The organism is Romboutsia maritimum (assembly GCF_002251085.2).
Classification (GTDB): Bacteria; Bacillota; Clostridia; order Peptostreptococcales; family Peptostreptococcaceae; genus Romboutsia_B; species Romboutsia_B maritimum.
The window spans coordinates 1-97,085 of the sequence record NZ_NOJZ02000009.1 but is presented as its reverse complement, the minus strand read 5'-3'; the positions used below and the strand labels follow the sequence as shown (position 1 = coordinate 97,085).

Annotated in this window: 84 protein-coding genes, 3 rRNA genes and 2 riboswitches; of the genes, 79 read left to right on the top strand and 8 right to left on the bottom strand. The window is 26.4% G+C overall.

Translation table 11 applies throughout. From position 1 onward, the window contains the following. The 9 genes from CHF27_RS07185 to CHF27_RS07145 form a co-directional block, all read left to right on the top strand. A 23S ribosomal RNA gene (locus CHF27_RS07185) occupies positions 1 to 152 on the top strand; the annotation flags it as partial. Positions 153 to 236: 84 nt separating this feature from the next. Continuing rightward, positions 237 to 353: ribosomal RNA gene (gene rrf, locus CHF27_RS07180) — 5S ribosomal RNA — on the top strand. 227 nt (positions 354 to 580) lie between these two features. Beyond that, the gene (locus CHF27_RS07175) at positions 581 to 865 is read left to right on the top strand and encodes a hypothetical protein (protein WP_115976046.1); all 285 of its coding nucleotides are present in this window, start codon (positions 581 to 583) and stop codon (positions 863 to 865) included. Between the two features lie 199 nt (positions 866 to 1,064). Continuing rightward, a complete protein-coding gene (rbsK, locus tag CHF27_RS07170; protein ID WP_115976043.1) occupies positions 1,065 to 1,973 on the top strand; it encodes a ribokinase in 909 nt (302 codons plus the stop codon). Positions 1,974 to 1,979: 6 nt separating this feature from the next. After that, positions 1,980 to 2,375: a D-ribose pyranase gene (rbsD, locus tag CHF27_RS07165; protein ID WP_115976040.1), complete on the top strand. Its 396-nt coding sequence runs from the start codon at positions 1,980 to 1,982 to the stop codon at positions 2,373 to 2,375. Then, a complete protein-coding gene (gene rbsA / locus CHF27_RS07160) occupies positions 2,376 to 3,866 on the top strand; it encodes a ribose ABC transporter ATP-binding protein RbsA (protein WP_115976038.1) in 1,491 nt (496 codons plus the stop codon). It begins immediately after the preceding gene. A 2-nt stretch (positions 3,867 to 3,868) separates the two neighbouring features. Further along, a complete protein-coding gene (gene rbsC, locus CHF27_RS07155) occupies positions 3,869 to 4,846 on the top strand; it encodes a ribose ABC transporter permease (RefSeq protein ID WP_274541558.1) in 978 nt (325 codons plus the stop codon). A 15-nt stretch (positions 4,847 to 4,861) separates the two neighbouring features. Further along, a complete protein-coding gene (gene rbsB, locus CHF27_RS07150; protein ID WP_115976035.1) occupies positions 4,862 to 5,755 on the top strand; it encodes a ribose ABC transporter substrate-binding protein RbsB in 894 nt (297 codons plus the stop codon). A 157-nt stretch (positions 5,756 to 5,912) separates the two neighbouring features. Further along, positions 5,913 to 6,215 (top strand): PTS sugar transporter subunit IIBC, encoded by a 303-nt coding sequence (locus CHF27_RS07145; RefSeq protein WP_095405835.1) that lies wholly within the window; start codon positions 5,913 to 5,915, stop codon positions 6,213 to 6,215. Between the two features lie 93 nt (positions 6,216 to 6,308). On the opposite strand, the gene CHF27_RS07140 is transcribed toward CHF27_RS07145, so the two are convergent. After that, the gene (locus tag CHF27_RS07140; RefSeq protein ID WP_095405836.1) at positions 6,309 to 7,418 is read right to left on the bottom strand and encodes a DEAD/DEAH box helicase; all 1,110 of its coding nucleotides are present in this window, start codon (positions 7,416 to 7,418) and stop codon (positions 6,309 to 6,311) included. 270 nt (positions 7,419 to 7,688) lie between these two features. Here CHF27_RS07140 and CHF27_RS07135 point away from each other — a divergent pair, with 270 nt between their 5' ends. The 10 genes from CHF27_RS07135 (at position 7,689) to CHF27_RS07090 (ending at position 19,075) form a co-directional block, all read left to right on the top strand. After that, entirely contained in the window at positions 7,689 to 8,399 is a 711-nt protein-coding gene (locus CHF27_RS07135; RefSeq protein ID WP_330409772.1) for a TVP38/TMEM64 family protein, read from the top strand. 29 nt (positions 8,400 to 8,428) lie between these two features. Further along, complete coding sequence (locus CHF27_RS07130) at positions 8,429 to 9,565, top strand: (Fe-S)-binding protein (RefSeq protein ID WP_158534732.1); 1,137 nt, start codon at positions 8,429 to 8,431, stop codon at positions 9,563 to 9,565. A 12-nt stretch (positions 9,566 to 9,577) separates the two neighbouring features. Next, on the top strand, positions 9,578 to 10,789 hold the full coding sequence (locus CHF27_RS07125; protein WP_095405838.1) for an ABC transporter substrate-binding protein: 1,212 nt from the start codon (positions 9,578 to 9,580) through the stop codon (positions 10,787 to 10,789). Then, positions 10,779 to 11,639, top strand: coding sequence for an ABC transporter permease (locus tag CHF27_RS07120; protein ID WP_095405839.1), 861 nt, complete (start codon positions 10,779 to 10,781; stop codon positions 11,637 to 11,639). Before CHF27_RS07125 ends, CHF27_RS07120 begins: the two co-directional genes overlap by 11 nt. A gap of 9 nt (positions 11,640 to 11,648) precedes the next feature. After that, entirely contained in the window at positions 11,649 to 12,452 is an 804-nt protein-coding gene (locus CHF27_RS07115) for an ABC transporter permease (RefSeq protein WP_095405840.1), read from the top strand. Between the two features lie 26 nt (positions 12,453 to 12,478). Next, positions 12,479 to 13,501: an ABC transporter ATP-binding protein gene (locus CHF27_RS07110; RefSeq protein WP_095405841.1), complete on the top strand. Its 1,023-nt coding sequence runs from the start codon at positions 12,479 to 12,481 to the stop codon at positions 13,499 to 13,501. A 366-nt stretch (positions 13,502 to 13,867) separates the two neighbouring features. Next, the gene (locus CHF27_RS07105) at positions 13,868 to 14,485 is read left to right on the top strand and encodes a YitT family protein (RefSeq protein WP_095405842.1); all 618 of its coding nucleotides are present in this window, start codon (positions 13,868 to 13,870) and stop codon (positions 14,483 to 14,485) included. Positions 14,486 to 14,630: 145 nt separating this feature from the next. Continuing rightward, positions 14,631 to 17,213 carry a bifunctional lysylphosphatidylglycerol flippase/synthetase MprF gene (gene mprF, locus CHF27_RS07100; RefSeq protein WP_095405843.1) on the top strand — a complete coding sequence of 861 codons (2,583 nt, stop codon included), beginning with the start codon at positions 14,631 to 14,633 and terminating at the stop codon, positions 17,211 to 17,213. 479 nt (positions 17,214 to 17,692) lie between these two features. Then, on the top strand, positions 17,693 to 18,004 hold the full coding sequence (locus CHF27_RS07095; protein ID WP_095405844.1) for a helix-turn-helix domain-containing protein: 312 nt from the start codon (positions 17,693 to 17,695) through the stop codon (positions 18,002 to 18,004). 396 nt (positions 18,005 to 18,400) lie between these two features. Then, the gene (locus CHF27_RS07090; RefSeq protein WP_095405845.1) at positions 18,401 to 19,075 is read left to right on the top strand and encodes a CPBP family intramembrane glutamic endopeptidase; all 675 of its coding nucleotides are present in this window, start codon (positions 18,401 to 18,403) and stop codon (positions 19,073 to 19,075) included. Between the two features lie 30 nt (positions 19,076 to 19,105). Here the strand turns inward: CHF27_RS07090 and CHF27_RS07085 are convergent, their stop codons facing one another. Continuing rightward, positions 19,106 to 19,438: a BRCT domain-containing protein gene (locus CHF27_RS07085; RefSeq protein ID WP_095405846.1), complete on the bottom strand. Its 333-nt coding sequence runs from the start codon at positions 19,436 to 19,438 to the stop codon at positions 19,106 to 19,108. Positions 19,439 to 19,733: 295 nt separating this feature from the next. Here CHF27_RS07085 and CHF27_RS07080 point away from each other — a divergent pair, with 295 nt between their 5' ends. Further along, positions 19,734 to 22,919 carry a ligand-binding sensor domain-containing protein gene (locus tag CHF27_RS07080; RefSeq protein WP_095405847.1) on the top strand — a complete coding sequence of 1,062 codons (3,186 nt, stop codon included), beginning with the start codon at positions 19,734 to 19,736 and terminating at the stop codon, positions 22,917 to 22,919. 83 nt (positions 22,920 to 23,002) lie between these two features. Continuing rightward, the gene (locus CHF27_RS07075; protein WP_095405848.1) at positions 23,003 to 23,227 is read left to right on the top strand and encodes a NifU family protein; all 225 of its coding nucleotides are present in this window, start codon (positions 23,003 to 23,005) and stop codon (positions 23,225 to 23,227) included. A gap of 57 nt (positions 23,228 to 23,284) precedes the next feature. Here the strand turns inward: CHF27_RS07075 and CHF27_RS07070 are convergent, their stop codons facing one another. Next, positions 23,285 to 24,448 (bottom strand): dicarboxylate/amino acid:cation symporter, encoded by a 1,164-nt coding sequence (locus CHF27_RS07070; protein WP_095405849.1) that lies wholly within the window; start codon positions 24,446 to 24,448, stop codon positions 23,285 to 23,287. Between the two features lie 383 nt (positions 24,449 to 24,831). Between CHF27_RS07070 and CHF27_RS07065 the strand changes: the two genes are divergently transcribed. The 22 genes from CHF27_RS07065 to CHF27_RS06960 all read left to right on the top strand — a co-directional run bounded on the left by CHF27_RS07065 (position 24,832) and on the right by CHF27_RS06960 (position 51,878). Further along, positions 24,832 to 25,818 carry an ABC transporter permease gene (locus CHF27_RS07065; protein ID WP_095405850.1) on the top strand — a complete coding sequence of 329 codons (987 nt, stop codon included), beginning with the start codon at positions 24,832 to 24,834 and terminating at the stop codon, positions 25,816 to 25,818. Continuing rightward, positions 25,799 to 26,710 (top strand): ABC transporter permease, encoded by a 912-nt coding sequence (locus tag CHF27_RS07060; RefSeq protein WP_199533632.1) that lies wholly within the window; start codon positions 25,799 to 25,801, stop codon positions 26,708 to 26,710. The genes CHF27_RS07065 and CHF27_RS07060 overlap by 20 nt, the downstream gene beginning before the upstream one ends. A gap of 118 nt (positions 26,711 to 26,828) precedes the next feature. Next, positions 26,829 to 28,412 (top strand): ABC transporter substrate-binding protein, encoded by a 1,584-nt coding sequence (locus CHF27_RS07055; protein ID WP_095405852.1) that lies wholly within the window; start codon positions 26,829 to 26,831, stop codon positions 28,410 to 28,412. A gap of 81 nt (positions 28,413 to 28,493) precedes the next feature. Next, positions 28,494 to 29,519, top strand: a complete 1,026-nt coding sequence (locus CHF27_RS07050; protein ID WP_095405853.1) for an ABC transporter ATP-binding protein — start codon at positions 28,494 to 28,496, stop codon at positions 29,517 to 29,519. After that, a complete protein-coding gene (locus CHF27_RS07045; protein ID WP_095405854.1) occupies positions 29,512 to 30,453 on the top strand; it encodes an ABC transporter ATP-binding protein in 942 nt (313 codons plus the stop codon). Before CHF27_RS07050 ends, CHF27_RS07045 begins: the two co-directional genes overlap by 8 nt. A 266-nt stretch (positions 30,454 to 30,719) precedes the next feature. Then, the gene (locus CHF27_RS07040) at positions 30,720 to 31,577 is read left to right on the top strand and encodes a protein-ADP-ribose hydrolase (RefSeq protein WP_095405855.1); all 858 of its coding nucleotides are present in this window, start codon (positions 30,720 to 30,722) and stop codon (positions 31,575 to 31,577) included. Positions 31,578 to 31,723: 146 nt separating this feature from the next. After that, positions 31,724 to 32,644, top strand: coding sequence for an alpha/beta hydrolase (locus tag CHF27_RS07035; protein ID WP_095405856.1), 921 nt, complete (start codon positions 31,724 to 31,726; stop codon positions 32,642 to 32,644). A gap of 182 nt (positions 32,645 to 32,826) precedes the next feature. After that, entirely contained in the window at positions 32,827 to 35,988 is a 3,162-nt protein-coding gene (locus CHF27_RS07030) for a ligand-binding sensor domain-containing protein (RefSeq protein ID WP_095405857.1), read from the top strand. A 300-nt stretch (positions 35,989 to 36,288) separates the two neighbouring features. Further along, complete coding sequence (locus CHF27_RS07025; RefSeq protein WP_243444970.1) at positions 36,289 to 37,095, top strand: PIG-L family deacetylase; 807 nt, start codon at positions 36,289 to 36,291, stop codon at positions 37,093 to 37,095. 405 nt (positions 37,096 to 37,500) lie between these two features. After that, complete coding sequence (locus CHF27_RS07020; RefSeq protein WP_095405858.1) at positions 37,501 to 37,929, top strand: NfeD family protein; 429 nt, start codon at positions 37,501 to 37,503, stop codon at positions 37,927 to 37,929. A gap of 28 nt (positions 37,930 to 37,957) precedes the next feature. Beyond that, positions 37,958 to 38,950: an SPFH domain-containing protein gene (locus CHF27_RS07015; RefSeq protein ID WP_095405859.1), complete on the top strand. Its 993-nt coding sequence runs from the start codon at positions 37,958 to 37,960 to the stop codon at positions 38,948 to 38,950. Positions 38,951 to 39,100: 150 nt separating this feature from the next. Beyond that, on the top strand, positions 39,101 to 39,502 hold the full coding sequence (locus tag CHF27_RS07010) for a single-stranded DNA-binding protein (protein ID WP_095405860.1): 402 nt from the start codon (positions 39,101 to 39,103) through the stop codon (positions 39,500 to 39,502). A gap of 344 nt (positions 39,503 to 39,846) precedes the next feature. Further along, a complete protein-coding gene (locus CHF27_RS07005; protein WP_095405861.1) occupies positions 39,847 to 41,121 on the top strand; it encodes a dicarboxylate/amino acid:cation symporter in 1,275 nt (424 codons plus the stop codon). Positions 41,122 to 41,568: 447 nt separating this feature from the next. Continuing rightward, positions 41,569 to 43,053, top strand: coding sequence for an aminotransferase class I/II-fold pyridoxal phosphate-dependent enzyme (locus CHF27_RS07000; RefSeq protein WP_243444969.1), 1,485 nt, complete (start codon positions 41,569 to 41,571; stop codon positions 43,051 to 43,053). Positions 43,054 to 43,087: 34 nt separating this feature from the next. Further along, positions 43,088 to 43,501: an adenosylmethionine decarboxylase gene (gene speD / locus CHF27_RS06995; protein ID WP_095405862.1), complete on the top strand. Its 414-nt coding sequence runs from the start codon at positions 43,088 to 43,090 to the stop codon at positions 43,499 to 43,501. A gap of 132 nt (positions 43,502 to 43,633) precedes the next feature. Continuing rightward, positions 43,634 to 44,488: a polyamine aminopropyltransferase gene (gene speE / locus CHF27_RS06990; protein WP_095405863.1), complete on the top strand. Its 855-nt coding sequence runs from the start codon at positions 43,634 to 43,636 to the stop codon at positions 44,486 to 44,488. Next, positions 44,481 to 45,371 (top strand): agmatinase, encoded by an 891-nt coding sequence (gene speB / locus CHF27_RS06985; RefSeq protein WP_408638583.1) that lies wholly within the window; start codon positions 44,481 to 44,483, stop codon positions 45,369 to 45,371. The genes speE and speB overlap by 8 nt, the downstream gene beginning before the upstream one ends. Positions 45,372 to 45,399: 28 nt before the next feature. Then, positions 45,400 to 46,593 carry a methionine adenosyltransferase gene (metK, locus tag CHF27_RS06980; protein WP_095405865.1) on the top strand — a complete coding sequence of 398 codons (1,194 nt, stop codon included), beginning with the start codon at positions 45,400 to 45,402 and terminating at the stop codon, positions 46,591 to 46,593. 341 nt (positions 46,594 to 46,934) lie between these two features. Continuing rightward, the gene (locus CHF27_RS06975) at positions 46,935 to 47,915 is read left to right on the top strand and encodes a sulfurtransferase (RefSeq protein ID WP_095405866.1); all 981 of its coding nucleotides are present in this window, start codon (positions 46,935 to 46,937) and stop codon (positions 47,913 to 47,915) included. A gap of 8 nt (positions 47,916 to 47,923) precedes the next feature. Further along, complete coding sequence (locus CHF27_RS06970) at positions 47,924 to 48,637, top strand: TVP38/TMEM64 family protein (RefSeq protein WP_330409771.1); 714 nt, start codon at positions 47,924 to 47,926, stop codon at positions 48,635 to 48,637. 175 nt (positions 48,638 to 48,812) lie between these two features. Then, on the top strand, positions 48,813 to 49,916 hold the full coding sequence (locus CHF27_RS06965) for a YkvI family membrane protein (RefSeq protein WP_095405867.1): 1,104 nt from the start codon (positions 48,813 to 48,815) through the stop codon (positions 49,914 to 49,916). An 84-nt stretch (positions 49,917 to 50,000) separates the two neighbouring features. Beyond that, entirely contained in the window at positions 50,001 to 51,878 is a 1,878-nt protein-coding gene (locus CHF27_RS06960) for a sensor histidine kinase (RefSeq protein ID WP_095405868.1), read from the top strand. Between the two features lie 62 nt (positions 51,879 to 51,940). Here the strand turns inward: CHF27_RS06960 and CHF27_RS14730 are convergent, their stop codons facing one another. Next, complete coding sequence (locus CHF27_RS14730; RefSeq protein ID WP_095405869.1) at positions 51,941 to 52,342, bottom strand: GtrA family protein; 402 nt, start codon at positions 52,340 to 52,342, stop codon at positions 51,941 to 51,943. Positions 52,343 to 52,516: 174 nt separating this feature from the next. Here CHF27_RS14730 and CHF27_RS06950 point away from each other — a divergent pair, with 174 nt between their 5' ends. The 5 genes from CHF27_RS06950 to CHF27_RS06930 all read left to right on the top strand — a co-directional run bounded on the left by CHF27_RS06950 (position 52,517) and on the right by CHF27_RS06930 (position 57,468). Continuing rightward, positions 52,517 to 53,362: an Mrp/NBP35 family ATP-binding protein gene (locus CHF27_RS06950; protein ID WP_095405870.1), complete on the top strand. Its 846-nt coding sequence runs from the start codon at positions 52,517 to 52,519 to the stop codon at positions 53,360 to 53,362. Positions 53,363 to 53,477: 115 nt separating this feature from the next. After that, the gene (locus tag CHF27_RS06945; protein WP_095405871.1) at positions 53,478 to 53,666 is read left to right on the top strand and encodes a hypothetical protein; all 189 of its coding nucleotides are present in this window, start codon (positions 53,478 to 53,480) and stop codon (positions 53,664 to 53,666) included. A 36-nt stretch (positions 53,667 to 53,702) separates the two neighbouring features. After that, the gene (locus tag CHF27_RS06940; RefSeq protein WP_095405872.1) at positions 53,703 to 54,572 is read left to right on the top strand and encodes a hypothetical protein; all 870 of its coding nucleotides are present in this window, start codon (positions 53,703 to 53,705) and stop codon (positions 54,570 to 54,572) included. A gap of 419 nt (positions 54,573 to 54,991) precedes the next feature. Next, a complete protein-coding gene (locus CHF27_RS06935; protein ID WP_095405873.1) occupies positions 54,992 to 56,173 on the top strand; it encodes a M20 metallopeptidase family protein in 1,182 nt (393 codons plus the stop codon). A gap of 266 nt (positions 56,174 to 56,439) precedes the next feature. Next, the gene (locus CHF27_RS06930) at positions 56,440 to 57,468 is read left to right on the top strand and encodes a BMP family lipoprotein (RefSeq protein ID WP_115976032.1); all 1,029 of its coding nucleotides are present in this window, start codon (positions 56,440 to 56,442) and stop codon (positions 57,466 to 57,468) included. 59 nt (positions 57,469 to 57,527) lie between these two features. Here CHF27_RS06930 and CHF27_RS06925 read toward each other — a convergent pair whose 3' ends face one another. Continuing rightward, positions 57,528 to 58,034 (bottom strand): spore coat protein, encoded by a 507-nt coding sequence (locus CHF27_RS06925; protein ID WP_115976028.1) that lies wholly within the window; start codon positions 58,032 to 58,034, stop codon positions 57,528 to 57,530. A gap of 162 nt (positions 58,035 to 58,196) precedes the next feature. On the opposite strand from CHF27_RS06925, the gene CHF27_RS06920 reads away from it, so the two are divergent. From CHF27_RS06920 to CHF27_RS06905, 4 genes are all read left to right on the top strand, one after another. Further along, entirely contained in the window at positions 58,197 to 59,858 is a 1,662-nt protein-coding gene (locus tag CHF27_RS06920; RefSeq protein WP_115976025.1) for a ribonuclease J, read from the top strand. Between the two features lie 89 nt (positions 59,859 to 59,947). After that, on the top strand, positions 59,948 to 60,139 hold the full coding sequence (locus CHF27_RS06915; RefSeq protein ID WP_115976022.1) for a hypothetical protein: 192 nt from the start codon (positions 59,948 to 59,950) through the stop codon (positions 60,137 to 60,139). A 245-nt stretch (positions 60,140 to 60,384) separates the two neighbouring features. Then, positions 60,385 to 61,893, top strand: coding sequence for a DUF1846 domain-containing protein (locus CHF27_RS06910; RefSeq protein WP_115976019.1), 1,509 nt, complete (start codon positions 60,385 to 60,387; stop codon positions 61,891 to 61,893). 433 nt (positions 61,894 to 62,326) lie between these two features. Then, entirely contained in the window at positions 62,327 to 63,196 is an 870-nt protein-coding gene (locus tag CHF27_RS06905) for a cation diffusion facilitator family transporter (RefSeq protein WP_095406289.1), read from the top strand. A gap of 141 nt (positions 63,197 to 63,337) precedes the next feature. Here CHF27_RS06905 and CHF27_RS06900 read toward each other — a convergent pair whose 3' ends face one another. Beyond that, positions 63,338 to 63,982, bottom strand: coding sequence for a Crp/Fnr family transcriptional regulator (locus CHF27_RS06900; RefSeq protein ID WP_095406288.1), 645 nt, complete (start codon positions 63,980 to 63,982; stop codon positions 63,338 to 63,340). 204 nt (positions 63,983 to 64,186) lie between these two features. Beyond that, positions 64,187 to 64,370: riboswitch (cobalamin riboswitch) on the top strand. A 379-nt stretch (positions 64,371 to 64,749) separates the two neighbouring features. Here CHF27_RS06900 and CHF27_RS06895 point away from each other — a divergent pair. The 11 genes from CHF27_RS06895 (at position 64,750) to ybaK (ending at position 77,356) form a co-directional block, all read left to right on the top strand. Beyond that, positions 64,750 to 65,982: a 30S ribosomal protein S1 gene (locus tag CHF27_RS06895; RefSeq protein WP_095406287.1), complete on the top strand. Its 1,233-nt coding sequence runs from the start codon at positions 64,750 to 64,752 to the stop codon at positions 65,980 to 65,982. A gap of 86 nt (positions 65,983 to 66,068) precedes the next feature. Further along, on the top strand, positions 66,069 to 66,785 hold the full coding sequence (locus CHF27_RS06890) for a phosphatase (protein WP_095406286.1): 717 nt from the start codon (positions 66,069 to 66,071) through the stop codon (positions 66,783 to 66,785). Between the two features lie 205 nt (positions 66,786 to 66,990). Further along, positions 66,991 to 68,988, top strand: coding sequence for a YgiQ family radical SAM protein (locus CHF27_RS06885; protein WP_095406285.1), 1,998 nt, complete (start codon positions 66,991 to 66,993; stop codon positions 68,986 to 68,988). A gap of 178 nt (positions 68,989 to 69,166) precedes the next feature. After that, complete coding sequence (locus CHF27_RS06880; RefSeq protein WP_095406284.1) at positions 69,167 to 69,724, top strand: ECF-type riboflavin transporter substrate-binding protein; 558 nt, start codon at positions 69,167 to 69,169, stop codon at positions 69,722 to 69,724. Positions 69,725 to 69,746: 22 nt separating this feature from the next. Further along, entirely contained in the window at positions 69,747 to 71,447 is a 1,701-nt protein-coding gene (locus CHF27_RS06875; protein ID WP_095406283.1) for an ABC transporter ATP-binding protein, read from the top strand. Between the two features lie 2 nt (positions 71,448 to 71,449). Further along, positions 71,450 to 72,280: an energy-coupling factor transporter transmembrane component T family protein gene (locus CHF27_RS06870; RefSeq protein ID WP_095406282.1), complete on the top strand. Its 831-nt coding sequence runs from the start codon at positions 71,450 to 71,452 to the stop codon at positions 72,278 to 72,280. Positions 72,281 to 72,426: 146 nt separating this feature from the next. After that, entirely contained in the window at positions 72,427 to 73,416 is a 990-nt protein-coding gene (locus CHF27_RS06865) for an ABC transporter substrate-binding protein (protein ID WP_095406281.1), read from the top strand. Further along, positions 73,388 to 74,149: an ABC transporter permease gene (locus CHF27_RS06860; protein ID WP_095406280.1), complete on the top strand. Its 762-nt coding sequence runs from the start codon at positions 73,388 to 73,390 to the stop codon at positions 74,147 to 74,149. Before CHF27_RS06865 ends, CHF27_RS06860 begins: the two co-directional genes overlap by 29 nt. After that, the gene (locus tag CHF27_RS06855) at positions 74,137 to 74,814 is read left to right on the top strand and encodes an ABC transporter ATP-binding protein (protein WP_095406279.1); all 678 of its coding nucleotides are present in this window, start codon (positions 74,137 to 74,139) and stop codon (positions 74,812 to 74,814) included. Before CHF27_RS06860 ends, CHF27_RS06855 begins: the two co-directional genes overlap by 13 nt. 106 nt (positions 74,815 to 74,920) lie before the next feature. Beyond that, entirely contained in the window at positions 74,921 to 76,711 is a 1,791-nt protein-coding gene (locus CHF27_RS06850) for an aminopeptidase P family protein (RefSeq protein ID WP_095406278.1), read from the top strand. Positions 76,712 to 76,879: 168 nt separating this feature from the next. Next, complete coding sequence (ybaK, locus tag CHF27_RS06845; protein WP_095406277.1) at positions 76,880 to 77,356, top strand: Cys-tRNA(Pro) deacylase; 477 nt, start codon at positions 76,880 to 76,882, stop codon at positions 77,354 to 77,356. 75 nt (positions 77,357 to 77,431) lie between these two features. Here ybaK and CHF27_RS06840 read toward each other — a convergent pair whose 3' ends face one another. Next, positions 77,432 to 78,250, bottom strand: a complete 819-nt coding sequence (locus CHF27_RS06840) for an alpha/beta hydrolase (RefSeq protein WP_095406276.1) — start codon at positions 78,248 to 78,250, stop codon at positions 77,432 to 77,434. Between the two features lie 198 nt (positions 78,251 to 78,448). Between CHF27_RS06840 and CHF27_RS06835 the strand changes: the two genes are divergently transcribed. The 3 genes from CHF27_RS06835 to CHF27_RS06825 are packed head-to-tail and all read left to right on the top strand — an operon-like array spanning position 78,449 to position 81,068. Beyond that, entirely contained in the window at positions 78,449 to 79,288 is an 840-nt protein-coding gene (locus CHF27_RS06835) for a fumarate hydratase (RefSeq protein ID WP_095406275.1), read from the top strand. A gap of 15 nt (positions 79,289 to 79,303) precedes the next feature. Continuing rightward, positions 79,304 to 79,849 carry a Fe-S-containing hydro-lyase gene (locus CHF27_RS06830; RefSeq protein ID WP_095406274.1) on the top strand — a complete coding sequence of 182 codons (546 nt, stop codon included), beginning with the start codon at positions 79,304 to 79,306 and terminating at the stop codon, positions 79,847 to 79,849. Between the two features lie 40 nt (positions 79,850 to 79,889). Then, positions 79,890 to 81,068 carry an NAD(P)-dependent malic enzyme gene (locus CHF27_RS06825; RefSeq protein WP_095406273.1) on the top strand — a complete coding sequence of 393 codons (1,179 nt, stop codon included), beginning with the start codon at positions 79,890 to 79,892 and terminating at the stop codon, positions 81,066 to 81,068. 69 nt (positions 81,069 to 81,137) lie between these two features. Here the strand turns inward: CHF27_RS06825 and CHF27_RS06820 are convergent, their stop codons facing one another. Next, positions 81,138 to 81,977: a CvfB family protein gene (locus CHF27_RS06820; protein WP_095406272.1), complete on the bottom strand. Its 840-nt coding sequence runs from the start codon at positions 81,975 to 81,977 to the stop codon at positions 81,138 to 81,140. Between the two features lie 477 nt (positions 81,978 to 82,454). Between CHF27_RS06820 and CHF27_RS06815 the strand changes: the two genes are divergently transcribed. From CHF27_RS06815 to CHF27_RS06755, 13 genes are all read left to right on the top strand, one after another. Next, positions 82,455 to 82,994 (top strand): helix-turn-helix domain-containing protein, encoded by a 540-nt coding sequence (locus CHF27_RS06815; RefSeq protein ID WP_095406271.1) that lies wholly within the window; start codon positions 82,455 to 82,457, stop codon positions 82,992 to 82,994. A gap of 16 nt (positions 82,995 to 83,010) precedes the next feature. Further along, entirely contained in the window at positions 83,011 to 84,054 is a 1,044-nt protein-coding gene (gene potA / locus CHF27_RS06810) for a spermidine/putrescine ABC transporter ATP-binding protein (protein ID WP_095406270.1), read from the top strand. Positions 84,055 to 84,056: 2 nt separating this feature from the next. Continuing rightward, positions 84,057 to 84,893, top strand: a complete 837-nt coding sequence (locus CHF27_RS06805) for an ABC transporter permease (protein ID WP_095406269.1) — start codon at positions 84,057 to 84,059, stop codon at positions 84,891 to 84,893. Positions 84,894 to 84,997: 104 nt separating this feature from the next. Further along, on the top strand, positions 84,998 to 85,672 hold the full coding sequence (locus CHF27_RS06800; RefSeq protein WP_243444971.1) for an ABC transporter permease: 675 nt from the start codon (positions 84,998 to 85,000) through the stop codon (positions 85,670 to 85,672). Further along, the gene (locus CHF27_RS06795; protein ID WP_095406267.1) at positions 85,672 to 86,724 is read left to right on the top strand and encodes an ABC transporter substrate-binding protein; all 1,053 of its coding nucleotides are present in this window, start codon (positions 85,672 to 85,674) and stop codon (positions 86,722 to 86,724) included. Before CHF27_RS06800 ends, CHF27_RS06795 begins: the two co-directional genes overlap by 1 nt. 84 nt (positions 86,725 to 86,808) lie before the next feature. Beyond that, positions 86,809 to 87,780 carry a glycoside hydrolase family 73 protein gene (locus CHF27_RS06790; protein WP_095406266.1) on the top strand — a complete coding sequence of 324 codons (972 nt, stop codon included), beginning with the start codon at positions 86,809 to 86,811 and terminating at the stop codon, positions 87,778 to 87,780. Positions 87,781 to 87,893: 113 nt separating this feature from the next. Beyond that, positions 87,894 to 87,999: riboswitch (SAM riboswitch) on the top strand. Between the two features lie 119 nt (positions 88,000 to 88,118). After that, complete coding sequence (locus CHF27_RS06785; RefSeq protein ID WP_095406265.1) at positions 88,119 to 89,438, top strand: Na+/H+ antiporter NhaC family protein; 1,320 nt, start codon at positions 88,119 to 88,121, stop codon at positions 89,436 to 89,438. Between the two features lie 234 nt (positions 89,439 to 89,672). Beyond that, the gene (locus tag CHF27_RS06780) at positions 89,673 to 90,521 is read left to right on the top strand and encodes a GGDEF domain-containing protein (protein WP_095406264.1); all 849 of its coding nucleotides are present in this window, start codon (positions 89,673 to 89,675) and stop codon (positions 90,519 to 90,521) included. Then, on the top strand, positions 90,514 to 92,127 hold the full coding sequence (locus tag CHF27_RS06775) for a DUF2334 domain-containing protein (protein ID WP_095406263.1): 1,614 nt from the start codon (positions 90,514 to 90,516) through the stop codon (positions 92,125 to 92,127). The genes CHF27_RS06780 and CHF27_RS06775 overlap by 8 nt, the downstream gene beginning before the upstream one ends. Before the next feature lie 5 nt (positions 92,128 to 92,132). Then, positions 92,133 to 93,389 carry a glycosyltransferase gene (locus tag CHF27_RS06770; RefSeq protein WP_095406262.1) on the top strand — a complete coding sequence of 419 codons (1,257 nt, stop codon included), beginning with the start codon at positions 92,133 to 92,135 and terminating at the stop codon, positions 93,387 to 93,389. A gap of 21 nt (positions 93,390 to 93,410) precedes the next feature. Next, positions 93,411 to 95,462, top strand: coding sequence for a cellulose biosynthesis cyclic di-GMP-binding regulatory protein BcsB (locus tag CHF27_RS06765; protein ID WP_095406261.1), 2,052 nt, complete (start codon positions 93,411 to 93,413; stop codon positions 95,460 to 95,462). A 14-nt stretch (positions 95,463 to 95,476) separates the two neighbouring features. Then, entirely contained in the window at positions 95,477 to 96,544 is a 1,068-nt protein-coding gene (locus CHF27_RS06760) for a glycoside hydrolase family 113 (protein WP_330409765.1), read from the top strand. 291 nt (positions 96,545 to 96,835) lie between these two features. After that, positions 96,836 to 97,085 (top strand): 16S ribosomal RNA (locus CHF27_RS06755); the annotation flags it as partial.

Here is a 97,085-nt window from a genome sequence, read left to right as displayed (position 1 = left end):
GCTGAAAGCATCTAAGCGCGAAGCCTACTTCAAGATAAGATTTCCCACCGTAAGGGTAAGATCCCAGGAAGACTACCTGGTTGATAGGTCGAAGGTGTAAGTGCAGTAATGTATTTAGCTTAACGATACTAATAGATCGAGGACTTGACCAAGAATTAAAATGATAATTCCTAAATGTATGCAGTTTTTAGAGTATTAACTCTAAAACTTAATAGAAATGTTAAGCATAAAGATTATGTGGTTATAATAGCAAAGAGGATACACCTGTTCCCATTCCGAACACAGAAGTTAAGCTCTTTAGCGCTGATGGTACTTGGAGGGCAACCTCCTGGGAGAGTAGGACGTAGCCACGTAGTCTTTTTTACATGTAAGGAAACTATATTGTCTAATTTCATGTGGATAACCATATGAATAATGATGATATTAATGAGTTTAGAAATGTAAAAAATGACATTTTGAGCAACGGACAGAGTCGTTGGCGACATGAGCGAAGCGAATTTTTTATTTTAAAAATAATCCTATATATTTTATAATTAGTCTTTATTATGGATAAGATATAGATATATAGGAGGAATTTATAATGTCACAAATTACTTTTGAAAACAGAAAACTAAAAATAAATTATATAGAAAAATATATAACAGATACTAATAATAGGACATATATATTTGATGTAGATATAAAAGACTTTGATACACCTATTTTAAGTGTTGAGTATAGTGAAAACGAAGAGGCAATCTTAAGAACATGGATAAGAGACGAGGAATCAGACAATGCTCCTAAAAATCATGTTGTATATAAACTATTTAGCTTAATTGAATTTGAAGTATTTGAAATAATGAAATTTATGATAAAACACATATAGTTAATATATTAACCACACTAATTATAGTGTGGTTTTATTATTTCAAGACAAAATAGTTAAAAATAAAACAATTAATATATAAATTATACAATTTAACTAAATATGTTGCACTAAATAAATTAATATGATACTCTATATAAGTAAAATTAAAATAGAATAAAATTATTCATTATATAATACATTCATCAGGAGGATACTTATGAAAAAGATATGTGTTATCGGAAGTTTAAATATGGATTTAGTAGTAAAAGTAGACACGATGCCTAAAGGTGGTCAAACATTAATAGGAAGTGATTTCAAAGAAGTACCTGGTGGAAAAGGTGCTAATCAAGCAGTTGCTATGGCAAGACTTGGTGGAAATGTTAATATGATAGGTAAAGTTGGAACTGATGGATTCGGACAAACTTTAATAAGTGCATTAAAAAAAGATAAGGTAGATACAAAATATGTAAATATAGAAGATGGTTCTACAGGTGTAGCTATGATAACTGTAGATAAAAACGCAGAAAATTCTATAGTTGTTGCACCAGGAGCTAACTTTAAGGTAAATTCAGATTATATAGATAGAAATATACAAGCTATAAATGAAAGTGATATAGTAGTACTTCAATTGGAAACACCAATAGAAACTATAAAGTATGCACTAAAAAAAGCTAAAGAGTTAGAAAAGTATACTATATTAAATCCTGCACCAGCAGTAAAGTTAGAAGATGACATTATAGCTAATGTTGATTTATTGACTCCAAACGAAACAGAACTAGAAATATTAAGTGGAATAGAAATAAAAAATGAAGATGATATAAAAAAAGCAGCTAAAGCTATGATAAATAAAGGTGTAAAAGAATTAATAGTTACTTTAGGATCTAAAGGAAGTTTATATATAAATAAAGAAGATATGATTTTTAAAAAATCATATAAGGTAGAAGCTATAGATACAACAGCAGCAGGAGATAGCTATACAGGAGCATTAGCAGTAGCATTTGCTAGTAATAAAAGTGTAGAAGATGCTATGGATTTTGCTTCAAAGGTTGGAGCATTAACTGTTACAAAAGAAGGAGCTCAAAGTTCATTACCTACATTAGAAGATGTAGCAAACTTTAGGGGGTAATTAAAAATGAAAAGAACAAAACTTATAAATAGTGAGATATCATATACTATATCAAAAATGGGGCACACAGATAGTGTAACTATAGGTGATTGTGGTTTACCTATACCAAATAATGTTCAAAGAATAGATTTAGCCCTAAAATACGGAGTTCCGTCATTTTTAGAAACACTAGACACAGTATTAGAAGAATTATGTGTTGAAGAAATAATTATTGCCACGGAAATAGAAGAAAAAAATAATAATATGTATGAGCAAATACTAAAGAGATTTGAAAATGTAAAAGTAACTAAAGTTAGCCATGAAAAATTTAAAAGCATGACTACAGAATCTAAAGCAGTGATAAGAACTGGAGAGTGTACTCCATATGCAAATATTATATTAAAATCAGGAGTTGTATTTTAAATGAAGAGCCCTATTTTACAAATGAAAAATATAGTTAAGGAATTCCCTGGAGTAAAAGCTCTAGATGGTGTTAATTTAGAACTTTATGAAGGAAAAGTAATGGCACTTATGGGTGAAAATGGAGCTGGAAAATCAACACTTATGAAAGTTTTAAGTGGTGTTTATAAAAAAGATAAAGGTGAAATTTACTATAAAGGTCAATTAACGGATATAAAAGGAACAAAAGATGCAGGACAAAAAGGAATAGCTATAATACATCAGGAGTTAAATTTATTACCAGATTTAACAATCGGAGAAAATATATTTTTAGGAAGAGAACCTAAAAAGGGATTTGGTATAGATTATAAAAAACTTTATAGTGATTCAGATAAGTTACTTAAAAAGTTAAATGTAACGACAAGTTCAAAAGAATTAGTAGAAAATTTAAGTATAGCACAGCAACAAATGGTTGAAATTGCAAAAGCATTGTCTCTTGATGCTCAAATAATAATAATGGATGAACCAACAGATGCCCTTACAGACAAGGAAACTAAAAGTTTATTTAATGTAATAAATGAATTGAAAAATGAAGGAAAAGCAGTAGTATATATATCACATAGATTAAAAGAAATATTCGAGATATGTGATTATATAACTGTTTTAAGGGATGGAAAATATGTTGGATCTGAAAGTATAGAAAACTTAGATGAAGATAAAATGATAGAAATGATGGTAGGAAGAAAGTTAACAGAACAATTTCCAAGAGTAAAAACTGAAATGGGAGATGTAGTACTTAAAGTAGAAAATTTAACTAATGAGTATATAAAAGACATTTCTTTTGAAGTTAGAAGTGGAGAGATTGTAGGTATATCTGGACTTATGGGGGCAGGAAGGTCTGAGTTGGCAAAAACTATATATGGTCATTTTAAAAAGACTAGTGGTCAAATATATAAAAAAGGTCAACTGATGGAAAATAAGTCAGCTAAAGATGGTGTTGGAAATAGGGTAGCATATGTTTCTGAAGATAGAAAAGGTGATGGATTAATATTAGATTTGTCAGTTAAAGAAAATATGTCTATAGCATCTTTAAATAGAATATCATCATTTTTTAAAGTAGACAAAAATAAAGAACTTGAAAGAGTTAATAGTTATATAGATAGAATGAGTATAAAAACTCCAAGTATAAATCAACTAATAAGAAATTTAAGTGGAGGAAATCAGCAAAAAATTGCGATAGCAAAAGCACTTATGATACATCCAGATGTTCTTATACTTGATGAACCTACTCGTGGAGTAGATGTTGGAGCAAAAAAAGAGATATATGATCTTATAAATGAATTTAAAAGTCAAGGTAAGGCAGTAATAATGATATCTTCTGAAATGCCAGAGATATTAGGATTAAGTGATAGAATATTAGTTTTAAGTCAAGGTAGAATTACCGGTGAATTTGATATAGAATCTGCAACGCAAGAAGCAATTTTAAAATGTGCAGTTGAATCCAAGGAGGCATAACATTGAATAAATCATCAACAATAGAAAATAATAATTCAAAAAATATAGATTTTAAAGAAATAATAGTTAAGTATAAAAGCTTAATTGGACTAATAATGTTAATAGTAATTGTATCTATACTTAGCCCATCATTTTTAAGCTCTAAGAATATTTTAAATATACTTAGACAAACATCAGTAAATGCAATAATAGCAGCAGGAATGACATTTGTTATACTGACAGGTGGTATAGATTTATCAGTAGGGTCTACATTAGCTATAAGTGGAGCTATAGCAGCAAGCTTATTAGCTTCAGGACAGAATATAATAATATCAACTATAGCAGCAATAGTAGTAGGAGCTGTAGTAGGGTTTTTAAATGGATTTGTTATAGCAAAAGGTAAATTACAACCATTTATTGCAACTCTTGCAACTATGACAATACTTAGAGGATTAACATTAGTTTTTACAGATGGAAAACCAATAACTTTAGGAAGTAATGAATTAGCAATGTCATTTGGAAAAATAGGAGGAGGTACATTATTAGGCATACCAAATCCAGCTATAACTATGATAGTAGTGTTTGCAATATGTTTTTATATACTTAAAAGTACAAAAATGGGAAGATATACTTATGCATTAGGTTCAAATGAAGATGCAACAAAATTATCAGGAATTAATACAGACAAAGTTAAAATATGGGTATATACAATAAGTGGTATACTAGCATCAATAGCAGGTATTATAATAACTTCAAGATTGTATTCAGCACAACCAACTGCTGGAAGTGGATATGAACTAGACGCAATTGCAGCAGTTGTACTTGGAGGAACAAAACTTGCAGGTGGTAAGGGGAAAATAACAGGAACTATAATTGGTGCATTAATAATAGGAGTATTAAGTAATGCTCTTAATATACTAGACGTATCATCGTATTATCAAATGATGGTTAAAGGTGCGGTTATATTAATAGCTGTTCTTTTAGACAGAAAAAATAATTAAGGAGGGAAGATAAAAATGAAAAAACTTCTTTCTATAATAATGGTAATAGTACTAGCTAGTTTTACTTTAGTAGGATGTCAACAAAAAGATACTGATTCTAAAAAAATTGGACTTATAGTGTCTACTTTAAACAATCCATTCTTTGTAGATTTAAAGAATGGAGTAGAAAAAAGAGCTAAGGAATTAGGATACGAAGTTGTGGTACTTGATTCACAAAATGACCCAGCTAAAGAAGTTTCTAATATGGAAGATATAACAGTTAAAAATGTATCTATAGTACTTTTAAATCCAGTTGATTCAGATTCAGCAGTTGCATCTGTAATGATTGCTAATAATTCAGAATTACCAGTTATGACAGTGGATAGAGCAGCTAATGGTGGTAAAGTTGTATCTCATATAGCATCAGATAATATAGCTGGAGGAGAAATGGCAGCCGAATTTTTAAAAGAACAATTAGGTGGTAAAGGTAAATTAGTTGAGTTAGAAGGACTTGCTGGTTCGTCTGCAACTAGAGATAGAGGTAAAGGGTTTAATGATGGAATTAAAGGTAGTGGATTTGATATAGTTGCAAAACAAACTGCTGACTTTGATAGAACAAAGGGACTTTCAGTTATGGAAAATATTATTCAATCAAAGGGAGAAATAGATGCAGTATTTGCTCATAATGATGAAATGGCACTAGGGGCACAAAAAGCATTAGAGGATCAAGGAATGAAGGATGTTCTTGTAGTAGGATTTGATGCAACTGATGATGCAGTAGATGCAGTTAAAAAAGGAAAAATGGCTGCTACAGTAGCACAACAACCTTTATTAATAGGTCAAACAGCAGTAGATGCTATAGACAAGGTACTAAAGAATGAAACTATAGATACTTTTATACCAGTAGAATTAAAATTAGTAACTAAATAATATATAAATATAAAAGCTATTCTAAGTAATTTTAGAATAGTTTTTTATATTTATATTTAATTAAAAGTTAGAAAGAATGGAATCTGTGATACTTGCAATATTTGGAGTATAAAGTATAATTATTATTATGATTTTAAAGAATATGGAGGAATGTAAAATGGATAAAAAAATAATCGCAGTATGTGATAGTTCGAAATGTGCACAAGCTCTTGAAGAAGCTGGGAAAAAGTTAGGTTATTGTGTAAGATCAGAGGTACAAAACAATGAAAGTATAATAAATGAAATTCCAAAATATGATATAGAAAGTGCTACAATAATATTATTTGCAACTAGTGCTGAAGTTGAATGTATAGAAAATATAGAAAGATTTATAGATAGAGAATATTATGAAGCTGATCCTAAGTATGTAATAGAAGATGCTGAAGCTGTAATAAGTGAAATACTTCTGGACTTAAATTAATAATCTAGTTAAATAAGGAAAAGTATTATCTAGGACTGAAGCGAAAATCTCCAGTCCTTATTTAGATTATTCTAGGAAGTTTATATTTTCATATTAAATATTAATTTCTCTTCTAGGAATTTTAAATTTGATTTTCTCTTCAATTTCAGATAAGGCATTTTCGTTTTTGGGATCTATAAACAAACATGTATAACCTTCATCACCAGCTCTACCAGTTCTACCTATGCGGTGAATATAATCTTCAGTACTTTCAGGGATATCATAGTTATAAACATGAGTAATACCAGAAACGTCAATTCCTCTAGATGCAACGTCAGTTGCAATTAAATATTGTATGTCGGCATTTCTAAAAGATTTCATTATTCTTTCACGCTTTGATTGTTGGATATCACTATGGATTTTCTGGCAGTTATAACCACGTTCTCCTAAAGATTGCTCAAGAGCATCAACTCTTCTTTTAGTTCTACAGAATATTATAGACATAAAAGGATTATCTTCATTTAAAACAGCACATAAAGCATCTAGTTTTTTTCTATCTGTTGTTTCTACAACTTCTTGTTTAATTGTATCTAATGTTATTTCTTCTTTTTTTATAGAAATTATAGAAGGATCATTCATATATCTATAAGCTAATTTTTTTACTTGTGAATCCATAGTAGCAGAAAAACATAATGTTTGGCGTTTTTTAGGTAGTTCTTTCATAATAGCTTCAATTTCATTTTTAAAGCCCATAAATAACATTTGATCAGCTTCATCTAATACAAATGTTTTTAATTTACTAAGATTAACAGTTTTTCTATCAATATGATCTAAAAGTCTACCTGGTGTTGCTATAATTAAGTGTATGTTACCTTTTAGCTTATTCATTTGAGATGAAATATCTTTTCCACCATAAGCTGCAAGGATATTTATGTTTTTACCTTCTTTTAATTTATTAGCTTCTTCAGTTATTTGAATAGCTAATTCTCTTGTAGGAGATAAAATTAGTGCTTGAACAAAATTAACATCAGGAGATATATTTTCAAAAATAGGAAGCAAAAATGCTAGAGTTTTTCCAGTTCCAGTTTGAGCTTCTGCAATAACATCATTACCAGCTTTGATTATTTGTATACTTTCTTGTTGAATAGGAGTTGGATTAGTTATACTGTTACGGTTAAGTATATTTACTATATTATCGCTAATTCCAAGATTTTTAAAATTCATAGTTTATTACCTCTCATTACTAACTTTTATTTTTATTATAATCTATTAATGATATCATACTAAAACAATTAATACTAATAATATTAACATTATTAGTAAAATTTAATATAAAATAAAAAATATCATACCTAATAAAATATAATTATCGAAAAAAAATATATTTAATAATGAATTAATAGATATTATCTATAAATCTAAAAATAAAATATTTGATATAATCATATTTGTGAATTTTATATAAAATATAAAAATATTACAATTATCGAGAGGATGTGTATTATTATAAATATTAAAATAAAAAAAAGTAAAAAAACATTTTGGATTACGTTGGTAATTATTTTGATTTTTTCAAGTGTTTATTTGTTAGTACCAACAATAAATCAAAGTATAAATAAAATAATTAAATATTTTACAGAATTAGACTTAAATGGTCTTAAGTCATACATATTATCATTTGGTATATTGGCTCCAGTAATATCTTTTTTACTTATGATATTACAATCAGTTGTAGCACCACTTCCAGCATTCATTATAACATTTTCAAATGCAGCTTTATTTGGTTGGATAAATGGTGCAATACTTTCTTGGACAAGTGCAATGGCAGGAGCAGCAATGTGTTTCTTTATATCTAAATTTTTAGGAAGAAACATAGTTGAGAGACTTACAAGTAAATTAGCATTAAAAAGTGTAGATGAATTTTTTGAAAAGTATGGAAAACATACAATATTAATAGCTAGATTATTGCCTTTTATGTCATTTGATTTAGTAAGTTATGCAGCAGGGCTTACATCAATGAGTTTTATATCATTTTTTATAGCAACAGGAATAGGACAACTTCCTGCAACGATTGTATATTCTTATGTTGGAGGAATGCTTACAGGTGGATCTAAATTAATGATGATGGGAATACTTACACTATTTGCGATAAGTATATTGATATATCTTATAAAGAAGGTATGCAATGATAAAATTAAATATTAAGTAAGTTATTTCATATGGAGGACAATATTATGGATAAGATAGATTTAAATAGTGATATTTTAAAAAAAATTGAGGTAAATAAAAATTACTGTATAAATTGTAAACAATGTTTTAATGTATGTCCAATGATGAAAGAATATTCATCGTCACCAAAAAAATTAATGGAGGAGATGTTATGCGAAAAAAAAGTAGATAAAAATATACCTTATTCTTGTATGAATTGTGATGTTTGCAAAGTAAAATGTCCAAAAGATATAGATTTAAAAGAAATGTTTTATAATATGAGAGTTAATATATTTACTGAAAATACTAAAAGTATAAAAGAACTTGGTATAAATACTATTAGGTTTCATCAAATAAATAGCTTTTCAAGTATATTTTCAAGAAGTTTTATTGATAAAAGCACAAGAAAAGTATTTTTACCTGGATGTAGTCTTTCAGCTTATAATGCAGATTTAGTGTTGAAAACATATGACTATTTAAATAGTAATATAAAAGATTTGGGGTTAATATTTGAGTGTTGTTCAAAGCCAACGTTATCGTTAGGAGATAAGAACAAATTTAATCAATATTATTCTAGATTAGAAAAATTATTTAAAGAAAATAATATAAATGAAGTTATAGTAGCCTGTCCAAATTGCTATAAAACAATCAAAGAAAATAGTCCGAATGTAAAGGTTACTTTGATTTGGGAAGTTATCAATAAATATGGTTTACCAAAAAAATTAGAGAATTCTTATAATGATATTTCAATAGAATTTTCATTACATGACCCATGTCCAGTTAGATATGAAAATAATGTACATGAAGATGTTAGAAAAATACTATATAAGTTAGGAATAAAAGTAGTTGAATTTGATCAAAACAGAAAAAAAACTCAGTGTTGTGGAGCAGGTGCTATGGTAGGTGTTACAAATCCAAAAGTAGCAAAAAAACAAATGGAGAGAAGATCTAGAGAAGCTAAAACAGAAAATATAATATGTTACTGTCAATCATGTTGTGAATCTATGATAAGTGTAGGCAAACCTACAATACATATATTAGATTTATTATTTAATAATATGGTCATAAATAAAAATAAATTTTACCAAGAAAAGACTACTGTGATTAATAAGTGGAAAACAAGATATAAGGGAGTACATTTAGGAAAAAAATTAAAGAAATAAAAGGAGGTTTTTATGAAAAAGAAATTAGTGTTTATCTTATGTATAGTACTTACTTTTTACTTAGTAGGATGCTCAAAACAATCAAATAATAGTGAAAAATTAGACGTTTTAACTAAAACGAATGAGGAGATAGTAGACCTAGCAAAAGGTAGTACTGTAAACTTTTATGGCTATGGAGGAAATGAGGTAATGAATAAGTGGTTTGATACTTATGTAGTATCTCAAATGAAACAAAAATATGATATAAATGTAAAAAGAGTAGGTATGGATATAGATAATATATTAAATCAATTATTATCAGAAAAACAAGCAGGAAGCTCAAAAGGAAATATAGATGTAATATGGATAAATGGAGAAAATTTTAAAACAGCAAAAGAAAATGATTTATTATTTGGACCTTTTACAAATAAGCTTTCTAATTATGAAAAATATGTAGATAAATCATCAGAAGATATAACTACAGATTTTGGAACTAATGTAGATTCAATGGAAGCTCCATGGGGAAAATCACAGTTTGCAATGGTTACAGATACCAGTAAAATTAGTTCTAAAATAAATAATACAGAAACATTAAAAAAAGTAATTCAAGAGAATCCTGGTAAATTTACATACCCTTCACTTCCAGATTTCACAGGTAGTGCATTTGTGAGAAATGTAATATATGACATAGTAGGATATGAAAATGTAGCTAGTTTGCCAGAAGATAAAGCTAAGATTAAACAAGTTATACAACCAGCTATTGATTATTTAAATGAAATAAAGCCTTATTTATGGAATAAAGGAAAAACTTATCCAGCTACTACATCTCAATTAGACAATATGTTCTCTGATAATGAAACATATTTTACAATGACTTATTCACCAAATCAATTGATGGGAAGAGTTGCAAATGGAGAATTTAGCAAGAATACTAAAGTAATTGAATTTGATAAAGGTAATATAAGTAATACTCATTTTTTAACTATACCTAAAAATTCACAAAATGAAGCAGGTGCTATAGTTCTTATTGACTACCTAATGAGTATAGATGCTCAAGGATCTAAGACAGAAGCTAAAAATTGGGGAGATACAACTGTTTTAGATATGAAAAAAGTACCTACTGAAGATAAATCTAAATTTAAAGAAACTATAGCGATAGAAAAGACAGTACCTGAGTTAAAAGCAGGACTAGTTCCTATTATAGAAAAAATATGGTTAGAAGAGGTTTTAGAGGGTGAAAAATAAATTAAAACCATATATATTGCTTATACCCATAACAGTCATTCTTATAGGGGTAATGGGTATAGGTATTACAACTTGTATTTTACAAAGTTTAGGATATTTTCCACAAATAGGTTTAAATAATATAACTTTGGATTATTATAGAGAAATTTTTAGAAGTTCTACATTTATAAATTCTTTATTTTTTAGTTTAAAAACATCTATTATATCTGCTATGTTAGCAGTTATTTTAGGAATTTTATTAGCATATTTCATGATAAATGATAAATTTTCGAAATTAAGACAAGGTATTTTAAATTTACCTATAATAGTACCTCATATAGTAGTAGTACTACTAATGTTTACTTTATTTTCTCAAACAGGTTTAATATCAAGATTTTTATATAATTTAAATATTATAAATGACCCAAATGAGTTTATAAGTATGGTATCTGATGAAAATGGAATAGGTATAATTCTTGTATATTTATGGAAGGGAATACCTTTCATAACTCTTACTACCTATAATATATTAGTAAATATAAATGAAAATTTAGAAAATGTAGCTGTTAATTTAGGGGCAAATAAATTACAAATTTTTAGATATATAATGCTACCACTTGCAATGCCAAGTATAATATCTTCATTTATTATATTATTTGCATTTGCTTTTGGATCGTTTGAAGTACCTTTTTTAATAGGTCCATCTATACCAAAAGCGCTATCTGTTCAAGCATATATATATTATTCAAGCTCAGACTTAATGCAAAGGCCGATAGCTATGTGTATGAACACAATATTATCTTGTATTAGTTTTGTATTATTAGTAATATACAATAAATTATTCGAGAGATTATATAGATATAAATTATAGGTGAGGTATATGAAAATTAAATTTAATAAATTTGTTATAGATATGATACTTATAGCTTTTATAGTACCGTTTATAGTACTAGTATTATGGGGATTTACAAATTCATGGCCATTTCCATATATACTACCACAACAATACTCATTAAGAGGAATTGAATATATTTTAAATGTATCTAATTTAAAAATGATTTTTAATAGTATATGTTTATCTATAATAGTAGTACTAATTACACTAATTATAAGTATACCAGCAGCAAAATCAATTACATTATATAATTTTAAAGGTAAAAGATTTTTTGAAGTTTTAATTTTATCTCCAATAATTATACCTTTAATTTCAGTAGCAATGGGTATACATATAGTATTTATACAATTAAGTATTGCAAACAATATATTTGGAGTGATAATTATAAATATTTTACCATGTATTCCATATGCTGTTAGAATAATTGCGGATGTATATAGAATAGTTGGAGATAAGTTTGAAATGCAAGGTAAAGTTTTAGGAGCAAATAGTTTTAATAATTTTAAATACATAACTTTACCACTTATACTTCCGGGTATAATTGGTGCATCAAGTATGTGCTTTATAATTTCTTTTAGTCAGTACTTTTTAACAATGCTTATAGGTGGAGGAAGTGTAATTACATATCCAATGGTAATGTTTCCTTATATACAAAGTGGAGATAGAACGATAGGTTCATTATATAGTTTACTATTTTTAATAGTAAGTTTGATAGTTTTGTTATTAGTTGAACGTAAAATAAATAAGCATTATAAAATTATTGATGAAAAAAATTTTTTTAGTAAATAAACTAATATTTTTTAAGGAGAATGACTATGTCATCGGTTAAAATCATCAACTTAACTAAAAGTTTTAATAATACAAATGTATTAAAAAATATAACGATAGATGTGGAAGAAGGTGAATTTATTTCATTATTAGGTCCATCAGGATGTGGAAAAAGTACATTATTAAAACTAATTGCAGGTTTACTAGAAGTAGATAGTGGTGATATTGTATTTAATAATGAATCAGTTATAAATATTTTAACAGAAAAAAGAGGAGCTATAATAGTATTTCAAGATTATTTATTGTTTCCTCATATGACAGTGTATGAAAATATAGAATTTGGTTTAAAAATGAAAAAAGTAACTAAGGATATAAGAAGTAAAAAGGTAGAAGAAATTTTAAATTTAGTAAAATTAAAAGAACATAAGAATAGATACCCATCACAATTATCAGGAGGACAACAGCAAAGAGTAGCTATGGCTAGAGCATTAGTTCTCAATCCTAGAATATTGCTATTAGATGAGCCTTTTTCAAATTTAGACATAAATTTAAGAAATGAAATGAGAGAATTTGTTTTATCTATTCAAAAGAGATTAAATATAACTACTATAATGGTTACTCATAACAAAGAAGAAGCTCTTACTATGAGTAACAGGGTAGCAGTTATGTTAGATGGAGAAATTAAGCAATTTGATACACCTAAAAATTTATATGAAAATCCAAATAGTATAGAAGTTGCTAATATATTTGGAGAAAGAAATTATATAAAAGGGTGTATTGAAGAAGGGATATTTAAAAGTAATATAATTAGTTTTGAGTCAAACTTAAAAAAGGATTTAAAAGAAGTTAACATTATGATACCTAAAGAAAATATATCTTTGTATTCGATGGATTATAAAGAGGGTATAGAAGGCATCATAAAAAGAAAAAGATATGCAGGTGAAAAAACATATTATGATATACAGGTTAAAGATATAGTTTTAAAAGCTATTTCTAATAATGATATATACAAAGAACAGGATAAAGTGAAAATAGTTATAAAATCTAAGAATACAGTTTATTTTAGATAAACATAGAAAGCAAAGTGTCCAATTATTTATTTAGGATACTTACTTTTTATTTTTGTATAAATAATAAAAAGGTATAAATTATAGAATAGTATTTCTAAACAAATAAAAAATTTATATAAACAAATATTTATGTATACTAAATTAGGAAAGTAGTTAATCTAAACTTTTTTGTTAAATACATCGTGTGTATGTGTTGAAATTACTAAGGTGTATGAGTTTTATGAAAAAACATAAAAAAACAATTGAAAAAGTATTGAAAAAAAGTTTTAAATTTTGTATAATTTAAGTTTTATAAAAGTGCCGTATACAAAGTGTTTTTTATCCTATATAATGATATTAAATTAAGAAAAAAGGAAGGGATAAAAAATGGCCACGCGGCGATCAGCAGAGAAAATACTGCAAATTATATTAGGCTCAGCTATATTAGCTTTTGGAGTCTACAATTTCTATTATTTAAATGATATAACAGAAGGTGGAGTGTTAGGACTTTTACTACTGTTAAAGAATTTATTCAATATCCAACCGGCTATAGCTAACATAATAATAGATATAGCACTTCTATTAGTAGGATATAAATTTTTTGGAAAAAAATTCTTTGGATATTCTGTATTTGCATCTATAAGTTTTTCAGTTTTATACAATATATTTGAAACTATGGGACCTATTGTTCCACAGATTAATAATATGTTTTTATCTACTATTTTAGCAGGATTAAGTGTAGGTATAGGTGTAGGAATTATAGTTAGTGCAGGATGTGCATCTGGAGGAGACGATGCTTTAGCATTGGTGATTTCTAAGGCTACATCTTTAAATTTAGGTAATGTTTATATGATTTCAGACATTTTTATTTTGGTACTATCACTTTCATATTTATCAGCACATGATGTATTTTATTCAATTATAGCAGTGACTATAAGCGGTAGAGTAATAGACTTTATTTATGAACATAGCCAAAATAATTTATATAAAACAGTGATGCAATAAGGTACAGCCAAAGCTGTATCTTATTTTTGTTACAGTTTGATTATAATTATAACAAAAAAGTAACATTAGGTAAAATTGGTGAATTATATGGTACAATTGTAAATGGAAAAATGAAAAGAATAGGATTTAGGAGAGAAATAAAAATATGAATAAATTGAAAAAAAATAAAATGATAACATACCTTAAATTGGTTTTTGTTTTAGTTATTTTATCAATTATAGTAAAAGAATTTAAAAATATAGTAACTGACTTTAATATGGATAATTTTATTATGTATGCAGATAAACTATCTGTATTTAACATATTTATTATTGTATGTTTAGGCATAATTTCATATATTCCATTAAGCTTTTATGATTTTGTACTTAAGAAAAGAGTCGGAATAAAATTAGATAATAAAAAATTATATAAGTTTTCGTGGATAGCAAGTTCGATATCTAGTATTGTTGGATTTGGAGGAACTAGTGCAATTGCACTAAAGACTCATTTTTATAATGATCATGTAAAAGATAAAAAGCTTTTGGTAAAAGAAATATCAAAAATAGTTGCATTAAATTTAACTGGATTTTCAATGGTTTGTTTTTTATATGCTATTTTAAACTTATCAGATTTAAAACAATTAAATTTAATAAAAACATTAACTTTAGTGATAGGTGCATATTTACCAATATTATCAATATATTTAATTAGAAAATTCATAAAAGGAAGTTCTGAGGAAAGAATAGATATTATTGATATGTTTAAAATAATAGGTATATCATTATTAGAATGGATTACAACTATAATATTAATTTATGGAATATTAATAATTTTAGGGGAAAGAATTGCATTTATGAAGTTTTTCCCTATATTTGTTATGGCAATATCAGTAGCAATTCTAAGTATGAGTCCAGGAGGAATTGGGACATTTGATTTAACATTATTATTAGGATTAGAAGGATTAGGTGTTCCATCAGAAAAAGTATTATTAGCAGCATTTTTATATAGAGTAACTTACTATATAGTTCCATTAAGTATAGGATTAATTTTATATGTATCAGAATTATGGATTAATATAGATGAAAGATTGAAAAATATAGTGACTTCTGCTTTTTCTAATTTAGCACATTTTGGTTTGAAGTTATTAGTTTTATCAGCAGGTATAGTTTTATTGATATCTGAAGCTATGCCGGGTGTAATTGAAAGAACACACTTATTAAAAAAAGTATTTAATTTTAGTATAATATATGTATCAGGTGATGTAGCAATAGTAATCGGATTTTTATTAATTGCAATATCAAATGTTATAACATTTAAATCAAAGAAAATCTATAAAACAACAATGATTTTAGTTATTTTAGGTGGACTATTTTCTTTATTAAAAGGATTTGATTATGAGGAAACTATATATTTAATTATAGTAGGAATAATATTGTGGGCTAGTAAAAAGCAATTTTATAGAGAAGGATTTATTTTAAGATGGGGAAAAGTTATAAAAGATGTATTTGCATTGCTAATGTTCCAAGGATTATATATATTCATTGTTTATGCTAATATAACAGGAAAAGCTAGAAATATACCTATAATTAATATAGGTACACATTATACGCATCACTATATGATGAGAATACTTGTAGTAAGTATTATAGGATTTGTAAGTTCGTTAATATTCTTATCGATTTTATATTATACAAATAAATCAAATGATTTCCCTAAAGTTAGATTAGATGAATGCGAAAATAAAGTTAATGATATATTAAATGAATTTAAAGGATCATCAGTAATACATTTTATATATTTAAATGATAAGTACGTGTATATGAATCAAGAAGAAGATGTATTATTACAATACCAAATTTATGCAAATAAAGTTGTTGTTTTAGGAAATCCAGTTGGGGATAAAGATAAATTTTTTAAGACAATACAAAATTTCTATGAATTATGTGATAGATATGGATATACTCCAGTATTTTGTGCAATAGATGAAGAAATGATTCCTTACTTACATGAAACTGGATATGAGTTTATGAAATTAGGTGAAGAAGCAAGAGTTGATTTAGATAGTTTTACCTTAGAGGGAAGAAAAATGAAAAGTGTAAGAAATGCACTATCAAGAGTAGAAAAAGAATCATATATTTTTGATATTGTAAAACCACCATTTACAGGAGAATTTTTACAACAAATAAAAAGTGTATCTGATGAATGGTTAGGAGATAGAGATGAGAAAGGATTTTCTGTAGGATTCTTTGATGAAAATTACTTAAACAGAGAACCTATAGCTATAATTAAAAATGATAATAATGAAATAAAAGGGTTTGCTAATTTTATGCCTATGTATGATGGCGAACAAACTTTGTCAATAGATTTGATGAGATTTTCTAAAGATACTTGTAATGGCATAATGGACTTTATGTTTGTAAATTTATTTAAGTGGGGAAAAGAACATGGTTATTCAGAGTTTAATATGGGAATGGCTCCATTATCTAATGTAGGAGTATCAAAATATTCATTTTTAAGTGAAAAAATAGCAGCACAGGTTTATATGCATGGACAATATTTTTACTCATTTAAAGGGCTTAAAAAATTCAAGGAGAAATATTGTGAATCATGGGATGGTAGATATATGGCATATAAGAGAAAGACATCGCTTGTATTTACAATGATTCAGGTTATATTATTAGTTTCTAAGGGTAAAAAATATAGCCAAAACAAATCTAAATATGAAAGTTTAAATAGCTATCAAATTTAGTAAAGTATACAGTGTTATAAAATTAAAACAAAAAAATGGTGTTATGATATAATTATGAATAAGTATAAAAATATACAAGGAGGGATTTGTTATTATAAATAAAATAGTTCATCTAATAGTTACTTTTATAGCTATAATACCATTTTTTACACATTTAATAGAAAAACAACATATAGCGGCTATTATATATCTTGTATTTTTTATTTTTATACTTAATCCGATAATAATAAGAGTAATGGTAAAGAAAAGAAAGTAAATTAATAATTTCTAGATTTATTATACAAATCTAGAGTATTATCAAAGTGAATCTTAGCTTATCTTAGGGTTAAAAATTATATATTGTTAATTGAAAATTAAAATTGTTGTAATATATCTAAATTTTACGTAATTATTTTTTATATAGTTACAAGGGTTTTCTTTATATATAAAGAAGTTAATCTTTATATTGATATTTAATAATATATAAAGGAGTGTAAGATGTGGGTATATTCAAATTAAAATCTGAAGAAGATTGGAAAATTAAATATATAAAAGAATTTAATGAAATGAGAGCAATTTACGAAAAAAAACTTCAAAAAAAGCAAATAGAATTAGATAATTTAAAAATAGAAATAGAAAAATTAAAAAACTATAAAAATAGCTTAAAACCAAAAGAAAAACAGATTACAGATGAAGATATAGAATTTATTAAAGAACTACGAAATAGTGGTTTAAGTTATAGAGAAATTTCTAATGAAACTAGATGGAGCAAAGCTACTGTGAGTAGAGTTCTAAATGGTATATATGATTAAAAGAATTAAAAGAGCATCACAAATTATAAGTTGTGATGCTCTTATTTATTTTTGAAAAATTTATAAGTATAGATAACTTGAAATATTATTATTATACACACTATCATGAATAGAAAATAAGGCTCAATATTGTATGATTTTCTAAAATATAAATTATGATAGTAATTAGATATATATATATTAAAATAACTTAAGGCCATTATTGAAAGTGCAGTTAGAAAAAATATTATGATTTTTTTCATTGCTTTATAATTCATTAGAGCTCCTTTCAATTTTCATATAAAAATTTACAAATAATATAATTAATTTATATTTATATTTTACAAAACAACCAGACTTAGATATACTTTATTATAGTTAAAAGTAAGATTATAATATATGTGTAGGTGATATAGGTTGAATAGTAAATATAAATACAAATTATGTATGATGGATTCTATTTTTTTAATAGGAATAATACAGTTATTTAGATCTTTTATTAATAAAATTTTATTGAGTCAACTTAATTTAAATCTTTTAAACGCGCAAATTATTAATATGATTTCATGCATGATAGTATGCATATCTTTATCTTTGATTTTAAAAAATAATGAGTTGTATAGTCCTGTTGGTCATAAACTTATTACTATGACAAATACAAAAAGAACTTTGCCTAAAATAATATTATTAGGTATTTTAACTGTATTAATAGTTATAAATCCTAATTTTAATGGAGGATATATTATATCCAATATAATACCATTGGTTACATCAACTATTATTATACCCATACTAGAAGAATTATTATTTAGAGAATATTTATGGAACTATTTTAAAAATTATGTAAGAAATAGATTTAAAATTTTTATTGGGATTACTATATTATATGGGATTTATTATATAGGATACATTGATACTATACATAGGGAGTTAACATTAGTAAATCAATCAGCTTATACTCTTAACTTTATATTATATGGAGTTGGAAGATATTTAGTACTTGGAAGTATACTAGGTTTTATTAAAATGAAATTTAAAGATACGCAAATATGTATATTAGTACACAGCTTAATTAATGTGATAAAGTTATAAATATACAAAAAAGGGATTGTTTCAAATTTCTTATTTTTTTGAGACATCCCCTAAATATTTACTATCGTTTAGTATATTTAAAAATTCATCTTCTTTTAGAAATATTATATCTTGACCATTACATTCTAAATCTATAGCTCTTCTTAATTTAGTACTCATTTGATTTAAATTAAGCGACTGGATATTTTTAAAGCCTATAACAAGAATATTTGTTTTTTTAGTTACGGAGCTACTAGTACTACCACCTAGGCGCCTAATTAATAAGCTAGCTTGAACTCTAGACATTGAATATAAAGGTCCTGTGAATACAACTACCTTGTTTTTAAAAAAAGAAGTTTCAGAATCTATTGGAATAAAATTCACTAAAAACCTCCTAGATCATAAAAAAATTTTAATAGTGCTTTGGCCTGCCTAATAACATCACATAAATTAGCAAGTTATTTCTATGTCATTTTTTAATTTCTTAATTCTTAAATCATATTTTTTATATAAAAATAAGTATAGTTAACTTCTTATATAAAGTCAAATTTGTTACATTTAATATTAATTGGAATAATTTAAATTTATAAATATGAGTTATGATATAGTAAAAAAACTCATATTATAGTATAATTTTGACATATATAGACAAAATTAGACTTGGACAAGGAGATGTAACATGAATAAAGTGAAAAAAATAAGCGCTTTAACAGTTATATTTTTAGGGATTATGTTAGTAAATATAAAGTCAATGAATGTGTATGCTTACACTCATTTAAACTTTAGAAATATTACAAATGAAGATGGTTTATCTCAAGCAACTGTTGAATCTATTATCCAAGATAAGAAAGGGTATATATGGATTGGAACTAATGATGGTTTAAACAGATATAATGGATATGATTTTAAGGTTTATAGGCATGATGATGAGGATAAAAATACTATAACTAATAATTATATAGTGGATTTAGAAGAAGATAGAAAAGGGAACTTATGGATAGGTACAGCTAATGGTTTAAGTAAGCTAAATCCTAAAAATAATAAGATTACAAATTATTCCACTGAATTTAATGAGGGGAATTTATCTCATTATAATATAGGTCAAGTTTTAGTTACTAAAAAGGGGGATATTTTAGTAGGAACATCAGATGGTCTAAATATTTATAATGAAAAGACAGATAGATTTGAAAGAATTATGTCTAAAGAGAGAGATCTTACTAATCAGCATATATACACACTTACAGAAGATGAAAATGAAGATATATGGGTTGGAACAAAAACAGGTGTTACTAAAATAGATACAAAAAATAAAAAAACATATAAATTTTACACATCAAAAAATAAAGACTTTATAGAAAATAATTTAATTTATGATATTTACTCAGATAAAAAAGGTTATGTATGGGTAGGTTCATATAGAGATGGATTGACTAGAATAAATATAAAAACTAACGAAACAAAAACGTATTTACATAATAATGAAGATGATAATTCATTACCAGGAGATTGTGTAAGATCGATATTAAAAGACACAAATGGAGTATTATGGGTAGGTACGAATGAAGGTCTTGCTAAATATAATGAAAAAGAAGATAATTTTGATGTTTATAAAAATAAAGTATATGATAAAAATAGTTTGGTAGAAGATGAAATTTTCAGCATGATAGAAGATAGGAGCGGCTTAATTTGGATAGGTACTTATTCTGGAATAAGTATGTTTAATCCGGAAAATAAAATTGAACACTATAAAAATGACCCTTTTGATAAGAATTCTATAGCTGGAAATTCAATACAGGGCATTTATGAAGATGATGATAATTTGCTTTGGGTAGGGACTAACTCTAAAGGTGTAAATATAATAGATAGAAATAATAATAGAGTATATAAAATTAATAAAGAGTTTAACTCAAATTTATTAAACGATATGTCTATTAATGACATAAAAGGAAGTAAAAATAAAATTTTTATAGGTACAAACAATGGATTAAACATAATAAATAAAGATACAAATAAGGTAGATTTATACACAAAACAAGATGGATTACCTGATAATAATGTAAGGACTTTGTTTTTAGATAGTAAAGGATGTTTATGGATAGGGACTATTGATGGAATAAGTATATTAAATACTAGTAATAATAAAATGATAAATATAACAAAATTATTAAAAGACAATTCGATAAAGGATACCTATGCCAGAGTAATATATGAAGATAAAGAAGGCATTTATTGGATTGGTTGTTTTATTGATGGAGGTTTAATAAAAATAGACCCACATAAAAATTCTATAAAATGCTATAAAAATAATAAAGATGACAAGTCAACGATAAGTAGTAATATTATAAGATCTATAGGAGAAGACAGTAAAGGAAATTTATGGATAGGGACAAGCTATGGATTAAATAAATTAGATAAAGAAAAAAATACATTTACAAGATATACTACAAAGGATGGATTATCTAACAATATTATCTATGGAATTTTAATTGATGATTATGATAACCCTTGGGTAAGCACTAATTTAGGTATTTGTAAGTTAGATATAAAAACAAATAACTTTGAAAATTTTGGAATAACAGATGGTCTTCAAGGCAATGAGTTTAATGGAAGTGCGTATTATAAAAATAAAAATGGTGAATTCATTTTTGGAGGAATTAATGGTATAAATATATTTAATCCAAAAGAAGTAGAAAAAAGCAATTCTACACCAAAAGTTGAATTTGATGAATTTGAAGTAAGTGGAAATAAGTATACAAGTATTGATGGAAGAAAATTTAAGAAAGATGAAAATTTTTTAAAAATATCTGTATTTATGCCAGATTATAAAAATAATAAAAATATACAATATTATTATAAATTAGAAGGTACAAGTTCAGATTGGCATACTATAGATAGTAATTATATTAACTATAGTAATTTATCACCAGGAAAATATATTTTTAAGATAAAAGCAATGAGTCATAATGGAGTTATGAGTGAGGAAAGTAAGGTTCAATTTACTATAAAACCATCATTTTGGTTAAGTAATTGGGCATTATTAATATATATTTCTGTGATAATAGTTATTATATATTTAAATATAAATAGAATGAAAAGATTAGATAGACTAGTAAGAAAAAAAACATCACAGTTAAGTAATGAAATGGATAAAAGTAGTAAATTATTAAATAAAGTAATAGATTTGGAAAAGAGCAAAAATAACTATTTTGTAAATTTATCTCATGAGTTAAGAACTCCTTTAAATGTAATACATACAAGTGAGCAATTAATAACTCAACTTAATAACTCAAAAAATGGAATTACAAAAGATAAGTTAAATACTTATATGAAAGTAATAAGAGTTAACTCAAAACGATTGCTATCACTTATAAATAATATAATAGATGGAACGAAGATAGAGCATGGAAATTATAAGCTTAATGTAGAAGAAAATGATATTGTATATGTTGTAGAAGAGGCGACATTATCTTTAAAACAATATATAGAAAATAAAGGAATAAATTTAATTATAGATCCAGAGATAGAGGAAAAAATTATAAAATGTGATGCATATGAAATAGAAAGATGTATAGTTAATTTAGTAAGTAATGCAGCTAAATTTACGCCAGAAGGTGGAACTATAGAAGTTACAATCAAAGATTTAGGTAAAAAAGTTCAAATATGTGTTAAAGATACAGGAATAGGAATAGATAAAAAATACCATGATTCTATATTTAATAAATTTAATCAAGTAGATGATTGTCAAAGTAAATTGGGAAGTGGTTTAGGTCTTACTATAACTAAACATATAATAGAAATGCATAAAGGTAAAATTTATTTAGAAAGTGAACTTAATAAAGGTAGCAAATTTACTATTATTTTATAAAGAGGAAATTTAGAATTAATGTAGAATTATATCAAAATAAAGTTTTGAAACTTTATCTTGAATATAACTTGGGGGGATAAATAATGAAAGAAAGAGTAGCTGAAGTAATTGAAAAAGTAAGACCTGCCTTACAAAGAGACGGTGGAGATGTAGAATTAGTAGATGTTAATGATAAAGGAGTCGTACTTGTTAGATTACAAGGTGCATGTAAGGGATGTCCTGGTGCTACTATGACAATAAAAGCATTAATTGAAAATTTACTAGTTAAAGAAGTACCTGGTGTGACTCAGGTGCTTGGAATAGATTAGAAAATAGAAAAAGTACTTTTTATTAAATTTTAATAAAGAGTACTTTTTTCTTTTTTATTATAAATTTTTCTTGTTTGCGATTCCTGTAAGCATAAGTGTTAAAGCACCATCACCTGTAACATTACAAGCAGTACCAAAACTATCTTGAAGAGCAAATATAGTTAGTATAAGAGCAGTTCCAGTTTCGTTAAATGCAAGAACGCTAGTGATTAATCCTAGTGAAGCCATAACAGTACCACCAGGAACACCAGGAGCACCTATTGCGAATATTCCAAGTAAAACTATAAATAGAACCATAGAAGAAACACTTGGAAGATGCCCATAAAGTATTTGAGATACAACCATAACAAAGAATACTTCGGTTAATACTGATCCACAAAGATGTATATTAGCACAAAGTGGAATTGAAAAATCAACAATATCTTTTCTTAAATCATCACATTTTCTAGCACATTCTAGAGCAACAGGTAAAGTTGCAGCAGAAGACATACTTCCAACAGCTGTTAAGTAAGCTGCACCATAATTTTTAATAACATTTATAGGATTTTTTCCTGACATAGCTCCGCCGATAAGATATAAAAGTGTAAGCCATATAAAATGACCAATAAGAACAATAACAATAACTTTTAAGAATACAGGTAAGTGCTTAGTTATTGAGCCTTCATAAGCTAAAGTTGAAAATGTAGTAGCTATAAAGAATGGTAGTATTGGTATTATAATTTTATTAACTAAACTTAAAACTATATCTTGGAATTGATCTAATAATTTTTCAAATAAATCTGCTTTTGTCCAGGTTACAGCTAAACCAACTATTATAGAAAGGAATAGTGCACTCATAACAGACATTACTGGAGGTATATCTAATTTAAATATAATTTCAGGTAATTCACGTAAACCTTCAGTTTGTGCCACAATTGATAATTTTGGAATTAAAATATATCCAAATATAGCTGAAAATGTAGCAGCCCCAACAGATGATAAATAAGCTAAACCTACAGCATAACCTAAAAACTTAGAAGCATTACTTCTTAATTTGGCTATAGAAGGTGCTATAAATCCTATTATAATTAGTGGTACAGCGAATAAAATAACTTGACCTAGAACGTATTTTAATGTAACAATAACGTTCATTAAACCAGCAGGTGAAATGAATCCAATAAAAAGACCAGCAACTACTGCTAATACTAGCTTAAATATTAAGCTGTTAAATAATTTGTTCATAATAAGTCCCCCCATTTTGTGAATAGCATAATTTTAATTATGTTATAAATTACATAACTTAATAGATGTAGTAAAATTGTGAGAAAACTTGAAGTTATATAATAAATCGTACCAAAAAATGTTATAATATTCAATAAATACATGAAAACATTTTCAATGAATATAAAAAAATTAAAATATATAAAGTAAATTGAGCAATTTTGAGGATATATAGAATTTGTTAAAATTTGTTATAAATTAGTTTACGTTTTGAATAAATGGTGCTAAAATCATTATAGATTGAAAATTTAAAAAAGTAATTAAGGCCATGAAGGTTTTACATAACTGTGTATCAGTATGTATTTCTCATGGTTTTTTTGTTGTAATAATAAGGGGGAATATTTTTGGGAAAAGATATATTTAAAAAAATATTACAATTTATTACAGTAATATTTTTACTATCATTTATAGTATTTTATATGGCTAGATTAGCTCCTGGAGATCCATTAATATCGTATTATGGTGAAGGGGTAGAAAGAATGAGTAGCAAAGAGCGAGAAAATGCTATGCAAAAATTAGGGCTTGATGAGCCTATATATGCTCAATATATAAAATGGATGAAGAAAGCTCCAACTGGAGACTTTGGAATATCTTTTAAGTATAAGCAAGATGTAATTACAGTAATAGGAGATGTTTATATAAATACGATAATACTTGGAGGATTAGGATATATATTAACTTTTATGTTATCTCTTTTGTTAGGAATATTTTGTACTATTCATGAAGATAAGTTTATAGACAAGGCTATATGTAAGTTGGGAACTATAACTAATTGTATTCCATCATTTTGGGTATCATTAGTACTTATATTGATTTTTAGTATAAATTTAAATTTATTACCATCTAGTGGTGCTTATTCAATGGGTCAGGATGGTAACTTTTTAGATAGAATAGGACATCTGATTTTACCACTAATAGTACTTATATTAAGTCATTTATGGTACTACGCATATATGATTAGAAATAAATTATTAGAGGAAGTAAGAGAAGACTATGTATTGCTTTGTAAGGCAAAGGGGTTAAGTAAGAAGGCTATTATATATAAACATTGTTTAAGAAATATAATGCCATCATATATAAGTATAATGGCTATATCTATACCTCATATACTTGGAGGAACATATGTAGTTGAGCAAGTTTTCTCATATCCAGGCATAGGATCATTGTGCTTTGAAAGTGCAAAGTACCATGATTATAATATGTTATTAGTACTTTGTTTAATAACAGGTGTATTGGTTGTATTTGGAAATATGTTAGCTCAAGTTATAAACAACCATATAGATCCTAGAATGAGATATAATAGGGGGGATAATGGTGAAGCTACAATGTAACGATTTTGAAATAGTAGGACAAAATTATATTGTAAGAGAAGATTGTGATACAAAAAAAAGAACCAGTATACAAAAAAAATTAAAAAATATTCCATGTATATCAATTATTATACTATCTATTATAATTGGAGGATGCTTATTTTCAGCATTGATAATGACTCATGATCCAACATATATGGATTTAGCCAATACAAATGTTAGTCCAAATAAAGATTTTTTATTTGGTACAGATTCTATGGGAAGAGATATATTTTCTATGATATGGTATGGTGGAAAAATATCTTTGTTTATAGGTTTGTTTGCAACTGTTATTTCAACATTTATAGGAGTTATTTACGGAAGTATAAGTGGAACTTCATCAGAAATTGTTGACGATATTATGATGAGATTTACTGAAATTGTACTTAGTATACCTTCAATATTAATAATAATATTTGTACAGGCAATATTAGGTAATTCAAATCCAATATCTATATCAATTGTAATAGGAATAACTAGTTGGATGAATATAGCAAAGATTGTAAGAACAGAAGTTAGGCAAATAAGAAATAGTGAATATATATTAGCTGCAAAGACTATGGGGGGAAACTTCTTTTATGTATTATATCAACATCTACTACCTAATTTTATAGCATCTATAATGTTTATGGTGGTAACAAATATAGGGAGCGCAATAGGTACAGAATCTACCTTGAGTTTTTTGGGAATAGGTCTTCCAATAGAAATAATATCGTGGGGAAGTATGCTTTCTTTATCGGAAGGAGCATTGCTACAAAATCTATGGTGGATAATTCTTATACCTGGAGTATTTTTAGTAACTACATTAGTTTGTATAACAAATATAGGAAACTATATCAGAAAAAATAACAATAAAAAACTTAGTAATTTATAAAATTAACTATAAATTGCAAATACTAGATAGTATTTGATATATCTATTTGAATAAAAATATATAAATTATTTTTAGTAACTAAATTGAATTAACTTACAAAAGAGAAGGGGGAACAAACATGAAACTAAAGAGATTAAAGGTTATGAGCTTAGTTATGATATTAAGCTTAATGGCAGGTTGTTCTAGTACAGGAGGAAATAGTGATAAAAAAGAAGATTCGAAAGCATCGAAAAATGAAAAAGTATTAGTTTATGGTAGTGGAGATTATACAGGTATAAACCCTGCTTTATTTGAACATGGTGAAATCAATTCACTTATATTCAATGGTCTTACAGCTCATGATAAAGATAATAAAATAATTCCATGTTTAGCAAAAAGTTGGGAACTGGACAAAGCCACTAATACATATACATTTAAGTTAAGAGATGATGTTAAGTGGCATGATGGAGAAAAATTTACTGCAAAAGATGTTAAATTTACATTAGATACTATAATGAATCCAAAGAATGCATCAGAAATAGCATCTAACTATGAAGATATAACTAAAATAGAGATAGTTGATGATACTACAATAAAAATAACTTTAAAAGCACCAAATGTTGCAATGCTTGATTATTTAGTAGTAGGTATATTACCACAACATAAATTAGAAGGAAAAGATATAGCTACTGATGAATTTAATCAAAATCCAATAGGAACAGGTCCATTTAAACTTGAAAAATGGAATAAAGGACAAGATATAACTCTTGCAAAAAATGAAGATTATTTTGTAACAAAAAATCAAGGTAAACAAGTTGGATTAGATAAGGTTGTATTTAAAATAGTAGTAGATGCGAAAGCAAAAGCTATGCAATTAAAATCAGGGGAGTTAGATTTAGCTCAAGTAACACCAAAAGATATGGCTACATTTGAAGGAAATAAAGACTTTAACGTAAATATAATGAAAACAGCAGATTATAGAGGAATAATGTATAATTTTAATGCTCCTTTATTTAAAAACAATAAAGAGTTACCAAATGCTTTAAGTTATGCAATAGATAGAAAAGCTATACTTGATAGTGTTTTATTAGGACATGGACAAATAGCATATTCACCATTACAAGCAGGATCTTATAATAATCCAGATATAGAGAAATTTGATTATAATCCAGAAAAAGCTAAACAAGAATTAGAAAAGGGTGGCTGGAAACAAAATAGTGATGGTATATATGAAAAAAATGGAACTAAATTATCATTTGAAATAGTTTGTGGTGAAGGTGACCAAGTTAGAATAGATATGGCAAACATATGTGCACAACAATTAAAGAAAATAGGTGTTGATGCTAAAGTTGCAGTTAATGCTAAAGTTGATTGGGAGCATCAAGATAGCTTTTTAATAGGATGGGGTAGCCCATTTGATCCAGATGATCATACTTATAAAGTATTTGGAACAGAAAAAGGTGCAAATTATAATGCATATTCAAATACTAAGATAGATGGAATACTTCAAAAAGCTAGAGAAACTGATGTAGATGCAGATAGAGTAAAATATTATAAAGAATTCCAAGAAGAGATGACTAAAGATATGCCATATACATTTATATCATATATAGACGCTATTTATGTAGGTAAAAATAACATATCAGGTATAACACCAGAAACTGTTTTAGGACATCATGGTGTAGGTATATTCTGGAATGTTGCTGATTGGACAATAAAATAAAAAGTATTTTAAAAGAAGCTGTCTCAAAATAAAATTTTATATTTTGAGGCAGCTACTTTAAATAGCATAGGGGTTGATTATGTGAGTAATTTATTAGAAATAAGAAATTTAGAGGTTAACTTTAAAACTGAGTCTGGAGAAATTGGTGTAGTAAGAGATGTATCTTTTGATTTAAAAAAAGGAGAAACTTTAGCAATTGTAGGGGAATCTGGATGTGGAAAATCTGTTTTGTGTAAAAGTATAATTAAAATATTACCTAAAAACGGATATATAAAAAATGGAAAAGTTATGTTTAATGAAAAAAATTTAGTTAATACTTCACAAAAAGAGATGGAGGGAATAAGAGGCAAGGATATATCTATGATATTTCAAGATCCAATGACATCTTTGAATCCTACTATATCAATTGGTAAACAAATAATGGAATCTATTATAATACATCAAGGGAAAAATAAATTAGAAGCTAAAAAGAGAGCTATAGAGTTAATTGAATTAGTTGGGATCGACAATCCCCAAAAGAGATTTAAACAATACCCACATCAATTTTCAGGAGGTATGAGGCAACGCATTGTAATAGCAATAGCGCTTGCATGTAATCCAAAGATATTAATAGCAGATGAGCCAACAACCGCATTAGATGTTACTATTCAAGCTCAGATTATTGATTTGATAAAAAAATTGCAGATGAAAACAGGTGTTTCAATAATATTTATTACTCATGATTTAGGCGTTGTAGCTAGCATTGCAGACAGAGTTGCAGTCATGTATGCAGGGAAGATTATAGAAATTGGAAATTTAGAAGATATTTATTATAATCCACAACATCCATATACTTGGGGGTTATTAGGTTCTCTACCAACGTTGGAGTCAAAGGATGAATTTTTGTATAATATACCTGGAATGCCACCGAGTTTATTAACACCACCAATAGGAGATGCGTTTGCAATAAGAAATAAAAATGCTTTAAAGATAGACTATTTTCAAGAGCCACCTATGTTTAAGGTGAGTGATACTCACAGTGCAGCAACATGGCTTTTACATCCTGATGCACCTAAAATAAAAAAGCCTATAAAAGTTAATGGGGGAAAGGTGATTTCTAATGAATAAAGAAAAAATATTAGAGGTATCTAATTTGAAACAGTATTTTAAATTAGACAAAAAAAGCATAGTAAAAGCTATAGATGATATATCATTTGAAATATATAAGGGAGAAATTTTTGGATTAGTTGGGGAATCAGGTTCAGGAAAATCGACTATAGGAAAAACTATAATAAATATTCACAAACCAGTAGATGGAAAAATAATATACAAAGGAAAGTGCATATCAGATAAAAAAATTTATAGAAAAGAAAAAAAATCTATAAATAAAACTATGCAAATAATTTTTCAAGACTCAACATCATCACTAAATCCAAGAATGACAATAGGAGAAATCATTTCAGAGCCTCTAAAAATTCAAGGTTTATGTAAAAATAAAGATGAAAAAATGAAAAAGGTATATGAGATGTTAAATTTAGTAGGTTTAGATAACACCTATGCAGATAAATATCCATATGATTTTTCGGGAGGGCAAAGACAACGTGTAGGTATAGCAAGAGCATTATCTGTTGATCCAGAGTTTATTATTGCAGATGAGCCGATAGCATCGCTAGATGTTTCTATACAAGCTCAAATTGTAAATTTGTTTAAAAAACTTCAAATTGAAAAAAATTTAACTTGTTTATTTATTGCTCATGATTTATCAATGGTAAGGCATATAAGTGATCGTATAGGAGTTATGTATAAAGGTAAATTAGTTGAATTAGCAAATGCAAATGAATTATATAATAATCCGTTGCATCCTTATACAAAGTCATTGTTATCTGCAATACCTATTCCAGATCCTGAGTATGCTAGAATAAAAAATAGAATAGAGTACAATCCGTCTATTCATAACTATGACAAAGAAAAAGCTAAATGGATAGAAATTATTCCAGGGCATTTTATATATGGCTCAGACGAAGAATTGTATAAATATGAAAGAGAGTTAAATGTTATTTGAAAAAACAGGTATGAATTAAGGAGTTAATTTAATTCGTACCTGTTTTTTGATAATACAACTAATTTATGTGGAAATTAATTTGAAATGATATTACTATATAAATAAAAGGATATATTTAGATCAATTTATTAGAGCTTTATATTTTTAATAAATGTTTTAGAAATAAATAAAAAGATAAAAGCTGAATAAATTAAGTGCATATTAAATAGTTATAATAATAAGGTGATTTATATTTAAAATAAAATCACCAGATTGAGGGGATAATTATGAATTGGAGAGAGTATGCTGAAGATTTAAAATTATTTGAAGTTTTTGATAAAAATTTAAAACCTATGACGAAATCAGAAAGATATAAATATGTAAGAATACTAATTGATTATTTTTCAAAAGATGATTTATGCAAAGTATCTAAATTACCAGATAATTATGAACAACGTAGACAAATGCTTAGAGGAATTCTTAATTCATATCCACCAAAAAAAATTGAACCAAATATTATGGACATGATACATAGACTATTATTAGATGAATATAGAGATAAAAATATAGTAGATAGTAAAGAGATAATAGAAATTGAAAAAGACATAAGTATATTTAGAGGGGATATAACAACGATAAAAGTGGATGCTATTGTAAATGCAGCAAATGCTAAACTATTAGGTTGTTTAAAACCATTACATACATGTATAGACAATTCAATTCATTCAAATTCGGGCCCAATGCTAAGAGAAGATTGTAATAAAATTATTGAAAAGCAAGGGCATTTAGAATATACTGGGGGTGCTAAAATAACAAGGGCATATTGTCTTCCATCTAGATTTGTATTGCATACAGTAGGCCCTATTATTTCTGACTCAAACCCAAGTATAGAAGAGGAAAAACAACTTATATCATGTTATAATTCTTGTCTTAACCTTGCAAATGAAATTAAAGAAATACAAAGTATAGCATTTTGTTGTATTTCTACAGGGGTATTTGGGTATCCAAAAGATGTAGCAGCAAATATTGCTATAGATACGGTAAAAGAATGGTTAAAAAATAATAAAGATAGAAATTTAAAGATAATTTTCAATGTTTTTTCACAAGAAGATGAAGAAATATATAAGAGTATTTTAAATTATTAAAATACAAAAACTGCCTTAGATATTAATATTTAAGGCGTTTTTTTTATTGAAAAGTATATTTAGCTAATATATAATAAAAAATAATGCAAATTTATAAGAATACATTTAAATAGATATTTATAAAGAATATAAAAGGTGGATAAAAAATGGTAATAAACATTGTTGTGATTTTGTGGTTAGTAATGTCTTATATAATTGGAAAATTAGTATACGATGGATCCGTTGGATCTTCACAAAAAATAAAGAATGAAGATGTAGTAGAAGTATTTTCAAAAAGGGAAGACAAACCATTTGAAAAACTTAGTAATTATAAAACAGAAGAAATACTAATAGACACTTTGAATAACTACAAGATAGAGTCTATGTTTATAAATTCAAACAAACAAACTAATAATACGATGGTTTTAGTTCATGGAATAGAAAGTTATTATTTTGAAATGTTGAAAACAGCATTTAACTATTTAGAAAATGGATACAATGTCTTAATTTATAACCAGAGACATACTGGTAATAGTGGAGGCAATGATTATACATTTGGATTTTATGAAAGGTTTGATTTAGATGGTGTGATAAAATATGTAAAAGAAAAAATTCCAGATGGAAAAATAGGAGTTCATGGATATTCTATGGGGGCAGCTACATCTGCTATGCATACAGAATTAAATGAAAAATATAAAAATGTGGATTTTTATATTTTAGATTCGCCTTTTTCAAATATGAAAGAAGCGATTAGACTAGGAATAATAGAAAAGAAAATACCAATAATACCAACTAGTTATATAGAACTTTGTGGTAATATATACACTAAATTTAAATCTGGATTTTGGTATAAAGATGTTGAACCTTTTGAAGCTGTATCTAAAACATCTGTGCCAATAATGTTTATACATGGAACTTCAGATACTACTTGTAATCCTGAAAATAGTAAACAAATGTATGATTTAATAAATCATGATAAAAAGGAGTTATGGCATATAGAAGGCACAAAACATGTAAATGGGTATAATGACAAAGGACAAGAATATTTTAATAGAATTTTTAACTTTATTAAAAATAATGTAAATTAAATAGTATGTTTAAATATATAAAAATTTATACAAAAATGGACTGTCACAAAATAGCTATATTTTTGAGACAGTCCCTTTATTTTGTAAAAAAATAGGATTATACTATAGTTAAGCTTAAGTATATATAGTATAATCATAATTAACGTTTAAAAATAAATTTCACCTTGGGGGAAGGGTTAAATATGATAAATAAAATAGCAATAAAGATTTTCATAGTTTTTCTTTTTATATTTTATAATACATATTCTATAGATGCATATGATAATATACAATTTAAAAATTTAACTATTGAAAATGGTTTATCACAATCTAGTGTGGAGACTTTAATTCAAGATAGCAAAGGATATATATGGTTAGGTACTAATGACGGACTTAATCGATATGATGGATATAACTTTAAAGTGTATAAACATGATGAAGATAATCCTAACTCGATAATTAATAATTATATAATATCAATAGAGGAAGATAAAAATGGAAATATATGGGTAGGAACGGCTGATGGTTTAAGTAAAATAAATAGTAAAGATGATTCTATAACTAATTATACAAACAGTAAGGATAAAGGAAATTTATCTAATTCTAATATATGTGATATATCAATAACAAAAAATGGAAGGGTTATGATTGCTACATTAGGTGGAATAAATGTATATGATGAAAAGGAAGATAAATTTAAAAAAATATTTGATGATAAAAATTTTTTACCTAGTCAAGTTACTTATAATATAGAAGAAGATGAATTTGGAGATTTTTGGATAGCGACTAGTGAAGGTGTATGTAAATTAGATTCAAAAACTAAAAAAATACATAATTTTAATGAAAAAGGCAGCAAAAATTATATAGAAAATAAAGTAGTTTATTTAATATATAATGATCATAAAGGATATATTTGGGTAGGTACATTTAAACATGGACTAGAAAAAATTAATATAAAAACTAATGAAGTAACTTCATATACGCATAAAGAAGGCGATAATAATTCATTACCTAGTGACTTTGTTAAAGATATATTAAAAGATAGATATGGAAATGTTTGGGTATGCACGGATAAAGGTTTTGCAAAGTATAAAGAAAACGGCAAATTTGTAGTTTACGAAGCGGAGGATTACAGCCATAGTTTAATTGATAATAATATTTTTAGTATTATAGAAGATAGAAGTGGTTTAATTTGGATAGGTACATACAAGGGAATTAGTATATTTGATCCTAATAATAAAATTGAGTTATATCAACATGAAAAATTTGATACAAATTCATTAAGTGGAAGTTCAATACATGGAATTTATGAAGATGAAGATAAACTAACTTGGGTTGGAACTGATGATGATGGAATAAATCTTATTGATAGAAGTACGGAAAAGGTGAGCTGTATTGATGAGAAAAATGGATTAAGTAGTGGTCGTATTAATGATATATTAGGAAAGGGAGATATTATATGGGTCGCAACTGATAATGGATTAAATAAAATCAATAGAAAAACTAAGCAAATAAAAGTATATAATATGAAAGACGGGATAAATTATTCTAACATAAGAAGTATTTTTTTAGATAGTAAAGGTTATTTGTGGATAGGAACTAAAAATGGTATAAATATACTTAATGATAAAGATGATACTATAAGAGATATTACTCCTATACTAACTAAAAATTCCATATATGATTACAACGTAAAATGTATATATGAAGATAGTGATGGTAATTATTGGTTGGGTATGTTTGTAAATGGTGGTTTAGTAAAAATTGATGCTAAAAACAAAAAAATAAAAAGCTTTAAAGGTAAATTAAGTTCAAATTCAATAAGAACGATTACAGAGGATAATGATGGTTATATATGGGTAGGAACTAGTTATGGATTAAATAGATTGAGCAAATCTAATAATGACATTGAGAGATATACTAGAAAAGAAGGCTTATCTAGTGATACTATATATGGAATTTTAATAGACAAACATGGAAATCCATGGATGAGTACTAATAATGGAATTTCTAAATTTGATAAGAAAAATAAAAAATTTAAAAATTTAAATATAACAGATGGGCTACAAGGTAATGAATTTAATGGAGGAGCATATTATAAGAATAAAAGTGGAGAATTTTTATTTGGAGGAATAAATGGATTAAATATACTTAATCCTGAAAAAATTGTAATACAAGATAATTGTCCTAAGGTACAATTTGATGAGTTTTATATAAAAGGAGAAAAATATAAAAATATACATAACACAGAACTTTTATATAGTGAAAATAATATAAGTTTAAAATATTTTCTTCCAGATTATAAAAATAACAAGAGCGTACAATATTTTTATAAAATGAGTAGTGTGGATAGTAAGTGGAATTTGACTAGTAATAATGAGGTTATATATACTAATTTAGCTCCTGGTAAATACAAGTTTCAAATTTTTGCTAGAAATTATAATGGAAGTACAAGTGAGATAAGCAGTGTATCATTTAAGATTAAAACTTCTCCGTGGTTAAGTCCATTGGCATTTATTGTATATTTAATAATTGCTATATTGCTAATTTATTTAAATATTAATAAAGTAAAAAGACTAGACAATCTTGTTAATAAAAAAACTAAACAGTTAAGGGAAGAAATGGAAAAAAATAAAAATTTATATGAAAAAGTAATTAAGTTAGAAAAAAATAAAAATAATTATTTTGTAAATTTATCTCATGAGCTTAGAACTCCTCTTAATGTAATATCAACAACTGAACAATTGATTATAGAGTTAAATAAAAATAAAGCAGGCATTTCTAAGGAAAGAATAAGTTATCATTTAGGCGTAATGATAAAAAATACTCGTAGACTTTTAAATTTAATAAATAACATAATTGATACAACAAAAATAGAGCATGGTAGTTACAAATTAAATATAAAACAAAATGATATAGTATATATTGTAGAAGAAACTGCACTAGGGTTAAAGGACTATATAGAAAGTAAAGGAATAGAACTTATAATAGACCCTGAGATAGAAGAAAAATTGATAGAATGTGATAAGTATGAAATAGAAAGATGTATAGTGAACTTAGTAAGTAATGCTGCTAAATTTACATCTATAGGAGGTAAGATAGAAGTTTCTATAAAAGAGTTATATGAAAAAGTAATTATAATAGTAAGAGATAATGGAATAGGAATAGATTCTAAACATCAAGCAGTTATATTTGATAGATTTAATCAAGTTATAGATTCTAATTCAGAATCTAAAGGTGGAAGTGGATTAGGACTAGCTATAACAAAACAAATAGTAGAACTTCATCAAGGTGAAATATCAGTTAAAAGTGAATTGAATAAGGGTAGTACTTTTACAATTATATTACCTATAAATCAAAAATAAAAAAATAAGGGATTATTTAAATATATATATATTTAAATAGTCCCTTTTGTATTTCTATGGTACTTTAAGGATTACTTCAAAAACAAATAGAGCAAGGAAGAAGTATTTTTTGAAATTGGAGATGAAATATTATTAGAATTTAATAAAAATAATATGTTTATATTTTAGATAAAAAGTTATTTGATTTGAGGATAATAAAATCAAATAACTTTTTTTATTGCAAATAAATACTTTTTTAATGCAAATAATAAGTATACTACTTTTATAATTTATAGATACGCTGAGGAGTTGACATACTTAATGAATATTAATTATAAAACCATGATAGTAGTATCAATTGTAGTATGTATGGGTTTATTAGTATACAAACCAAATAAGTTAACTGACTGTAGTAATAAAATATCAGGGATATATAATAAAACATTTGAAAAATATGTTGTATTTTATCCTCAACATCAAGATGATGAAGTACTTTGGGGAGGAAGTGCAATTATAGAAGCTATAAGACAAAATGGAAGTGATAATGTATATGTAGTATTAGTTTCAGATGGAAGTGGTGTAAATGTATTTAAAGATAAAAAATATGAAAATTTGACTAGAAAAGAAAAGGAATGTTTAAGAAATCATGAATTTAAAGCAGCACTAACAAAGTTAGGTGTAAAAGAGTCAAATACCATAATATTACCACAAGTAGATGGCAAAGTAGGTACTCATTTTGATACTATGGAAAATGTTGCTTTAGAATTTGAAAAAAAATATAAAAGTGTTACACATATAGCTCACTCTTATAAATATGACGATCATATTATGCATGTAAAAAATGGAGAAGTTATACAAAATTTATATGAACAAGGTAAAATAAAGCATGCTTTATATTTCTTAAAACCCACATATTTAGATAATGTAAATAAAGATAAAAGAGTAATATATATAACTAGAGATAAAAATGGACACAAAGCTGTTAAAAAAGCTTGTTTAGAATATCAAGTGAAAGATGAAAATATTAATAGGCATGGAATAGGATATACGTCCGCTCATAGTTATTTTGATAAATTATTAAATGATGAATATTTGACATCTGTATTACATTTACCAATCGAAAATTAAGAGTAATACATCATTATATAAGAAGTTATCTTAAAAATTAAATTTTATAAAATGTACCTTTAAGAGAAAGGGGCTGTTTCAAAAGTATAATAATTTTGTTAAGTAACCTAGCGAAGGGTTGAGATATAAGTTCCACCGACATTTGCAGGAAAGATTTTTACCTGCATGGAGGAGAACTTATACTCACCCCAAGTGGGAGGTTAACCACAAAATTCTATTTTGAGACAGCTCCTTTTTTAGTACTATTTTTTAAAAAGTAAAAACCCAAAATTTATTGTAATTACTTTGTAATATTATAGTTTAAAGGTTATTGATATAATACTAATAATAGACTTATTAATTATAATTTGAATTACACAATATAAAGACTTAAATCTAAAATATGTTTAGGAAGGGAGGAAAAATATGAAGCTAATTTGGTTGATAGTAGCGGTTTTGTTTGGAATAGGAGAATTATTAACACCAAGCTTAACTTTAATATGGTTTAGCATAGGTGCTGTTATATTAATATTTTTAAGTGGATTTATAAATAGTATAATAATGCAGATATTTTTATTTGCAATAATTTCTATAAGCCTTTTGACTATAGCAACTAGAAAAATGGTTAAAAAAGACGAAAATCATAAATATAATACAAACCTTCAAGCAATAATTTCAAAGAGAGGATATGTAAAAAAAGAAATTTTACCCAATAAAACAGGTATAGTAGTTTTAGATAGCGAGGAATGGACAGCTATATCTTTTTATAATGAAGTCATAGAACAAGACGCTTCAGTTGAAGTGGTAAAAATAGAGGGGGTAAAATTAGTAGTTAAGTATGCTACTAATGAATAAAATTTAAAATAAAGGAGAAATAAGTTTTATGGGATTTACTTTTATAGGATTATTAGTTTTAATCATAGCGGCAGTAGCTATAGGATTAAGTTGCGTAAGAGTGGTAAAGCAATCTAAAGTAGGCATTATAATGAGGCTAGGAAAGTTTCATAAAGTTGCAGAAACAGGAGTTAATGTATTAGTTCCATTTATTGATACTATGAGATATATGATTGATTTAAGAGAAAATGTAGTTGATTTTCCTCCACAACCAGTTATAACAAAGGATAATGTTACTATGCAAATTGATACGGTTGTATATTATAGAATTACAGATCCTGTTAGATATGTGTTTGAAATCGCTAATCCAATTACAGCAATAGAAAACTTAACAGCAACAACTTTAAGAAATATTATAGGGGAATTAGATTTAGATGAAACATTAACATCTAGAGATGTAATAAATACGAAGATGAGATCTATACTAGATGAAGCAACAGACAAGTGGGGTATAAAAATAAATAGAGTAGAATTAAAGAATATAATGCCACCTCATGATATTCAAGTTGCTATGGAAAAGCAGATGAGAGCAGAAAGAGAAAGAAGAGAATCTATATTACAGGCAGAGGGAAATAAAGCATCTGCGATTTTACAAGCAGAAGGGGAAAAACAAGCTTCAATATTAAGAGCTGAAGCTAAAAAAGAAGCTATGGTTCGTGAAGCAGAAGGAGAAAAAGAAGCAGCAATATTAAGATCACAAGGTGAAGCTGAATCAATTAAACAAATAGCTATAGCTAAAGCAGAAGGAGAGGCACAAGTTATAGTAAAAGTTCAAAGGGCTACGGCACAAGGTCTTAGAGAAGTATTTACTGCAATGAAAGAATCTAATATTGATGAAAATATGTTAGCATTAAAATCTATGGAAGCTTTAGAAAAAATGGCACAAGGAAATGCAACTAAATTGGTATTACCATCTGATACAGTTAATTTGCTAGGGACTTTTAAAGGGATAAAAGAAGTTTTAAGTGATGATAAAAAATAAAAAAATAAAAATAAGACTGCTTTTAAAGTAGTCTTATTTTTATGAAAAAATAGTAATTAAAGTTTTTTATAATATTTTATGAATATATGTATATAAGAACTAATGTTTGGTTAGACTTTTATTAAAATATAAATATAAAGGGTGATTTATATGAATAATGTTATTTTAGTAGGAAGATTAACTAAAGATCCAGAGTTAAAGTATGTAGGTAACTCGCAAAGTTCAGTCACAGAATTCACTATGGCAGTAGATAGACGATATAAAGATAAAGATGGAGTGAAGAAGACTGATTTTATAAAAATAGAAATGTGGGGAAAGAAAGCTGAAATTTGCAGCAAATATGTAACAAAAGGAAAAAGAATAGGTGTAGAGGGAAGTTTATTAGTGGATAATTATCAAACAATCAACGGAGAAAATAAAATTTTCACTAAGGTTAGAGCATATAATTTTAATTTTTTAGATTCTAAATATACTTCAGATACAAATAAAGAAAATAAACATTATAATGCTACAGAAGTATTTGAAGAATTAGAGGATGAAATTCCTTTTTAATTAGTAAGATATAAATCTTAGTATATAATAATTTTAGAGTACAAAAACATATTAAGCGAGGATGTAGATATATTTATGTAAAAATAAATCTAATTACATCCTCGCTTAATATTTAAATAGGAAAAACTTCATAAATAACAAATTTTTAAGGTATTAATATGGAATACGTGTGTGTAAAATTAATAAGCTTTATAAAATAAAGTAAAACGACTATAATGCATAAAAAGATAAACAAAAAGACTAAAGTAAAAGGTGCAAAGTTAATTTTTTTATGTACATATAAATAAAATAGTGTATAATATAAAATATAAGCAAAAAAAAAGTTCGAATAAGGAGGAACTATGATGAAGAAAAAAACGACATTAACAACGAAAATTTTAACGGGATTATTACTAGGATTCATATTTGGATTGATATTAAAATCAATTCCTGATGGATATATAAAAAATACTATAATACTAGATGGAGTATTAAAAGTATTAGGAACAGGATTTACATCAGCAATTAAAATGATGGTTGTTCCTCTTGTATTTGTTTCATTAGTATGTGGAACGTCTTCTATGGGGGACATAAACAAACTAGGAAGAATTGGTGGAAAAACAATGTTATTCTATTTAGGGACTACAGCTATAGCAATAATTACATCCTTAGCATTAGGAATATTACTAAAACCAGGTATGGGACTAGATATGAGTAGTATGGTTACGGGTAAAGTTGCTATTGGAGAGTCGAAGTCTATAGTAGAAATAATACTTAATATAATACCTTCAAACCCTATACAATCACTTGCTAGTGGTGAAATGTTACAAGTTATTTTCTTTGCAGTACTTATAGGAATTGCAATGAGTATGATTGGACAAAAAGCAGATATAGTTAGAAATATATTTGAAAGTTTAAATGAAATATGTATGAAAATGGTAAATATAATTATGTTATTTGCTCCATATGGTGTATTTGCATTAGTTTCTACAACATTTGCAACAACTGGTACAGAAGCTATATTCGCACTATTAAAATATGTAGGAGTAGTTTTATTAGGTATGTTGGTTCATATATCAGTTGTATATGGAGGATTATTTAAATTATTAACAAAGCAAAGTATAGCACCTTTTATTAAGAAATTTACTAGAGTAGCAGCAATTACATTTTCTACAGCTTCTAGTAATGCATCTGTTCCAGCTAGTTTAGAAATAATGGAGGAATTAGGTGTAGGTAAAAGTACGAGATCATTTACAATACCAATGGGTGCAACTATAAATATGGATGGAACAGCTATAATGCAAGGGGTAGCAGCTTTATTTATAGCTCAAATATACGGGATAGATTTAGGAATAAATGATATGATGACAATAGTGCTTACAGCGACATTAGCTTCAATTGGAACAGCGGGAGTTCCTGGAGTGGGTATGATAATGTTATCAATGGTATTACAATCAGTAGGTCTACCATTAGAAGGTATAGGTCTTATAATGGGAGTTGAAAGAATAATAGATATGTTTAGAACAACTGTAAATGTTATGGGAGATAATGTTTGTACTCTTATAATAGCGAAGTGTGAAAATGATTTAGATTTAGATCAATATAATTCAAGTTTAGAAGGAAATTTAGTTCAAGGTTAATTAGATTAAAAAAAGGTTTAGAAGTTATTGGAAAATAACTTCTAAACCTTTTTTGTTTTTTGTGAAATTGTAATTTTGAATTTACAAGAAAAGTTTAATTAAAGTATACTTTTAATTTTCAAATATTAAACTGGAATTATTGGAAAAACATTGAAAATTATAAATAAAATGCTAAAAATTAAAAATTGATATTTTTAAAAAGATTAGTTATACTAAACTTTAAAAAAAATAATATAAACATGAAAAAAAGGTTATACTATTTCTAGTTGAAAATACTTGTATTAGAAAATAAAAGAAAATAAAAAAAATGGTTGAAAAAAAAATAAAATCTTAATATAATAGACTGAGTGAGTTTAATAAAAGTAAATTTAAAAGTTATAAATATTAATTTAAATAAGTATTTAATAGTAAGAAAACTTAAGAATAATATGAAAAGGAGGTAATGAATTGACTACTATAAGTAATGAATTTAAAAACTTGGTTAGTGTTAATATAGATGAAATTCCATTATTAAATTCTTTAAAATCATACTCTGAAAGAGATATAGATTGTTTTGATGTTCCTGGTCATGTAAAAGATCAAGGAGTGAAAATCTTAAATCAATACTTTGGAGAACATATTATGAGAATGGATATAAATTCATCTCCTATTATGGACAATGTAGCAAATCCAAACGGGGTTATAAAAGAAGCTCAAAAATTATTAGCAGATGCATACAAAGCAGATGAAGCATTTTTTATAACTAATGGAACAACACAAGCCATACATGCAATGATTTTAAGTACTATAAATCCTGGAGATAAAGTATTAATTCCTAGAAATATACACAAATCAGTAATTAATGCACTTATATTAACAGGAGGAATACCTGTATTTATTCAACCAGAATTTGATGATTATTTAGGTATTAGTTTGAATATTAGTCCCCAAAAAGTAAAAGATATTATAGACAAAGAAGAAGATTTAAAAGCTATATTTGTGTTAAATCCAACTTATTATGGTGCATGCACTGATTTAAAAGAAATAATAAATATTTGTCATGAAAAAGATATATTAGTTTTAGTGGACGAAGCTCATGGAGCACATTTTAAATTTCATAAAGAATTACCTCCATCAAGTATGGAAATGGGAGCTGATATGTCAGCAGTTAGTATTCATAAAACAGGAGGAGCTTTGACACAAGCCTCAGCATTACTTATTAATAAAAAAAGTATAGATTACAAAAAAGTATTACAATCTATAAATATGCTTCAATCAACATCAGCATCTTATTTATTAATGGCAAGTATAGATGGAGCTAGAGCAAATTTAATTTTAAATGGAGAACAACAATTGTCTCAGGCATTAAGTTTAGCAAAATATGCAAAAGATAGATTAAACAAAATAAAAGGAATAAAAGTTCTATCAACGGAGTTGATAGAAAAAGATGGTGTTAAATTTATAGATGAAACTAAACTTTGTATAAATGTTAAAGGCCTTAACCGTACAGGATTTGAAGTGTATGACTTATTATACAAAAATTTTTCTGTTCAAGCAGAACTAGGAGATTTATATAACATTTTAGTTTTAGTATCAATAGGAACAACTAAAAAGAATATAGATAATTTAATAAAATCTATAGAAATAATAGCTAGTATGCAAAGTAAAGAGGAGTTATTTAAACAAATAGATATAAAACAAATAAATCCTATAACAAAATTAAATCCACGTGAAGCATTTTATTCGGCTAAAGAAAGTATAGATATAAAAAAATGTGTAAATAGGATTTGTGCAGAGTCTATAATGGCATATCCACCAGGAATACCAATAGTAGCACCAGGAGAGTTAATAACACAGGAAATTATAGAATATATAGAGTTATTAAAGGAAAATAATGCTTATTTAACAGATATGAAAGACAAAAAATTAGAAACAGTACTTGTGATTAAATAAGATGAAAATGTAAAAAATAAGGAGCGTGATTAATATGAAATTGGAGACATTAGGTCGTCACATATTAGTAGAATATTATAACTGTGATGAAGAAATACTTAGAAATCCAGACACTATAGAAAAATATATGAATAAAGCAGCATTAAACGCTAAAGCAACAATAGTCGATTCAGTTTTTCATCATTTTAATCCATGGGGGGTTTCGGGTGCTGTTATAATAGCAGAATCTCATTTAACTATACACACATGGCCGGAATATGGATATGCAGCTGTAGACTTCTTTACTTGTGGAGATATAGATCCATGGAAAAGTTTTGAATTATTAGAGGAATTATTAAAATCTGAAAGAAGTGAATCAATGGAAATTCCAAGAGGATTAACAGCTAAAATAAGAAAACATGCAAAAAAAGATTTAGGTACTATTACACATAAACCAGAAGATATATAAGTAATAAATACCTAAATATAAATATAAAATAAAAATATAAAATCGAACTAATATTTTACCATATAAATACAAAATATGCAAATTAGCAATTAAAATAAATATTGAAAAATCAATAGATAAGGAGATATAAATATGGAATTTTGGTATACAGAAGAGTGGACTGATAATGTACGTTTTTCAATAAAAGTAGAAAAGCAATTATTTAGTGGAAAATCAGATTTTCAAAAAGTTGATGTTTTTGAAAGTAAAGAGTTTGGAAAATTTCTTACATTAGATGGTCTTATGATGGTTACAGAAAAAGATGAATTTATATATCATGATATGATTGTTCATGTTCCAATGGCTACTAATATGAATGTGAAAAATGTGTTAGTTATAGGCGGTGGCGATGGTGGAACTGTGAGAGAATTAAGTCGTTATCCTCAAATTGAAAAGATAGATATGGTTGAAATAGATAAAATGGTAGTAGATGTATCAAAAGAATATATAGATATATGTGCGTGTAAGTTATCAGATAAAAGGGTAAATCTATACTTTGAAGATGGAGTTGAGTTTGTTAAAAATTCTAAAGATAAATCTTATGATTTAATAATAGTTGATTCTACAGACCCAATAGGACCAGGAGAAGGATTGTTTTCTGTAGATTTCTATAATGATTGCTATAGAATTTTAACAGATGAAGGTATACTTGTAAATCAAAATGAAAGTCCATATTTTGACTTTAATGCTAAAGAAATGAAAAGAGCATATGATAAAATAAATAATTTATTCCCTATAGCTAAAGTTTATCAAGCTCATATTCCAACTTATCCGTCAGGACATTGGTTATTTGGATTTGCATCTAAAAAATTTGATCCAGTAAAAGATCAAAACAGAGAAAAATGGGAAGATTTAAAATTAAAGACAAAATATTATAATAGTGATATTCACTTTGGAGCATTTATGTTGCCTCAATATGTTAAGGAGATGTTAAATGCAAATGAATAAATTTTTTCATTTAAATACATTTATGGAAATGGAAAATTCATATGAAGAATCAAATGTAATAGTATTTGGTGTTGGATTTGATGGAACGACTTCAAATAGACCAGGAACTAGGTTTGCTAGTACTTCAATGAGAAGGGAATTTTATGGACTTGAGACTTATAGTCCGCTTCTTGAATTAGATTTAGAAGATTATAAAGTATGTGATATAGGCGATTTAGACTTAAGTATAGGAAATACTGAAAAAGTATTAAATGAAATATATGATGCTACAAAAGAGATTGTAAATGATAATAAGATACCATTTATGATAGGTGGAGAACATTTAGTTACATTACCAGCTTTTAAAGCAGTCTATGAAAAATTTAATGATATTTATGTAATTCATTTTGATGCACATACGGATTTAAGACAAGAGTATAATAATAACGAAAATTCTCATGCAACTGTTATAAAAAGAATTTGGGACATTATAGGAGACAATAGGATTTTTCAATTTGGTATAAGATCAGGAACTAAAGAAGAATTTAATTTTGCATTAAAAGAAAAACATACGTATATGGAAGTTAGTAATATAATTACTTTTGAAAAAATTATATCAAAATTAGATGGTAAGAAAATTTATTTAACTATAGATTTAGATGTACTTGATCCGTCTATATTCCCAGGAACAGGAACTCCAGAACCGGGAGGAGTTACATATAAAGAATTCGAAAATGTTTTTAGAATACTTAAGAATTCTAATGTGGAAATAGTAGGATGTGATATTGTGGAATTAAGTCCAGACTATGATAATGCTAATATTTCTACCGTAACAGCTTGCAAAATTCTTAGAGAATTATCTTTAGTAACATCAGACAATGTAGAAAAAGGAAAATTAATATAAAAATCAAAAAAAGAAAGGTGAAATGAAAATGGCTAGACATTTATTTACTTCGGAATCAGTTACAGAAGGTCATCCAGATAAAATATGTGACCAAATATCAGATGCTATATTAGATTCATTATTAGAAAAAGATCCTTTATCAAGAGTAGCATGTGAAACTACAGTTACAACAGGTCTTGTTCTTGTTGCAGGTGAGATAAGTACAAAAGCTTATGTAGATATACCAAAAATAGTTAGAGATACAGTTAGGGAAATTGGATACGATAGAGCTAAATATGGATTTGATTGTGATACTTGTGGAGTTATAACATCAATAGATGAGCAATCAGGTGATATAGCTATGGGTGTAGATGAAGCATTAGAAAATAAAATTGGTGAGCAAACAGAAGATGAAATAGAAAAAGTTGGAGCAGGAGACCAAGGTATAATGTTTGGTTTTGCATGTAACGAAACAGAAGAATTAATGCCACTACCTATATCTTTAGCTCATAAATTAGCTAGAAAGTTAACAGAAGTTAGAAAAAATGAAACTTTAGGATATTTAAGACCAGATGGAAAAACACAAGTTACTGTTGAATATGATGGAAATATTCCTAAAAGGGTTCACACAGTACTTATATCTACACAACATAGTGAAGATGTAGATAATGAAACAATTAGAACAGATTTAATAGAAAAGGTTATAAAAGAAGTTATACCATCTAATTTACTAGATGAAGAAACAAAAATTTATATAAATCCAACAGGAAGATTTGTAATAGGTGGGCCTCAAGGTGATACAGGTCTTACAGGAAGAAAAATTATAATAGATACTTATGGAGGATACTCTAGACATGGAGGAGGAGCATTCTCAGGAAAAGACCCTACAAAGGTTGATAGATCAGCAGCATATGCAGCTAGATATGTTGCAAAAAATATAGTAGCAGCAGGACTTGCAGACAAATGTGAAATAGAACTTGCATATGCAATAGGTGTTGCTAAACCATTATCTATATTTGTAGATACTTTTGGAACAGGTAAAGTTAAAGATGAATTATTAGTAGAACTTATAAACAAGCATTTTGATTTAAGACCAGGAGCAATAATAAGAGATTTAGATTTAAGAAAACCAATGTATAAAAATATAGCAGCTTACGGTCACTTTGGAAGAATTGAATTAGATTTACCTTGGGAAAAAACGGATAAAGCAGATATTTTAAAAGAAGAAGCATTTAAAAAATAAATACTAAAATTATTTAAAATAAATCAAAAAAAGAGTAGATTTCAATTATGAAAAATCTACTCTTTTTTGACTTATAACAAAAAATTGAGTAATATGATTTTAAAAATGTTATTGATGTTAGATTAAATAATTATAGAAAAAAGCTATATATAAATAGTTAATTATAAAAAAATATGATTGATTTAATTAAAATTTACAACCTTCAATATGTTAAAATATTTACGAAGATAAAAATTGTTAATTTTATAAATTATATTTGAATATTTAAGATGTATTTTATACATATTGTAGTATTAAAAAATCATATTGAAACAAAGTAATTAAAATTATGGAGGATAAAAATGAAAATAATAAACAAAAAAATATCAGTAATATTATCGATGATAATGGTCAGTAGTATATTTGCAGGCTGTTCTATGAATGATAAAAATACAAATTCAGCGAAAAATGCAACTAAGAGTGAACAGACATTAGATAGTACAACAAAAGATGATTATACAAGTGATAATACAGAGTATTTTACAAGTATAAGTTGGTTAGAAAAAAATATTAAAGATAATAAGAAGTTAGTAATAATAGATGGAAGAAGCGAGGATGATTATAAAAAATCACATATACCAGGAGCTAAAAATGTAGCATGGCAAAGTTTAGCTAAAATGCAAGGAAAAGCAGGAGATAAAGATTGGGGAACATTATTAGACAAACAAGGGTTAACAAAAGTGCTTAAAGAAGTTGGAATAAATGAGAATAGTGAAGTTATAGTATATGCTAACAAAAATGGATGGGGAGAAGATGGAAGAATAGTTTGGTGTTTACAAAATGCAGGAATAAAGGCAAGAATGTTAAACGGTGGATTTGATTTATGGAGTTCTGAGAATAAGGAAACAACAAAAGATAACAATGAAGTAGTAAAAGGAAATATAGAAATAGAAAAAATAAATAATGAAATGAACATAACTACAGATGACCTAAAGAAAGAAATAAGTGAAGTTAAAATAATAGATACTAGAGAAAAAGATGAATATGATGGTGCTACTAAATTTGGAGAAAAAAGAGGTGGTCATATACCTAACTCTATAAATATACCATTTAATATGCTATATAATGGAGATGGAACAATAAAATCTACTAAAGAGATAGAATTAATGATGAAAGAAAATAATATAGAAAAAACAGATAAAATAGTTACATATTGTACAGCTGGAATAAGATCTGCTCATATGGCTTTAATTCTTAAAGATGCAGGATTTAAAAATATTAGAAATTATGATTCGTCATATTATGAATGGGCAGCTGATGATGCTAATGAAGTATCAAAATAATACAGAAGGTGATTGAAATAGAGAAAAAAGTAAAAAAATTATTAATAAAAATAAGTGTAGTACTTTTAGTTATAGGCATATATTTGTTTATACCTAAAATTAAGCAAAATATAAATCAAATGATATTTTATTTAAGAATGCTTAATATAGAAGCTATAAAGGAATATATACTTTCATTTGGAAGGTTAGCACCACTTATATCATTTTTACTTATGATATTACAATCAGTTATAGCACCACTTCCTGCATTTTTAATAACATTTGTAAATGCAGCTTTATTTGGATGGGTACGTGGTACGATTTTATCATGGTTAAGTTCTATGGTAGGTGCAGCATTATGTTTTTATATAGCTAGATTTTTAGGAAGAGAAGTAGTTGAAAAACTTACAAGTAAGTATGAATTAGATAGTATAGATGAATTTTTTGGAAAATACGGTAAACATACAATATTAATATCTAGATTACTTCCATTTATATCTTTTGATATTGTGAGTTATGCATCAGGTTTAACATCAATGAGTTTTATATCATTTTTCATAGCAACAGGAATAGGACAACTTCCTGCAACAGTAGTATATTCTTATGTAGGAGGGATGCTTACTGGTTCGGCAAAAGATATAATGGTAGGATTGATGATATTATTTGCTTTAATCGTGTTAGTATTTATGATAAAGAGAATCTATAATGATAAAAGTAATAAAATAAATAAAAAATCAAATTAAAATTAAAACAGATAAAGGGGTTGCCTTAAAATGAAATTTTAAGACAACCCCTTTTTTTTATTATATTTTTAAGTCAAAACAATATTCTAGCTTGAAAATATAATTAATTAATACTTCTTGGCATATATATAATTAATGAGAACAATAATTATAAAATAGAAGGGGGATTTTTTAATTGAGCAAAAGAGATAACTTGAGCGAAATTATAAAGTTTGCAGGAACATATATATCGGTATGTATAGGTTCCGGATTTGCGACAGGTCAAGAAATAATGCAATTTTTTTCAGCACATGGATTGATTAGTATTCTATCAAGTATAATTTGCATGGTTTTATTATCATATTGCGGTGCAAGATTATTAGATATAGGTAAGAGTAAAAATTTAAAGTCAAATAATAGTATATTTACATATTTATGTGGAAATTCGATTGGTAAATTTTTAAAATTATTTATGCCTATATTTTTGCTATCAAGTTTTATTGTTATGATTTCAGGGGCAGGAGCTGCAATAAATCAATATTATGGTATAAGTAAGACCTTAGGTAGTTTGATATTAGTGATATTATCACTAGGATCAATATTATTAGGAATGAATAAAATTATAGCAATATTAGGTAATATAGGTCCGGTTATTATAATTATATCTTTAGGAATAGGGATGATAACTATAGTTAGAAATTATGAAAGTTTTTGTTGTATAAATGAAATAATATCTAATTTAAATATGACAAAAGCTGTAAATAGCTGGTGGTTGACAGGAATTATATATAGTGGACTTAATATAATAATTGTAACACCTTTTTTAGTAGGGGTTGGTTCAACAGCTAAAAGTAGAAAAAACTGTGTATTAGGAGGGATACTAGGTGGAGTCATATTTATGACAGCAGCAATAGTATTAAACCTAGGAATTATGTCTGATATAGAGAATATGTATATAACCGAAATACCAACACTATATATGGCAGATAAAATAGGCCCTATAGTAGGTATTATATTTTCTATGCTATTAATAGCAGGGATTTATACAACAGCAGTACCATTGTTATGGAGTGTATGTAGTAGCTTTGCAAAAGAGAAAACTAAAAAATTTACACAAATAGCGATTATGAGTAGTATAATAGGTTTTTTAGGAGGACGGTTAAATTTTGCGTTATTAGTTAATTTTATATATCCTATATCAGGTGTCTTAGGCATAGTTATAATGATTGGAATATTTGTCAGAGGATTAGAAACATATATAGAGATTGTAAGTAAAAAATTAATAAAAAAATATAACTAAAATGTTGAAAGCTCTCAAATATGAGGGCTTTTTATGTTATTATCTATAATATAGGATAAACTTTAAATAATTAAGGGGTATTATATGGGAAATGATATATATGAGAAAATTTTAAAAAATAGTGATATTATATATTTCAGAGGAAAGGCTTTAAAAGATAAAAATGGTAAATATATCGATTTGATTATATTAGACTTTAATAAATCTTTTGAACAAACAATAAAATTAAAATCACAGAGTGTATTAGAAGTATTGAAAATATTAGAAGAACAAGATATATATATAAACTTAGATTCTGTTCTTAAAAATGCAATGATAAATGAAATGTGTAAATTAGAGAAATACATATCAAAAACAAATAAGTGTATGAATATAGATATTTATAGGGTTTGTGAGGATGAATTCGCTATAACTATAAACAAGGAAGATAACAAAACAAACATGAAAATATCTGGAGTTCTAAGAACTGCACCTGTATGTACATGGATTAAGGATTTAGATGGAAGATATACAGATGTAAATGAGCAATATCTAGAATTATTAGATTGTAAGTATACTGATGTTATAGGAAATACAGATATTGAGATATGGGGAGAAGAAACGGGAAAAGGTTTTATGGAGAATGATAAATTAGTTATAAAAAATGGAATTGTTCATAGATGCGAAGAAGTATGGATAACAAAAGAAAAGGAAAAAATATATTTGCAATGTACAAAGTGGCAATATAAAAATAAATATGGGGAAATTTTGGGAGTATTAGGTACTGCAATAAATATAACAGATAAGATTAAATTAAAAGAAAATATTGAAAAAAATGAAACTAACTTTCAAGAAATAGTAAGTTATAGTGAGTCAGTATTTATTATAAGAGATAGAAAAAAAGCAATTTATGTGAGTCCTTCCTTTGAAAATTTATTTGAATCAAATCCGGATAAATTATATGAAGATATAAATTATCTTGCAGATTATTTTTATGATAGAAATATAGTAAACAAAGATTTTGATTCATTTGATACACCTATGGAAGTAACTGCAAAATTAAAGAACATCAAAAAAGAAGACAAGTGGGTATGGGTAAAATTTGTACCTATAAAAGATGAAAACGATAACACTGTAAAAAGAATAGGTATAATTAGTGATGCAACAAAAAGAAAGCAAATTGAAGAAGAAATGGAACAACTAAGATTAGACTTTTTTGCAAATATATCTCATGAATTAAGAACACCTATAAATTTAGTTCTAAGTGCTATACAAGTACTAAGTTTGAAAATTGAAAAACTAGATGTAGAAACTAGAGAGTACTTTTTTAAGTATATGGGTATAATGCAGCAAAATGGATTTAGAATGTTGAAATTAGTAAATAATCTTATTGATATGACTAAAATAGATTCTGGATATTTTATATATACGCCTCAAAATGGAAATATAATAAGCTTTGTAGAGGAAATATGCATGTCTGTTTCTGATTTTGTTAGTAGGAATAGTATGGAAATAGTATTTGATACTGATTTGGAAGAAAAAATAATAGGATTTGATGCAGAAAAAATAGAGAGAATTATACTAAATCTCCTTTCAAATGCGGTTAAATTTAATAAACCTAATGGTTCAATTAATGTATATATTAATTGTGAAGATGAAAAGTACGTAAAAATAAAAATTAAAGACACAGGTATTGGGATACCAAATGATAAGTTATATAATATATTTGAACGATTTGAACAAGTTAAGGGTAAAATAAAAAAAGAAAGAGAAGGAAGTGGTATTGGATTATCATTAGTGAAATCATTAGTTGAGATACATGGTGGATATATTCAGGTTGATAGTGTATTAGGTGAGGGAAGTGAATTTATAATAAGTATCCCTAATAAATTAGTAGAATCAGATGGTTTAAATTCAGAAATTATATGTAATCAATCTCAGTCTAAACGTATTAATGTAGAATTTTCAGATATATACATATAATTTAGACAAATAAGCTGCATCAAATAATAAAATTTATTTTGATACAGCTATTTTTAGCTAGTCTATTTTTTCTTAATTACAAACCTCATTAAGAAAAATATTAGAGGAGTAGAAAATAAAGGCGCAATTAGAGGAGCAATTATTTTACTAAAACTTAGATATTTAATCATGAGTATAATAATGCCTAAATTTAGTATGTATTCAAAAATATAAACTAATCCAGTTAGATAGAATTTTTTTAAAGAAAGCTTATTTTCTTTAAAAGTAAATTTAGAATTTAAAAAATATGCAGCAATAATACTTAATACACTTGTGATAGTATATGCTAGTATATAATTTAATTTTAATTTTAAAAATAATAAAAGATAAACCATTTGTGATATTAAAAAATTAGATATACCTATAATATTAAACTTTATATATTCTATAATTTTATGCTTTAAATTTTTAAAATTATGTGTCATTAAATTAGTCTCCTTTAAAAACTATTATTAATCATAGTATATGTAATATACAGACATAATAAAAAGATATATTTGTAAAGAATAAAAAAGTATAATGTAAAATTTGACAAAGAGATTAAAAGAGTTTAACATTTACTTTAAGGGAATATTAAGGAAAATAAGGGGGCGAATTGTATGTCAAATTGTAACTCATGTCCATCAAATGGATCATGTAGCAAAGATAAATCAAGTTGTGCAGTAGAAAATAATACAATGAATAATATAAAAAATGTTATTGGTGTAATGAGTGGTAAAGGTGGCGTTGGAAAGTCTACTATATCAGCATTAATCGCAAAAAATTTAAGTAAAAAAGGATATAAAGTAGGTGTATTAGATGCTGATATAACAGGACCTAGTATACCTAGACTTTTGGGAATAAAAAATGAAAAAGCAAAAACATCTGAACAGTTTATATTCCCAGTAGAAACTAAAGATAGAATAAAAGTAATGTCTTTAAATTTATTAATAGAAAATGAAAATGAGCCAGTAATATGGAGAGGTGCAATGATATCTAATGCTGTAAAGCAATTTTGGACAGACGTATTATGGGAAGAATTAGATTATTTGATAATAGATATGCCACCAGGAACAGGTGATGTTCCTTTAACTGTTATGCAATCTATACCAATTAATGGAATAGTAATGATATCAGTTCCGCAGGATATGGTATCTATGATAGTATCAAAGGCAGTTAATATGGTAAGAAAAATGGATATAGACATAATTGGTGTAGTAGAAAATATGAGTTATATACAATGTCCAGATTGTAATAAGAAAATTAAAATATTTGATGGAGAAAAAAATATTGAATTCTTAGATAAAATGAACCTGAATTTACTAGGAGAATTACCTATGATAAGTAGTATAGGTAATATATCTATAAATGGATCTATAACAGATAAAGATACTGAAAAAATGTTCGATTCAATAGTAACAAATATGATTAATTCAATGAAAGAAAAAGAAAGTATAATGCAATAAATTTAATTGACTAAACAATTTAATTTTGATATTATAACGATTATAAAATAAACCCTGATTTTTAACATCAGGGTTATTTTTATTTAAATTAAATTGAAAAATTAGGAGAGACATAATGAAAATCTTAGACTTGATTATAATATTAATAGATACATTGTTAGTTATGTATTTCTTTAACTTTGCAATAGACACAACTGATATAACTACAAGAATAATGGCATGCTTAGCCATGACTATGGAAGTTTATTTTATAATGAGACATATAAAACTTATAAAATCAAGCTCAACAAAAGAAAGAGAATAATTTTAAATAAGATAATTAAGAGAAAAGGGGAAAAATATGAAAAAACAATTAGAGATAGATTTTTCATTTGGATATGTATACGACAAAAGTAAATTAATAGTAATGTATCCAGTTGGAACTAATGAAATAAATGAAGAAGATTATGAAATGGAAGTAGAAGTTGCATTTTTAGAAGATGGGATAGAAGTTGCATTTGAAGAGGGAGATATAATTGAAGCAAATGCAACGATGAAACCGTTAGAAATGTTTTTAATGAAGCCAAGTAAGATAATACCATTTGTTATTAGTATAAAAAATTCTCAAACTAAAGAAGAATTAAATAAATTGATTAAAGAATTTGATGAAGAATATGAGATAAAAAATAACTATATAAAAAAAGGATATGAAATAAAAGATGTCTATGATGTGTTTTCTAATGTAGAGAAATATATACCAAAAGAAAACTTAGAAACATTAAATATCCTAAAGATAGATTCTAGTAAATTTGATATAGAAAGCTTAATAAAAACTACAAAAGAAAATTTAGATGAAGTTGTAGAATCAAATTTAATTCCTATAAAAATTGAGAAAAGTAAAATTACAAATAGACTATTTATAAAATCAGAGAACCAAGAAACTAAAGATATATATATACCATTTGCAGTTGATGGAAGTAATTGTTCAAAAGAAATAATCTGTGCAAGTGGTGAGAATATACAAGGTGATAATTTAGATTTTGGGGATTTAGAAATTTCAAATACTATGGATGCAGGATATATTATAGAGAAAGATGAAGAAAATCTAAATATTAAAATTTCGAATTTTAATTATCAAACAGACAATAATAATCAAATAGTACAAATCGTAGATTATGCTGGAATATTAAAGCTTAAAATGATTGACTTTATTAATAAATTCGTAAAGTAAAATAAAATAGAAAAAAGGAAAGAAGTTATCTTAAAAAAGGAATTTAAGGTAGCTTTTTTTTATATATTGTATAAAAAAAGAGTTGCCTTGTTATATAATTCAAGACAACTCAAAATTTGGTATATTCCTACTTTTGGGGAAAGTAGAATAAGGATTAAATGTTAAATTTAACTATCAACCTTATAGGGATTTGTACAGTTGAATAGAAAATCAAAAAAGCCAGAAGGCAATGAAGCCTTCTGACTTAATAATTTCATTATATTTTCAAATATAAAATCTATTCACTATATAATTCTAATTAAATTTTAGCTCTAATATTATATATAGTCAAGCATTTATTAAAAATATTTAAGAAATAATAATAGACAAATTATTATTAAGATATTTAGAACATAAAGTATTATGTAAGGAGTGATAGTATGAAAAGAGAATGTGTTGTTAAACTATGTACAGATATTAAAGAGTGGCTTATAAATGTAAGAAGAGACTTACATAAGACACCTGAATTATCAACACAGGAATATATTACAAAAATAAAAATCGTTAAATATTTAAATGAAATTGGTATAGACTATATTGAGTTTGAAAAACATTATGGAGTAATGGCATATATTTTAAATAAGAATGCAAAAAAAACGATAGCAATAAGAGCAGATATAGATGGACTGCCTATAAATGAACTAAATGATACTGAGTATAAATCTGTAAATAAAGGTAAGATGCATGCATGTGGACATGATGCACATACAGCAATTCTTTTAGGGGCATGCAAGGTTTTGTATGGAATAAGAGATATGTTAAATGTAAATGTAAAATTTTTATTCCAACCAGCAGAAGAAGATATGGGAGGAGCTAGATTTTTAATAAAAGACAAATGTTTAGAAAGTCCTAAAGTTGACTATATATTTGGACTACATGTTCAACCACATATAGATACTTCTTTTATAGAAACTAAATATAATACATTAAATGCTAGTGCTGACACCATAAAGATAACTATAAAAGGAAAACAATCACATGGAGCATATCCAGACGAAGGAGTAGATGCTATAGTTGCAGCATCTCAAGTTGTGGTAGGGTTACAAAGTATAATAAGTAGGAATATATCCCCTTGTAATTTAGCTGTATTAACTATTGGGAAAATAAAAGGTGGATATGCGCAAAATATTATTTGTGAAAATGTAGAATTAAATGGAACATTAAGAGCTCTAAATAAACAAACAAGAAATTTTATGATAAAAAGGATTGAGGAAATTGTTGGAAAAATTTCACAAGCATTTGGATGTACTGGAGAGCTTGAGATAGAAAGTGGAGGGTATCCACCAGTTATAAATGATAAAAATGCAGTAGATATTGTTATTGAAAGTGTAAAAACTTTATTTGGAAAAGATAAGTTGATTATGAGACAGAATCCATCGTTAGGTGGAGAGGACTTCTCATTTTATACTGAAAATTGTAAAGGTGCTTTTTTTCACTTAGGATGTAAAAATGAACTTAAGAATATAGTACACCCACTTCATACATCTAAATTTGATATAGATGAAGAATGTTTACCAATAGGAGTTATGATGCATGTGATGAATGTATTATATTTCCAATAAAATACAGTTATATATTATGAAGTAAAAAGTTATAATTTGAACAACTTGAATTTTTAACATTGACAAAAATATGAAAACATGTGATAATCTTAAAGAAAATAAATAAACTTTAATTTAGTTCAGAGAAACTAAGAAGATGATTATATAATTTAAGTTATTATAGATTAATTTGATTAAATATCCTTTTGTCTCTCTAGGCAAAGGGATTTTTTTATATTAATAGTAAATAATAAAGATATATTAAAAGACATCAGGAGGAATTATAAATGAACTTAAAAAAAATAGTAGCTTTAGCAACAGCAACTGTATTATCAACATCATTATTAGTAGGATGTTCAGGTAAGCAAGAAGCGAAAGGTAGTAAAAAATTAAAAGTAGCAATGATAACAGATGTAGCAGGTGTAAATGATCAATCATTTAACCAATCAGCTTGGGAAGGTCTTCAAAAGGCACAAAAAGAATTAGGTATAGATGTAAAGTACTTAGAGTCTAAACAAGATTCAGATTACGCACCAAATGTTGAGACGTTAGTTGATGAAGGTGCAGATTTAATTTTAGGAGTTGGATCTAAGTTATCTCCAGCAATACAGAAAGCTTCAGAATTATACCCAGATCAAAAATTTGCAATAGTAGATGAAACTTATAAAGATGTACCTAAGAATGTAAAAAGTGTATTATTTAATGCTCAAGAATCTGCTTATTTAGTAGGATTAGTAGCAGGAAAAATGACAAAAACAAATAATGTAGGTTTCATAGGAGGAATTCAAATACCAGTTATAGAAACTTTCCAATATGGATTTATGGCAGGAGTAAAAGCTGCTAATCCTAAAATAGAAATACAAGAACAGTATGCAAACTCATTCACAGATCAAGCCAAAGGAAAGGCAATAGCTAATCAAATGTATTCAAAAGGTGCAGATACATTATTCATAGCAGGAGGAGATGTTGGAACAGGTGCAATAGAAGCTGCTAAAGAAACTGGTAAATATGCTATAGGTGTAGATAGAGACCAAAGTGAATTAGCACCAAAAAATGTTTTATCATCAGCTATAAAAAGAGTAGATGTAGGTGTATTTGCATTAGCTAAGGAATTAGTAGATGGTAAGTTTGAAGGTGGAACAACTGAAGTATTTGGGCTAGATCAAAATGCAGTAGGTATACCAGATACTACTTCTAATTTAGTACCAAAAGATATACTTGATTTTGTAAAACAAGAAACATCTAAATTTAAAAGCGGAGAATTAAAAGCTCCTAAAAATAAAGTAGAATATGATGAATTTTTAAAAAATTTATAAAATATGAAAAGCTATAGAAATCTAAGATTTCTATAGCTTTTTTAATTTGATAAATTTTTTTATTTGACTTGGTACATTCCATGATTAGACATATAATTGAATATTTTTTCGCCATGTTCTTGTTCTTCTTTTTGTATATGATTAAGAATTTGTCTTATATTTTTATCTCTGAATTCAAATACAGCAGTATTATATGTAGATGAAACGTATTTTTCAGTAGATAAAGAATCTATACAAAGCATTTTATCATGTTCATTGTAAGAATTATTTTGTCCAATTTGTGAATTTACATTTTCTAAATTTAAATTAGGTTTGTCTATGCTTGTATTATTAACTTGTTGAATACCTTGATTTTGTTGTTGATTTATATTTGGCATGGTTCCGTTTAATAATTGGCATATTGAATCATAATGCTGTTGTTCTTTTTGAGATAACTGAGAAAATAGGTCGCTTAATTGTGAGTCCTGTGCTTTTTGAGCAAAATCTTTATATTTTTCTACACATAACTTTTCTTGCTCTTTTTCATCTTCTAATAAAAATTTTTCTTTCGTACTTAAATTAATCATAAAAACACCTCCACTATTATTTTGTGTTTAAGTGGATATATTATTCATAAATAGGTATATGTTTATATTAATTTATAATAATAGAATTAAGATGAATTTTTCAGAAAAAATATATACTAATATAAATTATTTATAAATATAAAAAAAGGAGTAATTGTTAATATGAATGAAGGTAATGTGAGAATAATTCCTTTAGGTGGTTTAGGTGAAATAGGAAAAAATATTACAGCTATAGAGTATCAAGATGAAATAATAATTATTGACTGTGGAGTATCTTTTCCAGATGAAGATATGTACGGTGTTGACTTGGTAATTCCAGATATAAAATATTTGTTAAGTAAAAAAGATAAAGTAAAGGGTATGTTTTTGACTCATGGACATGAAGACCATATAGGTGCAATTCCTTATATATTAAAACAAATAAATATGCCTGTATATGGGACTAGACTAACATTAGGTTTAGTTGGAAATAAAATAAAAGAACATAACATGATGTCCATGTGTAATATGATTCCTGTTAATGCTGGAGATAAAATTTCAGTTGGAAAAATTCAGGTAGAATTTATAAGAGCAACACATAGCATAGCAGATGCTTGTTCATTAGCAATATTTACTCCTATAGGAACTATAATTCATACAGGTGATTTTAAAATTGATTATACACCAATAGATGGACGATTAATGGACTTAAATAGAATTTCAGAATTAGGAAGAGAAGGAGTTTTACTTTTACTAGCAGATAGTACAAATGTAGAAAGACATGGTCATTCTATTTCTGAAAAAACTATAGGAGAAACATTAACTAGAATATTTTCAACTGGAAAAGGAAGGGTTATTGTAGCAACATTTGCATCAAATATACATAGAATGCAGCAAATAGCAGATGCATCTATAAAACATAATAGAAAGATTGCATTTAGCGGTAGAAGCATGGAGAATATATCACAAGTAGCTATGGAATTAGGATATCTTCATATATTAGAAGATTATTTAATAAGTATAGATGATATAAAGAAATATCCAAATGAAAATATAACGATAATAACAACAGGTAGTCAAGGTGAGCCTATGGCAGGCTTATCTAGAATAGCATATGGAACACATAGAAAAATAGAGATTGATAAAGATGATTTATTTATAATTTCGGCATCGCCTATACCTGGAAATGATAAAATTATTTCAAGAGTTATAAATCAATTATTTAGAAAAGGTGTTGAAGTAATATATGAAGATTTAGAAGAAATACATGTTTCAGGGCATGCTTATCAAGAAGAATTAAAATTAATTCATAGTCTTGTAAAACCTAAGTATTTTATGCCTGTTCATGGAGAATATAGACATTTAAAGCATCATAGTGATTTAGCTAAGAAATTAGGAATGAATTCTAATAATGTATTTACATTGGAAACAGGACAAGTACTAGAAATTTCAGAAGAAGGGGCTATTGCAAATGAAAGAATTCACACAGGGGTTGTTTTTGTTGATGGACTAGGTGTTGGGGATGTTGGAAATATTGTATTAAGAGATAGAAGATACTTAGCAAAAGATGGAATGGTCACAATAGTTATAGCTATAGAAAGAGATACATATAGTATAGTTGCAGGACCAGATATAATAACTAGAGGATTTATATATGCACGAGAATCAGAGGAGTTAATTAAACAAATAAAAATGATATCTAAAAACGAAATTGAGTTATGTTTAGAGGATAAAATAATAGAATGGCAAGTACTAAAAAATAATGTGAAAAAATCAATTGAGCAGCTTTTATATGATAAAACTAAAAGAACTCCAAGTGTATTTCCGATTATTATGGAAATATAAATTAAAAATATTATCACAAATTAAATTTAATTCATAGTATATATTAGGAGTTAAAATTCCAAAGTTAAATACAACAAGGGGGTAACATAATGTTAGATAGATTTTTTGGTGAAGATGGAATACTTTGTGGTCCAGGATGGTGGATAATCATATTATTCTTTTTATTTTTAGCATTCCAAGATACTTGTGTAGATTTTGATATATGCGCATGGATACCATTTTTAATAATATTATTAATAGTTTGTGGAGCAGGAGATTTATTTGACGATTGTGGATGCTAAATAAGTATTTTGTAGAAAGAGTACTAAAAATAGTACTCTTTTTATTTTTAAAATTATATATATATAATAATACTAGAACCTAAATAAAGAAAAACTATCTTGAAAAATTTATGCCTAAAATGTATAATATAAACTTAGTAAAAAAGTGCATCGAGTGTGCTTTAATGGGTTTAAACCCATATATAAAAAAATATATATAAATATACGGTTATCGATAAGTTTTAAAATTTTAGTGAGGTGGAAAAATGAAAATAGGATTCGATCATAAGAAATATTTAGAGGAACAGTCAAAGTTTATTATAGAAAGAGTAAATAATTTTGATAAACTTTACTTAGAATTTGGTGGTAAATTAATAGGAGATTTACATGCCAAGAGAGTATTACCTGGATTTGATGAAAATGCAAAAATAAAGGTATTACAGCATATAAAAGAAAAAGTAGAAGTAGTAATTTGTGTATATGCAGGAGACATAGAAAGAAATAAAATAAGAGGCGATTATGGAATTACTTACGATATGGAAGTACTTAGATTAATCGATGATTTAAGAAGTTATGAGCTAGATGTAAACAGTGTTGTAATCACAAGATTTGAAGGACAACCTGCTACAACAGTATTTATAAATAAATTAGAGCGTAGAGGAATAAAAGTATATAAACATGCACCTACTAAAGGATATCCAACAGATGTTGATACAATAGTAAGTGATGAAGGATATGGAGCAAATCCATATATAGAAACTACTAAACCAATAGTTGTTGTTACAGCTCCAGGACCAAATAGTGGTAAATTAGGAACTTGCTTAAGTCAATTATATCATGAAAACAAAAGAGGAAATGAAGTAGGATATTCGAAGTTTGAGACATTCCCAGTATGGAACGTACCTTTAAAACATCCTTTAAATATAGCATATGAAGCAGCAACTGTAGATTTAAAAGACGTAAATATGATAGATTCATTCCATCTTGAAAAATATGGACAAATGTCTGTAAATTATAATAGAGACTTAGAATTATTCCCTGTTCTTAAGAAAATAATAGAAAAGATAACAGGAAAAGAATCAATATACCAATCACCAACAGATATGGGTGTAAATAGAGTAGGATTTGGTATAATTGATGATGAAGTTGTTAAAGAAGCATCTAAACAAGAAATTATAAGAAGATATTTTAAAACTGCTTGTGAATACAAAAAAGGTCAAGTTGATAAAGGTGCTTATGACAGAATAAAGATGATAATGGAAGGTCTTAGCTTAAAGCCTGAAGATAGAAAAGTAGTTATACCAGCAAGAAATTATAGCAGTAAATTAAAAGAAAATGCAGATAAAAATGATACTTGCCCAGTAGTAGCATTAGAGTTAAATGATGGAACTATATTAACAGGTAAAGGTTCGGATTTAATGAATGCAACTTCAGCATCTATTGTAAATGCAATAAAACATCTTGCAAATATAGCTGATGAAATACATTTAATATCGCCTGTAATATTAGAACCAATTATAAATTTAAAAACAGGAACTTTAGCAAGTAGAAATGTTTCATTAAGTTGTCAGGAAGTGTTAACTGCTCTTAGTATATGTGCTGTAACAAATCCAACTGCGCATTATGCATTAGATAAATTACAAATGCTAAAAGGAGCTCAAGCTCATTCAACTACTATATTGAGTAAAGATGATGAACAAACATTTAGAAAACTTGGTATAGATGTAACATGTGACCCAGAATACCCATCACAAAATCTTTATTATGCAAATTAGTTTTAAAAATAGACACAAATATAAGACCATATGCCATTTAGGTATTATGGTCTTTTTACATAAAAAATAAAAATGTAAAAAATAATTAATTAAAATACGGTTATCGATAAGGAAAATGCTTAGTTCCTTGGAATAACTATTTTAAAGCTTTTTTAAGAATTTTGCAAGGAATTTTTGAAAAATAATTTAAAAAAGATGAAACATAAAAATAAAAAGAAATTAGAGTGTGAGATGCAGCTATATTAAATATTTATATGAAAAGGAATAAGTCACAAATTAGACCTTATTTGAATATATAAATACTATAAATAAATAACGTATTTTTTATCCATGAGAGACTTATTTTAAGTTTTTCGTGGATTTTTTAAATAGAGCGCAAATGATATTTATTTTTAAATAAAATTACGTATTATAAGAGGGAGGGATATGCATAATGGGAAATGATTATAAAGAAGTTAAAAAAGTTCTATGGATAATATTGGTTGCAAATTTTGTAGTTGCTGCATTAAAAATAATAGTTGGGGCTATAGTTAAGAGTGCTAGTATGACTGCAGATGGGTTTCATGCTGTATCAGATGGATCTTCTAATATAGTTGGGTTGATAGGTATTAGTTTTGCATCTAAGCCTATAGATAAAGAACATCCTTATGGACATAATAAATTTGAAATGATATCTAGTTTGTTTATTGGAATGATGCTTCTTTTTATAGCTATAAAAATTGTATTTGAAGCAATACTAAGATTTACAAATCCAATCACACCTTATATTACAATTGAAAGTTTAATAGCTTTAATCATAACTATTTTTATAAATATATTTGTGTCAACTTATGAAAATAGAAAAGGTAAAAAACTAAATAGTTATATACTCATATCAGATTCATTGCATACAAAGAGTGATATATTTGTATCTATAGGAGTTTTAATAACTTTAATTGGGATTAAATTAGGTTTACCAGTTATATTAGATCCTATTGTATCATTAGTTGTTTCAGGATTTGTACTTCATGCATCATATGAAATTTTTAAGGATTCTATGGGGATATTAGTTGATACAGCTACAGTAGATGAAGAATTAATAAAAAAAATTATATTTGAATTTGATGAAGTAAGAGATGTCCACAACATAAGAAGTAGAGGTAGTAAAAGTAATATTTATATAGATATGCACGTTATGATAAATCCGAATATAAGTGTTGAAGATTCTCATAATCTAACTCATAAAATAGAAGAAAAAATAAAAGAAAAATTTAATACTAATATTCAAATAATAATTCATATTGAACCTTTTTATGAATTGTAATCAAAAAGAGACTTATTATCTAAGTCTCTTTTTGTATTATGTTACTTTTGGTTAAAAATAATTTTTATAAACACAATTATAGTACCATAAAATGTACAATAATAAAAAGGAATAATTATAAAAAAATTAAATTTTATGAAATTATTCCATTAATATATTTTCTAAAGCCTCAATATCTAAAATTTTAATAAAATCTTTAGAATAATCTATAATACCTAATTTTTTCATATTTATTAATTCTCTTGAAAGAGAAGGTCGAGGAACACCTAATATTTCTGATAGTTTTTGCTTAGTCATATTTAATTTTATAAAATTGCTACCTTGAATTTTATTTTCATTAATTAAAAAATTACTGATTTTCTGACGTATAGTATTAAATGATAAACCAGTTATTGATTTATTAAGGGTGATAATTTTATTGGTTAAATCATTTAAAAACATTTTTAAAAACTCAGGATGAGTTGTGCAGAATTTTATAAAATCACTTTTATCTATATACATAATAGTACTATTAGTAGAAGATATGACAGTAGCTGGATATACATTTGCATCAGAAAATGCTATTATTTCACCAAAAAGATGTCCTGGTCCAAATGAAGACACATGTATAATGCTATTGCTAGTCAAAATATGCTTTATATCTATATGTCCATCTAAAATTAATCCGATTTTTTCACAAGGGGAATTTTCTAGAGCTATTATGTCGTTTTTGGAAAAATTTACTAATTTATAATTTATATCTTTAAAAAATTTAAATATTTCTTTTTTAGTATTATTTTTAAACATTAACACACCAAGCTTTCTTAATATTTCTTAAAATTATATTATACATAAATAGTAAAAAATATGAAATTAAAAAAATTAAATTTAATAACTAAATATCTTGCAGATAAAAAAATTATTGTAAAGTTGTTGCGAAAATACTTAATATGATCTACTATATAATTGTAAGATGTAATTAAGTTACTAAAAATAATTTATTAAGAAAAATGAATAATATATATTTTAGGTTCTTTAAGAAAGATTAATAGGGAAAGAGGTTAGATTCCTCTACAGCCCCCGCTACTGTAATGCTGACGAAACTTTTTATTAACCACTGTGATTTATTTCACGGGAAGGAAAAAGGATTAGGTTGAAGCTAAGTCAGGAGACCTGCCTATAAATATTTTAAGTATTTCTTCGGGGTGAAGAAAATTTCTTGAGTATAGTATACTTGTAATTATTTAAGTATGATTATTTTGATAGAGAAAAGTCTAACCCTTGGGTTAGGCTTTTTATATTTATTTAAATTAGCCCTCGACTCAAATTAATATATAGATTAAGTTAATGACATAAACTAAAAATGCACAAACAAATAACCCTTAACCCTTAAACTGCCTTAGTTTCAAAGTTGATACTAAGGTATTTTTTTTTATCTGCAAAAACTATTTTATAAAGACTATATAATTATAGAAATAAGTGACAAAATATTATAAGAAAAGTATAAGTATTTAAAACATTAATGGTATAATATTCATATATGAAATGATTTTTAATGGAAAGGATGTATAACGATGACAAATGAATTATCTATGCAAGAGTTACTAGATCAACAAGAAAAAGCTTTTAACAGTGTAAAAGTTGGAGAAATTATAACTGGAAAGATAACTAAAGTATCTCATGACGAAGTTGTATTAGAATTAGAATATGGATTTGATGGTGTAATACCAGAGAGTGAATTAAATATAGAAAAAAATAAATCAATAGAAGAAGTTTATAAAGTAGGAGATGAGATAACTACAGTTATAACTAAAGTATCTCAAAAAGATGGGACAATAAAGTTATCTAAATTACAGGCAGATAAAAAAGCTGATTTTACTGAGTTAGAAAAGGCATTTGAAGAACATAGAATAATAACTGTTAATGTAGAAAAAAGCATTGAAAGAGGTGTTTTTGCGAAATATAAAACATTCCAGTTGTTTATACCTATATCACAGATAGATACAAAATTCGTTAAAGACACATCTAATTATACAGGTCTTAATTTAGAAGTATACATAATGGAATTAGATGCTAAGAAAAATAGATTTGTTGCAACACATAGAGAAGTTTTACAAGAGCGTTTAGATAAAGAAAGAGAAGAAAGAAAAGCCAGAATAAAGGCTGAAAAAGAAGCAGAAAGAGTTAAAATAAAAGCAGAAAAAGATATATTATTTAATTCTCTTGAAGTAGGACAAAAAAGAGATGGTAAAGTTATGAAAATAATGCCATATGGAGCTTTTGTTGATATTGGAGGACTTGAAGGTTTAGTTCACATAAATAATTTATCGTGGAAGAGAGTAGAATCTGTAGAGTCTATGTTACAAGAAGGCCAAAAAGTAGAAGTATATGTATTAGATGTAGATAAAGAATCTAAAAAAATAGCATTAGCTTTAAAAGATATAAATAATGATCCTTGGGAATTAATATCTCAAGAGATAGAATTAGATGATGTTATAACTGGTAAAGTGGTTAGAATTATAGAAAAAGGTGCTTTCTTAGAAATTAAAGAAGGTGTTGATGCTTATTTACCAATATCTGAATTAAGTGATGATAGAGTGGCAAAAGTTACTAATATAGTAAATGTTGGTGATGAGGTTAAAGTAAAAGTACTTAATTTTAATCCAAAGGATAAAAGAATGTTAGTATCTATAAAAGAAGCTAATAGAGAGCCAGAAGAAGACTACACAGAATACTTAGAAGTCGAAGATTCTCTAGGAACACTTGGAGATTTATTTAAAGATAAATTTAAAAATTTAGAAATATAGTATTCTATATTAAATTTAAAGGCCATGTTTGCTTAGAGCGATATGGTCTTATTTTATATTTAGCTAGGCAGAAAGGGAGGAATAAAATGAAGGCAATATTAGACTTGCATACACATACGGTAGTGAGTGGACATGCATACAGTACAGTAAAAGAAAATATAGAAGAAGCTATAAGTAAAGATTTGAAATTTTTAGGAATATCAGATCATGGTTGTAGTATGCCAGGAGGACCTCATCCATATTATTTTAATAATTTATATGTATTACCAAGAAATGTTGGGAAAATAAAAATACTTAGGGGCATTGAGGCTAATATAATAGATTATGATGGAAATATTGATGTTGAAAAAGAAACATTAGAAAGATTAGATTATGCTATTGCAAGTCTTCATATGCCTTGTATAAAATTTGGCACAAAAGAAGAGAATACAAATGCAATATTAAAAGTTATGGACAATGAGAAAGTAAAAATAATAGGGCACCCAGACGACAGTAGATATCCATTAGATTATGAAGTTATTGTAAAGAAAGCAAAAGAAAAAAATGTTTTATTAGAAGTAAATAATTCATCTTTAAATCCAAATTCATATAGAGAAGGAGCTAGAAATAACGTATTTAAAATGTTAGAGCTTTGTGAAAAGTATAAAACAAAAATTATATTAGGGACTGATTCTCATATATGCTACGATATAGGTGCGTTTTCTAATTGTGAAGAAATTTTAAAAGTAACTAATTTTCCGAAAGAATTAGTTATAAATTATAATGAAAATGATTTTATAAAAATGTTTGATATAAATTTTTAGTTTATATAAAACTTTAGTTATTAAGAAGATCAGATTTTATTTTCTGATCTTTTTTAAAAATGAAATAAAATATAAATTATATGCATTGTTATAAAATAAATTGTATTTTATGATATAATTATACGTCAAGATATAGAATTAAAGATAGTTTGCTTTTAAAAAAATTAGGCTATAATAAATTTAACATAATTAAGCAGGTGATAAAGTGGAAAATAAATTTTTACCAATATGTAAACAAGATATGATAGATAGAGGATGGGAACAATTAGACTTCGTATTAGTGACAGGGGATGCGTATGTAGACCATCATAGTTTTGGAACAGCGATAATATCAAGGGTATTAGAAAATGCAGGATATAAAGTGGGTATAATCGCACAACCTAACTGGAAAACAAAAGATGATTTTATGAAATTAGGCAGACCACGTTTAGGTTTTTTAGTAAACGGAGGAAATATGGATTCCATGGTGAATCATTATTCTGTAAGTAAAAAACAAAGGGATAAAGACTTATATTCTCCAGGAGGGAAGATGGGCTTAAGACCAGATAGAGCTACTATAGTTTATTGTAATAAGATAAGAGAAGCATATAAGGATGTCGCTATAGTTATAGGTGGAATAGAAGCTAGTTTAAGAAGGTTTGCTCATTATGATTACTGGAGTGATAAAGTAAGAAAATCTATGTTAGTAGATAGTGGTGCAGATTTATTAGTATATGGAATGAGTGAAAGACAAATAGTAGAAGTAGCAAATGCTTTAAATGATGGTTTTGATCCTAAATATATTAGACATATAAATGGGACTTGTTATATAGTAGATAGTTTAGATGAAATATATGAAGATTATAGACTTATTCCATCATATAAAGAAGTTTGCGAAGACAAGATGAAGTATGTAGATGCTTTCAAGGTACAATATGATGAGCAAGATCCTTATAGAGGAAAAGTTATTGTACAAGGTCATGCAAATAAATATCTAGTTCAAAATAAACCAGAAAAGCCATTAAGTAGAGCTGAATTAGATGAGGTGTATGCACTGCCTTATCAAAAGACTTATCATCCTATATATGAAAGTATGGGAGGAATACCAGCAATAGAAGAAGTTAAATTTAGTATTGTTAGTTCAAGAGGATGTTTCGGAAGTTGTTCATTCTGTGCAATAACATTCCATCAAGGTAGAGCTGTTCAAAGTAGAAGTCAAAATTCTATAATAGATGAAGCTGTAGGAATAACTAATTTACCAGATTTTAAAGGATATATACATGATGTAGGCGGACCTACTGCAAACTTCAGAAAACCGGCATGTAAAAAGCAAGTCACAAAAGGTGCATGTAAAAACAGACAATGTTTATCTCCAGCTCCATGTAAGAATTTAGATGTAGACCATAGTGAGTACTTACAATTGTTAAGAAAGTTGAGAAAACTTCCTAATATAAAGAAAGTATTTGTTCGTTCTGGAATAAGATATGATTATGTTATGGCTGATAAGGACAATAAGTTCCTTAGAGAATTAATAGAGCACCATGTGAGTGGGCAGTTAAAAGTAGCACCTGAGCATATTGCTGAAGAAGTTTTACAATATATGCAAAAGCCAGCTGGTCACACTTATGATAAGTTTAGACAAAAATTCTTTGCTATAAATGAACAGTTAGGTAAAAAACAATATTTAATACCTTATTTAATGTCTAGTCATCCAGGATCAACATTAAATAGCGCTATAGAGCTAGCTGAATATTTAAGAGATACGCATTATCAACCAGAACAGGTTCAAGATTTTTATCCAACACCAGGAACATTATCTACAACAATGTTCTATACAGGTATAGACCCTCTTACTATGAAACCAGTTTATATACCTAGATCAAAGAATGAAAAAGCTATGCAAAGAGCACTACTTCAGTATAGAGCACCTAGAAACTATGAGTTAGTTCATGCAGCACTAGTAGAAGCAGGAAGAGAAGATTTAATTGGACATGGACCGAGATGTTTAATCAAACCAAGGGAAGATAGGGGTTACTTAAATAGATACCCTAAAAATAATAATAAAACTTCAAAAGATAGAAAGACTTCATCAAAGGAAAATTCTGATAAGAATAAGAAAAAAGATAGTAAAAATAGCAAAAATAATAGAAATAATAAAGATAGTAAAAATACAAATAATGTAAGAACTAATACTAAAAGTAATAATAGAAAAAAAAGAAGATAATAAACAAAAGGGATATGCGTTAATCGCATATCCCTTTTGTTTATTTTATTAGCAAAATAAAGTTATTACTTGAATGAAATGACGAATATTGACAATTTTTAAAATAACATTTATACTAAAATTTATGTAAATTTTAAAAAATACAAATGTATGTATTTAAAATAGAGAGGTATTATTTATGAATAATAGTAAGTTTTCAATAAGAACTATAGTTGCTATAGGTATTGGATCAGCTGTATTTATGATATTGGGTAGATTTGGTTCGATACCTAGTGGTATACCTAATACTAATATAGAAACATCTTATGCTTATTTAGCTTTAATGTCTATATTGTATGGACCGTTAGCAGGTTTTTTAATAGGGCTTATAGGTCATGGATTAAAAGATTTAGTTTTTTATGGTATGCCTTGGTTTAGTTGGGTAATATCATCTTCTGTCATGGGACTTATAATAGGACTAGTATGTAAAAAGGTAAAAGTAAATGATGGTAAATTTGGGAAGAAACAAATAATAATATTTAACTTGACTCAAATTATAGCAAATATAATAGCTTGGTTTGTAGTAGCACCAACACTAGATATATTTATATATGCAGAGCCAGCAGATAAAGTATTTATACAAGGTGCCATAGGTGGAACATCAAATATTATAACTGTGGCTATATTAGGAACTTTAATATTATCTACTTATTCTAAGACAAAAATTAAGACAGGAAGCTTAAGGATAGAAGAATAAAAGAATTAAAAAGGAGATATATATGAAAAGAAAGATAATAGAATTTAATAATTTTAGCTTTCAGTATAGGGTACAAGCAGACCCAACTCTTAAAAATATAAATTTAAGTATTTATGAAGGAGAAAAAATTCTAATAGTAGGAGCTTCAGGATCAGGTAAAAGTACATTAGCTCATTGTTTAAATGGATTGGTTCCGTTTTATTATGAAGGAGAAATATCTGGACAAATAAAAATATCTGGCGATGATATAAAAAATAAAAATATATTTGAACTTTCTAAAATAGTAGGAACTGTATTACAAGATCCAGATAGCCAATTTATAGGATTAACAGTGGGAGAAGATATAGCTTTTAAACTAGAAAATAATTGTGTAAATCAAAGTGAGATGAAAAATAAAGTTAGTCAATCAGCTAAATTAGTAGGAATCGATAGTGAAATAGACTCTTCTCCTTATAGATTATCAGGTGGACAAAAACAAAGGGTTACGTTAGCAGGAGTTACAGTAGATGAAGTAAAGATACTTTTATTTGATGAGCCTTTAGCAAGTTTAGATCCAGCAACAGGAAAAAATGCTATAGAATTAATTGATAAGATACAAAAAGATCAGAATAAAACTATGATTATAATAGAGCATAGATTAGAAGATGTTTTACATTGCGATGTAGATAGAATTATAGTTATGGAAAATGGATGTATTGTGTCAGATACGACTCCAAAGGAGTTATTATCTTCAAATATATTATCATCTGTAGGTGTTCGAGAGCCACTTTATATAACAGCATTAAAGTATGCTGGTTGCAAAATTGAACCAGGTTCAAATCCTGATAATATAAATAAGTTAGATGTAAGCGAATATAAATGGAAATTGAAAACATGGATTGATAGTAAGAATTTAGTAAATGAAACAAAGAATCATGATGCTATATTAGAGTTAGAAGACATTAGTTTTAATTATAATAATGAAAAACAAATATTGAAGAATGTCTCTTTTAAAGTAAATAAAGGAGATATGTTTAGTATATTAGGAAAAAATGGTGCAGGAAAATCTACTATATCAAAATTAATATGTGGATTTTATAAACCTACTTCAGGAAAAATCATATTTAAAGGAAAAGATATAAGTAAGGAAACTATAAAAGAACGTTCAGAAAAAATAGGATATGTAATGCAAAATCCAAATCAAATGATATCTAAGACTATGATATTTGATGAAGTAGCTTTAGGATTGAAAATAAGAGGATTTAACGAAGCTGAAATAAAAGAGAGAGTTTACAAAGTATTAAAAATATGTGGCTTATATGGTTATAGAAATTGGCCAATATCAGCATTAAGCTTTGGTCAAAAGAAAAGAGTAACTATAGCTTCAATACTTGTACTTAATCCAGAAATTATAATACTGGATGAGCCTACAGCAGGTCAAGATTTTAAACATTATTCAGAAATTATGGAGTTTTTAAAAGAACTTAATAAAGAAGGTGTTACAATAGTTATGATTACTCATGATATGCATTTGATGTTAGAGTATACTAATAATGTTGTTGTTTTATCAGACGGTAAAAAAATATGTGATGATACAGCTATAAATGTATTAACTAACAAAGAAGTTATAGAAAAGGCAAATCTAAAAGAAACATCTTTGTATGAATTAGCATTAAAGTGTAATATAGATTATCCAAGACAATTTATAAAAAAATTCATAGACTATGATAGGAGGGTTAGATAAATATGAATTCAGAAATGTTATCGTATATAAAAAAAGACTCTCCTATACATAAGTTAACTGGAGCAACAAAATTAATATGTTTTTTACTTTGGACATTATCAGCGATGATAACTTATGATACTAGAGTTTTAGTTTTAATTTTTATTTTAGGTATAGCGACGTTTAAAGTATCTAAAATAGAATTAAAAGAAATATCATTTGTACTTTATTTTATAATATTTTTCTTGTTGTTAAATGCATTAATGATATTTATATTTTCTCCTGAAGAGGGAGTAAAAATATATGGAACTAGGCATATTTTATTTCATATAATAGGACCATATAATTTGACAGTGGAGCAATTATTTTATGAATTAAATATAATACTAAAATATTTCTCAACTATTCCAATTGCCTTATTATTTATATTGACGACAGATCCTAGTGAGTTTGCATCATCATTAAATAAATTAGGTGTGAATTATAAGGCAGCATATACAGTATCAATAGCTTTAAGATATATACCAGATGTGCAAAGGGATTATAAAGATATAGCGTTTGCACAACAAGCTAGAGGAATTGATTTATCTAAAAATGAGAAAATTTCAAAAAGGATTAAGAATTCAGCATCTATACTTATGCCTTTGATATTTTCAAGTTTAGAAAGAATTGATAAAATAAGCTTAGCTATGGAATTAAGAGCTTTTGGAAATGGGAAAAAGCGTACTTGGTATAGTATGAAAAAATTTAAGAAAGAAGATTATATTTCAATATTAGCATTAATTGTTATATTGATTATATCAATAACTATGTTTAATATTAATAGTTCTAGGTTTTATAATCCATTTATATAAAAAATAGTCTTTAGGTCGTATTTGTCCTAGAGGCTATTTTTATTTTAAGGAATTTAAAAAATATTTAATTTTACCAAAAAGAAGGTATTTTTTACAAAATAACCGAAATTATATTAAATATTTATTTAATTTAAGGGGGAAGTGACATGAGAAAAAAAATATCAATATTGTTATCTGTAGTATTAAGTACAACACTTTTATATGGGTGTAACAAAAAAATGGATAATGAAAAAGAAACAAAGGTATATAAAGAAGTTAATATAGCAGCACCAGATGGTTTACCTGCTATATCTATGGCTAAATTAGCAAAAGAAAATATCTCTATACAAGATGAATATAAACAAAATTATATAATTGAGAAGTCAGCAGAAGCACTTTCAACTGATGTTATGAAAGAAAAAATAGATATAGCTATAGTTCCATCAAATATGGCTGCAATTGCATATAATAAAACTTCGAATTATAAAATAGCAGGTACAGTAGGAATGGGATCTTTTTACTTGGTATCTTCAGAGGATATAACAGACTTTGAGGATTTAGTAGGTAAAGAAGTTGGAAATATAGGAAAAGGCTTAACACCAGAGAGTATAGTTCAAAATATATTAAAAGCTAAAAATATAGATTCAAGTAAAATAAATTTTAATTATGTCAATTCTGCTAATGAATTAATTCCAATGCTACTTACAGGTAAGATAAAAACAGCTTTTGTTCCAGAACCAGCACTAACAGCATTAACTTCAAAGAACAAAGAAATTAAAGTTATAAAAAGCTTAAATGATGAATGGAAAGAGGTTACTGGGTTTAAAGAAGGTTATCCTCAATCTACACTTATAATAAAAGAAGATTTTATAAAAGAAAATAAAGACTTTGTAGAAAAATTTTTAGGAGCATTAACGGAGAGTATAAGTTGGGCGAATATAAATACTTCTAAAATAGGAGAATATTGCAAAGAAATAGGAATTTCTACAGAACATAAAGTTATAGGAGAATCTTTAAAAAGAGCAAATTTAAATTTTATACCAATTAAAAATATGAAAAAAGAGTATAACGATTACTATCAAAAATTATCTGAATTTGACATTAAGACAGTAGGAGGAAAGCTACCAGATGAAGGAATTTACTTTACTGAGAAATGATAAATTTCAGATATTAATATTTTCTATTATGTTTTTATTTATATGGCAAATAGTTGCAGTTTTAATAAATAATGACATTTATTTGCCAACACTAGGGCAAGTGTTTAATAGTATTGATGAAATTATTAATAGTAAAAGGTTTTGTATAGATATATTTTCATCTGTAGGAAGGTGCATTTTTAGTTTTTTATTTGCATTGATTACGGCTCTTATTTTAGGAATATTATCATATGCAAATAAGATATTTAGAAATTTATTAAAGCCTATAAATGCTTTAGCTCAATCTATACCTACAATGGTTTTAGTTGTTTTAACTCTAATTTGGTTCGACAAAGATGATACACCATTTATAGTAGGTTTCGCTATAGTATTTCCAATTTTATACGAAAGTGTTTTAGGTTCTATTACTGGAATTGATAAAAAAATATTAGAAATGGCAGAATTATATAATATAGACCTTAAATATAAAATATTAAAAATATATTTGCCGAATATAAAATTTCAATTAGCTTCAATATTAGGCTCAACATTTTCGTTAGCATTAAAAGTAGTTATAGCAGGAGAGGTACATGGTCAACCAACTTATGGAATGGGAACTATGATTCAATTAGAAAAAATTAATTTTAATACATCGGGAATATTTGGATGGATTATTATAATTATTTTAATCTCTTTAATGTTAAATATATGCCAAAAAATAATATTAAGGAGAGTCTTTATATGGAAGAATTAATGATTGCTATAAAAAATATAAATAAAAGCTATAAAGATAATATACTATACAAAAATTTTAATATTAGTTTTGCAAAAAATAAAGTTAATTGTATACTTGGCAAGTCTGGATGTGGAAAAAGTACACTTTTAAATATAATAAGTGGATTAGTTAAAAATGATACAAACTCCTTAAAAACAATAGAACAGAGGGAGATAAGTTATATTTTTCAAGAAGATAGGTTGATAGAGTGGTTAAATGTAGAAGAAAATATAAAAATAGTAGGTAAAAAGTTTTATGATAAAGAAGAACTAGAAGATATTTGTAACTATTACTTAGATATGGTAGGCATAAAAAAATTTAAAACATATTATCCACAAAAACTTAGTGGAGGTATTAGGCAAAGGATAAATATTATAAGAGCGTTTATATATCCATCTAAAATTGTAATAATGGATGAACCTTTTAAATCAATAGATGTAAAGAATAAAAAGATTATAATGGAAAATTTAAAAAATATTTTAATAAAAGATAAAAGAACTGTTTTATTTGTAACGCATGATATAGAAGAAGCTTTGTTTTTAGCAGACAAAATATTTATATTAGGTGATAGTCCTGTTAAGATAAAAGAGACAATTGAAAATAATATAAATCTGAGTAAAGAAGAAATTTACAAAATGATATAAAACAACTAAGGATATGTAAGATATATTAATTATTGATGAGTTTTTATTAATTAATATTAGTATATAATATAAAGTAGAGAATTTTAAAGGGAAGGCGGTTATAGATATGATAAATAAAAGAATACAACAGCTAAGAAATATTATGGAAGAAAAAAAAATATTTGCATATATAATACCATCAGCAGATTACCATCAAAGTGAATATGTTGGAGAATATTTTAAATCAAGAACTTTTATCTCAGGATTTACAGGTTCAGCTGGAACAGTTGTAGTTACTAAAAATGAAGCTGGATTATGGACAGATGGAAGATATTTTATACAAGCGGCTAAGGAAATTGAAAATTCATGTATGAAATTATTTAAAATGGGTGAAGAAGGGGTTCCTACTGTTGAAGAGTACTTAATAAATAATATTCCAGAAAATTCAAATATAGGATTTGATGGAAGAGTATTTTCTGCAAAAGAAGGAGAAGAATTAGCTGGAAAATTAAAATATAAAAATATTGAGATTAAGTACGAAGAAGATTTAATAGATAAAATATGGAAAGATAGACCGAATTTAGAAAATGAAAAAGCATTTTTATTAGATACAAAGTACACAGGAGAAAGTGTTAGTTCAAAAATAGAAAGAGTAAGAAAGTATATGAGACAAGTAGGAGCTACTACTCATATAGTAGCTACGCTAGATGATATAGCTTGGATATTTAATATAAGAGGGAATGATATTAAATATAATCCAGTAGTACTTTCTTATGCAATTATAATGCTAGATGAAGTGTATTTATTTATTGAAGATAATAAATTAGACTTAGATATAAGAAATGAATTAAGTAAAAAAGGTATCAAAATAAAATCTTATAATGATATATATCAATTTATTAAAAATATAAAGTCAGATGAAGTTGTTTTATTAGATATATCTAATGTGAGCTATAGTATTTATAATAGTATTCCTAAGGGTATAAAAAAAATAGAAAAAAGAAATCCTACTATTTTATTTAAATCAATAAAAAACAAGGTGGAATTAGAAAATATAAAAAACAGTCATATTAAAGATGGAGTAGCTTTTACTAAGTTTATGTATTGGATAAAAAATAATGTTGATAAATTTGAGATTACAGAAGTGAGCGCAGAGAAAAAACTAGAAGAATTTAGAAGTAAGCAAGAAGGATTTATTGAACCAAGTTTTAGCACTATTGCAGCATATAAAGATCATGCAGCTATGATGCACTATAGTGCGACTAAGGAAACTGATTACAAATTAGAGCAAGAAGGATTATTCTTGATAGATTCTGGAGGTCAATACTATGATGGGACTACAGATATAACCAGAACTTTAGTATTAGGTAAAATATCAGGAGAAATGAAATTACATTTTACTACAGTAGCTAGAAGTATGATAAGATTATCAATGGCTAAATTTTTACATGGAACAAGAGGATATAATCTGGATATACTCGCGAGAGGTCCTCTATGGGATTTAGGAATAGATTATAAGTGTGGAACAGGTCATGGTATCGGATTTGTATTAAATGTGCATGAATCACCAAATGGATTTAGATGGAAAATTAGAGATGATATAGATGATAGTTGTATACTAGAAGAAGGGATGGTAACAACTAACGAACCAGGCGTTTATATAGAAGGTTCACATGGAATAAGAACTGAAAATGAAATAGTTGTAAAGCAATTAGAAAAAAATGAATATGGACAATTTTTGAATTTTGAAGTTGTTACATATGCTCCAATAGATTTAGATGGAATTAATCCAGATATAATGGACAAAAAAGAAAAAGAATACCTAAATAACTACCATAAAAAAGTATATGAAATAATAAAACCATATTTAAATGATGAAGAAAAAATCTGGTTAAAAGAATATACTAGACCGATATAAATAATTAAATATTTAAAATAAGTTAACGGGATTGTCTCAGAATCTAATTTTGAGGCAATTTTGTTTTTATTAGTAAAAAATATAATTTGTATTTCTTGGGAAATACTATCATATTATAGTACAATATAAGGTGTATAATTGTTATAAAAGAGGAAAGGAATAAATAAAATGTCAAAAGTTAAAACTAATGCAATGAGAATATTAGATTCTAATAAAATAAATTATAAAATGTGGTCATATGAAGTTAATACAAATCATGTTGATGGAGTAGAAGTAGCAAATCAAATAGGAAAAGATGTAACACAAGTATACAAGACTTTAGTTACACATGGTGTAAGCAAGAATATATATGTATTTGTTATACCAGTACATGAAAATTTAAATTTAAAAAAAGCAGCTAAAGCAGCTAAAGAGAAAAGTGTAGATATGATTCATGTCAAAGATATTAATAAAATTACAGGTTATATAAGAGGAGGATGTTCTCCTATAGGTATGAAAAAATTATACAATACTTTTATTAATGAAACAGCAAAAGAGTTAGACACAATAACTGTTAGTGCAGGTAAAATTGGATATCAAATAGAATTATCACCATTAGATTTACAAAAACTTATAAATTGTGAATTTGAAGATATTATAAAATAAAAATTTTAAAATACATAAATTAAGGTCTGAAATTAATATTTCAGACCTTAATTAAAATTATTATAAAATTTAACATTAATATAGTCTTTTTTCTATCCATTTAGATATTTTTACTAAAATTTCATCTTTTACAATTTCATCAAGTAGTCTATGATAAAGGCTATTTAAGATAATAATATTTTTATCAGTAGAGGAAATTTGTTTGTATAAAAATTCACTATCCTCATAAGATACAACGCTATCAGAAGAACCATGAAGTATAAGGCAAGGATAGTTAAAGTTTATTAAATTTTGTTTTAAATCAGATGTACTTTTACTTAGTTGATTATACATACCTAATGTTATGTTATTTAGAATTAAAGGATCGCTCTCATAGGAATTGATTATATCAATATCGTGAGTAAGTGTATGAGAACTAACTTCTGGTAATAAAGTAAATGGATTATCAGAATCACATTCAATATCTGTTGAATTAAATGTATCGCAAATTAAAGGGCTACAAAAAATCATTCCATTAACTTTAGTTTTATAATTACAACCAAACCAAGCCAAAGTGTGGGCACCCATACTATGACCTAACATAAATAGAGGAGTATTTGGATTTTCTTCTTTTACTAAATCTACTAATTTATTTAAGTCTTTATATAAGACGTCATATTTTTCAAGATAACCTCTTTTACCATCTGATAAACCATGTCCTCTGTGATCATATCTATATACACTATAGCCAAAAGAATTAAGTTTCTTAACGACATAATCATATCTCCCGCAATGTTCAGCAAGACCATGGGAAATTAATACAATGGCTTTTGGATTATCAACTAGATCTTTTCTATAATGTAGATTGATATTATCAAAAGTTTTTATAGTAAGATCTATTATTTCAAAACTCATAAATTTCACTCCTCAATATTCTTAAAAAAATAATAAAAAATTATACCAAAAAAGTGGTATTATAACTAATTCGATAATTTTTATAAAAAACCTTCTTATAATATAAAAAATTTCAATTTAGTTGAGAAAACACAAAAAAGATGCTAAAGTTTAAATATAAATGCGAATATTTTTTATGAAAAAGGGGTGTATGTTCGTTTGAGGATTGTAAAGTCTGATTTAATTGTTGAAAAAGTAAAACAGTTGTGTATAGAAGCAAATTTATATTTAGGACACGATGTAATAAGTTGTATAAAATCAAAAATTGAAGATGAAGAAAGTCCTTTGGGAAAAGATATATTAAAAATTTTAATAGAAAATGCAAAAATAGCAAAATCAAAAAATATACCTATATGTCAAGATACTGGAATGGCAGTATTTTTTGTAAAGCTAGGACAAGATGTAGCCATCAATGGAGAAAATATAACTGATGCAATAAATGAGGGTGTAAGGCAAGGATATTTAGATGGATATTTGAGAAAATCTGTAGTAGATCCTATAACAAGAATTAATACAAAAGATAACACTCCAGCAGTTATTCATTATGAAATAATTAAAGGAGATAAAATTTGTATAGAATTTGCACCGAAAGGATTTGGTAGTGAAAATATGAGCAGATTAAAAATGCTAAAGCCATCTGACGGAATAGAAGGTATAAAAGAGTTTATATTAAGCACAGTAAAAGAAGCAGGCTCTAATCCGTGTCCACCTATAGTAATAGGTGTTGGAATTGGGGGAACTGTAGATAAATGTGCACAGATAGCAAAAAAAGCACTACTAAGAAATATAGGAGAAAATAATAAAAATTCATATATTGAAAAATTAGAGAAAGAGTTACTTTTAGAAATAAATGAACTAGGTATAGGGCCACAAGGTTTGGGAGGGAGTACAACAGCTTTAGCTTTAAATATAGAAACATTTCCAACTCATATAGCAGGATTACCTGTTGTGGTTAATATAAATTGCCACGCATCAAGGCATATGAAAGTAATATTATAAAGGAGGAAAAATTAAATGATTAAATTAAATACTCCTGTAACAAGTGAAGAAATTTTAAAATTAACTTGTGGAGATATAGTTAATTTAAGTGGAATATTATATACAGCTAGAGATGCGGCACATAAAAGGATAGTAAAATGCATAGAAAATAATGAAAAACTTCCATTTGATATGAAAGGACAAGCTATTTACTATGTTGGACCTAGTCCAGCTAGACCAGGTAATGTTATTGGCTCAGCAGGGCCTACAACTAGCTATAGAATGGATGATTTAACAATACCGCTTTTAAATAAAGGTTTAAAAATAATGATTGGTAAAGGGAAGAGAGAAAAAAAAATAATTGATGCAATAAAAAAATATAATGCAATTTATTTTGCTGCAATAGGTGGAGCAGGCGCATATATTTCAAATTCTATAAAATCTTGTGAAATTATTGCATATGAAGATTTAGGGGCAGAAGCAATAAGGAAGCTTGAAGTAGAAGATTTACGATTAGTAGTAGCTATAGACAGTTATGGAAATAATATATATGAAAAAGCTGCAAAAATATATGCTAAGTAAAATTATGTGAATATATATTTAACATGAGAGGGGTAATTTTATGGCGAAGGATTATGCAAAATTAGCTTTAGAAATGCATGAAATGAAAAAAGGAAAGATAAGTGTTAAAAGTAAAATAAATATTTTAGACAAAGATGATTTATCTATAGCATATACACCAGGAGTAGCTCAACCTTGCTTAGAAATATATAAAAATGAGGAAAATGTATATAAATATACATCAAAAGGAAATTTAGTGGCTGTTGTAAGTGATGGAAGTGCGGTATTAGGTTTAGGTGATATAGGAGCAAGCGCATCAATACCAGTTATGGAGGGGAAATCCATACTGTTTAAAGAGTTTGCAAATGTGGATGCTTTTCCGATTTGTTTGAATACTAATGATGTAGATGAAATTGTAAAGGCGGTAAAATTATTAGAATCAGTATTTGGAGGTATAAATTTAGAAGATATAAGCTCTCCACGATGTATAGAAATAGAAGAAAAATTGAAAAAAGAGTTGAATATACCAGTATTTCATGATGATCAGCATGGGACAGCGATAGTTGTTGCAGCTGCTATAATAAACTCTGTAAAATTAATAGAAAAAAATATAGAAGAACTTGAGATAGTAATAAATGGACCTGGTTCAGCAGGAATGGCTATAGCAAAAATATTATTAGGGATGAATGTTAAAAATATAGTTTTATGTAATAAAGAAGGTGCTTTAGAAGAGGGAATGTCGGATTTAAATTGGGCTCAAATGGAAATAATGAAAGTAACAAATTTACAAGGTGAAAAGGGAAATTTAAAAGATATAATAAAAAATAAAGATGTTTTTATAGGTGTATCTGGTCCAAATATGGTTACATCAGAAATGGTTAAAACTATGGCAAAAAAACCAGTTATATTAGCTATGGCAAATCCAACTCCTGAGATTATGCCGGATGAAGCAAATGCTGGAGGTGCTTTTATTGTAGGAACAGGTAGATCTGATTTTCCTAATCAAGTGAATAATGTATTAGCTTTTCCAGGAGTATTTAGAGGTGCTTTAGATATTAGAGCAAGAGAGATAAATGAAGAAATGAAAATAGCAGCAGCATATGCAATAGCGAACTCAATAAGTGAAAAAGATATAACTCCAACACATATATTACCAAACCCATTTAATAAAAATGTTGTGAAAAATGTATCTGAAGCAGTAAAAAAAGCAGCAATAAAAACAGGTGTTAATAGAATTTAAAAGCAAAAAGCCTTGTATTAAAATTTATTTTAATACAAGGCTTTTTATAATATAGTTTAAGTATATATATTATTTTAAATATGTTCCTTGTGAATCTTGAGTTATAAGATCTTTTTTCATTAGTACACCTAGAGCACGTTTGAAATTTTTCTTGCTAGAATTAAAAACAGTATATATTTCCTCAGGTGAAGATTTATCATTAAATCTCATAGTACCATCAGCGCCCTCAAGATAATTTATTATTTGTTCTTCAAGAGAGTCTAATTCTTCTTTTCTACCTTGTCTAGGAGTAAGTCCTAGTTTATTATCTTCATATATCTTTATTACATTTAAATCTACTTGATCTCCTATCTTTAGCTCAGTAAAGTATTCATTAAATAGAATAACTCCAGCAAATTTATTGTCAACACAAATCATTGCTGAATTATTAGTTTGGAATCCATATACAACTCCAGTTACTTTATCTCCAATATTATAACTGTGTTCAGTTGAAAGATAAGAATCTATTTCTGTGGTAGCAGCTAATCTACCTGTTTTATCTAGATAAATATAGAATAAATATCTTTCTCCTTTTGTTAATTCGTAATGTCTAGCTTTGAAAGGTACTAATATATCTTTAGGAAGTCCAATATCTATGAAGCTACCTATTTGTGTATGAGCAACGACTTTTAGGTAAGCTATCTCATCGACTTTAGCTTTAGGAGGTAATAAAGTTGCAGCAGCTCTATCTTCTGAATCTTTATATATAAAAGCTTCAATTTCATCGCCAACTTGTAATGAATTTTTTCCAACTAATCTATTATGAAGTAAAATGTCATCCTTACTATTTTCAGTTTGACCATCTAAAAAATATCCAAAATCAGTTTTTCTTACTATTTTAAGTTTATTAAAATCACCTATTTTTATCAAAGTGCAGCATCTCCTTATTGATTATTATTTTTAGCATTATAATTAAATATAATACCATATATATATAACATATTATATATAAATATTTTTATAAATATAATAGCATAAAAAGTTGATATAAGTTATTTTAAGTGAATAATGATTTTAAAAAATATCATTATAAGATATAGGAACTTTATATGTGTAAAAAGTTATATAGTATTTATTTGTTGTTAAGATTAATTTAAAGTTTTGATATCTTTAATAAATTTAAATTATAAAAATTAGACATACTAAACTTTATAATTATTAATATAAACACTTATTAAATGATGGCACTTTAATAAAAGGAGTAAAATACTAGCTTTATTATATTTTGAAAAAATTAACAAAACTATTGAATTATGATATATAATTTTATATAATAACATTTGGTGTTTAGCAATTTTAAACTCAATGTTTAGTAAAATTAACATAAAATATTAAGGAGGTGGGACTATGGACATTGGTGAAAAAATAAAAAGAATGAGAATTGAAAAGCAACTAACCCAGGAAGAATTAGCTAATAGATGTGAATTATCAAAAGGATTTATATCACAGCTAGAAAACAATTTAACATCACCATCCATTGCTACCCTTATAGATATACTTGAAATTTTAGGAACTAATTTAAGGGAGTTTTTTAATGAAATAGATAATGAGAGAATCTCTTTTACAAGAGAGGACATGTTTGAAACTGAAGATGAAGAACTAAAATATACTTTAAAATGGTTAATTCCAAATTCACAAAAAAACCAGATGGAGCCTATAATAATAACTTTATCTCCTGGAGGTCAATACAAAGAAGAAAAGCCTCACGAAGGTGAGGAATTTGGATATGTTATAGCAGGATCTATATTTGTACATATAGGAGATAAGAAAAGTAAGGTAAGAAAAGGAGAAAGTTTTTATTTCAAACCAAGGGCAAATCATTATATATCTAATGCAGGGAAAACTGTATCAAAGGTGATTTGGGTTACTACTCCGCCGTCATTTTAGAAAAGAGGTGTTAATATTGGTAGAAGATATAATAAAACTACAAGGAATATCTAAGGCTTATGATGATAATAAAGTTTTAGATAATTTATATTTAGATATAAAGAAAAATGAATTTTTAACTTTATTAGGTCCAAGTGGATGTGGTAAAACAACAACTTTAAAAATAATAGCTGGATTTGAATATGCAGATGAAGGTAAAGTGTTATTTGAAGGAAAAGAGATGAACAATTTACCTCCATATGAAAGACAAGTAAATACAGTATTTCAAAAGTATGCTTTGTTTCCACATATGAATGTTTATGAAAATATAGCATTTGGGTTAAAAATTAAAAAGATGAATAAAAATGAAATTGATAAAAAAGTAAAAGAAATGTTAAAGTTAGTTGCATTAGAAGGATTTGAAAAAAGAAAAGTTGATTCCTTAAGTGGAGGTCAGCAACAAAGAATAGCTATAGCAAGAGCATTAGTAAATGAACCAAAGGTACTTTTATTAGATGAACCACTTGGAGCTTTAGATTTAAAGTTGAGAAAAGAGATGCAAATAGAATTAAAAAAGATGCAACAAAAATTAGGAATAACTTTTATATTTGTAACTCATGATCAAGAAGAAGCTCTTACAATGTCAGATACTATAATAGTAATGAATAAAGGTGAAATTCAACAAATGGGAACTCCTGAGGATATATACAATGAGCCACAAAATTCATTTGTAGCTAAGTTTATAGGAGAAAGTAATATATTTGATGGAAAAATGTTAGAAGATTTCAAAGTTGAATTTTGTAATAAAACATTTGACTGTGTTGATAAAGGTTTTGAAAAAGACGAGGAAATAGAGGTTGTAATAAGACCTGAAGATATAAAGATGGTTAAACCAGAAGAAGGTATGTTAAAGGGAAAAGTTATATCAGCTGTATTTAAAGGTGTTCACTATGAAATGGAAGTAAAAGAAAATGACAGAGTTTGGTTACTTCATAATACTAAAATGGTTGAAGTAGAATCAGAATTAGGTATGGATATATATCCAGAAGATATTCATATAATGAGAAAAGAGAGAGATTAATTATGAAAAGAAAATCTATCTTAGCATATCCGTATATAATATGGAGTGCGATATTTATAGTAATTCCTTTAATATTAGTTGTATTTTTTAGTTTTACTAGAGAAGTGGACAATGGATATGTTTTTTCTTTAGCTAATTATAAAGAATTAATGGATCCTATATACTGGAAGGTATTTTTACGTTCTATTATTTTAGCTGGTGGTTCTACTATAATATGTCTTTTAGTAGGATATCCTGTAGCTTATATAATAGCTAAGATGCATGTGAGTAAAAGGGGAACTTTGATATTATTATTTATACTTCCAATGTGGATGAATTTCCTTTTAAGAACGTATGCATGGGTAGCTATACTTGGAAAAAATGGACTTTTAAACTCATTCCTTGGAATATTTGGAGTACAACCAGTAAGTATATTATATACTAATTTTGCTATATTATTAGGAATGGTTTATAATTTTTTACCATTTATGGTACTTCCTATATACACATCATTATCTAAAATGGATAATGATTTAATAAACGCAGCACATGATTTAGGAGCAAATACTATACAAGTATTTTCAAAGGTAATTTTCCCGCTAAGTTTACCTGGCGTAATATCAGGAATTACAATGGTATTCATGCCAGCAGTTACAACATTTGCAATATCTAGACTATTAGGCGGTGGTAAATTTATGCTAATAGGAGATTTAATAGAACAACAGTTTACAGTTGTGGGAGATTGGAATTTTGGATCTGCTGTATCTATATTTATGATGATAGTTATATTAATATCTATGGCAGTAATGTCTAAGTTTGAAGACGAGTCTGACAAGGAAGGCGGTGGGTTACTATTTTAAAGTTAAAGAAAATAACATCTAGTATATATTTATTTTTAGTATTTCTATTTTTGTATGCACCTATATTTGCATTAGTATTATTTTCTTTCAATGATTCAAAATCAATGGCCCACTGGGGAGGATTCACATTTAAGTGGTATCAAAGATTAATACATAATGAAAGTATAATGAGTGCCTTGTATTATACTATTATAGTAGCATTATTATCATCAATAATAGCAACAATAATAGGAACTATAAGTGCCATAGGGATACAAAAAATTAGAAGAAGAAATAGAAAAATTTTATTAAATATAAATTATCTTCCTGTATTAAATCCAGATATAGTGACAGCAGTAGCGCTTATGAGTTTATTTGGTTTTATAAAAATGGAATTTGGTTTTATAACTATGCTTTTATCTCATATAATGTTTAATATACCATATGTGATATTATCAGTTTTACCTAAAATAAAGCAGTTACCTCAAAATATTGAGGAGGCAGCGATGGATTTAGGAGCTAAACCTATATATGCATTGAGAAAAGTAATATTGCCTCAAATAAAACCGGGTATAATATCAGGTTTTTTAATAGCGTTTACTATGTCTGTTGATGATTTCATAATAAGTTTCTTTAATACAGGAAATGGAGTTAGCAATCTTTCTATAGAAATATATGGAATGGCTAGAAGGGGTATAAAACCTGAGATAAATGCATTGTCAACGATAATGTTTGTTGTGGTTTTAGGATTGCTTTTATTATCAAATAAAAAACAGTCTATAGTGAGAGGTGATAAGTAATGTTTAAATTAAAAAAAATAATGTCGCTAATAACTATAGGTATTTTATGTACGAGTATATTAACAGGTTGTAATAAGACAACTAATGAAAATGGATCTCTTTATGTATATAATGTTGGAGATTATATAGATGAAAGTCTTATAACAAAATTTGAAGAAGAAACAGGTATAAAGGTTCTTTATGAAACTTATGATACTAATGAAATGATGTATCAAAAGGTTAAGAGTAAAAGTACGAATTATGATGTAGTATTCCCATCAGATTATATGGTTGAAAAAATGAAAAATGAAAAACTTCTTAAACAAATAAATTTTAATAATATACCAAATTTAAAATATATTGATAAAAGTTTTTTAAATCCTATATATGATAAGGAAAATAAATATAGTGTACCGTATATGTGGGGAACTTTTGGAATATTATATAATAAGAAAATGGTAAAAGAACCTGTAGATAGTTGGGATATACTATGGAATCCTAAATATAAATCAAATATAATGATGTTTGATTCAGTTAGAGATACAATGGGGATAGCCCTAAAAAAATTAGGATATAGTATGAACTCAACAAATCCAAAGGAAATAGAAGAAGCTAAGAAGCTATTAATGAAACAAAAAGATTTAGTGTTAGCATATGTTAATGATGAAGGTAAGGATAGATTATTAGGTGAAGAAGTTGCTATGGGTATAATTTATTCTGGTGATGCCGTTACTTTAATGGGTGAAAATCCAAATTTAGATTATGCTATACCTAAAGAAGGAACTAATAAGTGGGTAGATTCAATGTGTATTCCTATTACGTCTAAACATAAAGAAGAAGCTGAAAAATTTATTGATTTTTTATTAGATCCTGAAAATGCAAAAATTAATGCTGAATATATAGGTTACTCAACACCTAATACAGCAGCATTAAAATTATTAGATAAAGAAATTGTAAATGATCCTGTGGCATATCCTTCACAAGAAGATTTGGCAAAGACAGAAACATTTATAGATATTGGATCAGACATAAAGATTTATGACAAAGCATGGATAGAATTAAAGTGCAAATAGCAAAACAGGCTGCTTAATATGAAAAGTTATTAAGGAGCCTGTTTTATTTTAAAGTATAATGCAATTATTAGGGAGGAGGTTTTTATGGGGAGAAAAAGGTTGAAGCATTTAGGGAAAAAAAGAAAAACAAAAAATAAATTTAAATCTATTTTAAAAAAAATTATTTTAGTAGCTATTGCGATATTAGCCATAACTAGCTCTTTTAAGATAACTAGATATTTAGAAGAATTATATAAATCAAGGAATATAGAAGATTGTAAAATTGAGTTTTACATGGACGTATCAGATGAAACTGGAGATAATAAGATTCAATTGAGTTGGAAAGAATTAATGGCAATAGATATGGTTAGATATAATAATAAGTTAACAGATGTTAAAAAGAAAGACACATTAAAATTAGGAAAAATGTTTATACAAAAGGAAAATAAGGATAAATATAGTTTAAAATCTTTTGATGTTGTTTTAAATGAATTGAATTTTAAAAAAGAAGAAAAAAAGAAAGCAAATGATTATTTGAAAAAATTAGATGATGTGTTTTTAGGTGATATAGACTTACAAGATAAAAGTAATAAAGTATCATTTATAAATAGTATTGAACAAACAGCTATAGAAAATTATAGGGAGTATAAGATTTTACCATCTGTTACGATAGCACAGTCAATATTAGAATCTGGATGGGGAACATCTGAGTTAACAAAAGCAAGTAATAATATGTTTGGGATAAAAGCAGATAAAAATTGGCTCGGAAAAAGTGTAGAAGTAGCAACTTCAGAAAATTACAATGATAAAATTACTGCATCTTTTAGAGTTTATGATTCTGTAGAACAATCTATAAAAGATCATGGTAAATTTTTATGGGATAATAAAAGATATAAAGAAAATGGATTTTTTGAGGCAACTCACTATAAGACACAGGCTCAGGCATTAGAGGACGCAGGCTATAGTACTAAAGAGGATGAAAATGGAAACAAAGTATATGCTGATACTCTTGTAAAAGTCATAAAAGCATATAATTTACAATTAATAGATCATGAAGTAGAATTAAAAATAAAATAAAATTTAATTTTAAAAAAATCATATAAATAACAGTTAAAAAATATTGACTTAGATAAAAAAAAATATTAATATATAAAGAGTAAAATATGAAAATATAAAAACTAAAAAAATACTATTTATCAAGAGAGGTGGAGGGACTGGCCCTTTGAAGCCCAGCAACCAGTATAAATTATTATACATTGGTGCTAAATCCTACAGTATTATTCTGAGAGATGAGTATTAGATAGCTTAATAATAGCCTGAGTCTGTACTCAGGCTTTTGTATTTATCAGATACAATTTCTTTATAATAAGGATGCTGTATTTAACGTTTAAAAAATAAAAAATAGAGGTGATTTAATGAAGAACGAAGTTAAAAAGGGTAACCCATGGGCATTATTACCGTTAGGTGTGTTTTTAGTTTTATTTATAGGTACAGGTATTATATCTGGAGATTTTGGGAAAATGCCAGTACTGGTTGCATTTATTATTTCAGCAGCTGTAGCATTAGTATTTAATAAAAAAGTAAGCTTTGGAAGAAAAATAGATATATTTTGTAAAGGTGCAGGTCATTCAGATATCATATTAATGTGTATAATTTTCTTATTGGCAGGAGCTTTTGGAAATGTTACTAAGTCGATGGGGGGAGTAGATTCGATAGTAAATTTAAGTCTATCAATTCTTCCACCAAATTTAGTAGTAGTAGGTCTTTTTGTTATAGGGTGTTTTATATCGATTTCAATGGGAACATCAATGGGTACAATTGTAGCTATAGCTCCAATTGGTATAGGTGTAGCTGAAAAATTAGGAATTCCTGTAGCATTGGTTTTAGGAGCTGTAGTTGGAGGAGCTATGTTTGGAGATAACTTATCTATGATATCAGATACAACGATAGCAGCTGTTAGAACTCAAGGGTGCGAATTAAAAGATAAATTTAAAGTTAATTTTATGATAATTATTCCAGCAGCAATAATAACAGCAATAATATTAGGTATAAGTACAGCTGGATATAAAGCATCTTTAAATGAAACTTATAGTTATGAGATCGTTAAGATACTACCATATATAGCTGTATTGATAGGAGCACTTTTAGGTGTTAATGTATTTGTATTACTTGCAGGAGGAATAGTACTTGCAGGAGCTATAGGAATATTTACAAATTCGTTAGATATATTTACATTTTTAAGTGCATCATCTCAAGGTATGATTGGAATGGAAGATTTAGCTATGATAGCTATTGTAATAGGAGGTATAGTTGAACTTATAAAATTTAATGGAGGAATAGACTTCTTATTAAGTTTTATAACAAGTAAGATAAAAAGCAAAAGAGGTGCAGAAATCGGAATTGCAGCACTTGTAAGTATAGTTGACTTATGTACTGCGAATAATACAATAGCTATAGTTATGGCAGGTCCTCTAGCAAAAGATATAGCAGATCAATATGATATAGATCCAAGAAGAACGGCTAGTATACTTGATATATTCTCATCTTGTTGGCAAGGGTTAATTCCATATGGGGGACAAGTTTTAGCAGCTGCAGGTTTAGCAGCTATATCACCAATGGAAATTTTAGGATACTTATATTATCCAGCATTGATGGGTATATGTGGACTATTATCAATAGTACTTGGTTTCCCGAAATTAAAATCTATGGAAAAAGAACAGTCAAAAATAGCATAAAACTTATTATAATAAAAAATAAATGCTTATATATAAGAATTAAATATGTTAAAAAGCCTAAGTTATACACCTAGGCTTTTTTTATTGTTATGATTTTATTAATTAAATATATGTTTATTACAAGAATTAATTAAAAGTGAATTAGTATTAAATAAACAGTGGTTATAAAAATAAAAAAGGGGAAAATATATATGTAAATATACTTGTAGAATTAACAACTAGGAGGAAGATGTTTTGAATAAAATAAATGAGAAAATAGATCTTTTTATTTTAGGATTATTTACATTTATATTTTTAGTAGTTGGATTAGTTATGCTAAATATAAATGACAGCATAAAAATGAATACATTCGTTATGTTTGGATTAATGTTTTTTATTTTAATGGTTACATATTTGTCGTCGATACAATTAGGTTTAATAATGAGTTCTATTACTGTTTTTATTTATGCATCTTACATTTTGTACAATAATATTTCTTATGGGATTAAAGTATCGTTAACTTCTTATATTTGGATAGTTGGTATACCTATTGCAACTATAATAACAGGAAATATAAATAAAAATATCCATGAATTACAAAAACTAAATATGAAACTTACTCAGGAATATAAAGATTTAGTATCTATAGACAGTGAAACAGGACTTAGAAACTTAAAGATATTTTATAATGATGTAAATAAGGAAATTAGTAAGGCTAAAAGATATAATAGTAAATTTTCACTTATGATAATTAAGTTGCCTTATTATTACTATTTAAAAAAGATACTTGGACAAACTCAAACAAATGAAGTAATGAGGAATATATCAAATAGTATTACATCATTTACTAGAAATGAAGATATAAGATATAGTTTAGAAAGAGATAAGATAGGAATATTAATGCCTAATACAGGAAATGATGGAGCACAAGTAGTTAAAGAAAGGATTAAAAATGAAATAAGGAAATTAAATTTAAAATTATCTGATGATGGGAAATCTGTCAATATAGATATCAAAATTGCTCACTTAGAATACAAAAGTAGTATGGGAGATAGCATAGGATTTAAAAACGTAGTAGAGGAAGAATTACAGTACGATGTTTAAATTTAGTAAAAAGGTAATCGCTGTAATTTTAATTTTTTTGATTTTAGTTAGTGGAAATATTTCTCATGCAGAAGATAGTTATTGTAAGAATATTATTATAGTATATGATACAGGGTATTATACCGATACAGATGTAAATAGAATTGATACATTGTTACATGCATTTAATACTAATACTATTAAAATGAGTTTAAATGAGTATAGTGATAAGGTGAAATTAGAAGATTATGATTATGTTTTTATATTAGGACTGAATGAAAATTTTCTAGATTATGGTTTGTTAAAAAGTTTAATCCAATATAAAGGCGATATATGTTGGATAGGAAATGGAATAGATGAATTTTTGAAGTATGGAAAATATGATTTGAAATATGTTGGAAAATCAAAACAAATAGTAAAAGTTAATTACAAAGAAAAAGATTACATTTTAAAAAAACAATATGTATTTAATATTGTCGAAAGTTTAGAAAAAAATAATCAAACAATAGCATATATAAATGATGGGTTAAATAGTTACCCTTATATAGTTAAAGATAAAAATTTATTTTATGTATCAAACATTAATTTTAATGATATTTTATTTTATATATTTAGTAATGAACTAAACGAGATATTTGATATGGAAATCAATTCTGAAGGTAAAGTATTTTTGAGACTAGATTATGTGAATCCATTTACGGATAAAGAAAATTTAAAAAAAATTTCAGATTATTTATATAGTAAGTCTATACCATTTATGGTTAATCTTACACCGGCATATTTAAATAAGGAAAATGAAAAAATAATAACTATATCAGAAGATGAAGAAATGATTGATACATTAAAATATATTCAAGATAAAGGAGGGAGTATTATATTAAATGGATATACCCACCAGTATAAGAATGAAAAAACATCTAAAGAGGGAATTGAATTTTGGGATGAAAAGGATAATAAGCCTGTTACTGAGGATATAAATTTATATGTTAAAAATAGAATTTTGAGTGGGCTTAGGATATGTATAGAAAATGAAATATATCCCATTGCATTTCAAGCACCTAATAATGTAATTAATTCGCAAGGATATAAAGAACTAAAAAAATATTTTTCAACTTATGTGGGTAGACATCAAAGTGATGATAATGTTCATGTTAATAATACCTATCCTTATATTATAAAAAATAGCGTAGACTTTAATAAACTAATTCCTGAAAACCTAGGATTTATAAATCAAGATGATGATTTTAATATAGATAAAATAGAAGAAGAATTAAATTGCATATCCCTAGTAAGAGGATATAGTTCAGGTATAAATTTTTACCCTGATTTAAACATTGATTATTTAAATAGTGTAGTAGAAAAGTTAGAAGCAAAAGATATTAAATTTATGGATTTAAAAGGAATGAAAAACTGGATAAAAATAGATGATATAAATATAGAGAGTAATAATGGAGTAATAAAAGCAAAATATAATGAAAATTTATCAAATAAAAACAAAAAAACAGATGATAAGTTAATTCTGATAATAAGCAATGCGGTTATGGGTATTATAGTTGGATCTATAGTTTTATTTATAGTAACTTTTTTAGTGTTTAAGAATATTGAAAAAAATAAATTTTTCAGGTGATATATATGAAATCATTTAATATAGCAGAATATCTATTTTTATTTAGTTTATTTAGTATATGGTTTTTATTAATTATAAATATAGCATTAGCGATAGGTGGATATATTTTTTATTTTAAAAATCATAGTAAAAAAGTTATTAAGTTAAAAGAATATCCAACAGTATCTATACTTGTTCCTGCTCATAATGAAGCAAAAGTTATAGGCAGAACAGTTGAATCTTTATTATTACTAAATTATCCAAAAGATAAGATGGAGCTTATAGTAATTAATGATAACTCTTCAGATAATAGTAAAGAAATCTTACAAGAGATAAAAGACAAAAATAAAAATTATAATTTTACTATTATAAATACAGATAAAACTAGTGGAGGAAAAGGTAAATCTAATGCTTTAAATTTAGCATATAACATTGCAAAGGGTGAATTTATAGCAATTTATGATGCAGACAACACTCCTGAAAGGAATGCACTAAGATATCTTATAGAAACAATAGTACCAAATCAAGAGTTGGGTGCAGTTATTGGGAAGTTTAGAACAAGGAATAAAGAAAAAAATCTATTGACTAAATTCATAAATATAGAAACTTTAAGTTTTCAGTGGATGGCTCAGGCAGGTAGATGGCAGTTATTGAAATTATGTACTATACCAGGTACTAATTTTATATTAAGAAGAAGCGTAATGGATGAACTTGGAGGATGGGACAGTAAAGCAATTGCAGAAGATACAGAAATTAGCTTTAGAATGTATAAAATAGGATATAAAATAAAATTTGTTCCTCAAGCTGTTACATGGGAACAAGAACCTGAAACTGTGAAAGTTTGGATAAAACAACGAACTAGATGGGCAAAAGGTAATATATATGTATTGATGAAATATATAAAAAATATATTGAAGCAAGGAAAAAGTAGAGTTTTATTTGATATTTATTATTTTTTTTCTGTATATTTTTTATTTTTAACATCAGTTGTAATTTCAGATGTTTTATTTATTTTAAGTATATTCAAATTAATTGAAATATCAATTCCTATAAATTTTTGGTTAATATGGATATTGTCGTATGTATTATTTATTATTGAATTTAGTATTAGTTTATCTATGGAAAAAGGAGAAGCTAGTTTGGAAAATATTTTTATAGTTGCATTGATGTATTTTACATATTCTCAAATGTGGTTGATAGTAGCTATAAAAGGAATAATCGATTATATAAAAGATGTGATATTTAAAAGAGAAGTTAAATGGTATAAGACCGAACGATTTTAAAATAAACATCGGAGGTTCAATATGAAGAAAGTAATTTTAGGAGCGATGATATTTATTTTATGTTTTATAAAGGTATCATTTGCAGAAGATATTAGAGTGAGAAATTATAAATTTGAAAAAGAAGTAAGTATAAATGGTGTAATAGGAAGTAGTAGTAAATTTTTTAATATAGAAAAAACATGGGATGTAGGAGATGTTACATTAAATTTAAATTTTAACAAGAGTCAAATAATAAATGGAGACGTATCTAGTCTAAGTATATTAATAAACGATATACCAATAAAGTCCATAAAGTTAGATGGAAAAAAAGATTATAAAGAAACTCTAATAGTTCAAATACCAAAGAACTATTTAATTGAAGGTTATAATGAAATAAAAATAAAAATATACAAAACCATATCGGATAAAATTTGTCAGGATGATAATAACACGGGAAATTGGATAGTTTTAAATAAAGAGTCATACATATCTGTGAGATATAAAAATAAAAATAGTTCTAATTTGATAAAAGAATATCCTTATCCATACATAAATTTAAATGAGGATGAAACTCTAGATACTACAATAATAGTTCCTGATAATATAGACAGAGGAGAACTATCAGCCTTATTTAATATATCATCTAATTTTGGTAACTTAGTTAAAGATGAAAGTTTAAAATTTAATGTTAAATTATACTCAGAATCTAAAAATGAAAAGAATAATATAATTTATATTGGAAAACCTGAAAACACAAAAGAAGAAATACTAAAAATTTTAACAAATGAGGAAAGAAAATTAGCTAGTTCTAATTGTATAGTGAAGCAAATTATATCTCCTTATAATAATCAAAAGAAAATGCTTATGATTATAGGAAGTAAAGATGAGGATATAATAAAAGCTTCTAATTTATTAACTAATAAAGAATTATCAAAGCAAATTTTATCAGAATCAGTAACTGTAAATAAATACACAAATGTAGAAACTATAGTAAATAAAAAGAATAATACGCATTTAAAGTTAAAAGATATAGGATATTCAAATGTTTTATTAGAAGGACCATTCACCCAAGAAGCAATTTTCGATATTAAAATACCTGATGGAAAGATAATAGAAGATGATGCTAAAATAGTTATAAATTTAAGATATGCTAAAAACTTAGATTTTGAAAGATCATTAGCTACAGTGTATGTAAATAATTCTCCAATAGGAAGTCAAAAATTAGAAAAACAACTTGCAGACGGACATGTAATTGAATTAAAAATACCTAAAGATGTATTACATGGTGACTATTATCAACTTAAAATTTCTTTAAATTTGATTGTTAAAGACGTAGCATGTGTAACAAGAGCTACTAATAGTCCTTGGGGATATATATTAAATTCATCTTATTTAAATTTGCCAATGAAAGATACTATTTCAAATAAACTACAGTATTATCCATACCCTTTTATCAAAGATAAATCATATAATGATTTAACAATAGTAGTACAAGATAAAATAAATTCGAGGGACATTAAATGGATATCAAATATTGCTATAGATATGGGAAAAAGCGTAGAAGAGAATAATGGTAGAATTAATATAGTTAAGTCAAATGATTTTGATCAAAAGTATAAGAATGATAATCTGATAGTTTTAGGAACACCATTAAGTAGCAATCTTATAAAAGATATGAGCAATAGCTTCAATATAAAATTAAATGAGGATTATTCTAGTTTTGTGCCTAATGATAAAATAAACCTATTAGATAATTATGCTAAAGATATATCGACTATACAGTTAATACAATCTCCATATAATAAAGATAAAAGAGTATTAGTTGTTAGCGCAATAAACCAAGTAGATTTACAAGTAGGCATGAATTATTTAACAGATATATCCAAAATTAAGGATACAAAAGGAGATACAATAGTTATAGATAGATATAATACTGTAAAAGAGTTAACATATTCAAATGAAGTTATAGAACAAAATGATAATAAGAAGATACTTAGTAAGTCAACTAAGAGTTTTATTATATTTGGTGTTAGTGCGTCTATTGCAGTAATAATTTTATCAAGCTTGTTTATTATTAAATACAAAAGAAAATAAAAGAGGTACTTATTTTGAAAAAAAGTAAAAATAATAAAATAAAATTAATGTATTTAGTAATGTTTCTATTAATTATAGTTTCATTTGTATTTTGTATTAAAAATAATACTATTATTAATATAGATTATAATAATAAAATAAAATCAGCAAATTTATCTACAGATTATGATATAAAACAAGTAATAAGGGATATTGAATTATTAGAATTAAATACTGTTAATGTTCCTATAATTATTAATATAGAAAATTTAAGTTCTTCAGATTTTTATATAGATAAGGAAAGTGAATATAAAGCTATAAAATTAATAAAAAAATTAAAGAAAAAAAATATTAAAATTATATTAGAAGCTTATCCATGGATAGACAATGGAAATGAATATGAAACAAAGTGGAATCCAAGTGATAAAGAACATTTTTTTTATAATTGGAAAAATAATGTTATATGTAAGCTTCTAAATGAAGTGGCAATTCCTTTAAATGTAGATATTATTAATATAGCATCTAACTTAAATTATTTAGAGCATTATGAAAAAGAATGGTGTGCTATTATTAAATTTGTTAAATCTAAATTTAAAGGGGAAGTAACCTACAGAACAAGTTGGTGGTATACTTCAAAACAGATTCAATCTAGTTATGAAATATATAACAATAAGTTAGAAAATAAAATTTTTGATTTGGTTGATTTTATATCTATAGCTGCGTATTTTGAATTAAGTGATAAGTCAATTAATACAGTTGACGATTTAGTTAATTCGTTAAGTTCATCTACTGTATATAATAGAAATCAAAATATCAAGGAAGAAATATTTAAATTACATCAAAAACATAAAAAACCTATTTTCTTTGGAGAATTAGGATTTGTAAGAAGAGAAAAGACAAGTTTTCAACCATGGAATCCAATACCATCAGAAATAAAAAACAATGAAGAACAAGCTAGATGCTTTGAGGCATATAAAATAGTATTTGAGGATAAAAAATGGATGAAAGGATTTTCTATATTTTGTGTAGGTAAAGTTGATGAATATAAAAATTTTTATCCATCAAAAGAAAGTATTGAAGTAATAAAATCATGGTATAAATAATTAATATAAAATATATTAAATTAAACTCCATAATATTTATAATGTTTACAATTAAATAAGTACAAATGTTATGGAGACTTATATTTTTAGCATTTTCATACATTATTTAATAAAAAATAAAATTATTATAAAAAAATGTTGACTTATAATTTTATAGATGATAATATTATATATGTGCTCGAGAGAGCAAGAAAAAATGAACTTTGAAAATTAAACAGTAGGTTAATTTATAGAATTTGAAACAACCAAACAAAGCCAGATATATAACAGTATCTGAGCCCATCAAAACTTTTATTTGAGAGTTTGATCCTGGCTCAGGATGAACGCTGGCGGCGTGCCTAACACATGCAAGTCGAGCGATTTCCTTCGGGAAAGAGCGGCGGACGGGTGAGTAACGCGTGGGTAACCTGCCCTGTACACACGGATAACATACCGAAAGGTATGCTAATACGAGATAAAGTGCTATGAAGACATCTTCGAAGCACCAAAGCTTTAGCGGTACAGGATGGACCCGCGTCTGATTAGCTAGTTGGTAAGGTAA

Excerpts from the sequence above, each read along its gene's own strand:
- CHF27_RS07015 (WP_095405859.1), top strand. The coding sequence starts at position 37,958 with ATGGGATTTACTTTTATAGGATTATTAGTTTTAATCATAGCGGCAGTA.
- CHF27_RS06805 (WP_095406269.1), top strand. The coding sequence starts at position 84,057 with ATGAAAAGAAAATCTATCTTAGCATATCCGTATATAATATGGAGTGCG.
- CHF27_RS07135 (WP_330409772.1), top strand. The coding sequence starts at position 7,689 with ATGTGTATTATTATAAATATTAAAATAAAAAAAAGTAAAAAAACATTT.
- CHF27_RS06895 (WP_095406287.1), top strand. The coding sequence starts at position 64,750 with ATGACAAATGAATTATCTATGCAAGAGTTACTAGATCAACAAGAAAAA.
- CHF27_RS07055 (WP_095405852.1), top strand. The coding sequence starts at position 26,829 with ATGAAACTAAAGAGATTAAAGGTTATGAGCTTAGTTATGATATTAAGC.
- CHF27_RS07040 (WP_095405855.1), top strand. The coding sequence starts at position 30,720 with ATGAATTGGAGAGAGTATGCTGAAGATTTAAAATTATTTGAAGTTTTT.
- CHF27_RS06910 (WP_115976019.1), top strand. The coding sequence starts at position 60,385 with ATGAAAATAGGATTCGATCATAAGAAATATTTAGAGGAACAGTCAAAG.
- CHF27_RS06795 (WP_095406267.1), top strand. The coding sequence starts at position 85,672 with ATGTTTAAATTAAAAAAAATAATGTCGCTAATAACTATAGGTATTTTA.
- CHF27_RS07010 (WP_095405860.1), top strand. The coding sequence starts at position 39,101 with ATGAATAATGTTATTTTAGTAGGAAGATTAACTAAAGATCCAGAGTTA.
- rbsK (WP_115976043.1), top strand. The coding sequence starts at position 1,065 with ATGAAAAAGATATGTGTTATCGGAAGTTTAAATATGGATTTAGTAGTA.
- rbsB (WP_115976035.1), top strand. The coding sequence starts at position 4,862 with ATGAAAAAACTTCTTTCTATAATAATGGTAATAGTACTAGCTAGTTTT.
- CHF27_RS06855 (WP_095406279.1), top strand. The coding sequence starts at position 74,137 with ATGGAAGAATTAATGATTGCTATAAAAAATATAAATAAAAGCTATAAA.
- rbsD (WP_115976040.1), top strand. The coding sequence starts at position 1,980 with ATGAAAAGAACAAAACTTATAAATAGTGAGATATCATATACTATATCA.
- CHF27_RS06925 (WP_115976028.1), bottom strand. The coding sequence starts at position 58,034 with ATGATTAATTTAAGTACGAAAGAAAAATTTTTATTAGAAGATGAAAAA.
- CHF27_RS06830 (WP_095406274.1), top strand. The coding sequence starts at position 79,304 with ATGATTAAATTAAATACTCCTGTAACAAGTGAAGAAATTTTAAAATTA.
- CHF27_RS06930 (WP_115976032.1), top strand. The coding sequence starts at position 56,440 with ATGAACTTAAAAAAAATAGTAGCTTTAGCAACAGCAACTGTATTATCA.
- CHF27_RS07020 (WP_095405858.1), top strand. The coding sequence starts at position 37,501 with ATGAAGCTAATTTGGTTGATAGTAGCGGTTTTGTTTGGAATAGGAGAA.
- speE (WP_095405863.1), top strand. The coding sequence starts at position 43,634 with ATGGAATTTTGGTATACAGAAGAGTGGACTGATAATGTACGTTTTTCA.
- CHF27_RS07060 (WP_199533632.1), top strand. The coding sequence starts at position 25,799 with ATGGTGAAGCTACAATGTAACGATTTTGAAATAGTAGGACAAAATTAT.
- CHF27_RS07035 (WP_095405856.1), top strand. The coding sequence starts at position 31,724 with ATGGTAATAAACATTGTTGTGATTTTGTGGTTAGTAATGTCTTATATA.
- speB (WP_408638583.1), top strand. The coding sequence starts at position 44,481 with ATGAATAAATTTTTTCATTTAAATACATTTATGGAAATGGAAAATTCA.
- CHF27_RS06950 (WP_095405870.1), top strand. The coding sequence starts at position 52,517 with ATGTCAAATTGTAACTCATGTCCATCAAATGGATCATGTAGCAAAGAT.
- metK (WP_095405865.1), top strand. The coding sequence starts at position 45,400 with ATGGCTAGACATTTATTTACTTCGGAATCAGTTACAGAAGGTCATCCA.
- CHF27_RS06860 (WP_095406280.1), top strand. The coding sequence starts at position 73,388 with ATGAAGGAATTTACTTTACTGAGAAATGATAAATTTCAGATATTAATA.
- CHF27_RS06940 (WP_095405872.1), top strand. The coding sequence starts at position 53,703 with ATGAAAAAACAATTAGAGATAGATTTTTCATTTGGATATGTATACGAC.
- CHF27_RS07175 (WP_115976046.1), top strand. The coding sequence starts at position 581 with ATGTCACAAATTACTTTTGAAAACAGAAAACTAAAAATAAATTATATA.
- CHF27_RS06825 (WP_095406273.1), top strand. The coding sequence starts at position 79,890 with ATGGCGAAGGATTATGCAAAATTAGCTTTAGAAATGCATGAAATGAAA.
- speD (WP_095405862.1), top strand. The coding sequence starts at position 43,088 with ATGAAATTGGAGACATTAGGTCGTCACATATTAGTAGAATATTATAAC.
- CHF27_RS06935 (WP_095405873.1), top strand. The coding sequence starts at position 54,992 with ATGAAAAGAGAATGTGTTGTTAAACTATGTACAGATATTAAAGAGTGG.
- CHF27_RS07025 (WP_243444970.1), top strand. The coding sequence starts at position 36,289 with ATGAATATTAATTATAAAACCATGATAGTAGTATCAATTGTAGTATGT.
- CHF27_RS06765 (WP_095406261.1), top strand. The coding sequence starts at position 93,411 with ATGAAGAAAGTAATTTTAGGAGCGATGATATTTATTTTATGTTTTATA.
- CHF27_RS07115 (WP_095405840.1), top strand. The coding sequence starts at position 11,649 with ATGAAAATTAAATTTAATAAATTTGTTATAGATATGATACTTATAGCT.
- CHF27_RS06815 (WP_095406271.1), top strand. The coding sequence starts at position 82,455 with ATGGACATTGGTGAAAAAATAAAAAGAATGAGAATTGAAAAGCAACTA.
- CHF27_RS06770 (WP_095406262.1), top strand. The coding sequence starts at position 92,133 with ATGAAATCATTTAATATAGCAGAATATCTATTTTTATTTAGTTTATTT.
- CHF27_RS06945 (WP_095405871.1), top strand. The coding sequence starts at position 53,478 with ATGAAAATCTTAGACTTGATTATAATATTAATAGATACATTGTTAGTT.
- CHF27_RS06790 (WP_095406266.1), top strand. The coding sequence starts at position 86,809 with ATGGGGAGAAAAAGGTTGAAGCATTTAGGGAAAAAAAGAAAAACAAAA.
- CHF27_RS06900 (WP_095406288.1), bottom strand. The coding sequence starts at position 63,982 with ATGTTTAAAAATAATACTAAAAAAGAAATATTTAAATTTTTTAAAGAT.
- CHF27_RS06875 (WP_095406283.1), top strand. The coding sequence starts at position 69,747 with ATGAAAAGAAAGATAATAGAATTTAATAATTTTAGCTTTCAGTATAGG.
- CHF27_RS06865 (WP_095406281.1), top strand. The coding sequence starts at position 72,427 with ATGAGAAAAAAAATATCAATATTGTTATCTGTAGTATTAAGTACAACA.
- CHF27_RS06775 (WP_095406263.1), top strand. The coding sequence starts at position 90,514 with ATGTTTAAATTTAGTAAAAAGGTAATCGCTGTAATTTTAATTTTTTTG.
- CHF27_RS06920 (WP_115976025.1), top strand. The coding sequence starts at position 58,197 with ATGAATGAAGGTAATGTGAGAATAATTCCTTTAGGTGGTTTAGGTGAA.
- CHF27_RS07075 (WP_095405848.1), top strand. The coding sequence starts at position 23,003 with ATGAAAGAAAGAGTAGCTGAAGTAATTGAAAAAGTAAGACCTGCCTTA.
- CHF27_RS07140 (WP_095405836.1), bottom strand. The coding sequence starts at position 7,418 with ATGAATTTTAAAAATCTTGGAATTAGCGATAATATAGTAAATATACTT.
- CHF27_RS07130 (WP_158534732.1), top strand. The coding sequence starts at position 8,429 with ATGGATAAGATAGATTTAAATAGTGATATTTTAAAAAAAATTGAGGTA.
- CHF27_RS06880 (WP_095406284.1), top strand. The coding sequence starts at position 69,167 with ATGAATAATAGTAAGTTTTCAATAAGAACTATAGTTGCTATAGGTATT.
- CHF27_RS07105 (WP_095405842.1), top strand. The coding sequence starts at position 13,868 with ATGGCCACGCGGCGATCAGCAGAGAAAATACTGCAAATTATATTAGGC.
- CHF27_RS06960 (WP_095405868.1), top strand. The coding sequence starts at position 50,001 with ATGGGAAATGATATATATGAGAAAATTTTAAAAAATAGTGATATTATA.
- CHF27_RS06800 (WP_243444971.1), top strand. The coding sequence starts at position 84,998 with ATGGCCCACTGGGGAGGATTCACATTTAAGTGGTATCAAAGATTAATA.
- CHF27_RS07145 (WP_095405835.1), top strand. The coding sequence starts at position 5,913 with ATGGATAAAAAAATAATCGCAGTATGTGATAGTTCGAAATGTGCACAA.
- CHF27_RS06975 (WP_095405866.1), top strand. The coding sequence starts at position 46,935 with ATGAAAATAATAAACAAAAAAATATCAGTAATATTATCGATGATAATG.
- CHF27_RS07005 (WP_095405861.1), top strand. The coding sequence starts at position 39,847 with ATGAAGAAAAAAACGACATTAACAACGAAAATTTTAACGGGATTATTA.
- CHF27_RS06850 (WP_095406278.1), top strand. The coding sequence starts at position 74,921 with ATGATAAATAAAAGAATACAACAGCTAAGAAATATTATGGAAGAAAAA.
- CHF27_RS14730 (WP_095405869.1), bottom strand. The coding sequence starts at position 52,342 with ATGACACATAATTTTAAAAATTTAAAGCATAAAATTATAGAATATATA.
- rbsA (WP_115976038.1), top strand. The coding sequence starts at position 2,376 with ATGAAGAGCCCTATTTTACAAATGAAAAATATAGTTAAGGAATTCCCT.
- CHF27_RS07125 (WP_095405838.1), top strand. The coding sequence starts at position 9,578 with ATGAAAAAGAAATTAGTGTTTATCTTATGTATAGTACTTACTTTTTAC.
- CHF27_RS07080 (WP_095405847.1), top strand. The coding sequence starts at position 19,734 with ATGAATAAAGTGAAAAAAATAAGCGCTTTAACAGTTATATTTTTAGGG.
- CHF27_RS07045 (WP_095405854.1), top strand. The coding sequence starts at position 29,512 with ATGAATAAAGAAAAAATATTAGAGGTATCTAATTTGAAACAGTATTTT.
- CHF27_RS06840 (WP_095406276.1), bottom strand. The coding sequence starts at position 78,250 with ATGAGTTTTGAAATAATAGATCTTACTATAAAAACTTTTGATAATATC.
- CHF27_RS06870 (WP_095406282.1), top strand. The coding sequence starts at position 71,450 with ATGAATTCAGAAATGTTATCGTATATAAAAAAAGACTCTCCTATACAT.
- CHF27_RS07110 (WP_095405841.1), top strand. The coding sequence starts at position 12,479 with ATGTCATCGGTTAAAATCATCAACTTAACTAAAAGTTTTAATAATACA.
- CHF27_RS07070 (WP_095405849.1), bottom strand. The coding sequence starts at position 24,448 with ATGAACAAATTATTTAACAGCTTAATATTTAAGCTAGTATTAGCAGTA.
- mprF (WP_095405843.1), top strand. The coding sequence starts at position 14,631 with ATGAATAAATTGAAAAAAAATAAAATGATAACATACCTTAAATTGGTT.
- CHF27_RS06915 (WP_115976022.1), top strand. The coding sequence starts at position 59,948 with ATGTTAGATAGATTTTTTGGTGAAGATGGAATACTTTGTGGTCCAGGA.
- ybaK (WP_095406277.1), top strand. The coding sequence starts at position 76,880 with ATGTCAAAAGTTAAAACTAATGCAATGAGAATATTAGATTCTAATAAA.
- CHF27_RS07030 (WP_095405857.1), top strand. The coding sequence starts at position 32,827 with ATGATAAATAAAATAGCAATAAAGATTTTCATAGTTTTTCTTTTTATA.
- CHF27_RS06905 (WP_095406289.1), top strand. The coding sequence starts at position 62,327 with ATGGGAAATGATTATAAAGAAGTTAAAAAAGTTCTATGGATAATATTG.
- CHF27_RS06890 (WP_095406286.1), top strand. The coding sequence starts at position 66,069 with ATGAAGGCAATATTAGACTTGCATACACATACGGTAGTGAGTGGACAT.
- CHF27_RS06785 (WP_095406265.1), top strand. The coding sequence starts at position 88,119 with ATGAAGAACGAAGTTAAAAAGGGTAACCCATGGGCATTATTACCGTTA.